Source organism: Bradyrhizobium sp. USDA 4449 (assembly GCF_054056275.1).
On record NZ_JBSRYD010000001.1, the window covers coordinates 3298423 to 3413765 of the forward strand.

General features: G+C 58.1%; 78 protein-coding genes, 21 pseudogenes and 1 riboswitch (1 of these 100 running past the window's edge). Of the genes and pseudogenes, 56 read left to right on the plus strand and 43 right to left on the minus strand.

All coding sequences use genetic code 11. The annotated features are described in order from the left end of the window. On the plus strand, positions 1–1258 hold the 3' portion of the coding sequence (locus ACVIIW_RS15575; RefSeq protein ID WP_456701554.1) for a S8 family serine peptidase. Its footprint begins 551 nt before the window's first position; the window shows 1258 of its 1809 coding nt (coding positions 552–1809); the start codon falls outside the window, past its left edge; the stop codon is at positions 1256–1258. Positions 1259–1594: 336 nt separating this feature from the next. Here ACVIIW_RS15575 and ACVIIW_RS15580 read toward each other — a convergent pair whose 3' ends face one another. From ACVIIW_RS15580 to ACVIIW_RS15590, 3 genes are all read right to left on the minus strand, one after another. Continuing rightward, positions 1595–2674: a hypothetical protein gene (locus ACVIIW_RS15580; protein WP_456701555.1), complete on the minus strand. Its 1080-nt coding sequence runs from the start codon at positions 2672–2674 to the stop codon at positions 1595–1597. 433 nt (positions 2675–3107) lie between these two features. Further along, entirely contained in the window at positions 3108–5669 is a 2562-nt protein-coding gene (locus tag ACVIIW_RS15585) for an NACHT domain-containing protein (protein ID WP_456701556.1), read from the minus strand. Positions 5670–5673: 4 nt separating this feature from the next. After that, on the minus strand, positions 5674–6222 hold the full coding sequence (locus tag ACVIIW_RS15590) for a hypothetical protein (protein ID WP_456701557.1): 549 nt from the start codon (positions 6220–6222) through the stop codon (positions 5674–5676). A gap of 300 nt (positions 6223–6522) precedes the next feature. Here ACVIIW_RS15590 and ACVIIW_RS15595 point away from each other — a divergent pair. Continuing rightward, positions 6523–7717, plus strand: a pseudogene (locus ACVIIW_RS15595) (IS256 family transposase). 315 nt (positions 7718–8032) lie between these two features. On the opposite strand, the gene ACVIIW_RS15600 reads toward ACVIIW_RS15595, so the two are convergent. From ACVIIW_RS15600 to ACVIIW_RS15620, 5 genes are all read right to left on the minus strand, one after another. Beyond that, on the minus strand, positions 8033–8533 hold the full coding sequence (locus ACVIIW_RS15600; protein WP_456701558.1) for a hypothetical protein: 501 nt from the start codon (positions 8531–8533) through the stop codon (positions 8033–8035). Positions 8534–8685: 152 nt separating this feature from the next. Then, complete coding sequence (locus ACVIIW_RS15605) at positions 8686–9279, minus strand: hypothetical protein (RefSeq protein ID WP_456701559.1); 594 nt, start codon at positions 9277–9279, stop codon at positions 8686–8688. Beyond that, a complete protein-coding gene (locus ACVIIW_RS15610; RefSeq protein WP_456701560.1) occupies positions 9276–10154 on the minus strand; it encodes a hypothetical protein in 879 nt (292 codons plus the stop codon). The genes ACVIIW_RS15605 and ACVIIW_RS15610 overlap by 4 nt, the downstream gene beginning before the upstream one ends. Positions 10155–10756: 602 nt before the next feature. Next, entirely contained in the window at positions 10757–12214 is a 1458-nt protein-coding gene (locus ACVIIW_RS15615) for a radical SAM family RiPP maturation amino acid epimerase (RefSeq protein ID WP_456701561.1), read from the minus strand. A 126-nt stretch (positions 12215–12340) separates the two neighbouring features. Next, positions 12341–12715 (minus strand): Nif11-like leader peptide family natural product precursor, encoded by a 375-nt coding sequence (locus ACVIIW_RS15620; RefSeq protein ID WP_456701562.1) that lies wholly within the window; start codon positions 12713–12715, stop codon positions 12341–12343. A gap of 661 nt (positions 12716–13376) precedes the next feature. On the opposite strand from ACVIIW_RS15620, the gene ACVIIW_RS15625 reads away from it, so the two are divergent. Both ACVIIW_RS15625 and ACVIIW_RS15630 read left to right on the plus strand, forming a co-directional pair. Continuing rightward, positions 13377–14591, plus strand: a complete 1215-nt coding sequence (locus tag ACVIIW_RS15625; protein WP_456705163.1) for an EAL domain-containing protein — start codon at positions 13377–13379, stop codon at positions 14589–14591. A gap of 1674 nt (positions 14592–16265) precedes the next feature. Next, entirely contained in the window at positions 16266–17141 is an 876-nt protein-coding gene (locus ACVIIW_RS15630; RefSeq protein WP_456701563.1) for a TauD/TfdA dioxygenase family protein, read from the plus strand. A gap of 882 nt (positions 17142–18023) precedes the next feature. Here ACVIIW_RS15630 and ACVIIW_RS15635 read toward each other — a convergent pair. Then, positions 18024–18305 (minus strand): helix-turn-helix domain-containing protein, encoded by a 282-nt coding sequence (locus ACVIIW_RS15635; RefSeq protein WP_456701564.1) that lies wholly within the window; start codon positions 18303–18305, stop codon positions 18024–18026. A 645-nt stretch (positions 18306–18950) separates the two neighbouring features. Here ACVIIW_RS15635 and ACVIIW_RS15640 point away from each other — a divergent pair. The 3 genes from ACVIIW_RS15640 (at position 18951) to ACVIIW_RS15650 (ending at position 20126) form a co-directional block, all read left to right on the plus strand. Beyond that, positions 18951–19184 carry a DNA -binding domain-containing protein gene (locus ACVIIW_RS15640; RefSeq protein WP_456701565.1) on the plus strand — a complete coding sequence of 78 codons (234 nt, stop codon included), beginning with the start codon at positions 18951–18953 and terminating at the stop codon, positions 19182–19184. A 164-nt stretch (positions 19185–19348) separates the two neighbouring features. Then, complete coding sequence (locus tag ACVIIW_RS15645; protein ID WP_456701566.1) at positions 19349–19543, plus strand: transcriptional regulator domain-containing protein; 195 nt, start codon at positions 19349–19351, stop codon at positions 19541–19543. Positions 19544–19712: 169 nt separating this feature from the next. Then, entirely contained in the window at positions 19713–20126 is a 414-nt protein-coding gene (locus ACVIIW_RS15650; protein WP_456705164.1) for a DUF2285 domain-containing protein, read from the plus strand. Positions 20127–20391: 265 nt separating this feature from the next. Here the strand turns inward: ACVIIW_RS15650 and ACVIIW_RS15655 are convergent, their stop codons facing one another. Both ACVIIW_RS15655 and ACVIIW_RS15660 read right to left on the minus strand, forming a co-directional pair. Beyond that, the gene (locus ACVIIW_RS15655; RefSeq protein WP_456701567.1) at positions 20392–21300 is read right to left on the minus strand and encodes a LysR family transcriptional regulator; all 909 of its coding nucleotides are present in this window, start codon (positions 21298–21300) and stop codon (positions 20392–20394) included. 161 nt (positions 21301–21461) lie between these two features. Continuing rightward, positions 21462–21743 (minus strand): helix-turn-helix domain-containing protein, encoded by a 282-nt coding sequence (locus ACVIIW_RS15660; RefSeq protein ID WP_456701568.1) that lies wholly within the window; start codon positions 21741–21743, stop codon positions 21462–21464. Here ACVIIW_RS15660 and ACVIIW_RS15665 point away from each other — a divergent pair. Both ACVIIW_RS15665 and ACVIIW_RS15670 read left to right on the plus strand, forming a co-directional pair. Then, positions 21742–22008: a hypothetical protein gene (locus ACVIIW_RS15665; RefSeq protein WP_456701569.1), complete on the plus strand. Its 267-nt coding sequence runs from the start codon at positions 21742–21744 to the stop codon at positions 22006–22008. The two genes, ACVIIW_RS15660 and ACVIIW_RS15665, sit on opposite strands and share 2 nt — an antisense overlap. 2537 nt (positions 22009–24545) lie before the next feature. Beyond that, a complete protein-coding gene (locus tag ACVIIW_RS15670; RefSeq protein ID WP_456701570.1) occupies positions 24546–24830 on the plus strand; it encodes a hypothetical protein in 285 nt (94 codons plus the stop codon). Positions 24831–26303: 1473 nt separating this feature from the next. Here the strand turns inward: ACVIIW_RS15670 and ACVIIW_RS15675 are convergent. Continuing rightward, a complete protein-coding gene (locus tag ACVIIW_RS15675) occupies positions 26304–27173 on the minus strand; it encodes an outer membrane protein (RefSeq protein ID WP_456701571.1) in 870 nt (289 codons plus the stop codon). A 236-nt stretch (positions 27174–27409) separates the two neighbouring features. Here ACVIIW_RS15675 and ACVIIW_RS15680 point away from each other — a divergent pair. From ACVIIW_RS15680 to ACVIIW_RS15695, 4 pseudogenes are all read left to right on the plus strand, one after another. Then, a pseudogene (locus ACVIIW_RS15680) lies at positions 27410–27708 on the plus strand (transposase); the annotation flags it as partial. Positions 27709–27932: 224 nt separating this feature from the next. After that, positions 27933–28237 (plus strand): annotated as a pseudogene (locus ACVIIW_RS15685) (transposase); the annotation flags it as partial. A gap of 94 nt (positions 28238–28331) precedes the next feature. Then, a pseudogene (locus ACVIIW_RS15690) lies at positions 28332–29423 on the plus strand (IS3 family transposase); the annotation flags it as partial. Positions 29424–29661: 238 nt separating this feature from the next. After that, positions 29662–30067, plus strand: a pseudogene (locus ACVIIW_RS15695) (transposase); the annotation flags it as partial. A 654-nt stretch (positions 30068–30721) separates the two neighbouring features. Here ACVIIW_RS15695 and ACVIIW_RS15700 read toward each other — a convergent pair. Beyond that, positions 30722–30892 (minus strand): annotated as a pseudogene (locus tag ACVIIW_RS15700) (IS630 family transposase); the annotation flags it as partial. Here ACVIIW_RS15700 and ACVIIW_RS15705 point away from each other — a divergent pair. Further along, the gene (locus ACVIIW_RS15705; RefSeq protein WP_456705165.1) at positions 30827–31489 is read left to right on the plus strand and encodes a transposase; all 663 of its coding nucleotides are present in this window, start codon (positions 30827–30829) and stop codon (positions 31487–31489) included. The pseudogene ACVIIW_RS15700 and the gene ACVIIW_RS15705 sit on opposite strands and share 66 nt — an antisense overlap. Before the next feature lie 100 nt (positions 31490–31589). Here the strand turns inward: ACVIIW_RS15705 and ACVIIW_RS15710 are convergent, their stop codons facing one another. From ACVIIW_RS15710 to ACVIIW_RS15720, 3 genes and pseudogenes are all read right to left on the minus strand, one after another. Beyond that, the gene (locus tag ACVIIW_RS15710; RefSeq protein ID WP_456701572.1) at positions 31590–31958 is read right to left on the minus strand and encodes a tetratricopeptide repeat protein; all 369 of its coding nucleotides are present in this window, start codon (positions 31956–31958) and stop codon (positions 31590–31592) included. 488 nt (positions 31959–32446) lie between these two features. Further along, positions 32447–33228: pseudogene (locus ACVIIW_RS15715) on the minus strand (type II and III secretion system protein family protein); the annotation flags it as partial. A gap of 501 nt (positions 33229–33729) precedes the next feature. Beyond that, the gene (locus tag ACVIIW_RS15720; protein ID WP_456701573.1) at positions 33730–33918 is read right to left on the minus strand and encodes a hypothetical protein; all 189 of its coding nucleotides are present in this window, start codon (positions 33916–33918) and stop codon (positions 33730–33732) included. Between the two features lie 617 nt (positions 33919–34535). Then, positions 34536–34731, plus strand: a riboswitch (cobalamin riboswitch). Between ACVIIW_RS15720 and ACVIIW_RS15725 the strand changes: the two genes are divergently transcribed. Then, on the plus strand, positions 34710–35042 hold the full coding sequence (locus ACVIIW_RS15725) for a hypothetical protein (RefSeq protein WP_456701574.1): 333 nt from the start codon (positions 34710–34712) through the stop codon (positions 35040–35042). Its footprint overlaps the riboswitch before it by 22 nt. Before the next feature lie 838 nt (positions 35043–35880). Here the strand turns inward: ACVIIW_RS15725 and ACVIIW_RS15730 are convergent. Together ACVIIW_RS15730 and ACVIIW_RS15735 are read right to left on the minus strand one after the other, a co-directional pair. After that, on the minus strand, positions 35881–36165 hold the full coding sequence (locus ACVIIW_RS15730; protein ID WP_456701575.1) for a DUF3892 domain-containing protein: 285 nt from the start codon (positions 36163–36165) through the stop codon (positions 35881–35883). Between the two features lie 1129 nt (positions 36166–37294). Continuing rightward, positions 37295–37726, minus strand: a complete 432-nt coding sequence (locus ACVIIW_RS15735; RefSeq protein WP_456701576.1) for a hypothetical protein — start codon at positions 37724–37726, stop codon at positions 37295–37297. A gap of 742 nt (positions 37727–38468) precedes the next feature. Between ACVIIW_RS15735 and ACVIIW_RS15740 the strand changes: the two genes are divergently transcribed. Beyond that, positions 38469–38942, plus strand: coding sequence for a hypothetical protein (locus ACVIIW_RS15740; protein WP_456701577.1), 474 nt, complete (start codon positions 38469–38471; stop codon positions 38940–38942). 230 nt (positions 38943–39172) lie between these two features. Further along, positions 39173–40129: pseudogene (locus tag ACVIIW_RS15745) on the plus strand (IS481 family transposase). 180 nt (positions 40130–40309) lie between these two features. Here the strand turns inward: ACVIIW_RS15745 and ACVIIW_RS15750 are convergent. The 3 genes and pseudogenes from ACVIIW_RS15750 to ACVIIW_RS15760 form a co-directional block, all read right to left on the minus strand. Further along, positions 40310–40897: a GNAT family N-acetyltransferase gene (locus ACVIIW_RS15750; protein WP_456701578.1), complete on the minus strand. Its 588-nt coding sequence runs from the start codon at positions 40895–40897 to the stop codon at positions 40310–40312. Positions 40898–41510: 613 nt separating this feature from the next. Next, positions 41511–41960, minus strand: a complete 450-nt coding sequence (locus tag ACVIIW_RS15755) for a hypothetical protein (protein WP_456701579.1) — start codon at positions 41958–41960, stop codon at positions 41511–41513. 1303 nt (positions 41961–43263) lie between these two features. Further along, positions 43264–44355, minus strand: a pseudogene (locus ACVIIW_RS15760) (IS3 family transposase); the annotation flags it as partial. A gap of 830 nt (positions 44356–45185) precedes the next feature. Between ACVIIW_RS15760 and ACVIIW_RS15765 the strand changes: the two are divergent. Both ACVIIW_RS15765 and ACVIIW_RS15770 read left to right on the plus strand, forming a co-directional pair. Further along, positions 45186–47717, plus strand: a complete 2532-nt coding sequence (locus tag ACVIIW_RS15765) for a Ulp1 family isopeptidase (protein WP_456701580.1) — start codon at positions 45186–45188, stop codon at positions 47715–47717. Positions 47718–48190: 473 nt separating this feature from the next. Further along, positions 48191–49210, plus strand: a complete 1020-nt coding sequence (locus ACVIIW_RS15770) for a DDE-type integrase/transposase/recombinase (protein ID WP_456701581.1) — start codon at positions 48191–48193, stop codon at positions 49208–49210. On the opposite strand, the pseudogene ACVIIW_RS15775 reads toward ACVIIW_RS15770, so the two are convergent. The 3 genes and pseudogenes from ACVIIW_RS15775 to ACVIIW_RS15785 form a co-directional block, all read right to left on the minus strand. After that, a pseudogene (locus tag ACVIIW_RS15775) lies at positions 49208–49765 on the minus strand (Mom family adenine methylcarbamoylation protein); the annotation flags it as partial. The gene ACVIIW_RS15770 and the pseudogene ACVIIW_RS15775 sit on opposite strands and share 3 nt — an antisense overlap. Beyond that, positions 49710–50216, minus strand: coding sequence for a hypothetical protein (locus ACVIIW_RS15780; protein WP_456701582.1), 507 nt, complete (start codon positions 50214–50216; stop codon positions 49710–49712). The gene ACVIIW_RS15780 and the pseudogene ACVIIW_RS15775, both read right to left, overlap by 56 nt. Before the next feature lie 453 nt (positions 50217–50669). After that, complete coding sequence (locus ACVIIW_RS15785) at positions 50670–53396, minus strand: Ulp1 family isopeptidase (RefSeq protein WP_456701583.1); 2727 nt, start codon at positions 53394–53396, stop codon at positions 50670–50672. 322 nt (positions 53397–53718) lie between these two features. On the opposite strand from ACVIIW_RS15785, the gene ACVIIW_RS15790 reads away from it, so the two are divergent. The 3 genes from ACVIIW_RS15790 (at position 53719) to ACVIIW_RS15800 (ending at position 56483) form a co-directional block, all read left to right on the plus strand. Then, positions 53719–53859 carry a hypothetical protein gene (locus ACVIIW_RS15790; RefSeq protein WP_456701584.1) on the plus strand — a complete coding sequence of 47 codons (141 nt, stop codon included), beginning with the start codon at positions 53719–53721 and terminating at the stop codon, positions 53857–53859. A 53-nt stretch (positions 53860–53912) separates the two neighbouring features. After that, the gene (locus tag ACVIIW_RS15795; RefSeq protein ID WP_456701585.1) at positions 53913–55427 is read left to right on the plus strand and encodes an ISNCY family transposase; all 1515 of its coding nucleotides are present in this window, start codon (positions 53913–53915) and stop codon (positions 55425–55427) included. A 129-nt stretch (positions 55428–55556) separates the two neighbouring features. Then, positions 55557–56483: a hypothetical protein gene (locus ACVIIW_RS15800; protein WP_456701586.1), complete on the plus strand. Its 927-nt coding sequence runs from the start codon at positions 55557–55559 to the stop codon at positions 56481–56483. 163 nt (positions 56484–56646) lie between these two features. Here ACVIIW_RS15800 and ACVIIW_RS15805 read toward each other — a convergent pair whose 3' ends face one another. The 4 genes from ACVIIW_RS15805 to ACVIIW_RS15820 all read right to left on the minus strand — a co-directional run bounded on the left by ACVIIW_RS15805 (position 56647) and on the right by ACVIIW_RS15820 (position 58318). Beyond that, positions 56647–56868: a hypothetical protein gene (locus tag ACVIIW_RS15805; protein ID WP_456701587.1), complete on the minus strand. Its 222-nt coding sequence runs from the start codon at positions 56866–56868 to the stop codon at positions 56647–56649. Between the two features lie 3 nt (positions 56869–56871). Further along, positions 56872–57021, minus strand: a complete 150-nt coding sequence (locus ACVIIW_RS15810) for a hypothetical protein (RefSeq protein ID WP_456701588.1) — start codon at positions 57019–57021, stop codon at positions 56872–56874. A gap of 281 nt (positions 57022–57302) precedes the next feature. Further along, positions 57303–57602, minus strand: a complete 300-nt coding sequence (locus tag ACVIIW_RS15815; RefSeq protein ID WP_456701589.1) for a hypothetical protein — start codon at positions 57600–57602, stop codon at positions 57303–57305. Continuing rightward, positions 57599–58318, minus strand: a complete 720-nt coding sequence (locus ACVIIW_RS15820) for a hypothetical protein (RefSeq protein WP_456701590.1) — start codon at positions 58316–58318, stop codon at positions 57599–57601. Before ACVIIW_RS15820 ends, ACVIIW_RS15815 begins: the two co-directional genes overlap by 4 nt. A 155-nt stretch (positions 58319–58473) precedes the next feature. Here ACVIIW_RS15820 and ACVIIW_RS15825 point away from each other — a divergent pair. Then, positions 58474–59191, plus strand: a pseudogene (locus ACVIIW_RS15825) (IS3 family transposase); the annotation flags it as partial. Positions 59192–59487: 296 nt separating this feature from the next. After that, a complete protein-coding gene (locus ACVIIW_RS15830) occupies positions 59488–59874 on the plus strand; it encodes a hypothetical protein (protein ID WP_456701591.1) in 387 nt (128 codons plus the stop codon). A gap of 488 nt (positions 59875–60362) precedes the next feature. Here ACVIIW_RS15830 and ACVIIW_RS15835 read toward each other — a convergent pair whose 3' ends face one another. From ACVIIW_RS15835 to ACVIIW_RS15855, 5 genes are all read right to left on the minus strand, one after another. Continuing rightward, on the minus strand, positions 60363–60602 hold the full coding sequence (locus ACVIIW_RS15835) for a hypothetical protein (RefSeq protein ID WP_456701592.1): 240 nt from the start codon (positions 60600–60602) through the stop codon (positions 60363–60365). 11 nt (positions 60603–60613) lie between these two features. After that, positions 60614–60958, minus strand: coding sequence for a restriction endonuclease (locus ACVIIW_RS15840; RefSeq protein WP_456701593.1), 345 nt, complete (start codon positions 60956–60958; stop codon positions 60614–60616). 189 nt (positions 60959–61147) lie between these two features. Continuing rightward, on the minus strand, positions 61148–61747 hold the full coding sequence (locus tag ACVIIW_RS15845; protein WP_456701594.1) for a hypothetical protein: 600 nt from the start codon (positions 61745–61747) through the stop codon (positions 61148–61150). After that, positions 61722–62432 (minus strand): hypothetical protein, encoded by a 711-nt coding sequence (locus ACVIIW_RS15850; RefSeq protein WP_456701595.1) that lies wholly within the window; start codon positions 62430–62432, stop codon positions 61722–61724. The genes ACVIIW_RS15845 and ACVIIW_RS15850 overlap by 26 nt, the downstream gene beginning before the upstream one ends. Then, positions 62392–63438, minus strand: coding sequence for a nucleoid-associated protein (locus ACVIIW_RS15855; protein WP_456701596.1), 1047 nt, complete (start codon positions 63436–63438; stop codon positions 62392–62394). Before ACVIIW_RS15855 ends, ACVIIW_RS15850 begins: the two co-directional genes overlap by 41 nt. 334 nt (positions 63439–63772) lie before the next feature. Between ACVIIW_RS15855 and ACVIIW_RS15860 the strand changes: the two genes are divergently transcribed. The 5 genes and pseudogenes from ACVIIW_RS15860 to tnpC (ACVIIW_RS15880) form a co-directional block, all read left to right on the plus strand. Then, positions 63773–65320: a Fic family protein gene (locus tag ACVIIW_RS15860; protein ID WP_456705166.1), complete on the plus strand. Its 1548-nt coding sequence runs from the start codon at positions 63773–63775 to the stop codon at positions 65318–65320. A gap of 154 nt (positions 65321–65474) precedes the next feature. Further along, positions 65475–66674 carry a metallo-hydrolase/oxidoreductase gene (locus ACVIIW_RS15865; protein WP_456701597.1) on the plus strand — a complete coding sequence of 400 codons (1200 nt, stop codon included), beginning with the start codon at positions 65475–65477 and terminating at the stop codon, positions 66672–66674. 31 nt (positions 66675–66705) lie between these two features. After that, on the plus strand, positions 66706–67836 hold the full coding sequence (locus tag ACVIIW_RS15870) for a PLP-dependent transferase (protein WP_456701598.1): 1131 nt from the start codon (positions 66706–66708) through the stop codon (positions 67834–67836). Positions 67837–68325: 489 nt separating this feature from the next. After that, entirely contained in the window at positions 68326–69204 is an 879-nt protein-coding gene (locus ACVIIW_RS15875) for a S1/P1 nuclease (RefSeq protein ID WP_456701599.1), read from the plus strand. A gap of 95 nt (positions 69205–69299) precedes the next feature. Beyond that, positions 69300–69926: pseudogene (gene tnpC, locus ACVIIW_RS15880) on the plus strand (IS66 family transposase); the annotation flags it as partial. Here the strand turns inward: tnpC (ACVIIW_RS15880) and ACVIIW_RS15885 are convergent. Further along, complete coding sequence (locus ACVIIW_RS15885) at positions 69923–70123, minus strand: pyocin activator PrtN family protein (protein ID WP_456701600.1); 201 nt, start codon at positions 70121–70123, stop codon at positions 69923–69925. The pseudogene tnpC (ACVIIW_RS15880) and the gene ACVIIW_RS15885 sit on opposite strands and share 4 nt — an antisense overlap. Before the next feature lie 910 nt (positions 70124–71033). On the opposite strand from ACVIIW_RS15885, the gene ACVIIW_RS15890 reads away from it, so the two are divergent. From ACVIIW_RS15890 to ACVIIW_RS15900, 3 genes are read left to right on the plus strand one after another with little or no spacing between them, the layout of a single operon-like run. Next, positions 71034–71690, plus strand: coding sequence for an AMP-binding protein (locus tag ACVIIW_RS15890; RefSeq protein WP_456701601.1), 657 nt, complete (start codon positions 71034–71036; stop codon positions 71688–71690). Next, complete coding sequence (locus ACVIIW_RS15895; protein ID WP_456701602.1) at positions 71578–77493, plus strand: amino acid adenylation domain-containing protein; 5916 nt, start codon at positions 71578–71580, stop codon at positions 77491–77493. Before ACVIIW_RS15890 ends, ACVIIW_RS15895 begins: the two co-directional genes overlap by 113 nt. 3 nt (positions 77494–77496) lie before the next feature. Continuing rightward, the gene (locus ACVIIW_RS15900) at positions 77497–78921 is read left to right on the plus strand and encodes an MATE family efflux transporter (protein WP_456701603.1); all 1425 of its coding nucleotides are present in this window, start codon (positions 77497–77499) and stop codon (positions 78919–78921) included. Between the two features lie 479 nt (positions 78922–79400). On the opposite strand, the gene ACVIIW_RS15905 is transcribed toward ACVIIW_RS15900, so the two are convergent. Both ACVIIW_RS15905 and ACVIIW_RS15910 read right to left on the minus strand, forming a co-directional pair. Beyond that, the gene (locus ACVIIW_RS15905; protein WP_456701604.1) at positions 79401–80630 is read right to left on the minus strand and encodes a diaminopropionate ammonia-lyase; all 1230 of its coding nucleotides are present in this window, start codon (positions 80628–80630) and stop codon (positions 79401–79403) included. A gap of 173 nt (positions 80631–80803) precedes the next feature. Continuing rightward, entirely contained in the window at positions 80804–82483 is a 1680-nt protein-coding gene (locus ACVIIW_RS15910) for an MFS transporter (protein ID WP_456701605.1), read from the minus strand. A 712-nt stretch (positions 82484–83195) separates the two neighbouring features. On the opposite strand from ACVIIW_RS15910, the gene ACVIIW_RS15915 reads away from it, so the two are divergent. The 5 genes and pseudogenes from ACVIIW_RS15915 to ACVIIW_RS15935 form a co-directional block, all read left to right on the plus strand. Then, entirely contained in the window at positions 83196–83483 is a 288-nt protein-coding gene (locus tag ACVIIW_RS15915; protein ID WP_456705167.1) for a transposase, read from the plus strand. Beyond that, complete coding sequence (gene tnpB / locus ACVIIW_RS15920) at positions 83429–83644, plus strand: IS66 family insertion sequence element accessory protein TnpB (protein ID WP_456705168.1); 216 nt, start codon at positions 83429–83431, stop codon at positions 83642–83644. Before ACVIIW_RS15915 ends, tnpB begins: the two co-directional genes overlap by 55 nt. Before the next feature lie 67 nt (positions 83645–83711). Further along, a pseudogene (gene tnpC, locus ACVIIW_RS15925) lies at positions 83712–85016 on the plus strand (IS66 family transposase); the annotation flags it as partial. 65 nt (positions 85017–85081) lie between these two features. Then, positions 85082–85231, plus strand: a complete 150-nt coding sequence (locus ACVIIW_RS15930; protein ID WP_456701606.1) for a hypothetical protein — start codon at positions 85082–85084, stop codon at positions 85229–85231. A 92-nt stretch (positions 85232–85323) separates the two neighbouring features. After that, positions 85324–85584: pseudogene (locus tag ACVIIW_RS15935) on the plus strand (IS110 family transposase); the annotation flags it as partial. Here ACVIIW_RS15935 and ACVIIW_RS15940 read toward each other — a convergent pair. Further along, positions 85573–85850, minus strand: a pseudogene (locus ACVIIW_RS15940) (ISNCY family transposase); the annotation flags it as partial. The pseudogenes ACVIIW_RS15935 and ACVIIW_RS15940 overlap by 12 nt on opposite strands. A gap of 274 nt (positions 85851–86124) precedes the next feature. On the opposite strand from ACVIIW_RS15940, the gene ACVIIW_RS15945 reads away from it, so the two are divergent. From ACVIIW_RS15945 to ACVIIW_RS15970, 6 genes and pseudogenes are all read left to right on the plus strand, one after another. Then, positions 86125–86586, plus strand: coding sequence for a Mu transposase domain-containing protein (locus ACVIIW_RS15945; protein WP_456701607.1), 462 nt, complete (start codon positions 86125–86127; stop codon positions 86584–86586). 173 nt (positions 86587–86759) lie between these two features. Next, positions 86760–87946, plus strand: a pseudogene (locus ACVIIW_RS15950) (IS110 family RNA-guided transposase). Between the two features lie 222 nt (positions 87947–88168). After that, a complete protein-coding gene (gene istB, locus ACVIIW_RS15955) occupies positions 88169–88912 on the plus strand; it encodes an IS21-like element helper ATPase IstB (protein WP_456705169.1) in 744 nt (247 codons plus the stop codon). Positions 88913–89025: 113 nt separating this feature from the next. Then, positions 89026–89982, plus strand: coding sequence for an IS481 family transposase (locus tag ACVIIW_RS15960; RefSeq protein ID WP_456701608.1), 957 nt, complete (start codon positions 89026–89028; stop codon positions 89980–89982). A 541-nt stretch (positions 89983–90523) separates the two neighbouring features. Then, a complete protein-coding gene (locus tag ACVIIW_RS15965) occupies positions 90524–91063 on the plus strand; it encodes a GNAT family N-acetyltransferase (protein WP_456701609.1) in 540 nt (179 codons plus the stop codon). A 232-nt stretch (positions 91064–91295) separates the two neighbouring features. Further along, complete coding sequence (locus ACVIIW_RS15970; RefSeq protein WP_456701610.1) at positions 91296–92681, plus strand: MATE family efflux transporter; 1386 nt, start codon at positions 91296–91298, stop codon at positions 92679–92681. 91 nt (positions 92682–92772) lie between these two features. On the opposite strand, the gene ACVIIW_RS15975 is transcribed toward ACVIIW_RS15970, so the two are convergent. The 3 genes and pseudogenes from ACVIIW_RS15975 to ACVIIW_RS15985 all read right to left on the minus strand — a co-directional run. Beyond that, entirely contained in the window at positions 92773–93063 is a 291-nt protein-coding gene (locus ACVIIW_RS15975) for a hypothetical protein (RefSeq protein WP_456701611.1), read from the minus strand. Continuing rightward, positions 93063–93266 (minus strand): annotated as a pseudogene (locus ACVIIW_RS15980) (transposase domain-containing protein); the annotation flags it as partial. The pseudogene ACVIIW_RS15980 and the gene ACVIIW_RS15975, both read right to left, overlap by 1 nt. An 86-nt stretch (positions 93267–93352) precedes the next feature. Further along, positions 93353–93535, minus strand: a pseudogene (locus tag ACVIIW_RS15985) (IS66 family transposase); the annotation flags it as partial. Between the two features lie 772 nt (positions 93536–94307). On the opposite strand from ACVIIW_RS15985, the gene ACVIIW_RS15990 reads away from it, so the two are divergent. The 8 genes from ACVIIW_RS15990 to ACVIIW_RS16025 all read left to right on the plus strand — a co-directional run bounded on the left by ACVIIW_RS15990 (position 94308) and on the right by ACVIIW_RS16025 (position 104489). Continuing rightward, positions 94308–95909: an ABC transporter substrate-binding protein gene (locus tag ACVIIW_RS15990; RefSeq protein ID WP_456701612.1), complete on the plus strand. Its 1602-nt coding sequence runs from the start codon at positions 94308–94310 to the stop codon at positions 95907–95909. 7 nt (positions 95910–95916) lie between these two features. Next, positions 95917–96858, plus strand: coding sequence for an ABC transporter permease (locus tag ACVIIW_RS15995; RefSeq protein WP_456701613.1), 942 nt, complete (start codon positions 95917–95919; stop codon positions 96856–96858). Position 96859: 1 nt separating this feature from the next. Further along, a complete protein-coding gene (locus ACVIIW_RS16000) occupies positions 96860–97741 on the plus strand; it encodes an ABC transporter permease (RefSeq protein WP_456701614.1) in 882 nt (293 codons plus the stop codon). 1 nt (position 97742) lies between these two features. Continuing rightward, positions 97743–98750 (plus strand): ABC transporter ATP-binding protein, encoded by a 1008-nt coding sequence (locus ACVIIW_RS16005; protein WP_456701615.1) that lies wholly within the window; start codon positions 97743–97745, stop codon positions 98748–98750. Further along, positions 98747–99790, plus strand: a complete 1044-nt coding sequence (locus ACVIIW_RS16010; protein WP_456701616.1) for an ABC transporter ATP-binding protein — start codon at positions 98747–98749, stop codon at positions 99788–99790. The genes ACVIIW_RS16005 and ACVIIW_RS16010 overlap by 4 nt, the downstream gene beginning before the upstream one ends. A gap of 350 nt (positions 99791–100140) precedes the next feature. Then, positions 100141–101388: a serine hydrolase domain-containing protein gene (locus ACVIIW_RS16015; RefSeq protein ID WP_456701617.1), complete on the plus strand. Its 1248-nt coding sequence runs from the start codon at positions 100141–100143 to the stop codon at positions 101386–101388. 245 nt (positions 101389–101633) lie between these two features. Continuing rightward, a complete protein-coding gene (locus tag ACVIIW_RS16020) occupies positions 101634–103004 on the plus strand; it encodes a CapA family protein (RefSeq protein ID WP_456701618.1) in 1371 nt (456 codons plus the stop codon). Between the two features lie 303 nt (positions 103005–103307). Then, on the plus strand, positions 103308–104489 hold the full coding sequence (locus tag ACVIIW_RS16025; RefSeq protein ID WP_456701619.1) for a M20 metallopeptidase family protein: 1182 nt from the start codon (positions 103308–103310) through the stop codon (positions 104487–104489). A gap of 10 nt (positions 104490–104499) precedes the next feature. Here ACVIIW_RS16025 and ACVIIW_RS16030 read toward each other — a convergent pair. Together ACVIIW_RS16030 and ectB are read right to left on the minus strand one after the other, a co-directional pair. Further along, positions 104500–105576: pseudogene (locus ACVIIW_RS16030) on the minus strand (IS630 family transposase). A gap of 917 nt (positions 105577–106493) precedes the next feature. After that, on the minus strand, positions 106494–107783 hold the full coding sequence (ectB, locus tag ACVIIW_RS16035; RefSeq protein WP_456701620.1) for a diaminobutyrate--2-oxoglutarate transaminase: 1290 nt from the start codon (positions 107781–107783) through the stop codon (positions 106494–106496). 798 nt (positions 107784–108581) lie between these two features. Between ectB and ACVIIW_RS16040 the strand changes: the two genes are divergently transcribed. Both ACVIIW_RS16040 and ACVIIW_RS16045 read left to right on the plus strand, forming a co-directional pair. Next, a complete protein-coding gene (locus ACVIIW_RS16040) occupies positions 108582–108710 on the plus strand; it encodes a hypothetical protein (protein ID WP_456701621.1) in 129 nt (42 codons plus the stop codon). A 390-nt stretch (positions 108711–109100) separates the two neighbouring features. After that, the gene (locus ACVIIW_RS16045; RefSeq protein ID WP_456701622.1) at positions 109101–110135 is read left to right on the plus strand and encodes an ATP-grasp domain-containing protein; all 1035 of its coding nucleotides are present in this window, start codon (positions 109101–109103) and stop codon (positions 110133–110135) included. A gap of 307 nt (positions 110136–110442) precedes the next feature. On the opposite strand, the pseudogene ACVIIW_RS16050 reads toward ACVIIW_RS16045, so the two are convergent. Beyond that, positions 110443–110630, minus strand: a pseudogene (locus ACVIIW_RS16050) (helix-turn-helix domain-containing protein); the annotation flags it as partial. Positions 110631–110637: 7 nt separating this feature from the next. On the opposite strand from ACVIIW_RS16050, the pseudogene ACVIIW_RS16055 reads away from it, so the two are divergent. From ACVIIW_RS16055 to ACVIIW_RS16065, 3 genes and pseudogenes are all read left to right on the plus strand, one after another. Then, a pseudogene (locus tag ACVIIW_RS16055) lies at positions 110638–110744 on the plus strand (IS30 family transposase); the annotation flags it as partial. Between the two features lie 1439 nt (positions 110745–112183). Beyond that, positions 112184–113698, plus strand: a complete 1515-nt coding sequence (locus ACVIIW_RS16060; protein ID WP_456701623.1) for an NAD-dependent succinate-semialdehyde dehydrogenase — start codon at positions 112184–112186, stop codon at positions 113696–113698. A gap of 9 nt (positions 113699–113707) precedes the next feature. Next, positions 113708–115096 (plus strand): aminotransferase, encoded by a 1389-nt coding sequence (locus ACVIIW_RS16065; RefSeq protein ID WP_456701624.1) that lies wholly within the window; start codon positions 113708–113710, stop codon positions 115094–115096. The last annotated feature ends 247 nt before the right edge of the window (positions 115097–115343 follow it).

Here is a 115343-nt window from a genome sequence, read left to right on the forward strand (position 1 = left end):
GATATCCAATCGCGGGGTTGCCGCGCTTGGACGAATGCCGGGCTATGTTCGCGGCGGGGGCATTACCGTGATGTCGGGGACGAGCGTCGCTACCGCGGTTGCAACAGGCATTCTGGCGCAAGTGTGGTCGGCGCGACCGCATATTGATAGCGCCACGCTACGATCCGTCCTGGCAGGCCTTAGTCCGCGCAACGGATCGAAGCCGCCCATGTTGACCCGCGAAATCGTGTCGGCGACGCTCGATCGGATAGTTCCGACTGCACTTGCCGCCACCGGAGCTGTCGAGGTGAGAAATTATGCGAGCCTGCAGGGAGCGACGACAATGGCCTATGGAAGTGAACAACCGGCTCTATCTCAGGTGGCTGGCTTGATCGTAAAACCGCAGACGGTGACACCAGCGGGATGCGGCTGCGGGGCTCCAGGCGGAGCTTGTACCTGTCATGGAGGCCAGCCTGGACGCAGCGGCTTTGTCTACGCGATTGGCACGATCGAGGCAGACTATCCAAACGCGGCCATCGAGCGGGAGATGCAAGCGCTGGCTCTCCATCTGGGCGTGGTGTTCTCGCCCGATCGAGACCTCACCAAAAGACCGACCGAGGATCGACAATGGCAGCATGCGGTTTTGTCGAAGGACCCAAAGCTAACCAGGTATATCGCGCGGCAATTGCGTTGGCGCCTGACGATCGAGGATTTTCCTGTCTTCGTGCTCAATCCGAGCGACCCGAGCTACTTCGACGACCTGATCGACGCCTTAGAGCGGCCTAAATACACCAAACCCGAACGCCGCGGAGGCAAGAAAGCCGCGAAGGAAGCGCCGCCGGTTGAGGCCCCCTCGATCAACGCCGAGGACCTGGACGTTGTAATCGGTGTCGCGGGGGCGCAGACGCCGGACGGAATCGCGGTTCAGGTGGACCAGATTTTTCAAGTGAAGCGTAATCAGCTTAGCGTAGACGGATTGCCCTCTTTCTCGCAAGTGGCCGACAATCATGGTCTATCAGACCAAGATCGCGCCTATAACTTCCTGGCGGCGCGCTACACGCCACCGGCGAGCCAAATTGATGGATACGAGCTATCGGGCATGCGCGTGATACCGTCGCGGCTCGGCGCCGATATTGGCCGCATTATGAGAGCTATTTATACGTTCAGGAACGCTACTGCGTCCGAAAAGGAGTACTTCGTACGCGTCGATGTGACCCACGAATTCCCGATGATTGTCAGCCCGATGCAGCTGTATCTGGAAAGAGGAGAGAGATTATGAGATTGATGCCTACGATCGATGACAACATGGTTGTTCAATTTCGGCGCACAGGAAAGCAGCGCGGTTCATATCGACCGGTACGAGGCGGCCACGTGGCTGCCGCCCAACGCGTTGTGATGCAACGAAGCCCCGGATGCTCGTTTGCCGGTCAGGGATGCATCACACGCAGGGGAGAGGCAGGTATTTGTGACGGGCACCTCAATTGCATTGCTGATCCATTTCCTGGCGGGTTTCAACTCTAGCAAGATCGCCGCGTTCCCGCCGGCCTCAAGGCAGGCTTTCCTCTCGCCGGAAGATTCAAACCACCTCCTTGCCTGTCCTTGGAGGCGGTCTTGCTTATGGAGAGACGCGTGTTATCAGTTGCAATTCACGGCTCTTCAGTTGGTCGATCGCCAAGACGGCTAGCTGCTCGGCATAGCTCGTGGTCGTGGCGGTGACGCGATTTAACACGAGAAGATCGCCTCTAGCCTTTGAGCCGATCGCGACGCGCGTTCCCCCAAGCGCCGCGCCGGAAAAGACAAAACCCTTGAGCGCCGAAAGAGCCGCCAACCCCTTGCCTTTGGGAGCAAGGGCAAGGCCTACGGTGACTTGGTGAGCGTCCGTACGCCTCAAGGTCCCTGTTGCCGAAGCATCCGCGACCTGGAACGCGTTCCCGACCGGAGCAAATACCACTTTCGGCATCGCGATGAGGTCGATCATAGTCGTGAAAGTAAGCTTGTCAGCCATGACCGGAGCGCCACTACCGCCTGGATCGGCTTTGTTTGCTGCCAGACCATCAAAGAAACTCAGTTCAAAGAAGGTGTATACGGTGTTATAGATTCCTACGCGGCCGGCGATCGGATAGATATAATTCGGGCTGAAGGCAACGTGTCCGTCGCAATACTGATCTCCGTTGGGTTTTGGCGTGTTCAATTCCCGGAGCAGAAAACCGACCGTGTCGGTTATCGTAAATGTTCGCTCGTTTTGCCGCGTCCGGTTACCGTCCCCAGTGAGGCCGAGCGTAAATTTATTTAGCCATGGCCCGACGAAGTTGGCGGTTGCGCCGAGATTGTTATCTTCGGTCATCGTAAGATCGAAAGTGTACCCGACGCCGGCGGAGTAGATGACCTCGAAAACATTGCGAATCTGAGCATGGGCGGCGTCAGGAAATGAACGACGCGCGTCGAAGCTAGCCATCGAGTCGCGGTTCTCATTAAATTGCGCGACAAGATCGGCGGCGATCGCACTATTGCCATGGACAGCCAGATCCGTGAGATATTTGATTATAACATCCCTTGCAGCATCGCGTGTTTCGCATCGGATTTGCTTTACGATGTCGGCTGTACTGAGCCCGGTTACGTCCTCGGGCACGGGGTGAATGGCGCAGCCAATCAGCAGCGCCGCCGCGACAATAGCCGCAATCAGCCGGATCCACATTTGCTGGACGCTCCTAATAATAAGACAAACTAACTTTAAAATACATTCCCAACCTTGCCGGTTGCGATGAGATACTATTCTCCCTCTGCGAGCAACACGCGCGGATGGAACGAACTTTGAAAAGTGCGAAATGTTGCCGTGAAGCAACATTAAGCGAGACCTATGACCTTCGTCTCACGGCGCCGAATGAGGGGGCTTATCTCAACGACACCGGTTTGTGTCTTATGTGGAGCGCTTGCAGTCGAGAGACGTTGAATTGCTCGCAACCTGGCTCCGCCAATTCCTTCGACTTCATTGACTCAACAAAGAAGTTTGCCAGCTCTTTAAACTGGACATCGTCAAGGAGTATTTTCCGGAACGCTGTGAGCGCAGGGTCGCTAAATGTCGGGCTCATCGCGTTTTCGTTGCCTCTTCGGTTGCACCCTCTGGCCAACTAGGGCTCGCGAAGGGCTTCGACCAGGAGCGCCCAATCGGCCGCCGTGACATCGAACGTGTTAGCTGCAATTTCGAGCGTGAATCGTCCTTCAATGGGGAAGGTACGATTGGCCACCATTATCTTCGGTCGATGAGTCTCGTAAATTTCGTTCAGCATACGCCCAAAATCAACGAAGAGTTGGGGCAATCCATCAGGTCCATTTTCGGCTGTTGCCCGACAACAATTTACGATTAGAAACTCAAAGAAATTTGCTCTTGTAACAGCGATTCTCAGCCGGCCCGCGCCCTTTTTGACGCTTCGCAAGTGTGGAAAGCTGACTCTCGACATCAGGTGCTGAACAGTTGCTAGCGTGGCGTCGCGAAACTGCGGAGCGTTAAGGTTGAACATAATGGTGTCGATTATAAAATAGAGCGCATTGATCCCCCGCTCATGCATTCCTCCTTCAGAGGCGCGCATCGGCAAATCGGTCGTGATCAGCGAATCTAGCGTTGCGAGAGCACCGCGTTGGTTCTCAGCATCGTACAACGGCAGTGATTTGAAGAGGAGATCAATGTGCTGCTGATTCATCAATTGCCGTTTGTCATATCCCGTCGAAATCATGAAATCGTGCGCCACATTCAACAGCATCAACTTCAACTCGCCGGCGTACCGACGCATCTGATCGAGAGCAAATTCAACGAACCTCGCGAAATGCTTTCCCGACTTGAGGAAATCAACAATTTCGTTGTTAATCGTTGCGTCTATCGTGCCCAGTGTAAGGCCAGCTTGTGCGGCGTTTTCAAATCTCTTCGCCACGAAGAACTCTAAGAATGACCGATGAGCAAAGTAAAAATTGTCTCCAAATTTTCGTTCGATGAATGCGCCTGAAAAGAGCTCTCTTAAGACGCCCTCATCAGAAGTTTCATATTCCACAGGGACGACACGCCTGATTATCGTGGTTGGCACCTCGCGTGGGTTGAAATTGAGGGCTCGGCCACCTTCCTTTTCCCATAGCCACCACGCTACATCTTGAAGGAATTTTGACCGCTTGCCGCCGTCTATGGGGAGCCTTTCTTGCTTCTCCATTTCGCGATCTAGGGTGAGTTGAGTCGCGATTTCATAAAGCTCGTAGACGCTGAAGTCCTTTAGAACCACGCTTCGATTGGTGGCGATATCTGCGAAGATGCGTAGGTGCACCGGTCGCTTGAAGTCGTCTCGGTGAGTTAGGGCTTCAAATTCGCGAACGCGAGATTCGACCCATTCGGCATTCGCGCCCTCGACGCTTTCGCCGGATCGCTTCAAGTGCTTGGTGAGATATCGTCGCAGGAACAATTGAGCTTCAGACTTCGAAAATGGCTGGATAGCTAGCTCGATATATTCTGGGCTCCCAGGGATACGAATCGTTTGCTCGCCAGATATCCGAGTGCCGCGCAGTGCCCAACTGTGCTCTTGGTCGGAAAGAAACGCGTTGGGCCGACCAGCAACGATGACGCGGGAATTCTCTACTACGGTGCGGTTAATCTGACCGAAGTTGAATTTAAACAAATCCCAGGAGAGCGCATGCTTCATTTCGTCAAAGCCGTCGAAGATGAAAACGAACTTGCCACGACGATTGAGGTTCATGATGTCTTCGAAGAAGTAGTTCGATAGACGGTAGCGTGCGGCCAGCATCTTTCCAAGCAGGCCCTCTAACTCCTGCTCTTTAGCAATCTCGGAGAGCCGCACATAGATCGGCACACGCTTCGAGACGTCGTTGAGATACTCCGTCCCGAGTTGGTGAATGAGATACTTGCAGAATGAGGTTTTTCCCATTCCGTATCCACCAAGTATCGCGAGCGGCCTACCGTCGTCACTGTCGATCCATGAGCGGACCTTCTCGATAAGAGGTTGATCGCCTGCCACGCGTTGTTCTACGTAATAGGCTTCAAGGTCTTGTTCTCGAAATATTTCGATCAGTTGTCTGACGTAACGGCTGAAGCCGAATTGGCGCTCTTCAAATTCATCGATCGTAAAAAGACGGAAGCCAATCTTCGCCTTTGCAAGATTCTTTGCGTCCGGGGTGAAATCTTTTCGTGCAATCAGCCATACGGCGTCAACGTCCTTGGGAAGGAGAGTTTCATACTCGGTGTAGACGAGGGCAACGTCCTGTTGGCCTAGGTTACGATCGATGTTTTTACATTCGATCGCAATACGCCTTCGTTCAAGTTCGTCCTCGAAAACCGCTAGGACATCGACGCGCTTTACGCCGATCCGGATTTCTCGTTCGACCTTAACTCCTCGCGCCTCAAGCAGGGCGATGACGTGGTCACGCAGATCGTCTCCGACCGCAACAGGGCTGCTGCGTTCAGCGTTTGAATCCTCTTTACTGCCTGCATCCATCTCCACGGTCTCCCCCGCTGCCAAGTCTGGTTTGGGCAATCTATCATAGTTCACAGGCCCGCCCCCAGACCGCCGTTGTGCGGGCTTGAAGAATCGTGCAGAAGTTGTTTGGCTAGGGCGAGCGGTTGACGGATCATCGCGGCATGGAGGAATGGCAAGAACGAAACTCGTCGAAATCGTTTCCGCATTGATGAAGGCCATGAAGTCACCAATTGCAGTGCTGCATTCTCTGGTCGCGGGTGCATTTGGAGGTTACCCAGAGACGGCCGAGTAGCGGGCCGAAGCGTGGTCCGGCCGAGCCACTCCTGCGATCTCTGCCGGAACTGTCCTTGAAATTTTTGTTAAGCAGGAATTGGCCTCGATCGAACGAGCTTAGGAAGCTGTATGCCATAACTGCGGAATAATCGGGATTGGTTTGGTCATTGAGTGCATCTGCATACGCGCGACTCGCATCGGCAGAGATAAAGGCGGAATCGAACAGAAAGCTCGCAGAGGCGTTGGATCGCGCGGCATCCGCTGAAACGGAGCTCGTGAAGTTCAGGATGTCTCGACGGTCTCTGTTCGCTGTCGAAGCAAAGAAGCTCATCGCTAATGCTCTCAAGTCGTTTGAACGCCGTTCGATGTGGGGTTTGGTGAAGGGGGTGGGGAGCAAGCCGATTGTGCGTGGAACATCGAGGAAGTCCTGAGTGCGGCCGGGTGGGATCAAATACCTTGGGGGCATGCGGTGGGAATTGCCGTAATTCAACGCAATCAAGCACCCCTCGCCAGCTCTGTGAGCGCGCAGAACGTTTAAAAATCCAGATCGACCAAAGCTGGCGCCAAGCGCGTCTGCCCGCCATTGAAGCGCTGATGGACGCGTTGAAGACAATCTGGATTGTCAACACCGCGGCTTCGAGGATGGTTCGAAGCCAAACCTTTCGCAAAGGCTTCTGTGCCCGAGCGCTACTGCTTGTGGTAGTGTGTGGAAGGTTCTGCAAAAGCTGAGAGGCTGAAGCGCCCATGGTAAGTCCGGTGATTGAGAAGATCAGCGCTCGTAGAGGAGCTTGGACCCGCCATGACCGTGACGAAGATTAGGACGGATGTCTCCGCAGTCAAAGAGTTGTTGAGGTCGGACAAGGAGTTCTTGAAGCCGCTGATCCAAAGTGCGGTGCAGGACATTCTCGAAGCCGAAATGAGGGAGACGCTGGGTGCGGAGAAAGGCGAGCGCAGCGAGGGACGGCTTGGCTATCGCTCCGGCTATTGTCCGCGCTCGCTGATCACCCGGGTTGGCATGATCGAGCTGAAGGTGCCGCAGGACCGGCAGGGGCGGTTCTCGACCGAGCTGTTCGAGCGCTATCAGCGTTGGGAAAAGGCGCTGGTTGCGGCCCTGGCCGAGATGTACGTGCAAGTCGTCTCGACACGGAAGGTCAAGCAGGTCACGGAGGAACTAGTGGGCCATGCCTTCTCGGCCTCGGCGATCAGCGCGATCAACAAGCGGCTGGATGGGCGCTGAAAGCGTTCTGCGAGCGCAAGCTCAAGGAACCGTTTCCCTATCTGATCCTGGATGCCCGCTATGAGCGGGTGCGCGAGGACGGCGTCATCGCCAGCCAGGCGGTGCTGATCGCGATCGGGGTCGACTGGGACGGCCGGCGCCAGGTGCTCGCGGTCGAGCTCGCCAACCGGGAGAGCCGGTCGAGCTGGAGCGAGTTTTTGCAAGGCCTGAAGGCCGCGGCCTGCATGGCGTCGATTTCGTCGCCTCCGACGATCATCCCGCCTTGAAGAAGGCGATCGCCGAAGTGCTGGCCGGCGTGTTCTGGCAGCGCTGTTATGTGCACTTCCTGCGCAACGCGCTCGACTATGTGCACGCAAGGTCGACGACGATTGCCTGCTCGAGCTGCGCTGGATGTACGACCGACACGATCTTGGCGAGGTACGGCGCGATCTGGCCGCCTGGCCTGCCAAATGGGGCCGCAAATACCTCAAGCTCACCGGCTGGGTCGAGGACAACATCGAGGAGACCTTGACCTACTTCCGTCTGCCGCTGGGGCACCGCAAGCACATGAAGTCGACCAAAATGCTGGAGCGCCTCAACGAGGAGATCCGGCGGCGCACCTATGTGGTGCGAATCTTCCCCAACGCCGAGAGCTGCCTAAGGCTGGTGCGGGCGCTGACGGTCGAGTGCCACGAGGGCTGGCTCGAGGACCAATCGGTATCTGAACATGGACCTGTTGAAGGAGCACAAGAAGGAGACGCTGCGTCAGGCGGCCTGACGATGCTCAGGCCCACCAAAGGGATGGACGCCACCCCTCTCCGCCGCCGCCGCTTGCCAGCGCTGCGCTTGGGCGAGCGAGCGACGGCGGCTCCGAGGGGATGGCTTGGCCGGACCCCATGATCAATTTTGCTGAACTTGACGCACAGAACTCTGCTTGTGCGGGCATAGTCTTACGGCAAATGAACACTGTGATCAGGTTTATGAGAGAGTGCTAGCGGGTGCGGGAGGCTGTTTTGAGGGGGGTTCGTCAGGTTGCGGCGGTCCTGCGAAGTCTCTGGATGGAACTTTCGGCTTTGTTTTGAGAGGGGACAGATCAAGCCGCTCTGACGAATTCGCCGGCTGCGGATCGTTCATTGAGTCGGTGAATCAGACCGTCTCGGAAGTCCACGACCTCGATCCTTTCGGCCGCAATGAGCCGATGAAGGGTCACGTTGCAGTCGTGCTCGAATTGGCGAGCCGTGACGGGTGGCACGTACATTCGTCGCGCCAAAACGATGCCGTGGGTCGGAACAGGCGCGAGACCCTGCTCAAAAATGCGGGGTACTGTCTGATCGTAAACGCAGAACGCGCGAACACGCGCGTTGTTGTAAACAATCATCTCCTGCCGCACCGACACGCACACAAATCTGAAAATCGCTAGGACTTTTTTGGTCGGCTTTCCTGGCTTTGTTGAGAGAATATCAATCGCCAAAGCTTCGACCTCCGCATCATTCGCGCGTTCACGTACAATGCTGAGCCCATCTTCATAAGCCTTGGAAAAGGCCGCCCGCGCGAGCCTTCCATCTGAATCGACGTCCACAGGATCGACGAACATTCGATAGAGCGTCTCGCCATTCTGGACGATGCCCGGCGAACCATCGCCTACACTATGCTGTTCGCATTCGCAGGCCGGACAGTGCTCTTCCAAATCCCTGGCGAGCCTACGCCCTGTGCCGCCCAGCCATTTTCGACACTCCGCGCAACGCATCAGACGATGGTGGGCAGATTCATCACGGTGGTCAGAAACGCGTTTACGTCAGCCGAATTGGGCGGCCCACTGACGAACTGCGATGGCTCGCCATCTGCCTTCGAGTAGAGTTCGACATTATCATCGGGAAGGAATGTGATCGAGTTGAACATGCCATCTTCTTCGAATTCGAGAATAGCACTGCCGTCTCGCCCTAGGGTCGTCAGGGGAGCGGGATGCCAAGGTTCCAGCTCGGCCACATAGGAAATCGCGCGATCAATAGCAGTCTGGCTGGGCGCCGCTGCGCCGTTGCCGTCCCAATCCTCATTATAGCCACGGAAGTCACGAAGCCGCGCGATACCACGATCGAACCCTGTCGGCGTCTGATACCTTAGCCGCTCATCGAGCACTTCCGAATTCCGCGTCGCAATCGGGCCGCGAACAGCCGAAGGGGCTTGCGATGCCTCGCTCACCACCGGCGCCGTCCCGAGCAAGAAAATCATCGAGCCCGCGACAGCGTAGGGAGCAAGACGTTTGCGCCTCGCAAAAGCAGGCGAGCTGCTGGGGGAGTCAATATCGATTGAAAATGGGGCCGCCGTCGAAATGCCGGTCATGAATCAAGTCCTACGCGCATGGCTATATCGGCGCTTACGATTTCCCTAAAAATCTCAATACAACGATCGTGCATAGATCTGAACGTCGACAACTGAGATATAGCTGTTTCGCCTTCATTTTCAAGCGCTTCAGAAGAACCTTCGAGCAGGTTGCTCTGTACAGCCGTGCCGATCGAGATTACTCGAACGGAAGTGTCGGGTGTAACCTGATGTGCTAGATGCATCATGCTCGCGTCAATATTGACCTGCACCAGACGCTCCCTGCATCCTTGCGCGGCCTCGAAAAAGCCGGTATGAGAATGCCACAACCTCTCATTGTCAAAAGCATGCGGCACAATAAGCTTGGAATCCGCATTGAGCATCTTGCGAGCTGTTGGTTTCCCCGTCCCCGCGAAGCGAAAGTTATCCTTGTATTCAAGCCGCAGATTATCGACGCTGATCGAATACAGAGCGCTCCGCAGCGGCGGCTTGATCAACTGCTCGAGCCGCTCGGCAAACGCGGCCCAGCTCGTATACTGCATCGCCTGATAGACCAGGCCGGTCCGCCCCACCTGCAAGCTTTCGAGAGGGCGCTTCTGCATCCCTGCTCCCGGCATCGAAACGGCAGCTGTGCGTAGGAAGATCATCGCCTCGACGGCTGGGGCGCCCGGAGGCGCCTGGGGAGCCTGATTAGGACCCACCATAAATTGGACCGAGTTAAGGACTTGCTTTTCGGTCAGGCCGGCGGCCCTGCAAACGGCATCAGCCTCTCTGACGGCTCTCTTCCAAGCGACTTCGGTCAGCGGCTCGCGGAAATTCACCGACGCTGCCACGGTCTCGATCGAATTCGCTTCGTTGAAGGGCGTCCAGTCCAAATCTGGGGCAATATCGTTCATGGGGCTTCCAGGCAGGATCGGTGTCGAGCGTGTCAGCTTCGGACGCTCGTGTAAACTTACTGTTAGATCTGGGTGCAGGTTATCGGCGCAGTGCTTGCTTGGAGAGGCTCCTGTGTACGGCCGGGGCCCGCCATCCGTTCACAGCCGAAAACCTCTCAAACGACGGATTTCATTAGAGTACTTGTAGCAGAAGGTGCGCGCAAGTAGGGCCAAAAGCCCGCTGGGCTGCGGGCTCAACCGTATTTTCGGGTACGCGACCCCGCCAATTGGGCCCGCAAACAGCTTGGGATCAGGCAAGATACGCCAACAGCCAGAGAAAGCCGGCGAAGGCGATCCAGCCGAGTTTCACGCAATATGCCGGCGATATTAATTTTACATCATATTTTGAAGGCATGAGTTGAAACTAGTGCGAGTGAATCAGCGCTCGTCTAGCTGCGCCGCGACGGCCGGAGCGCAGTGATCTGAATGACTTCGACGCGCGGTTGCGGGTCGTGTCGGCAGAGACGAGCGATTTGGTCAGACACAACTTACCTGCGCGTCAGTCGCGGGGCTGGCAAAAAAATCCGAGACTCTAAGCGCTCGGATGCAAGCCGGGTGACAGGTCAGCTGGTCTGCCAAGCGAAGCTGTCGTCTAAGTCCTCCTCAATCACCCCGGCCGCGTATAACTGATCGAGCAGGTCAGCTACTGCGAACACGCTTGTTCCGTCGGTCGTGACCTGCCTTACCAGCTCCGAGGCTGTGCAGTTGCCGTACGCGATTAGATGTCCAACGGAAGCCCCAGCGGCGTCGTCGAGTATCCGGTGTTCCATATGAGGTGAGCGGAGACAAAAGGATCGGTTGCTGGCCTTGAATTGCAGGTCCCTCCGGAAGCGGATTGGCAGTTCGGGAGCCGGACTCTCGAGCATATGCTGGTCAATCATGCTCTGCAGCCCCTCCCGGAACTCGTCAGGCGTCCTGAAAAAGCGTTCACTCAAAATGCGGTAGCCGAGGGGCCAGCGTTTGCTACCCGGCACAGGCGTCACCAATTGTATACGTCCCTGCAGCATATTTACGAGAAAGCCGGAAACACAGGCGATCGTCGTGTGATCTTTCTCCAGCAAGGCGATTGCATCATCTTTTTTGGCCCTCCTAAATTTCTCGCCGCGATCACGCGCGCGCCCGGCAAAAGCCTTTGCCGTCATCGCCTCCTTACCCTGCAGGACAAGTTCGACACCGATCAGCTCCTCAGGCGAAAACGCCATGTGAATCTGGTCTAGATGTCTTGTGCTTAGCACGGAGAAACGATTAGTCACGGTGCGATGGCGCTTGAACACTTCGAGCACGCGCGTGGTGAGTGCGCGATCCTTGAGCGGTGCCGCCGTCGTTGTTTGCGGCATCGCGCCTGTGATCTGATAGTAGTCGAATAGAAAGCGGTCGTAGTGTGGGTTGTCCATAGGCTCTGTGGCCCAGTAGCAGAAACCAGTACAGGCCGCCGAACCAAACATCTCGCTCGTGATACCGACCACGCCGCGCCAAAGCGCTGCATGCTCTTCGCTATATTCGTAGTAGCCCTTGAAGCGATCGGCCGAGAGGCCGCAGAACCAGCAACCGACGGTGCAGCCATAGCTCAGCTCGAAAGCGATGATGGGGTACGTGATCGACCCTGCCGTTCCGCCCAATTCATCGCTGCAGCGCCGGATTTGGCGCTCGCGCCATGCATGAAAGCGAGGGTTAATCGTCGACATTCCGCCCTGTTCGCGCAGGAGATCGCGGTGCCGCAACATCTCGCAGAGAAACTCGTCCCACATCATCGCGAGGGGCCACGGCTTGGACTCCGGGTTGAAGCGGTGTTTCAGGTAGCCGCGGTGCCAGAGCGGCAGCATCTTCATTGGGTCAACTTCGATGCCGTAGCGATCAGTTACCACTCGAGGAAAATCAACGTTCTCCGAAAGCGCCTTGCGGAAATCCAAGTCACCGGCCAGCCTCTCCATGAAGCGCTTGACATGTGACAGCGTGCGCAGTTGCTCGGGGGTGCGGCGGTCAAAGATCTGTCGGAAGTGTTCGGTGGCTGCGTTCGTCATGCCGTTACGGGTGAGCCTGAAGTGGGGCCCGAAAACAATGATTTCACTCCTGTCGGGGCGTGCTTTCAGTTCTCTTCGGACCTGATTGCTTCCTTGAGGAAGCCTATTCGACCAGAGTTGAAATTGTCAGACCGTGACCGCGACAACAACTACAATAAGAAGAACCATAGCGACTAAGTTTCGGCCCCCGTCCGCGGTTTGAATGGTGGCTGTGCGTACCTGCGAGTTGGAACGGGTCAACGCAGTGGTATGCACAATCTCACTCAAGCCAGCACCGCTCGAATCTTGCTTGCTGCCGACTAGCGCGCCGCGGTGCATCGATTCGAGTCGGCGTGGCGATCGGATGCAGCTTCTAACCTCGTCAAGCGTGAAATCGTAGCCGCGGCTCCTTCCGGCCGCTACAATCGGTGCAAGACCTGTAGCACTCTGTTTAAGGCTTTCAAGCAGACTACCTTCCTTGGCGAGATTGTTGACAAACCGTTCTACCTCAACCTGCGACATCGTCGAGCCTCCGCCAAATGTTGTCACTATGTGTCACCTGCAAGTAATCGGTGACGATGCTGCAACAGAGCAATCGGCGTGCCAAACTGAAATTGCTTCTTTTGGCCTTTTCTGACCGTGCGTATCGTCAACAAGCCGACATTCGTCTTGAACCTAACGAAGGCTCAGCAGAGCGGAATGATATGTCGTTGTCGGTGGTTAGCCCGGACCAGCACAGAGCGACAGACCAGCGCGGCATTCAGCGGAAACCACAGCGCGTCGGGGATGACCCTCGCACACCATTGAGCAATCTGGCCTCTGGTATGCTCGCTAGCTGGTGCACTTGGCTCTGGAGCGAGTGAATAAGCCGGGTATTTGCGTCGGGCTGATCGCCAATCTAGTTCGGTTCTCAAGCAACGATGGATTACGCAGCAAACCTCACTATCGCCAGTCGAATTCCGACTTGCGATGCTTGGCAATGAGTTCCCACATTTGTGGTTGCTATTCCGAATTTTCTAGCGGAAGGCGGCAAGGGTAAAAGTTACCGAACGCATTCCAGACAATTTTACGAATAATGGGCGCTTTAAGCTTACCTGAACTATTCAACCATTGTGCTGAAGCTCTCCATATTTTAGCCAGCCGTACCGCTGACACACCGCGGTCAAACGGGGAGTGGTTTGCGATGGACAATGTGAGCGGTGAGATTGCCGGACCGGGGATGAAGACTTTCGGACGGCGCAAAATGACGCCGCGCGTATGCGTGGTGGATAGCAAGCCCCATCTGCGCGCTTTCATGAGCGAGGTGCTCGAGGATCTCGGCTTCATCACCAGCGAATGCAGCAGTGCGGGCGAGTTGCAATCTATACTCGCTATCGATCTGCCCGACCTGGTCCTGCTTGGCATTGCCGCCGATCGCGTCGAGCCAGGCCAATTTCTGGAGGTCCTCGTACGCGAGGCCTTCGAGGGCAAGGTTCTCGCTGTCGGCGTGCGAGAGTCGATTATCTTGAAGGCGGTGCAGCAGGTCGGCGATGAATATGGGCTTGGGATGCTGCCGCCGCTTACGACGCCCTTTGCGGCCGACACACTCCGCGAGCGCGTGGCAATGCTGCTGCCCGAGGAGCCGGCCCCGAGCCCGGCGGTGCATGTCGGCGAGGCGCTGCATGGGGGCTGGCTCGAGCTCTGGTACCAGTCGAAAATTGACGCGCGCTCGCTGGTTCGCCGCGGTGCCGAGGCGAAGGTGCGCATGCGACACCCAACCTGGGGCGTGGTCCGGCCAGCCTTTTTCATTCCGGAGAGTCACGATCCATATTTCAGCGGCTTGTCCGAGTTCGTGATCGAGCGCGCCCTGCAGGACTGGCATTACCTTTTGGAACGGCAGAGCGCGGTCGATCTATCGATCAACCTGCCGGCGCCGTATCTGAAAAAGCCCCATGCCGTCAGCGATCTCTGCCGCCGCATGCCGATGCATCCGGCCTTTGCTGGGCTTACGATTGAGATCGCCAGCGATGAGGCGATCCACAACCTCGATTTTTTGGCCGAGATCGCTCGCGAAATGAGCTTCCACAATATCGGCCTGTCGATCGACAATCTCGGCGCCAATTGGCCGGAGCTGATGGGGCTGGACAGAATTCCCTTCATCAAGCTGAAAGCCGACCGGCAATTCGTCGCCGGCTGCGGCAATGACCGGCTAAAACGCACGGTGTGCCGTCACATCGTTGAGCTCGCACAGGACTACGGCGCGCGCGCCGTAGCTGAAGGAATCGAGAGCGGGGCTGACCTGGCGGCCGTGAGCGAGCTCGGGTTCGACCTCGTCCAGGGCTATCTGTTCGGCAAACCGATGCCACTGAAGAAGTTTGCTAGAAGCGCTTTGAGACCGACCGCGATGAAGCAGGAGTGAGGCGCGAAAGCTTACACATAGCGCCGCGCGAAGAACACGCAAACGATCAACAGCGCCGCCGCGGCGACTATGCTCCAGGCAACTGGCCCGTGCTGTCCGCCGACTGCATAACACACGCAGGTTGCCTGATGCTCGCACGCATTTGCGACAAAGGCATGTAAGCATCAGATCTAGTCTATCGCCCGCAATTGAGGAGGTTCCACGTATTTTCATACGAGTATTGAGGATACGTCACGTCGTGTAGCTCTCGCGTACTGAGATCATGCGTCCATACGAAACTGGGCGGTCCGCCGATGAAAAACCTCTGTTGGCGCAACGGCCTTGAATCTGGGCCGGTGATGACCTACGGCGGTATCGAGCTAGTCTGAATCGGTTTTGGGAATTCAACCAGCGCGTTTCTGATTCAGCATGCCGGCTGGATAGGAGGCCGGCATTGATGGGCAAGGCATGTTATTTGGATATTCGGAAGCGTGTTGTAGCGGCAGTTGAGGACTGGATGCCCCGAAGTTGGGCTGCCGCAGCGCTTTGAACTGGCCATCAGCACGCGATGAGCTGGATGAACCGGGTCGACGAGACCGGCAACGTTGAGTCAATCGGGATCGTGGCCACAAGCCAAAGGCGATCTCGGGCAAGTATACGGAAATTGGCGGTAGGCAGTCGATTAAAGGAAAAGCCTTTTCCCCATCGTACGCCTCGCGCCGGCTTTCCCTTTAATCCGCTGCGGCAGTTAGACCCACAGGGAAAGAAAGCTTCGTTTAGGATCTGAACTCCGAAGTGTCGTCGGTGTCGTGCACTCATGGCAGGGCAAAATAACCATCCGGAATTTGCGGCTTGCAGTCTGAAAGCGCAGAGACGCATGGTTGTCTGGCCGGCGCTCTGTGCCACGAAGCCAAACAGCATGCAGTCCGTAAGGAGCATTACGTCTCCTGGCAGACCAAACGCAGGCCATCGCCGCAAGAGCCTGAATTGGTGCCGAGTGCAAGCTTTCGAAAATTGGGGGATTAAGTCCGTTGTTTAAGCCGCCTCACAAGTTGCAGTCTTCTTGCTTTACGCTTGTGCCGCTAGTGGGCGCGGAAGCGAGTGATCAGCTGATGAAACAGCTCGCGCATTGAACAACTCCAAGTCGCAAAAAAAATGATTGGCATTCATTTAAGTAGTTGAGTATCTATCATACATCTTCAGGTAGACATGGATAGGCGGTGGTTTGGTCCGCTTCGCGAGTGCATGCCGCGAACCAGTTCCCATCTTCGTCTGCACATGTGCGGTGTGGTTGAATGAGGACGGCGCGGTCGTTGTTCGAGGATTTTCCAAGCATCAGTTCTGAGGCGAGGCGAACGTTGCGCGAGCTCAAAAAGAAAGCTGGTTTCGTTTCATGGACTGGACATGGATTGCGTCTATGATCTCCACTGTTCGATCAGGCTGCAAATCGATGTGGTGGCCTCATGTGGAGCGATCTTTGAGAGAGGCACTCGCCTTGTCGACACGCAGAGGGAGTTGGATTCTAAAAAACTGGTGGTGTGTATCAGAATGCGGCCGCTTGATTGAGCAGTAGTGAGCGCGCTGAGACAAATCGGAGATGCGTGTCATGAAGACTGTCTTGCCGGTTTGTCGCCTGGCACGACCACCACGGAGCGTGTTTAGACATCCAGAGAGAGGCACGTCATGAGTGGAACTATGGCTGTTGATAACATCATTCTGCAAGCAAACATCGTCAAACACTCGGACCGGCTTGGTGCCGAAATCAAGAACGTCAAGCTGTCAGACGATTTGCCTGACGATGTCATCGTAGCGTTCCGCCAGCTGCTATTAGAGCATAAAGTCATTTTCTTCCGTGATCAGGGACATCTCGACGATGCCCAACAACAGCGTTTCGTGCTGCGGCTCGGCTCGCTGACACCGGATTTGACAATGGAAGACACAATGGGCGGTTTAGCGATTCGGCAGGAGCTGCCTGATCGGGCCTGGAATCATCTCAATCAGATGAACGATGAGCGCACCCGCACAGCCATCTCGGTGCTGCGGCTCGCAGCAGGTTCGCCTTTTGGCGGCGACATTGCTTGGTCGAACAGGGCGGCCGCTTATCTTGATCTTCCCGATTCCCTGCGGATGCTTGCAGATAATCTCTGGGCTGTGAGCTTCGGCGTATCTGATCTCTCTGCGCCAGAGAAGAACACCGAACCCAATAAGCGGCCTTGGTGCGGCGTATCGACCGGAACGATATACGAAACTACACATCCAATTGTTCGTGTTCATCCCGAGACCAGCGATCGCATGCTCTCGCTCGGTCGTTCCGTAAAGAACTTCGTCGGCCTGCAGCGCTATCCCAGCCAAAGACTGTTTGAACGGCTGCAATCCTATCTCATCGCGCCCCGGAATACCCTGTGCTGGAACTGGAAATCAGGCGACGTCGTAATCTGGGACAATCGGGCGACTGAGCCGTATCCCGTGAGCAAATCAAGTCCCCCTCACTGGATGATGGACCAGTTTGCGATCGACGCCCGCGTACCGCACGTGAAGAGGCCGAAATCAAGGGCGGCAAAGGCAGCCTGACACTGTCCACATCTTCCGGATCACGTCAGACGGCTGGAAACCCAGGTACAGTTGCGGCCCTGCACTGTCGCGGAGCCGCCCGTCCTATGCGAGCAACGGCTAACCGGCGCAGCTGCCACCTGGTAGGCTTCTTCCAGGCGCAACAGCATCCACCTTCAGGCATGCTCTCTGCTCCCCGGTCAAACCGATGACGCTGCATTTTTTGATGATCCGCATCCGTTGGCTCTCGCTACGCGGGTCACTCGGTTTCATCGTCTCGGGATAGTAAGGACCGACGTCGCTCACACCCAATTCACGTCTCAAACTGGCGAGGCGTCAGATCGCCGTGATTCACATCGCGCCCGCGCCCCCGACAGAAACTATCCCGCTGGCGATCGTGCCGGCCGTGTCCATGGACAGGCCGCAATCGAGCCTTCCAGGAGCCCTAAATTGCGCCCCCGCAAGAGCATCGCTACTCCCCGATCTTCGGCCGGCCGAGAGCTCCCATCCTCTAGCCGTCGACAGCTCTGGAGGACCGATCTGCTCCCATGCTCTTGCGCACTACGTTAGGAGGTCCCTCGATGCCGTTGCGGAAGTCTTTCGGTTGGGCCATTGGGATCCCCGACCTTATAGACGACAAACCGACCAAAGCTCTAAACGGACTCCCCGAGAACTTCGGTTTCTACCGACGGCGGCGGTAGGATACGCGAGCGGCGCAAACCCTTCTTTCGAAGATGCTCCGCCTTATAACAGGCCGCTCCGACGGAGCACTAAGCGAAACCTTGTTGGGAGTACATCGGCTGGAGCAGGAGATTGGAAGGGTCGGCCGCAGATCGATGAAGCACGTGGGGGGCACCGGCTCGATTCCGCACAAGCGTTAGCAGAAAACTGGCTCGCTCAATATTACATCTTGTTTCGGCCAAGCCGTCCTGGCTTGCGCCCTCTCGACATTGGCTTGGGGGGCGTTGCACCTTTAGCCGGCTGCGTGAATAATTCGGACAAGTGAATACCCAAAGTCGAGGCGATGCGTTCCAAGAGATCAATAGTCGGGTTCTCTTTCTTCTGCTCAATGCGCCCCATGTATGAGCGGTCGATTCCGGCATCATAGGCCAATTGGTCTTGCGGAATGCCGCGTTCTACGCGGATCCGGCGCACATTCCAGGCCACAAGCGCACGAGCGTTCATGCGCAGAGGCAGCCATTCCGACGATTATGAAACCACTGGTTATAGCCCGACTATTACGATAAGCTCGTAGCCAGCTGTGGTTGTCCTCTCTAATTGCTTCGAGAAATCAGGCAATGGTGAGGTGCTGACCCAGTGCCGTCTTCTCGTTGACCACGGCAAGCGATTCTGGCGAGGGCAATAACTTGCGACCAACAACAGATAACGGACCGCGGTCAGCGTTGTTTTCGGCGCACCGCAACTAGATAGGACGAATATTCAAGCCAGAGCTCAAATGGAAACGAATATTCTCCAGTTGGCTGGTTCTGGTGGTTGCCTTTCACGAGTGCCGTCGGCCTGGTCCCCACGAACCATCATGCTCTTCCGCCAGGAACAGCAAGGACACCTCGTTGCGGCGCGCATGTGCGATCGCTTCCGGTCTGACCTGCGATGAAAAAGAGAAGGCGCAGCACGGAGCGGACGGGCCAATGTGAGCCGATATGCGATTGCCGCCTTTGGCGCGAAAAGGAGATTAGCGTGCGACCATTGGGTAGGTATCAAAGCGACCAAGAATTCGTTATCGTTGCTCTGATTTCGGCCGATTTTTCAGCTGGGTAGGAGTTTTAAGCAGTGCCAGCAGGGCCGAAGATCGCAGAATTGGCGCCCAGCGTGGACGAGCTCACGCCCTATGACAGGGAGCACGCTGTTGCCTACATGCGACTTCTTGATGCCGACGCTGCGAAGGCAGATTGGCGTGAAATTGCGCGCATCGTGCTTGGGCTTGACCCGACCGTTGAACCGGATCGAGCCCGACGCACATTCGAAAGTCATCTGACGCGGGCCAAGTGGCTAGCGGGCAAGGGCTATCGTGATCTGTTACATCGGGGTTGGCCAAAACAATGATCGGCGCGAATGCCGAAGGTCATCGCAATCATCGCAATCGCAAAAGTTGATTGTTCCATCGATTAGTTGCATCGAAGACGCGCACACGGCAAGCAAGCAGCCGGAAACCGCCACAATCATCGGGTGCATTTCCCCGCATCTGAAGATTGTGCGGGAAAGGTGTGATGGCGAATACTGATTGGAAATCTGAGGAAGCGTACAGCGGCTTGAAGACGGCAGATGCTGCCGACCTGGCTTGGGAGTGGCTACGCCGGGATCAAGACTACCAAGAGGATTATAAGCGGTTATCTCGCCGCGAACATTCAAGCGCGGCGGCGGGCGAGTTCCGACGCAAGTGGGGGCTCTCGTTTTCCGGCTGATCCGCAAAAGACTTTCGACAAGCAAGCAATCTTTTGGGCACCTGAGGTGCTGCCGACCGTACTGGCTGTGCGGGCGGCCAACCGCATTGCGCCCGAAAGTTATCCGCTCGATTTCGACAATCTGCCGGGCGGCGCGCTTCGCCGTGCGCCGGATGGATGGCATGCGATCGTGCCGCTCGGAGGCACGCAGCATCGCCTTTGGCTCGGGAAGCTTCCGGCGAGCGGAAATGCTCTGCTCGTTGATCTGCCGCTCGATGCCGGTTTCGAGCTTCGCCTAGGGGCTGCCCGTCAATTTTGGCTTGCCCTTGAGCGTCGAGCGCTCGGAGATTCGCCACTTGCCTTACCTGCTTTGAAGCGGCGTCGGGTGATCCTGGCGTTGCGCGCAGTGGATGGATGGCAGGAAGGAAATAGCTATCGCCAAATCGCGCAAGGGCTGTTTGGAAGTCATCGTATTGCCGAGCGCGCCTGGAAAACAGACGATTTGCGCAGCCGAACCATTCGACTTGTTAAGCTGGGGCAGCGCCTCATGCGCCTGCGCTGGCGAGCATTGCTCGACAAGCGCAGGGGCAGTGATGACAAGTAGTGGGTTGCGGCACGATCAATGGCTAACTTCCGTGCTGCCAGCCAACTCTTCTGCTGCCGGGTCCGATGGTGGATAGGATAAAGTCTTTGCGCTCCGATACCTCGCTATGCCGTCTTGATTGCTGCAACAGAGGGGGCGCTATCTCCGTAGGCTTTAGCTACTGGCGGCCGCGAATTCGGCAAATCCTTCAACAGTCGCGCAACTCGATTATGCCGCGCTCGACATGAACATGGGTCTCCTCCTGCCGCGGAGGGACCGCTAGACCTCAGGCAGCCTGCGCAGGTGCTACCTTCTTGCAAAGACGAGCCAGCCATCGGCAAAAAGAACGTGCGATCTCGGGGTGCGCGCTGCGATCTACGGCATAGGCGCGATATCGCATGCCGCTTGGAGTGCGGGTGCCAGGGATGATTTGCAAAGCGCCCCCTTTGACCAGATCTCCGACGATGATTTCCGGCGCGACAAGAAGGCATTTTCCCGTCATGACAGCAGCCAGAGCAAGATAGTTGTGATCATACCGGGCGCCTACTCGTATATCGCTCGAAGACAGATTCATGGCTCTCAGCCATGTCGGCAGGATGTCGGGGCGGGATGTGATGTTCAGTATCGGGGTCGTGCGAACAACCGAGAGCTCTCTGCCTCCGACCAGATTTGGTGGGCCGACGCACACGAGCTCCTCTTTGTAAATCTCCCAACTGTCGGCGGGTTCGATGAGCGAAAGATCCCGTGTAATCAAAATATCGAAATCATCCGAAGATGTCGGGTGCGCCAGCGAGCTGATGATGTCCACGATAACGCCACCCGCTTCAGAAGAGAAAGCCTGCAGATTTGGAATAAGGAGAGAGAAAGCAAAGGTCGATAATGACGTGCGGACCACGATCCGATTCGTTCCTGCGCCTGCACGGCGTCGCATTCTCTTCGCCGTGAAACTGACGGTTTCGAGCGGTTCAGACACTGCGTTCGCGAATAGCCTTCCGAACTCGGTCAGATCGCTGCGCCGTCCACGCCGCTCGATGAGGTCAGCCCCCAGATAATCCCGCAGTACAGCCAAATAACGGCTGACCGAACTTTGCGTTGTTCCCAAAGTGGTGGCCGCGCGCGTGACGCTGCCTTCGCGGGCAACGGTCACAAACGCGCGGATGGCATTTAAAGGAACTTCATCGTCTTGAGCCGCCATTGTCTGCTCCGGCGCCAGAATCAAAGTCCATCACAATATTCGATGCCCATAGCCGGATCGCTGCATATCAGTGTCCGCCACGCATAAAATCCTCGTGTGAGCGCAACACCTGCGCCGGGAGCGCACGACATCAGTGTCGCAGATCGTGTTTGTCGGGGGACTTAAATCTTTTTGCCGCGTTTGGGCTTCGGCTTGCGGCCTTTAGGTAAGGTTGCAGGTGGCGGGGCGCCCTTGGATGGCCGAAGAAACAGTTCGGAGACAGGTACGCCGAGCGTCTCGGCAAGGCGATCAAGAAGATCGACTGTCGGGTTCGCTTCTTGGCGTTCAAGTCCGCTCATGTAGGAGCGATCAACTCCTGCATCGTAAGCCAGTTGCTCCTGCGGAATACCGCGCTGGACGCGGATCCGGCGCAGATTGTAAGCCACAAGCGCACGAGCTCTCATGCGCGAAGGCAGCCATTTCGACGGTCATCAAACCACTGGCTATAACCTACATAAAAAGATCAGCGGACTGGAAGGCCTGGGTGCCACCCGTATCGTTTTCCCGAACGCTACTGGCGCGGCCTGCAAAAAGGGTATGTCGATTCAATTCACGGCGGCACAGGCCTTTTGGGCGCCGACCGAATCTCACTCGAGCTGGCGGCTCGGCAACGGTTCGATTCCGCTGCCCAACTCGCACGAACGGCCTCGAGGCAAACAAAGAAGCTGACTGAGCGAGGCGATGCTCCTCCATTCATCGAAATGGAGCTGCAGCTCCGATGAAATGAGCTGGCGCAGACGATCGCGAACGCAGCGATAGCCGTCCAGCCGTCTTTGTAGTGGTCTTAATCCCTGGATCAGCGCAGACTGCGTGTGCAGGGACCCTAATCGCGTTCACTCTCTGGACTCCGCGAATTTCGTCTAGCGGTACAACATCTTTGTGGACGTTCCGCACTCTACGTTCAGCCTGATACGGAATTTTAGGCTCTCCCGATCGCTGAAGAGGCACGACGGCGAACTCTCTTGGCTGAGGCTCAAGTCGCGCCGGTCAGGTTATCAAGTACAAGGACCAGTTCAAATCAAACGCGGTACGGCAAATCGTAACCTATTTTGGCAGCAGCCATTGGCTGCAGAAGAGTGGAGTCCAGAGAGCAAAGTCTCGCAGCGTCGACTTGGAACGCGCACGCGATTCTGCGAGGGCAAGCGGCAAGCGCCGCGAATTGGATCCGCCAATGTTTAGTCAAACAGATGGCCACGCGTATCGCTACCCACCCATGAGCCCGAGCGAATTGGGATTCAGCGCGCGCGCGAGACTTGCTGAGAGGCTTCGGCTTGGGCGTTGTCTTGACCATTCGAGCACCGGGGGCCGGCTTACCTTTAGGTCACTCAGCTGGGAGACTTCGATGTTGCCGAGCGGTGCCAACAGCGACGAGGGTGTCAGGAAAGAGTTGTTGCAGAACACGGAGAGCAGCGCAGGCGAGACTGGCGCCATGGAAAGAATCCGATGCTGCTCCTGGTATCCGGTATGATACGAAACTAGCGGGTGGTTCGGCGATTGGGCAGTGAAACCCTGAAAGCGCTATTCCTGGCCGATGTCGCAAGCCTGTTTGTCGCCGGGCACGTTTGCTCCCGTGAGGGGCAAGCCCTTGCGGTGCTACCAAGTGGTATTGCCGAGCGGTGCCGCCGGGCACCTACCTGTCCTCGTGGGCAAACCTTCAAAGACGCTGTCCCAACCTGCGCCAGCGACGTCAATAGTTAACGGCGACGTGACTCGGCGCTCAATCCCTGGAAAAGCGCTGTCCCTGCCACGCCGCCGCTAACCCTGGCGCCAGCCTTGCCCCATTCGGCATCAACGCTGGCACTTAGCCACCTAGGGTGCCGCCAGGTTGTAGGCTTAGTACGACTGCCAATCACCTACCTCAATGGGTTGGTTGGTCTGCTACTTTCTACGCTGGTCCGCTACCTCCGCGGAGAAATTGCAGATGCCCAGATACCAAACCGCCCCGCTGCATGAAAAAAGGCTTACACGCTGCCATTCATGAGAGCCCAAGAATGTTGGCGGAGTAAGACGGGAGGCATGGAAGCGATCGCTTGAAAGACCACACGCGCCGCAAAATCTAACGTCGCCAATCTCCCTTGGCACAAGCAGGCCGGGTGTCCGTGCTGAAAAAGCATGACAGTACGGCTACCAGGGTCGTTTCTCCGACACCGGAAAGCAGCGCGGGCGCGACTCGGCGCCGGTCGGTTTGGGACTAGATCGGCGCTGTCCCTGCCGCGCCTGCGCTGCAGATTGAGGTTAGCAGGAGCGTGACTCGGCGCTGTCCCCTTCTGGTTATGGCGCTGTCTCTACCACGCCTCGCGAACCCCAACGGCTCTGTATCCACCCTAGCTTTCCAAAAGCTGACAGAACCTGTGCGGCAATTCACAAACAAACAGCAACTGTTGTGACGCACGCGGACCATGCTCACTGCCGGCCGCTGACCGCCCCATCAGCCCGTGCAGCCAAAAATGAAACCGATCGCTCCCGAGCCTCGCGCAAAGTATTTCTCTACGGTATAGGCTCGGGCCGAGCACAGACTTCAACGAACCCAGTCATCGCGACCAGAAAATTGGTCTTTGAGCATGCGTGTGCGCACAGCATGATATGCTTTGGTAGTCTGTTCAGTTGAAGGACTGTCCTCAGAGAGGGGGTGGTGCGCGCCAATTCGTATTCGCTTGGCCTCAATACTCGCGAAGGCCGCATCGGGCTGCGCAACGTAGTGCCGACCGTTACCGACCAGTGTTGTGGGCCGGCAGCTTTGCCGTATAGCCCGGCTATATCGCGTGTCTAATCGGTTAAGTGGTTGGCCGGCAAGTTTTTCAAATGACGAAACACATTCGTTAGCCGCATCACCACAGCGGCAGGAAGTCGCAGTCGATCACCGTCTCCGAATAACCAGTCGCCAGGGGCGGGTTCATCAGCCGCGAATAGAGCTCAGGATCAATGGCCATCGATGAGTTGAGGCGATATCACATGGCGCTTAGCCCGCGCCGCCTGAGCTTAGGCCGTTTTCCGAGGTGCAGCCAACGCCATCGGCTCCGATCGGTTCGATGCGCCAGCATCGGGTCTGCCAACTAATGCGTGCCGCCGCGGTTACTATCGCATAGAGCGCTGTCAATTGTCACTACCAGATCTGAGTGTTTGGGGAAGCAACACTTGTATCGTAAGGTTACGGAAAGGTCGGATGCACATATGCGTCTTTCCATCAAGCTTCGAGACGCAATGCCATGGCAAACCTGAACCTCAGCTCCCAATCTTTCGCCGATGCATGCGCGCGACAGCGGACCGCCACCGACCAAAAACTCACTAAATTTGAAGCACTGATCCCGAGACGTTCAGGTTTCCAGACGAGACGTGTCATGAAGCCAATAGCGCGGGTCGCAGCAGCAACAAGGCGGGCTCGGGCACTCTCCGATTTCGACCGGTGCTGCGCAATCTGGTGGCTCTATCGCCTCCATTTCGGCATCAACCGCAACGTGATTTTGGGACTTGCCGCCGTCACGGTCGCCTAGGAGAGATCCCGCTGCGGCATAAGCGACTCGTTCACATCGTTCAACATTGCCGTTTGCATCAATCACGCGAGAATGATGATTGTCAAAGGATGATGTTGTGGCACTGTTGGTTGTCTAAACGCGGTTCTTTTTGATAGTGCGAGCAGGATAAGGCATACTACAGGAAAACACGAGAGTGTGCTTTGCCGGGGCTGGATACGCGACGGAAGACGCGGACGACTTCTACAGAACTGTATGCAAGAATGAGTCCGATAAATTTTATGGTGGCAAAGCCAGATACGCTGAGGGGGCCGCCTCGTAGGCGACTGTCGAAGAATCGAAGCATTCGGCGACGCACGTCTTGGTGAAATAGACTCCAAAAAGCGGATCGGTTGGCTAGCTCGGCTTGAGCGTTCCATCGCAAGGGACGCGGAAGATCAAGGTGGCGCACAAGGCGAAGATAGCGCTGGAGGCTCTGCGGGAGCATGCGACGGTGGGGCCGATCCTGGGGTGCTGTCCAGAAATTCGCACTTTGATCAGACGACGGCTCCGGTTTCAGAGAGTTGTGGGTTATAGAGCGGTCGCATGTTCATGTAGCATTTGGTCGGCCACGCCGTTCCGGCAATGTGCCGCAGCCGGGCCGCCGCCAAGTTGGGGCAGGATTGACTGTCGGAGAAGATGCCGACAATACGGGTTCGACGCCGAATCGATGCGCTTGAGCGGATTTTTCGTTTGAGTCTTCCACCTATGGATGTCCGGCAACGTAAAGTAGGCGAGCGTCTCGTAGGTGCCGGCGGCCTGCTGCTCGCGCCGCTGATGTTCGATTCAGCTCTTGCATCAACGGCGGCGACAAAACTGTCTTGAGCTTCGGCAGATCCGCCAACCATCACGGGTGCCTTGGCCGGCGTTTTCCGTGGCCGTTGCCGGCGGCATGCTGATCTTCGGTGGCGAGCTCAACGATTTCGCTAGGTGCCTCATGTATGTTGTGCTCGTCGCCGGCATTCTCGCGCCACATCTATTCCGATACCGAGAGCCGCTCAGCTTCCAACGCTGATACGGCGAGCGAGAGCTTGCGCACCCCGGTCCGCGAAGTCGAGCAGTACCTCGCGAGCGTCCTGTCAACCCGGCCCATGGAGACGCGCGATGTATTTCGACCGTGGCGACGGCCGAGCTCAATCAGGTCGACCAAGCTCACCGATGATGCGCAGGTTGTTGCTAATGGAGGGGCGCTGTCCTCTTGAGGCTCAGCGCGCGTCTGCTCCACGAAAAATATGATGATTGGCCGGGTCCGTCCGCGCCACCAGCTTCGTGGGTGTGAATCCCCGAGAAGGCGGTCCTGCCCGGCCCATCAATGCCTCTCATCATCCATCTCCTGCAGATATCCAAGCGGTTTCGGCCGCATTGGACGGGGAGCGCATGGAGACGAGCTCGCTGCATCGAGCGTGAGTTGCCGTAGGAGAGGCAGAGCGTCGCCAGATCAAAGCTCCTGCCGAGTCAGAAGTGGTAGTTCACGCCAACCCGGATCGTATGAATCTGCTGCTTGAAGGAGATAGGCGTCCTGACCCCAACAGCGATGGCACCAGGCGCACCATCTCCCGTCTGCACACGGCCTGCTGCCGAGACCGGAAGCGCCACGTCTTGCCTGCCGAAATCGAAGTAGTCATACTCAACTTTCGCTGACCAGCCGGGCAGGAAGGCATACTCGATGCCCGCACCCAATGTGCCGCCAAAGATGTTCTTGCTCGCTCGTCCATCGACGGCACCGTTAGCAGCAAAGCCCGTCCCCAAATTCGACGTAACGGCGAAGGACTGGTTGATGCCAATGCTGGAATCGGCCCAAGCCGCCCCGCCCTTGATGTAGACCAAGCCGCGGTCGCCCACCGTGACGCCAATCCGTCCGGTGATATCCGCAATCCATTTGGCCTCGTGCGTGCAGTTCAAGAGGACAAAGCAGCCAGTGCGCCCCTTGATACCACTCCATAAAAAATCGCCTTCCAGGCCGTACACGATCACGCCAGACTGCAAGTTGTAACCGGCTTGTACACCGCCGAGGAAGCCGTTCATCTGTACCTGCGGCATTGGCACATTCAAATCGACAGTGCCTCCGATGAGCTGGTTTACAGACTGGTTGACGGGAGCGCCAATGAATGTATTGCCCACACCGAGGTCGGTCTGGCTGTTCCCCCAACCCGAGCCTAGACTGCCTCCGATGTAACCTCCAGTCCAGCTGAAGAGAGGAGCAACGGGAGTTGGCGCTTTGATAACAGCTGCCGCAGGCAAGTCAGCAGCCAAGCTTCCGCTCCCAAAAGCAATCGCCCCGAATGCAATGATGCCCGCGAGCGACAATTGCTTGTTGCACTTCATCCTAGAGTCCTCCTGCTGGACACAGAAAAATATTGCGTAGTTTGGTCCCAAGTTGTGGTTATCTCGATATTTCGAGCTGGCAGGCAGATCACCTCTCAAATCCGGTAGGGGGCGCCAAAGCTTCGGTCGTGTCTCTGATGGTGGTGTAGCTCGGTAGAGCAAAGCTTTGCCGAAGTTACCGGCACTTCTCCGGTAGGATCAGGGCGCGACACGCCCACGCAACCGAGGAACCACCGATGACCGATGCCATGACGAACCTGCGCACGCTCGTGGAGAAAACCCCTGATGCCGATCTGTTGCGCGAGACGATCGGCTTTGCGGCCAAGCGCCTGATGGGGCTTGAAAGCCAAAACTAGTCTCGGCTATGGCGAGAAGACCCTCGAGCGACTGGCCCAGCGCAATGGCTACCGCGACGGGATCTGGGGGGCCGCGCTGGCGCAGTCGAACTACGCATCTCAAGCTGCGAAAGGGCTCCTACTTCCCTGGCTTCTCGGAGCCGTGCCCGATGCAAGTTAAGAGCTGCCGGCGCGTGGTCTCCGCCTTCGTCGCCTCCGCGTTCGCCCAGGACGATTGAGGCCGCTCTCGACTGTTGAACCTCACGGGGCCGTAGCAGCATTTACGAGTCGTCCAGAAACGATGGTCCCGGTCAACAACTGGCCCAAACTTCGGCGTCGTCGCATGATCTGAGGCCGGCAAACTGGACCATTTCTGGCTAGAGTTGGCGCTGCATAAATCCCTCGACTGGCAGGAGCGACGACGATGAAGGCCTCGAAGTTTTCGGACGCCCAGAAGGCGTTCATTCTCAAGCAGGGCAGCGACGGGGGCGCGGTGGCGGAGATTTGCCGCAAGGCCGGGATCAGCCAGGCAACCTACTTCAATTGGAAGAAGAAGTATGACGGGCTGCTGCCGACCGAGATGCGCCGGCTGAAGCAGCTCGAGGACGAGAACGCCAAGCTGAAGAAGCTGGTCGTCGATCCGTCGCTCGACAAGGAGATGCTGCAGGACGTGATCCGCCGAAAGCCATGAAGCCTGGTCGGAAGCGCAAGCTGGTCGATGAGGTTTGTGGTGAAGTGGACCCCCGGATTGTGGACCCCCGGATTGTGGACCGGCGGCTTAGGTGGTGCGGATGCCGTTCCGCTTTGATAAACGGAGCGGACCATGAAGAAGATGAGACGGAAAATCGATGCGGCGCTGAAGGCAAAGATCGCCTTGGAGGCGCTACGAGAACAATCAACGGTGACGGATCTGGCGGCGCTACCAGGTGCATGTGAACCAGATTTATGCGTGGAAGAAGCAGCTTCAGGATCAAGCGGTTCGGGCGTTCGACGCGGGCGCCGGTCGGGATGGCGAGGCGACCCACGAACTGGAGGTCGAGAAGCTCCACGCCAAGATCGGACAATTGATGGTCGAGCGAGATTTCTTAGCCAGGAGGTCCGGAAGATGAGCGCGCCGGATCGCCGAGGATTGCTTCAGCGCGATCATGAGAGTCTATCGATCCGCCGGCAATGCCAACTGCTGAGCGTTGCGCGATCGAGCGTATATCGGCCGCCGCGGCCGGCCAATGACAACGACCTTGAGCTGATGCGACGGATCGACCAGCTGTTCATGGCCTGGCCGTTCCTGGGCTCGCGGCGGATGACGGCGATGCTCAATGGCGAAGGCTGTCGCATCAATCGCAAGCACGTGCAGCGGTTGATGCGCAAGATGGGCATCGCGGCGCTGGGACCAAAGCCCAGAACCACAAAGCCGGTGCCGGGACACAAAATCTTCCCGTATCTCTTGCGCCTTATGGTGATCGACCGGCCAAATCAAGTGTGGGCGGCCGATATCACCTATGTGCCGATCGGCCAGGGCTTTCTATATCTGGTGGCGATCATCGATTGGGCGAGCCATGCGGTGCTGGCTTGGCGCCTGTCGAACACGATGGACACATCGTTCTGTGTGTCTGCGCTCGAAGAGGCCTTGGCGCGCTTCGGCCGGCCTGAGATATTCAATACCGACCAGGGCAGCCAGTTCACCAGCGCCCCCTTCATCGGCACGCTGGCCGCAACCGGCGTCAGGATCTCGATGGACGGTCGCGGCCGCTGGATGGACAACGTGTTCATCGAGCGGCTGTGGCGCTCGCTCAAATAGGAGGACATCTATCTCAAGGGTTATTCGGATGGCCACGAGGCCAAAGCCGGAATCGCCCGATGGATCGAGTTTTACAATTTCCAGCGCCCCCATCAGGCGCTGGAAAACCGCGCGCCGATGGCGGGCAGGTGTCACCGGCGCATTCGGCGAAGAGGCTGTGGATATGACCTTCTCGCAAGCGAGAAGCTTGGACAACGCTGCGCGTTGCCCACATCCCCACAGCCACGACAGCAGCAAGCAACAGTGGCGTAAAGTATCGGGAAGAACGAACGGTAGCAAGCTGCACTTAAGAAACCAGACCCGGTGGTCCTCAACATAGGGTCCACTTCAGTATCCCGCCTCCGAGAAGGCCGAGATCATCCATTTGGTCGAGCAATCGCACCTTCCGGCCAAGCGCACACTGCACAAGCTCGGGATCCCGCGCGCCACATTCTATCGCTGGTATGATCGCTACGGGGTGGGAGGCGTTGAAGCGCTGGCGGCATCAGTCTCGACCAGACCGTGTCTGGAACCGCATCCCGGACGATGTGCAGGAGCTGCTCAACCAGGCGGACCGACTTGTCGGCGGCAGGGATGCTATGGTGGTTATCGATGACACCTCACTGCCGAAGAAGGGTGAGCGATCGGTTGGTGTTGCGGCTCAATCCGCGTCGGCTCTCGATAAAACCGCAAATTGCCAAACGCTGGTGTCTTTACGTTTGCGCGCGGCGAAGTGCCAGTGATGGTCGCGTCTTTTTCTGCCTGACAGCTGGACAAGCGACACGTATCAAGAGCGCGCGTGGATCTCACAACCAAATCAAGCGTAGACGCCAGAGTTCAGGCCGAGTGAGCGTCGTTGCGCAGGATCCCCATCATTACTGGTAGGTGCCCGACCGTTGGGATGTCGCATACTGGGCTACAGTGTTTACGCAGACGAGCCGACGGTCAGAGCTGCGCTAGGCGACACGAAGCTGCTACATTGAGATAGCATACTCATTGACCGGAACAGGAGCACCGTCCTTCAACGGAGGCGGCTCATGACCTACACAATCACATGTCATCGAACGGAGTACGGCCGAAAGTATTTCTCCGTTCAAAGGCCGAGCGCGAGAGAAGCTCTGTCCAAGGCAGAGTTTCTTGAGATGTCCGACATCCAAATTGATTACATTGATACGCCTACGGACGGACGGGTTGACATGCGAACGCTTCGGACGTTGGCCGAAAAAGAGCGCGCCTAAAGCTCATCTCGATGGCTGAGGCGTCCAAGGATATCGTCACACAAGGATATCGTCACATCGGGCAGACGAACCTAGCGCGGTCGGGACCTGCAGCGACGTACGTAAGATCCAGCTCGGCCTCCAACGCCAGTTGCTCTTGAGTAACGTGCTTTTACGCACGAGCCGGCCGTCGTTTCTGCCGTTCGCCCGATCGCCTCAGGGCGCGATGATACCGCGCGTGGTTAGAGCAGCCACGTAGGTTGTTGTTTTCCAATGGCCGCGCGGAACGGCGGCTTGCAGACGTTCGCCGCGTTGGCAGCGGCCATGTGTTCGCGCCATGTTGGTCGATGCCCAGGTCTCATCGATGAAGACGAGGCGGTCACGATCGAGCTTGCGCGCCTGGTGGGCATCGATCCGGTGGGACTTGCGATCTCCGCCCTTCTTGCGCAGGCTGTCGAGATGGAAGCCGAGGCGTTTAGCGCCGGGATGAAGCACTTGAAGCTTCCCGACGGCCGCGACCGCCTCGTGCGGGACGGCCATGGTCCCGTGCGGACGATCCAGACGGGGATCGGCGCCGTCGAAGTCGCCCGGGTAAACATTCGGGATCGCGCGGTGGCCCGCGATGGCGAGCGGATTCGCTTCACCTCGGCGATCTTGCCGTTGTGGGCACGGCGCACGAAGAGCTTGGATGCACTTTTGCCGGTGCTGTACCTGCGAGGCATCTCGACGGGCGACTTCCAGGAGGCGCTGGCGACGCTCTTGGGCAAGGATGCGCCGAATTATTTCTCCGGCGGTCGTTTCCAGACTGACGACGGGGTGGCAGAACGACTACAGCATTGGCAGAAGCGCGATTTGTCGGCGCGCCGGTACGTATACGTGTGGGCGGACGGCGTCTTCCTGCAGGCTCGCATGGAAGACCACAGCACATGCATGCTGGTGCTGATCGGCGAGACGGCGGAAGGCAAGAAGGAACTCATCGGCTTCTAGGTCGGCGTGCACGAGAGCGCGCAGAGCGGGCACGAACTGCTCGTCGAGGCGAGAAGCTGATGGAAAGTAGATTGCGCTGAATCGCTCGTTAAGGCGCGCGTCAGGATTGGTTGTTCGGCGGCCGTTCGATGAACCTGCGGCTGCCGTCGAGCAGTTCGAGGTTATTGGCGATGACCGGGTTGCCGGGGTCGAGCGAATAGGCCTTTTCGAACTTTCGTCGTGCGCCGGCGAGATTGCCGCGCAGCATGTATGAATAGCCCCGATTGTTCAGGATCCGAACGGTCTCGCCGCCAAGCCGGATCGCCTGCGCATAAGCCTGATCGGCCAGATCGGCGGTCGGTTCCTGCACAGGGTCCCCGCCCGGCGGCTCTATGAGAACCACGACTGCGGCGTCCCTCAGTGTCTGTTTACACCCGCCAAGGACTATTCCCAACCAGCAACAAGTTAGAACTAAGATGATGCGCCGCATAAGCGTTGTCCCCCGGCTCAGCGGCCTTATGGAAATATCGTCGCTAAATTACTCAACCCAACGCCCCATCGTCCTTTACCTGCCAGCTGGTGTTCCGCCGACCGGCATCGACACGCCGGTTGACGAACCTGCCCCCAATCCCTCGATGTTAAGGTTCTGCGTCGGCGTTGTCCGCACACCCATTTGCCTGGTCGCATCGCTAATGTCGGGAAGCTGATCCACCGGCTGTTGCGTTTTGCCATAGCGTGTGACCGCGGCACCAACGCACGAGCGTCGTAAGCGATCCTGCGGTCGCCGACGTATCGCGGCCAGGGATGGATCGTGTGCATGACGGCATTGACCTGCTTGGCATCGCCCGCGGTCATCGTGATGGTGTTCGAACGCTGGAAGTAGCGATCCACCTCGTCATGACCGGCGAGGCCATAACATCCGCCGAGCAGGAGCGGCGCGAGCAGAGCCAGATACCTGATGGTCATCTCTCGCTTGCTTTAGTTGAGGGTTTTCACGACCGGCTGGTCGGCAACAGTAGCGGCCGGCGCCGGAAGGGGCGCCCTGACCTCGGGAGCGATGATGTGCCCGTACGGACCCTTCACTTCACCACCGGAATTGACGTAATCGTTTGTAGCGCTTGCGGACTTCCATCTGACCAATTGAGGAAGAAATCGACGTCGTTTGCCGGAAGTCGGGAGTCGAGCGGCGATGCCTATTGCTGGCCGGGTGCCGCCGGCGCAACCAGGCGCGGCGTGACGATGATGACCAGATCGGTTTCCTCCTGCTGGTACGATTTGCTGCTGAACAAGGTCCCGATCACGGGCACCGAGCCGATCCAGGGAAGTTGCGAAACGTCCTGGCGATTGCGAGTCTGCAGCAGGCCGGCGATGGCGAAACTCTGGCCGTCGCGCCGTTCGACCGTCGTGCGTGCATCGCGGCGGGTAGGGGTGGAACGGTCGTCCCCTGGATCGTCACTGCATTGGCGAAATCAAGTTCACTGACCGACGGCTCGATCCGAAGGTTGATCACGCTGCGCGAGAGCACGGTGGCGACGAAGCACAACTCGACACCGAACTTCTTGAAGTCGATTGTGAGGGCTGGAAAGCCGTTCGTCGTTTGGGTCGGGATCGGGACGGGAAACTCGCCGCCGGCAAGGAAGCGGGCGGCATCGCCGGAAAGCGTGGTCAAGTTCGGTTTCGCCAAGCTGCGAGCCAATCTTTTGGTTCCCAAATGCAGAGATCAGCACGTCCACCGAGCCGCCGCCGGCGGTCCTAATAAGGCGACCTCACGTTGCGCAACATCGCTGGCGCGCTGGGGGTCGAGTGTTTCCACGCGCGAGGTTTTCTGCGACAAGGGCGAATGCCTGACGCGCGTCGGCAAATCCCTTGTTGCGAGCGACATGCTGCATCTAACGAGATCGGGTTCGGAATTCCCGGTTTCGTCGATCGTCTCAAAGCTGGGTGTCGAATAGGATGACGCTGCGGTCCAATTGACGGGGTCGGCGCAAATCAGCTGTCAATCGGGCTATGCCGACCGCGTCGAGCTTCTCGCGGATCATTTGATTAGATGCGCCGGCATTGCGGCAGTCTGCCCTGACAGGGCGGGCACATTGCCGCGGACGACCGCTTCGGGCTGTTCCCGAATTGCCGTTTGCTGGCCCGCCCGGCAACCGGGCGAAGGTCGCGGCGCTGCGGGTGTGCTCGGTCGTCCCTCGGACTGCCGCCATACTGAGAGCCGGGTTCAGGAAGAACTGCCTATTGCTGAGCGCCGCCTCACAGCGTCAGATGTTGGCTGTTCGCTTGAACCACTTCCTTGGTAGGCCAATGTAGTAGCCGCGCCTGCGAAGCTCTAGCCCGGATCTATTGAGCGTATCGCAAATGGATTTCACAGGCGTGCCGGCATCAACAAGCTTGCGCAGCAGTTCGTCTTCTCGTTTGGTCCAGCGAGGAGAGCCGAGAGTCAATTTCAATCCAACCTCTTAGCCCACACTTCGTCACACTCTAATCTGTTCACATGAATTTCGCCATCCTAAAATTTCGCATTCCAGAACACGACCTAAAATCGTAGAAAAAGCTTGGGCCTCCGGCGCCTTGTCTGTCCCAGTTATCGCGTCGGCCTCAAGAAAGGAATGGCAGGCGAGGCGCTCCTTCGAAAGCTATACGTTGGCATAGACGAAGCTCCCGGATCCTCTGCCAACGAGATTTCGGAGCCACTAGGATTCAGCCAGACTTGTAGGACAACCTGTGAGATGGCCGTGCGGCCGAGGAGTTAACCCCGCTAGACCGGATACTTGACCCGCGATGAGCGGCCCCAGCCGCAACTATGTCGGCAGCTACATCAGGACGTCGAAGTGGGGAGCTATCGGCTATCGCCGCGATGGGCTAACGCTAGAATTAGTCCGCCGCGCGGCCACCACGCGCCCAGCCGAGAAGAACTCCGCCATTCTCAAGGGGGGACAAATTCGCAAGCAAGTTTGCACATTGCCCGCATCACGTGCGAAGAAAGCAAGACGTCCGTTCCCCGGCCCAACAGCGTTGGATGTGGGGAGCAATCAAACGCTCCCAGCATAGCAGCACACGTGCTCTGTTTTGGCCTTGCAGTTCCATTCCCGCATCTCGTAGGATGGAAGCTAAGAGGGAACCCGGTGCGCCGGCGACGGCTATTCCGAGGCTGCCCCCGCAACTGTAAGCGGCGAGCGGTTGTCATCGTGGCGCGGTGACGCGCACTGTCCGTGACGACATCGTCGACGTCGCCAAGACCATGGTGAAGCTGGAGGAGAACTTCGTCGACCTCGCCTTCGGCCTCGGCAAGATCGAGGGCATGCGAGCTGAGCAGATCCACGCCTACGTCCGCTATGTCGCCGACTGGCGACTGACCCAGCTGCGGATTGCCCCGGTCTTCGGCTTCTTCGAGGCCAAGGAGGGCGGATTCACCCAGCTCAAGGCGCATCCATTGCCGTGGCTTGTCGAGATTCTCAATGGTGTCGAGCACGCCTATTTCTTCGAGCAGCGCGCCACGGAGTACTCCAAGGCGGCAAGCCGCGGCAGCTGGGACGGCGAAAACGGGGTGTGGGCGGCTTTCGGCCGTATCTAGCCCATCTTTATTGATGAAGGGCCTGTGGGTGGCTGGCGAGGCGAGTGTGGTTTGACCCGCTGATGGGACGTGAGATTCGGTTGCTGAGACCAATTCTGCGCTGACATCATCGAGGCAACCACACCGGCCATGGGCGACGATACGATTCTGCCCTTCCTGTTTCCAGCGGTCGGGCGCAAGACGATCACAGCCGCCTTTGATGGTGGGCGGCTGTTTTCAGCGGCTATGATGTGGAGGGCTCCACGACCCGAACCCGCTCGAATGCGACAGGCGACTAAAGGACTCCTCGTTCTGTGGATTCATAGCACCCGAAGGATCATTGAAATCCCTTGGCTGCCTTCAAAAGCGCCCCGAGCTTATCCGGCGGCGTCCCGACCATCGACCGCGCCTCCGGCCGGTCGAACATAAGGCGATCAGGCCAGCCTAGCTGTCCTCTCACCGATGACTTTTCTAGTGAGCGCCTCGTGGCCAACCGAATAACCCTTGAGATAGATGTCCTCAGTAATTGTCAACACGAAGCTATTGCCCGAGCAGTCGTGTGCTTGACGCTCGCAGCCATCATAGGCTCGTCTGTATTGTTCTCGACGGCAAGCGGCTCACACGGGCCGCTTTTCGTTTTATGGATGGCCGCGCAGTCTCGTCAGCTTTTGGTCAGCCAGCGCGGATACGGAGCCCCGGAGTTAGCGGGACGTGGCAGGGACAGCGCGATGGCACCAGAACGGTCAGCGCCGAGTCACGTGCCGCTAGCTTCTATGGTAGTGCGGGCGGGGCAGGGACAGCGTCCTGTCATGCCCCAAGCCAACAGGCGCCGAGTCTCGCCCGCACTGCCTGCGATCCCTCACGGACACTCAGGGAGCGAGAGGAGATTGTCCGGTTGAATTCCATCCACTGTTGTCTTGATGTACTTGTGTCGGCCGTCGGTCGCGACGATGACCTCGACAGTGATGCCTGATTCTTCGACGTAGAACTCCCACTCGCGGCTTTCGATATCTCCAATAGTCTTCGCGACGGATAGCCTCCATCGCGTTCCGTCTGAATTCAGCCCGCCGACAAATTTGATTCTCTCATGTGCGTTTCGCCTGTCAGACGTGTTTATGCAACGAATGCGCACGCGTTTTGCCATGCGGGGTCTCCCGTCTCTGCAGGCTGTCGGACCAGCTTAGAGATTGCCTGACGACGTGGGGCCGACCGGTTCTGGTAGTTGTGCCAGGGCTTTTCCTGATGAATGTATCGTACCGTCGGCTTCTTCCGCTGCTGTGAGGCTGGCTGTGTCGAAGTTGGCGGTGCGTTGCAGGGACAGCGCTCTGCCTCCAACGGCTCGGGCGCCGAGTCACGTTGCCGCTAACTTCGACTGCGGATGATCCAAGCAGGCGGTGATCACCAGGGGCGAGGACCCTCGGGAGCGTAAGTCAACGCACCCGCTGCCACTGGCTGATTTTGTCCGGTATGCCCAGGTTTGATGGGTCTCCGGCCGAAGGCCAAGAGCATGTCTCGTTCGCCAAGTCTTCGGCCGCGGAGGCTGGCGAAGCATACCGCCCCAATGTCTCATCACCGAGCGTGACCGTAAAATCCTCCCCAGTGGGAACGATCTGAGCCACCCCAGCGTGAGTTTTGTAGAACCATTTCACCATCTGCGACCCTTCCATGAACGTGCTGTGGTTTCACGTCCGAATGTACCTCGACGGCGCTGAGCATGCTCGCACCACCTTACATTCTCGTCCCCACCAATTCTGATAGGCGCCCCGGTTACTTGTCCGCGCTATTATCTGGTGGCGCCAGGGAGAACGTGACCCTCTCAGGAGCAAGGTGGCCGGCCTTGCCGTTCCAAGGGGGAGGGCTGGCCACCGATGTTAGGGGTGCGTGGCAGGGACACCACGGGGCCAACGGATGCACTCATTCGAGCAGCACATCACCCCACTGCGGTCGCAAGCGCTTGCGGTGCTTGCAGCCAGTCAGGCCCGTGCGGCCGATCAGTCTCTGAGCCAAGCAGATCGCCAAGTCGCGACGTTTAATGCCAGGGAGGCTGAGGCAATGGTTAGACATACTCGATTGCGTGAAGCCCAATCTCGGGCCGAAGGAGGCACGGAAGATCGCTGCACGCATACGCGATCTTCTAGGGGGCGCGCGTGAGCACCAACCGGTTCGGGTGGGACCCCTGTGAGACTTTCGCCAGCGTCGCGCCCGCGCTGCTTGCCGGTGCTGGCGCAACATGCGGGCGTCCGAGCCGCCGGCGCGAGTAGGAAAGTGACCAGCTATCCTCTGTAGCCAATTAGATGAGCGACCTCCACTAAAAGGTGGCCGACCATCATGCAGGCGCTTTCGGCCTTATAGACGTCGGCAGTTGTGGCGCGCTCAGGGTATCGAAACCAATACTCTTTGTGATAGCGGCTGAGGTGTTCCGCGTCCTTTGCAGCGCCGGGGCAAAGGCGCTCACGAAGTCCATCGGCTTTTGCTAACAAATCCGCTAGGTCGTGGGACCGCTGCAGCGCAGGTTGATGCTGCCCCTGAAATTGCAGCAATGCTTTTAAGCCATTCTCGATGCTGAAGCCGATGAGAAGGTAGAAGGGAATTCCTATTCGGGAAATATCTTCGCCGGGTGCAGAGGAATGAATGCGTTTGGCACCATCTAGCAATGCAACCGCATATGCCAGCTTGTCGATATGAAACTCCGCGTCTTCTGTCATGAGCGCCCCTGCAGCAAAGTTCCAAGCATGATCAGGCAGTGCTCGCTGAACCTTTTCGCCGCACGAGGCGATTATGATCCCCGTCTCAGCCCAATCGTTCTATTGCTCGTCCCGTCGCCTTTCGTCGTCAGATAGTTTGAGACTGGTCAGGCTTTTTTGTGAAGGGAAGCTCTGGCTCATCAGGGAATGGGTCTTCCTCCAATCTTGCGCAGTGTAGTCGATCAGCTCCGCGGCCCCTTTGGCGCGGGCGAATGCTCGTGGATGGCTGCGGCTATGATGTGGGCTCCGAGCATCCTACCGATCTTGATGGCCGGAGTGCCTGTATGAGCAGATTCTGTCCAGAGCGTAGTGCCGCTAGTTCCATGAGGCCGTAAGCCGCGGTAGTGGAGGCGCCTTGCTCATATTGGTGCCGGCGGTGGTGACCGCCACGATCTACACGGCCTTGCTACAGCAAGGGGTAGAAAAGCTGCAGTGCGACGCGTTAAGAATTCGCGGCGAAATGAGTTCCGCGCTGTTGGCCCGCCGGCTCTAATGGATGTAGCGCGGTCCGCTTAGGTCATTGACCTAACAGATCTTAAGAATGCGCGAGTACACATCGACTTCTTGAGCCGCCTTGATCGACGCTACACTTGGCTCGGCGTCGCGGGCCTCGAACTCGCGGCGAAAGACGGCATGCTCGAAGGAGTAAGTGTCGCACAGCGACCTTGGTTCAGACGGGGCCTTGTCTCGCCGGCGGCTATCGATGTGCATGCCGCTCAACTACTGGCCACCCAGTTGCCTGCATCTCGTGAGCCCTATCGGTATCGACCTGGCAGCGCCGTTGCGCCACGCCGGCTCCGTTGCCGGGGTCATCGGTGCCCACCTTGACTGGAAATGGGTCGCAGAAGGCATGGACTCGTTACAAGTAACCGGCATTGACGTGCTGCTGCTTTCGGGGGATCGAACCGTCATGTTTGGTCCGCCCGATCTTATCAACAAGCCGCTCAACATCGGCTCCGCGCTTGCGGCTAGTCGCGTCACGACTGCGTCTCTGCGCGAACGTTGGCCTGACGGCAGGGACTACTTCACCGTGATCGTTCCGACGGTCGGCTTCGCGAACCTTCCAAGCTTCGGTTGGTCTCTTCTGGTTCGGCAGAGTGCCGACGAGTCGCTTGCGTCCACCCGTAATCTAATCCATTCTGGAGCAGTTTCGGTGCTTGTGCCATTGCCACACTAGCACTGCTCTTTTGTGCGGCGCAGTGGCTGAGGACGCCCCTTCGCCGGCTCTCGAATACAGCGGAGGCCCTCTTGCACGATCCATCCGCGCACCCGCCATATTCGGAGACACGCTTCATTGAAGCGGCGAGGCTCAGTGACGCGCTAGCTCGCATCCAGTCGAAGCTGATGGGCATGTTTAGTCCCACACTTTGATGGTGCATCCTTGTCGCACGATTCGAAGGAAGCGCTATGGGACATATTTTACACGGCTGCGCCACCACGACGGAGGCAGTCCGTCGAGCCATACAAAATAGTCAAGAGAGCCTGAGAGGTCTCCCCAAGCGCTACGGGATCAACCAGAAGACTGTCGTGAATGGAAGCAGCGCGAGACTGTCACCAATCGTTCGACTAGGCCCAAGGAAGCCAAGTCGACTGTCCTTTCCATCGAGGAGGAGGCGATCATCGTTGCTTTCCGGCAGCATACGCTGTTGCCACTCGACGATTGCCTTTATGCGCTGCAGCCGACCATCCCGCATCTGACGCGGTCTTCCCTGCATCGCTGGCTCCAGCGTCACGGCATCAGCCGATTGCCGGAAGTCGGCGGTAGCAAGCCCTCGAAGAAGAAGTTCAAGGCTTATCCGATCGGCTACTTCCACATCGACATCGCCGAGCTTCAGACCGCCGAAGAGCAAGCTCTACCTCAACGTCGCAATCGATCGCACCAGTAAGTTCGCGTTCGTGCAACTGGCTAGGAACACGGGAAGGACTTCGGCCGCGGCCTTCTTCGAAGCTCTTATTGCGGCCGTCCCCTACAAGATCCACACGGTTCTCACCGACAATGGGATCCAGTTCACCTTCCCACCGCGGGATGCGGACGGCCCGACAGCAAGATACGCGACGCATATGTTCGACATGCGCTGCCGGGAGAGCGGGATCGAACATCGGCTGACTAAGATCAAGTATCCCTGGACCAATGGTCAGGTCGAACGCATGAACCGCATGATCAAGGGCGCGACCGTCCAACGCTATTACTACGGTCGACACGATCAGCTCGAAGCTCACCTTGCCAACTTCATCAACGCCTACAACTATGCTCGGCGGCTGAAGACCCTGAAGGGCCTCACACCCGACGAATACATTTGCAAATGCTGGACTTCCCAGCCCGAACGATTCAAACTCAACCGCTCCAGCAAATGCCGTGACTAAACACCTAGTGCAGCTCACTGGGCTGTGCGCCTTAGAGGCAGCAGCCGCACGCGCCACGTTGTTGGGAAGTACTCAAAGCGGACATCGGCCTTTATTGGTGGCGCACTCTGGCCAGACCAGTTCGCCATCTCCGCAGCGAAGCCCCGGCATCTGGAGCATGCGAAGCGTCTCCGATCTTGGTCAATAAGCCGTTCGCAACATTGGCGTGAGTGGGGGCGAAGAACCGTGCTGTATCTCTCCAATAACCTTGAAGCCGTGACGTTGGTAAAAGGGAATGTTTTCCGGGTTCGAACTTTCGAGGTAGGCAGCGATGCCCTGCTCATCACATCGTTGAAGAGCGTATTTCATCAGCAATGTGCCAAGCCCTTGTCCGGCCCAGTTCGGATCGACGGCAATGAGAGGCAGATACCAATGTGGCTCCGGCGGATGATGTTCGGCCATTCCCTGCCGGAGGTGTGCCATATCTTCGGTGACCTCCGGGCGCAGGGACAGCGCCATGATTGCGTCCAGCGCATCTTCATCTTGCTGCACGTCGGAAGGCAGCCACAGGGCCGCGGCGCAACTCTCTCCGATGACGTATGCTGTGCCATGCTCGAATGCTCGTCCGCCACAGGCGTTAACGAATTGAGGCATTCTCCTAAGATATTGCCCTGGGTCAGGCCAACTCCAACGCATCAACGGATCGGCGGCAAAGCCGAGCACAATTGTCCAGACGGTGCTTGCCCGAATGCTTGCGTTCGCAGAGGTGACTTCCATCTCCGTTGTCATGATGTCGTTCTTGGGGGGCAGAGTTGTAAGGGGGACACGGGGCCGATACCTCGGAACGGGAGCGGAATGAAATGCAGCATGGAGGTTTCGTCGGGCGCATTTGGTTTCTGTTCGGGCTCTCCTCCTGCCTCAGAAGGCCGCCTTCGACGGTCGCTTCGGACGAACGCGCCTCGGTGGCTGACCCTTGGATCTGGATCTTCGTGGCGAGCACCAGTGCTTCCGGGCCTGGGAGCGTCATCTGGATCCTGCCCTTCCTAAAGGGAGCGTCAACTTTCTTGGCCTCGACAACGTTCGGCAGGCCGCTCGAAAGAAACCAGGACGCTTTGAGATTGCAAGTACGAAGAAGTCACGGCACGCAACCGATACGAACATCGTGCGATGGCTGCGATTGAACCGGGCTCCCGGCACGGCCAAGCAGGTTAGCAAACGTCGCGCGTCGACGTCGAGATTGGCAACGATTTTTATGAGGCATCACCTTGTCTCCCATTGAGCTGTTCTGCGTAAGGTCTCCTGTTCAAAACACGTGCCAACTGCCAACTGGTGGCAGGCAAATCTCCAGTTGTGGAGAGTGAAGAGCGGCAGGCGGCATTGTTGACCCTTCCTTTTCGCACGGTCACGAGGAGGTCGATTTGGCGAGAGCCGTGTTGCTGACGTTGTCGGGTTGACCAGCCAACGCATTGCGCAAATTGCTTCGGTGTCTGCGCGCGAACGTCGACTCATCACCAGGTTCCGTCATAGCTCTCCACTCTGGCGGCTGCGGATTGTTGGCGGGATTGGTATTGTGCTTGATCATCCGCGCAATCAGTCCGCAGCCGACCAGTGACTGCAGGGCTGTCTCCAATGCATCGGCAGTTGCCTCGGCAAAAACCTCGCAATCGTCAACGTAGGCTGCGAAGTTCTTCAAATACTCCTCTTGCTTCGTCGGAATCTCGATCATCGCCTTTGTCCATTCGTAGAGCGGATACCGCTCGATGCCGTATCTTTCGGCGGTGGCCAAGTATGCGGTAAAGGTATCGAACAGACATTTTGGGGCGGCGCGATGGGATATGAGAGTATCGAACAATGGCCCCAACTTCGGCTCTTGGAGTCTTAGTCGTATCGCCTCCGCCACAGCCGAATCGCTCATACCAAATCTAAGCTGGTATTCCCACTGAGACGTCACGGTTTTCCTCCAGTCGCACCCGACGTGTCTTCACCAGCTACTCCAGGCAGTCCTTCCGGGGCGGTCGTTCGGCGAGTTTTGGGGCGTCAACAAGCATTCACCGCTGGGCAGACCGGGATCTTGCAAGAACGAACAAATTCTGCGCTGCAAGTATTCGGCTGTAGACCAGTTCCGCCTCCAGTTGGGTTATGCATCGGCGAAGACGACGGCAACCTCTGCGACGTTTCCAGTCCCGACACCGTCAGGTTGAGCTTGCCGCGCGCACATGAGGGAACTGCAATCGAACAAGGCGTCTCGAAAGCAAGCTGCGGCATCAATTCGGTGATAGAATTCCAAAAGCGGATTGTTACGTCAACGTTTGAACCTCCTGCCAGAGCGGACCTCGAAAGGCCTGCTTGTGGGGCCATTCGGCAACTCCACAAAACTTCCGCATTTCTGGTCCGCGAAAGGTTCTTCCTTCCAGACCATTTAACATCCTCCGTACAGTTCGGCCTGCCGCTGCATAGTCAGTGAGAACTCATCTCCCTTGGCGATCACAATCAACTCTTCCAAATTTCACTCCCGAAGGTCGTGCTGCCGACCAACAAAACGCAAGCCTGATGTGCCCAAGGCATCGCATTCAGCGATCTTATTGCCGTGGCCACTTATGGCCAGGCACGTCCTCTTTGCGGCCAGTTAGTCAGCGATGCAGCTGCGATTAGGCGAGGCCGTGTCACTAAATTACAATTGAAAGCAACCTTGCGCTCCTCCAAGAAATGGTAGGGAGTGTGCGCTCCACTTTCGGATATCGTCCGCTGCCTACGCTCAGAGCAAGAGCGGGCGCGAGCCAGAGTGAAGGGCTTTGACCTTGACGGGGTTGCAGCCAAGCTTGACCCGGGGCTGAAGTTGCTCCTGAGCAGCGCCCCGGGGATGGATGTTGTGCTCTATGGAGCTGCAGTACGCGCCTGGGATACTGAGCGACTCAGGATCAAGGCAGCCAAAAAGATGGTAGTGGAAGTGGACCTATGCTGAGGACCACCGGGTCTGGTTTCTTAAGTGCAGCTTGCTACCGTTCGTTCTTCCCGATACTTTACGCCACTGTTGCTTGCTGCTGTCGTGGCTGTGGGGATGTGGGCAACGCGCAGCGTTGTCCAAGCTTCTCGCTTGCGAGAAGGTCATATCCACAGCCTCTTCGCCGAATGCGCCGGTGACACCTGCCCGCCATCGGCGCGCGGTTTTCCAGCGCCTGATGGGGGCGCTGGAAATTGTAAAACTCGATCCATCGGGCGATTCCGGCTTTGGCCTCGTGGCCATCCGAATAACCCTTGAGATAGATGTCCTCCTATTTGAGCGAGCGCCACAGCCGCTCGATGAACACGTTGTCCATCCAGCGGCCGCGACCGTCCATCGAGATCCTGACGCCGGTTGCGGCCAGCGTGCCGATGAAGGGGGCGCTGGTGAACTGGCTGCCCTGGTCGGTATTGAATATCTCAGGCCGGCCGAAGCGCGCCAAGGCCTCTTCGAGCGCAGACACACAGAACGATGTGTCCATCGTGTTCGACAGGCGCCAAGCCAGCACCGCATGGCTCGCCCAATCGATGATCGCCACCAGATATAGAAAGCCCTGGCCGATCGGCACATAGGTGATATCGGCCGCCCACACTTGATTTGGCCGGTCGATCACCATAAGGCGCAAGAGATACGGGAAGATTTTGTGTCCCGGCACCGGCTTTGTGGTTCTGGGCTTTGGTCCCAGCGCCGCGATGCCCATCTTGCGCATCAACCGCTGCACGTGCTTGCGATTGATGCGACAGCCTTCGCCATTGAGCATCGCCGTCATCCGCCGCGAGCCCAGGAACGGCCAGGCCATGAACAGCTGGTCGATCCGTCGCATCAGCTCAAGGTCGTTGTCATTGGCCGGCCGCGGCGGCCGATATACGCTCGATCGCGCAACGCTCAGCAGTTGGCATTGCCGGCGGATCGATAGACTCTCATGATCGCGCTGAAGCAATCCTCGGCGATCCGGCGCGCTCATCTTCCGGACCTCCTGGCTAAGAAATCTCGCTCGACCATCAATTGTCCGATCTTGGCGTGGAGCTTCTCGACCTCCAGTTCGTGGGTCGCCTCGCCATCCCGACCGGCGCCCGCGTCGAACGTCCGAACCGCTTGATCCTGAAGCTGCTTCTTCCACGCATAAATCTGGTTCACATGCACCTGGTAGCGCCGCCAGATCCGTCACCGTTGATTGTTCTCGTAGCGCCTCCAAGGCGATCTTTGCCTTCAGCGCCGCATCGATTTTCCGTCTCATCTTCTTCATGGTCCGCTCCGTTTATCAAAGCGGAACGGCATCCGCACCACCTAAGCCGCCGGTCCACAATCCGGGGGTCCACTTCAAGCCGAGGCGGCGCGGGATCGCGGGACCGCGCACCTTGCGCATATCTCGCGCTTTCCCTTTCGGCCTTTGATTGCGCTGCGAACCAGCTAGAGATCGGCCAAAAAAGGCGAGGAAAATTGGCGCGGAAATGGACGCACAAAGCCGCCGTCGAGCTGTGGCTCATCGGGCGAATGCTGCCTTAATGAGCGCAATTTGCGCCAGCAGTCGCCAAGGCTTGTTTCCAAACCCCATAAGAATACTGAGTGTCTTTTGTCCGTGTTGTGTAGCACCAGTGTTCGTTCCTCCAGCGGAAGACGCGCGTACGATATAAACATGGCGTAGCATTGCTGCGATGGCGGATTCTGCCGGGCGCATCGAACAAGATGGAGCAACGGACCGTTACGAACTCTGCCTCGTCAGCTTCTCGAAAGGCTGCCCGCGTACTGGTCTGTTGAAGTGATCTCGGACGTGAGGTTAGCTCGGCCCCGCACAATTTTGACCCATCCAATGTAACAGCTTGGTCGCAGGTGCAGCACGCCGTCTCGGGTGAGCCGCAGGCGGGGGAGGGCCTGCAAGAGGTCTTTGAGCAGCATTTGCGTGGGGCGGGCGAGGCCAACGTGGGAATTCGCGCCCGCGGGAGCCTATCGCCTTTCGATTATCCCTTTCTGTCTGACGTAGAGCGCAACCTCATCCACGCGGTGTTCCAGGATCCCGTTGCGAGCGGGAGGTTGGGACCGATCACCGCTGCATGTTACACCCAGGCTCTTGGTAGATTGGGGAATGATCTGGGGCAGCAGGGCAAGACGATTAACGAGCTCAATCACTCGTCGTTGGCCGCTCACGCTGAACAGTCATTCCCGAGTGACGCGAAAATGCGTCAGGCGTTGAAGGATCTTCATGAGCATCGCAGCGGCACGAATCATCTGGTCAAGGCGGCGATGCAGGAGGCCATCAGGAACCGGGGAGTGAAACCGGGCACCGCGAAAAATCACGCTACGGCTCTTCGCCAATTGGCAATAAGTCTTGCGTCTAGGGGTGAAACGCTTGCTGGACTCGATCACGAGACCTTGCTTGATCGAGCTAAAGCGGCATTCCCGGGTGACATGAGATTCCATCCCGCGTTGGTTTCGCTTTCTAAGTATTTTGCTGCCGGCGATTCAGCTGGCCGAAGCGGCGCCGGAGAGGACGCTTCCGGGACGGACGGCTCTCGGCAGGCCGCCTCCTCACCAATGCTGGCTCTCGTTCCAGAGGAGCTCCGGCGGCTGTTGGATGATCGACCCGACGAGTCGTCGATCATGGCTCCCCCGTCGCCCAGGTCAGGTGGGGTTCCGGCCGAAGTCTGGGACCTGTTCGATGATGCGGTCGAGGAGCCGCCGACGAATCCAGTGGAGCTTCAGCGGCTGGAACAGGGCTTCCGCGAAGAGCTTCACGGACGGCGAGACGATCAAGGCGTCCGCTCAGGTCTGGCTTTCGATGCAGAGCAGTTTCCTCCGGCGAAACTTCGGCGAGTGCTCAATCACCTGGATGATCAATCCATGCCTTCGCAAGCCTCGGTAGATCCAACGGAGCTTCTGCGACTGCAAGAGCAGCTTCACAACGAAATTCAGCGGCAGCCGGATGAACAACCCAGCCGGTCATTCTCCGTCGATCAAGAGTTCAATCTAGAGCAGTTCTCTCCAGGGGCGCTTCGGCGACTGCTGGACGCTGAGCTCGAGCAGCCGCAAGTCCCCGTCAATCCAACGCACCTCAATGCAGGCGCTGGCGTGCTGATGCAGGTTCCCCTCCACGAATTGGAGAGGCTGCCTACAATGCAGCACAGCGGGCACGAACAACCTGCTGCACTGAGCAGGAGCAGCGTCCTGTCGAGCGACGACAACCGACCGACCAACTTCGTGATCAACACTGACCGTTACACGGTGCTGTTCGTACCCCCCGGCATGACGAGGCAGAGCACCCCACTCCATCCGCCTAGCGCCGCCATTGGTTTCGGATCTCGATCGGAAAGCGCTCCGCAGCCCAACGCTCCGTCGGGCAATCAAGCCTCGCCAGCACTGCCTTCCCGCAGGATGGAGCAAGCCGCGCCGGCGTCCGATAGGGCTGAGGCGGTATCCAGAGCGCTCGGCGAGACTTTTGATGTGTCTTTGTCTGTCCCCGAGGATTTCTCCCACGGCACCCAGCCCGCGCCGGGTATGATGCGCTTCAGGCTGGGCCACTGGGGTCTGTTGCCGGATGTAGCACAGCGGGTAAAGACCTACGACATTCGCGGTGAACGCTACACGGCTGTATTGGGACCGGGAGGGCCCAATGATGTTCAGCTCATTCACCTGCGTTCTCCCGCTATCGGCGATACATTTGATGTTTCGTTCGCGGTCCCCAAGGATTTTTCTCATCGCACCCAGCCGGCCCCCGACATGATGCTGTCGACGCTGGGCAAGTGGGACTTCTTACCTGTCGCGGAACATCCAATGATGAACTACGAGATTGGCGGCGAACGCTACACGGCCGTTTTGGGACCGAAAGGACCCGACGACGTTCAACTCATCCATCATTCTCGAATTGCTGATAAGTCTGCGCCAGCGGCTCCGTCCGACGTCTACGACGTCCTTGATTTGCCGACCACACCGGAGGAGCTGACTGATTACGCGAACTATCTGTCGGCGTTCCCGCGCATACTCTCCGGTCCCGAGCTCGGGGCATCGGGTCCGGCGGCCTCATCCCACGACCGTAGCGGGCGGGCTCTCGGCGCCACGGAATGGCTGGGCGACGAGCATATCCAGAGGGACTACGAGCTCCTGACGCAGGAGTTGCAAATGAATTATCCAAATCTTGCAGCCCGAACGCGGTTCGTCGATCCTCTCATAGCCTTTCAGTTGAGTTGGGGCGCCGAGAGCGACGCGCTCAGCGCATTGCAGCGCATCGTCGATGATCCGAATGGCAATGATGGAGCCGACTTCCTATTCCTGCCAGTGAACGATGGCAGTGTGACCGATCCTAACGGCACCCATTGGTCGCTGCTACTCGTAGATCGCCGCACGCGAGGAGAGCCGGTCGCCTATCATTACGATTCCGTTCAGGGACACAATGACGAGCCTGCAGAGCGGCTCGCAGAACGGCTGGGCCTGACTCTGCAGCGAGCCGGCATGGCCCCGCAGCAGAACAGCTATGATTGCGGTGTGTTCGTGGTGGACGGCACACGGGAGCTGGTTCGACGATTGGCGCAAGGAGAGCGGCCACAAGGCGAGCCGCTGCACCTCAACAACCTCGTCGCCAATCGGCAGGCACTCCGGGACCGGCTTAGGGGTTGATCGCGAGTGCGCGTGTCGATTGTTCGCCGTCAGGGCTTGTGAGACAAGCATTGGGATTTTGCGGAGGGAGGATTTCTGGTTCATCGTAGCCACCAGGAGCGAAGATGAGACAGAAAGCCGGACCGGGCAAAGCGTCGGCAGACCAAGTGCTAAAGGACATTCGGCGCCAGACCCGCCGGCAGTATTCGGCGGAAGAGAAGATCCGCCTCGTGCTGGGAGGATTGCGCGGCGAGGAGAACATCTCCGAGTTTGTCGCCGAGAAGGCATTGCCGCCTCGATGTATTACGGCTGGTCGAAGGAGTTTCTCGAGGCCGGCAAGCGCCGCCTGGCCGGCGACACGGCACGAGCTGCGACCTCCGGCGAGGTGAAAGACCTCCGCCGGGACGCCGCCGCCTTGAAGGAGGCCGTCGCCGATCTGACCCTGCAGAACCGTCTGCTCAAAAAAAGTATAAACGGAGATGGGAGGACGAGGCATGAGGTATCCCGCCTCAGAGAAGGCCGAGATCATCCATTTGGTCGAGCAATGGCACCTTCCGGCCAAGCGCACACTGGACAAGCTCGGGATCCCGCGCGCCACATTCTATCGCTGGTATGATCGCTACCGCGAGGGAGGCGTTGAGGCGCTGGCCGATCATCGGTCTCGACCAGACCGGGTCTGGAACCGCATCCCGGACGATGTGCGGGGCCAGATCATCGACCTGGCGCTGGAGTTACCTGAGCTGTCGCCACGCGAGCTGGCCGTGCGGTTCACCGACGAACGAAAGTACTTTGTCTCCGAGGCGTCGGTCTATCGGCTGCTGAAGGCGCATGACCTCATCACCAGCCCGGCCTATGGTGATCAAGGCCGCGAACGAGTTCAAGGACAAGACGACGGCCGTCAACCAGCTCTGGCAGACCGACTTCACCTAGCTCAAGATCACCGGACGGGGTGGTACTATCTCTCGACCGTGCTTGACGACTTCTCGCGCTACATCGTCGCCTGGCGACTTGGTCCCACCATGTGCGCCTCCAATGTCACAGCCACCCTCGACCGGGCACTCGCCGCATCTGGCCTTGACCACATCGCCGTCGCGCACCGGCCAAGGCTTCTCAGCGACAATGGTTCGAGTTACGTGGCGGATGATCTGGCCGAGTGGCTCGACCAGAAGGGCATGCAGCACGTGCGCGGCGCGCCGTACCATCCTCAGACCAAGGGAAAGATCGAGCGCTGGCATCAGACGCTGAAGAACCGCATCCTGCTCGACAATTATTACCTACCCGGTGATCTCGAGCGTCAAGTGGGAGCCTTCGTCGAACACTATAATCACGTCCGCTATCATGAGAGTATCGACAACCTCACGCCAGCCGATGTCTACTTCGGCAGGGCTGAGGCGATGCTCGCAGAACGAAACCGCATCAAGCGCGACACCATCGCAAACCGCCGCTTGCAGCATCAATTGATAGATGTACCGCATCTGGTAGCCGTCGAGCGGCGTGCCCTGACCGGACCATGATCCGCCAGTCCTGGCGAAGTGGGCCGCGCGGTTCTTGCCGGTCACTTGCGTCATCTTGTGCGTGACCGGACCGTCGGGCAGTCGCAGAAGGCTCTTGTTCACCTTGATCCCGGTCAGGACGAAGCCCGACGCGCGATAGATCGTGCCGTCGCCGCACTGGCACCCATCGGCGAACGAGATCACCCAGCCGATGTGCGGATAGTTCTTCCTGATCATCCGCATCGCGATTGCCAGCGCTCGGCTTTCGCTATTGCGCGGCAGCGCCTCCGAGAAGGCGAGCCGGTTTAACTCGAGAAAACCGTTCCACGGCGTCTCGCGGACCAGCCCTTGAATGTTGCTCTTGTCCGTCGACGGGCCGAATGTCATCGCGCCTTCAAGGCGCCCGTTGAGGAAGACGCCGAGCGCGAGGGACGCGTTGTTGACCGTCTTGTGGCTGTAGTGGAGCCGGATGATCAGCGCGTCGGCGTCGCGCTTGGCGATCGGCGCGACGCGGATGTCCTTAGCCGTCGGTGACATGGCGCGCCAGGTATTCCTCGCAGATGCGCGCGAGCGCATTGCCCTGCGGCGACCGGTTCGGGTTCGCGTCGCCCGGCTTGCGCGGCAGGATCGCGAGCTTGATTGCGCGATCGACCGTCTCCCACTGATCGCCGTACAGAATGAACGTCATGTCGCGATATGGGGAGCGGTCGCCATCGGGCAATTCCGGCATCGCTTCCAGCTCGCCGACGCCGACCGAGAGCCGGGACAACTCGCTTTCGGTGATGCCGGTCAGCGATAGCTCAAAGCCGCCTTCGAGAAGGTCGTTCAATTCGAGTCGCAGCATCTCATCATCCCAATCGGACGCATCGGTCAGCCGATTGTCCGCGATGACATAGGCGCGCTTCTGCTGATCGCTCCACCCGCGCGCCACGATGACTGGCACCTCGGCGATGGCGAGCAGTGTGCCCGCCGCCAGTCGGCCGTGACCGGCCAGAACCATGCCGTCATCCGCCGCGAGGATCGGCATCGTCCAGCCCCACTGGCGGATCGATGCCGCGATCTGCTCGATTTGCTCGGCCGAGTGGCGCCGCGAATTCCGCTCATAGGGCCGCAAACGATCGATGGGCCATATTTCCATGGCCCGCCTGCCGACTAAGATATCCATGATTTGCCGTCTTCTGTAGCAGGCAGCACCTGCTGGTGATCGCAATAATTCGTCACGATTCGCGCCGAATCAATTCTGGCAGAATGGTCTCTTCAGGAAGCCACCCGCCTGGTCTTGATGCACAGCACGATTCGCTTTTCTAACCGCTTAGCGGCAGTTGTGACCTTCTCACTGCGTTCTTAACGGCGTCGCCCCCTACTGGTCCTCCTGCATTCAGCTGATTTCGTGCGCTTGCTCGCGGCGACAGGGGCCGATCCTGAAACGCCGCCGAAAACCCTAGAGGTCGACACGACTACCGGACGGGCGCACTCGCGATCAACCCCTAAGCCGGTCCCGGAGTGCCTGCCGATTGGCGACGAGGTTGTTGAGGTGCAGCGGCTCGCCTTGTGGCCGCTCTCCTTGCGCCAATCGTCGAACCAGCTCCCGTGTGCCGTCCACCACGAACACACCGCAATCATAGCTGTTCTGCTGCGGGGCCATGCCGGCTCGCTGCAGAGTCAGGCCCAGCCGTTCTGCGAGCCGCTCTGCAGGCTCGTCATTGTGTCCCTGAACGGAATCGTAATGATAGGCGACCGGCTCTCCTCGCGTGCGGCGATCTACGAGTAGCAGCGACCAATGGGTGCCGTTAGGATCGGTCACACTGCCATCGTTCACTGGCAGGAATAGGAAGTCGGCTCCATCATTGCCATTCGGATCATCGACGATGCGCTGCAATGCGCTGAGCGCGTCGCTCTCGGCGCCCCAACTCAACTGAAAGGCTATGAGAGGATCGACGAACCGCGTTCGGGCTGCAAGATTTGGATAATTCATTTGCAACTCCTGCGTCAGGAGCTCGTAGTCCCTCTGGATATGCTCGTCGCCCAGCCATTCCGTGGCGCCGAGAGCCCGCCCGCTACGGTCGTGGGATGAGGCCGCCGGACCCGATGCCCCGAGCTCGGGACCGGAGAGTATGCGCGGGAACGCCGACAGATAGTTCGCGTAATCAGTCAGCTCCTCCGGTGTGGTCGGCAAATCAAGGACGTCGTAGACGTCGGACGGAGCCGCTGGCGCAGACTTATCAGCAATTCGAGAATGATGGATGAGTTGAACGTCGTCGGGTCCTTTCGGTCCCAAAACGGCCGTGTAGCGTTCGCCGCCAATCTCGTAGTTCATCATTGGATGTTCCGCGACAGGTAAGAAGTCCCACTTGCCCAGCGTCGACAGCATCATGTCGGGGGCCGGCTGGGTGCGATGAGAAAAATCCTTGGGGACCGCGAACGAAACATCAAATGTATCGCCGATAGCGGGAGAACGCAGGTGAATGAGCTGAACATCATTGGGCCCTCCCGGTCCCAATACAGCCGTGTAGCGTTCACCGCGAATGTCGTAGGTCTTTACCCGCTGTGCTACATCCGGCAACAGACCCCAGTGGCCCAGCCTGAAGCGCATCATACCCGGCGCGGGCTGGGTGCCGTGGGAGAAATCCTCGGGGACAGACAAAGACACATCAAAAGTCTCGCCGAGCGCTCTGGATACCGCCTCAGCCCTATCGGACGCCGGCGCGGCTTGCTCCATCCTGCGGGAAGGCAGTGCTGGCGAGGCTTGATTGCCCGACGGAGCGTTGGGCTGCGGAGCGCTTTCCGATCGAGATCCGAAACCAATGGCGGCGCTAGGCGGATGGAGTGGGGTGCTCTGCCTCGTCATGCCGGGGGGTACGAACAGCACCGTGTAACGGTCAGTGTTGATCACGAAGTTGGTCGGTCGGTTGTCGTCGCTCGACAGGACGCTGCTCCTGCTCAGTGCAGCAGGTTGTTCGTGCCCGCTGTGCTGCATTGTAGGCAGCCTCTCCAATTCGTGGAGGGGAACCTGCATCAGCACGCCAGCGCCTGCATTGAGGTGCGTTGGATTGACGGGGACTTGCGGCTGCTCGAGCTCAGCGTCCAGCAGTCGCCGAAGCGCCCCTGGAGAGAACTGCTCTAGATTGAACTCTTGATCGACGGAGAATGACCGGCTGGGTTGTTCATCCGGCTGCCGCTGAATTTCGTTGTGAAGCTGCTCTTGCAGTCGCAGAAGCTCCGTTGGATCTACCGAGGCTTGCGAAGGCATGGATTGATCATCCAGGTGATTGAGCACTCGCCGAAGTTTCGCCGGAGGAAACTGCTCTGCATCGAAAGCCAGACCTGAGCGGACGCCTTGATCGTCTCGCCGTCCGTGAAGCTCTTCGCGGAAGCCCTGTTCCAGCCGCTGAAGCTCCACTGGATTCGTCGGCGGCTCCTCGACCGCATCATCGAACAGGTCCCAGACTTCGGCCGGAACCCCACCTGACCTGGGCGACGGAACACCATCCCCCCCGGTTCCCCGAGAACCGCTCGGACCTGATACTTGTTTCGCATCAAGCTGGTCACGAAACTTCCGCAACGCGGAGATGAGATTTTTGTTCTTCGGAAGCAACTCATGAGCGAATTTGACTCGCGAGTCGTGATCCAACTTAGATATGCTCTGGCCCACGCCCTTAAGCGCCTTAGAAAATCGGCGAAGAGCATCCCGATAAGAAGAAAAGGAGTCGTCTTTGAGTTTGCCGGGATTGGTCAGCTGCTCTATGAAAGGGGCGTCTTCCGCTGAGGGGGCCGCGCGTCGCGCACCACCAGCAACATAGCGGATGTTCAACCCCGTTATAATAAAATTGTCTGGAATGTGAGCTTTGGCGTGCTTGGCCAGCGACTGGTGATCCGTTAGATCGGTCGATAGGCCACGAGCGCGGATATCATTTATCAATCGGCGGAGTCTTGCAGCATATTGATAGACCGGTGCCTCTTTCCGCGAACTTGCATATTGGGCAATCGCCTTGTCGATAATGTCCCGATCTTCCGTAGAGAGATGGGGAAGTTGGTTCCGGCGACGGCCACGGCTGGAGACAGGAGCCGGATCGGGTGGCCGCGCCTCGGGCAAGTGCTGCTCAAAGCCCTCTTGCCTAGCCTGGCCCACCTGCGTCTCTTCCGAGACGTCGTGCTGCACCTGCGACCAAGCTGTTGCGTTGGATGGGTCAAAGTTCTGCCGGTCCACGCTAGCCTCACGTCCAAGATCCCCTGAGCAAACCCTAGTCGCGCGAGCTTTCGAGAAGCTGACTAGGCCGTAGAGCCGCGGCAGGATATTGCTCGGCTTGCCCGAGGTGCGTCTGAGAGCCGATTCCCGGTTTATTGGCCGCTTCCCGCCCGTCCGGGGCTCAATCAAAGCCCAAAACGGAAAGCCCCTGATATGCGCAAGGTGCGCGGTCCCGCGATCCCGCGCCGCTCCGGGCGAACGGTAGGACCCGGTGCAAAACGGATAGGCGCGCCCCGACTCGTGTTAAAGCAAGGGCCGGTCAACCCCGGATTGTTGGTCCACCATGTTGCAGTCTACGCCTGACGAGAAACAGGCCATCATCGACTATATGAACTGGCAGGCGCCCGACCTGATCGTCGAGTTGCGGCGCGGCAATCAGGATGGAAGAGCGCATTGCCTCGCCCTAATTGTTACCGGATGCTGAGCCGTTGCCTCACGTAAATTGCTCCCTTGGATCGGGAGCGAGCGGGGGCGAAGATGGGGTGGCTAAGCATGGCAACGCGGAAGGAACTGACGGCGGCAGCAGGCGCGCGCTATCGGCGTTCGGATCGCGCGAAGAAGACGCGGATATTGGACGAGTTCGTCGACATCACCGGATTCCATCGCAAGCATGCGATGCGACTACTTCGAGGTCAGGAAGACGCGCGCCCAAGCCGAAGGGCGCGACGTCGAATGTATAATGAGGTAGAACACAACGCGCTCGTGCTCCTTTGGGAGGCGTCAGACCGGATCTGCGGGAAGCGGCTGAAGGCGTTAATGCCTGCGTTGATTGAGGCGATGGAACGGCATGGCCACCTCGACCTTGCCCCCGAGATCCGCGACAAACTTTTGGCAATGAGCGCTGCGACGATCGACCGCGCATTGGTGCGGGTCCGAGAAGGATTAGGTCGCAAGCGTCGGCGGCACGCGACGCACTCGTTGCGTCGCAGTGTTCCAATAAGGACGTCGGCAGATTGGAATGATCCGGCGCCTGGATTCGTCGAGGCCGACCTTGTCGCGCATAGCGGTCCATCTGCGCGCGGCAGCTTCATCCAGACCCTCGTGCTCACCGACATTGCTACCGGCTGGACGGAGTGCGCTCCTCTGATCGTGCGCGAACAGACGCTGTTGAGCACGGTCCTGACGGAATTGCGCAAACAATTGCCTTTTGCGCTGCTCGGCTTCGATACTGACAATGATACGGTGTTCATAAACGAGACGCTGAAAGCCTACTGCGAGGCGGCCAACATCGTCTTCACGCGCTGCCGGCCCTACCGAAAAAATGACCAGGCGTTCGTCGAGCAGAAGAACGGCGCCGTCGTGCGCAGGATAGTCGGCTATCGTCGGTTCGAGGGCCTGGAAGCGGCCAAGCTGCTGGCTGAACTCTATCGATCGGCGCGGCTGTTCGTGAACTTCTTCCAACCCTCGTTCAAATTGATAGCCAAGCAGCGCGAAGGTGCCCGTGTACGCAAGACATACAGCGCGCCGGCTACACCACACCAGCGCCTGGCAGCGGACGCCCGCACGCCTGACGCTGTCCGCCATCATCTCCAAGAAATCTATGCCGCTCTCGATCCAGTCGCGTTGTTGCGCGACATCCGCGACGTGCAGGAGCGCCTCGCGGCCCTCGCTGATACCCAACCAATCGGCCATCCTGCTGTGGCATCGCAACCGATCGATCGCTTCCTGGCAAGCTTGCGCACGGCCTGGAAGGACGGAGCCATGCGACCGACGGATCGGCCACTCGTGAAGACGAAAAGAGGCCGACGTCGTCCCGACCCGCTGATCCGGGCAACGCCAGATTTGCGAAAATGGTTTGACGCTGAGCCTTGGCGGACTGGCAGCGAACTGCTCTCGCGCTTGCAGATGGAATATCCTGGAGCCTATCCGAAGAAGCTTCTTCGAACCCTTCAACGTCGGCTGAAATCCTGGCGCAGCGAGCAAGCGAATGCGCTGCTGTTCGCTCCTAGCGAGAAAACGCCGCCAGGGTACGAGGTCACAACACCCCAATGACGTGCGAGGTACCAGCGGAGGAGGCCGGGCGCTCCGAAACCCCGGCCATCTCCGCACCCGGCCTCCTCCTCAACTCAGGCCAGGAGCAAAATAAATGAGGCAACCGATCGCACCCGGGAGCATCAGTACATGAGGCAATACGGCTTCCCATCCAGATTGTCGCGCTATATCGAGTTCTTGCAAAAGGTCTATGCCGAGAACGTGCTGAGCCATCAGCATGTGGCTTGGGATGTTCACACCAACGTCGATCGGTGGTGGGTCATCACCAATCCGACCAACCTGTACTCCCAAGAGCAGTTCCCGAACATGGACTTGGCCGTGACGTTTCATGTCCGGCTCTGCTTGCGCATGCCCCGCAGCCAACAGCCAAAGCTGTCAGAACTCCCGGTCGAGCCGCTTGCGGCTTGCTTTCGCCACTTGACCGAGGCGTCCGACGCCCTCGCGAACGCACAAGAGGTCAGCGACTTCCAAGCCGTCGGCGTACGCTGCCGCGAGGCATTGCTTGCGTTCACGAGCGCTGCGCAAGTGATCGTGCCTTGGGAGGGCGATGAAGGCAGCAAACCTAAGCAGGCGGACTTCAAGGCGTGGGCGGACCACATCTGTTCGACTTGCCTCGGTGGTCAGAAGCACGAGCACCGGCGCCACCTTTTCAAGACGCTGCTGGACGAGTCGTGGCGCTTTTCCAACTGGCTCACCCACGCCAAGGCTTCCACTTGGCACGACGAAGAGGCCGCGACGACCACGGTGGAACATGCTCTTGGCCTGGCGGCGTCTCTCGTGATCCGCCATCTCCGTGGCGTGCCCGACGCATGTCCCGCGTGCGGCTCGAACCGGCTATCTCCTCAACGCGGGTTTCACTCAAGCGTGCCCGATGTCGAGTGGGAACGGCCGACATGCGAGAAGTGCGGGTGGACTGGCGAGCCGGTGCCGATCCTTGGCGATCCCGATGCCTACGTTGCGGAGGACGAAGATCGTCCGCCGCCCGAGGGCGAGTGCGTTACACCCACCGTGCCGCTCCGGGAACTTCGGAAGCCGTCCGGAAGGCGTAGCGAGTAGTTTTAGTCGTGCCATGTCGCCCGCCAACCCTTGCGGTCGACACAGGCAAGCACGCGCTGTCGATCCCAGCCGATCATGTAGCGGAGGATGGGCGCCGTCCGTACCACTAGCCGGGTCCGATCGAAGACCACGGCTGCAAAGAAGTGGGGTGCGTCGATCACGATCAAGGGCGCCGGGCGCGAGCCTTGTCGAGTTCGAGCAGTTCGACCTTGAGGGCATGGTCGCGGAAGCCGAGGGACATCAGCGCATTGTGGGCATCCGTCCACGACAGCGTGCCCGCGACATAACGCTCGACGATGTTCCGATAGTAGGCGCGCCATTGCGCGAGGTATGCGGGATCGAGCCGGTTGATCGACCTGTCTCGCGCCACGCGCTGGATCAGCATGGGTCAGTCCTTATAGGGCGGCACGCCCTGCGGGGGATCTTCCGGCTGGGGCTGCTGCTGTTCGGATTGATCCGCCGGCGACTGCTCGCGTGCGGCATGGTCCGCCTGCGTCTTGTCCTTGTGCTTGTCGTCGTCGCTCGGTTTGGTCGCCATGGCTCTCTCCCTGTTAGCGGCGCCGCGTGGACATGGCGCGGATGACCGCAAGCGCGAGGTTGAGCGACATCTCCTGCCGCATCACCTCGGCAAAGTCCTTGTAGAACGGCACGTCTTACCGGATCGGCACCGAGGGCCGCAGCGAATACATCAGCTTGATGCGCCCCTTCGCCGCGCGGGATCGTGGCGATATAGATCGCCGCCACGCCGAAAGCGATCAGATACTCGCGCTCCGCACCACGCGGGATTTCAAAGTCCATTACGCGACCTTCTCGTGCATCCTAAAAAACCTTGACAAGCTCGGCGCGGAGACCTTCCGCGATGACATCGCAGCCGCGATCATGGTTCGCCCGCCATGTGTCGGCATACCGATAGCTCCCATGGAATTCGTCGCAGTGGAAACAGCGGAAGAAAAAGCCGTCCGCATCGCAGCGGATGGACAGGCACTTGTGGGTCTTCTTGCGCCGCAGATGTGAGCAAGCCGGGCACCGGATTTCGTGCGTCCCGCTGTGCGAGCGCGGATTGAATCCGATCCGGGCGAACATCCGCAGCACTTCGTCGAGGGGCAGATGCCGGGTCATGGCTGCACCACCCTCGGCGGCTCATGCTCGGGTGGGGCCCGGATGATCGCTCCGATGTACTCGCGCGGATCATGCTTGGTGGACGCCTGCTCGATCGCAGCACGCGCCAATGGGACTTTGCCGCCCTTGGCATTGAGCAATCGCGAGACGAGACCTCCGGCAGCACTGCCGAGGACTTCCTTGCCGCGTCGGAACAGTTCCGTTTCCGCGTCAGACGGCGGTGGCCGAGGCGGGCCGAGCTCACCGCCCAAATCCAGTTCGCTCGAACCCGAGCGCGCGCCGACAGGCGCGGCATGGTCCACGGTCCTAGGTCCATGGTCCACGGTCCTAGGTCCAAGGTCCGTCGATGAAGCCTCGCGAGGGCTCGGGAGTAATCGCGTGCCTTCGCTGACAACCGGCAAACGCGACGGCGTCGGGCGATCAGTTTTCTGATGTTTCAGCCAGTTATCGACCTGCAGATAGGTCGAGCCCTCAACCTCATAACGGGTGATGCAACCATGACGCTCAAGCTCGGCGAGCCAGCCATCGATCGGGCTCGGCGCATCGTCGTCGTATGGGTAGAGAAGGCTCGCGAGCATTCGCGAGGCCGCGCGAGCCCTCCCTTCGTCGTCGGCGAGGGTCCATAGCTGGATGAAAAGCAGGCGCGCGTCCCGGGACAGTTTGCCGATGGTCTCTGATTGCGGAAACTCGGGCTTGATCGTCCTGATGCGCGCCATCAGACCTCCCGGCGTTGGCACGAAAGATGGCGGTCGCGAAACCTGGCGGCGTTATGCTGCGGGTGAAGGAGGCGTCCGCGTTCATGCAATCCTCCGCTGGAACAGGGGTGAGGTTTGCAGCGCGAGCTTCGGGTCGAACACCGAGGCTTGATAGTGCCAGAGCGCAAACGCAGGCTGCCCTCGAACAGAAGATCAGGGAGATCTGCCATGTTCGTATCCGCTACGGCTATCGCCGTGTTCACGTCTTGCTCCGCCGCGAAGGCTGGCGTCACGGCCAGAACAAGACCCGACGCATCTATCGTGAATTGGGCCCGCAATTGCGCAACAAAACGCCCAAGCGCCAGGTCAAGGCCAAGCTGCGCGACGACAGCCGGCCAGCGACGCGGGTCAACGAGACCTGGGCGATGGATTTTGTCCACGATCAGCTGGCGACGGGGCATAAGCTGCGCGTGCTCACGATCGTCGATATCTTCTCCCGCTTCTCACCGGTGCTGCAGCCACAGTTCAGCTTCCGCGGCAGCCACGTCGTGGCGATCCTGGAAAGGGCCTGCAAGGAAGTGGGATTCCCGGCGACGATCCGAGTCGATCAAGGCAGCGAGTTCGTGAACTTGACCTATGGGCCTACCAACGCGGTGTCACGCTGGACTTCTCCAGGCCCGGCAAGCCAACCGACAACGCGTTCATCGAGGCCTTCAACGGCCGCTTCCGGGTCGAATGTCTCAACGCCCACTGGTTCCTGTCCCTTGCGGACGCCCAGGAAAAGTGGAGACTTGGCCAGATACTATAACGAAGAACGGCGCCTACGGCGCGATCGGCAATCGACCGCCGATTTTGCTGCACAACCACGTCGGCGCAACCAGCCCGCCAATGTGACAGAGGCGCAAAACTCTAGTTCTGGGTTGTCCAAAGTTCGGTCTCGCTACAGCAAAAAAGAGGCTCTAGCCGCTGCTGGATGAAAACTCAGTGGCAGGCAGGTACCTAACGGAGCCTGCCGGGCTAAAACTCCGCCGCTAGCATGCTCACATTGTGTGTCGTCTGAAGTCAGTCCGTGGACCTAACCTACCAAGAGAGGTAACTATCCCATATTGGAGATCGTGTTACCCTCTGAGGATCGGAGGGAATTGAGCCGCCGAACCAATTACAACCTATGGTCAGAAATGAGAGATCCAATGGCAGCGAGCATAGCCGAAGACGAGAAACGCCGTACACAACAAGTGCCGCAAGCGGCCCAAGCATCGGCCGCTGGGCCAGGTGGCGCGACCGAGCACACTAGAGAGTCGACGGCCGCCACGCGCGCTTCATTCGTCTTTCCAGAATGGCAGAAGTCGATCGAAGCAACGACAAGTTTCTTCACGGCGATTTTGCAGGACGGATTGAGATTGACTGCTTCCTCTTTGCACGATCACGCCAATTTTCTAAAAGGCGTTGCCGAGGTCAAAAGTGCCTCCGATTTGCTGAAAAGCTATCTAGACTTGGCGGAGCGATCCTGGTCGAGGTCCTTTAGTGAAGGATCGAAGCTGTTGGATAATCTCAAGATACAACAAAATCAGCGGTGAGCAGTCGAATCGATCTATAAATGACATAAGTGACGAGCTTGGGCGGTTGCCTAATACTTGCCCAAGATCGACTGATCGGCCGGTCTGATTGCGATGCGAGCAGCAAGCCCGGCCAAGTATTATGTCCACACTTTGCATTAGCCGCGATCGCAGCAGCGAACCGCATCGCTGAGTGCCGGCGTGCCGCAGTCCAGGCGCACCTTGAAGCCGCGAGCTAAAGCCCACTGGCAGCAGGATTCTATGCCAGGAGCGCGTCGGTTTCTGTCTTGGACAAGCCGTGAGTACACGGAGCGTCGTGGTGATCATGCGAATGATCGACGTTGTGCTGGGCGACGATCGCATCGCGGAAATAGTAGGCGATCCAGACGGCTGAGATTGGCCAGGCCGCGGCTTTCACGACCTCAACTAACAGCTTTAGGTATTCCACAATCTTATCTCTCTACGGCAGCGGCGTTGGACCGCCGAAGTTGAAGTGAGTTTCGACTGCGTCAGATCTTCTGGCCGACTTTATCGACCAGCGCGGAATCTCTACTCCGCCTGGACTTGTCGGCAGGACTTCGCCAGAGGCGACGTTCACGCCAAAACGCTTCTTTACGACGAACAACGTGCAGAAATATGCCGCAGGTTGAGATAGTCAGAGAGCCGCGACCGTCCTCATGCTCCGATGCAAAATGTAGCCCGGCCAGCGATACCTCGGGTGCGAGAAAGGCATCGGGCAGCTCCACCAAGCTCGCACCTCTTAGACCGTGGATGGATTCGCGACCTTTTGCTCGCTTCCATCACGCGAACGCGACCCTCGATCGCGGTGAAGTTGTGGAACAAGCCAACGATTGTGACAAGTGCGAATCCAATCAAAGGATTCCGCCTCAGCCAACTCCATGCACGTCAGGTTCAGTGCCTTGGCCTTGGTGCGGGCCGTGCTCGTAAAACCGTTGGCGGCAACTACGATTCCGTGGTGAATTCCAGTCTTTTCGCACTTTTTGGCGAAGGCCTCGCTCTGAGGAACTCCTACCTTTCGCCCTTGCTCCCTGCTCTCAATGGTGGTCAGATTCGGCCCGTGATGGGCACGACGGATAATCACCACGTCATGTCACGAAGCCGACCGGTGTCCTTGTCAACCTTAAAGAGGAAGCGACGGTAACTCCGTCCTGGTGCGCGAACATGCGCTCCAAGATGGCGACGAGATTATGGAATCGCTGACCAGGTCGTTCAAGAGAGACGATTTCTTTCGCGGCGTAGATCGTACCCCTCAAATTACAGAAGTTTCTCGAAATTACGGCCGCTTTGCCGGAAGTGGCGCAACTGGTACTGGGCTTGGCGCGACGCCTGCGGCGGGGCTCGAAGGTGGGGGCGTTGCATCGTATAAGGTGTGCACGCCGGCGACAACGAGAGCGATGACCAACACCGCATACACAACAAGCAGGACGCCGCGGGTCTCACGATAGTTTTTCATCGCTTGTTCGATCGGCGTTTCCGCGATTTCTTCCCGCTCGCGAACCGAGATGTAGCTATAAAGGCTCTGCATCCAGCTCCGCCGGGAAGAAGCCTGGCATTCGAAAAACGCCCCATTGATCCGCCACTGTAACGCGAATGACAAACCGACGAATATTGCGGCAGCAAAATAGAACAGGGAAGAGATGAGAGGACCAGGCGTCTTGGCCGCGTCACCCACGATCTTCAATATGAAAGGCGCCGCCGAGACGGCCAAGTCGCGCCAGAGTGTCGCCGCAAGATCCTGCGCTCGTTGTGCGACCTTTTGTGTTTCATCAACAACCGTTTTGCGGAGATCGGCCAGCGCCTTCAGAGTCTCGCGGCTCGACGATTGGACGTGAGCTTCATAGGCTGCCTTAGCCGCCTCGAGCGCTTGGTCCAATGTCGTGACAAGATCCTGCTGAGGACGGCTCGCCCGAGCCAACTCGCCGGAAAAGAGCAGGTGGCGTGCCTCGACATCCGTCCCCGCCTAACAATCTGCGCGCAGCCACCGTTTCCCATGATTGATACCCTGGCGATGAAGCTGCCGGTGCGGCCACCAGCATCCAGGGATTGAGATCGGTGACGACCTCACGATCCGGAACAAAGTCGCGTACATAGCGAGTGGGGTCGATGCGACCAAGCAGGGATTCCGGAGGCGGAACCGGCTGCGCCAAATCCCATGAAGCGACTTCCAGTCCTCGCGCGCGAAATGCCTGTGTGGAATTGAAATCGACGATCGCGAGACGGGGCAGGACAGACCGTTGCGTCAAATAATGTGGAATACTCGATTGGAAAATAAAGAAGGCGCAAGCTGGGGCGGCTGGCTTTCCAAGCGTGATCACGACCTCGCGTGTCGCATCGAAGACATCCGCCGTGACGAGATCGCCACCCAAGGCCGGATTATAAACTTGCAATGATGAGAACGGCGATGGGACTTCGTCGGCGAAGGCGAGCCAGGCCACCTGCGCACCGGCGGACGGCAGCCGCCCTCGCAACACAAGGGCGTCAACACGTTCGTCCGCCGAGGTGCCGTTCGCGACTAGCTCACGAACGCGTTCGAGCAGATGTGTTGAGCTCGAAGTCATCGAGTGTGATCTTGTCCTTGATGATGATCTCGCCCCTGTCGGGATTCACCGAAATTACGGACGGCGTCAAACCGACGGGGAAGGTAAGTTTGACCCCGCTTGCCGTCTCGACGCGGCGGTTTCTGGGCGCCTGAATCGCGTTCTTTTGGAGGACGAACGATTCTCCTGCCATTCCTTCACGTTTCAGCCTTGCCTTGAAGTCGGTCACGACCGGGCTGTCGTCGGGCAGCGGTCCGAAAATGCTTTTCAGCCAATTTTGAGCGCTTTCGCCGTCGACTGAACCACCTGACTGGCTGGCATCGAATAGGCGTTGCGCCAGATTTTTCATGGTGCCCTGCGGAAGGATGTCTTTGTGCTTGTAGGCAATGTTGCGCGTGACATCGACGATTGCCTTGGTCAGTTCCTCCTCCGTTCGCTGGCGCCGCACCAGCAAGAATCGCTCAAAATAAGCCGCAGGCCGCTGCGGATTCTGACGATCGACAACGCAGATTTCGTCGCCGTCTTTGCGCAGCTTGATGAGCGCGGCTTTCTGCAAAGCGTTGCGATTTTGAACAAAGGTCCGCTCGATTTCGCCGAAGGTCGGCCGGGGCTTTCCCGAACGTCCGCGGCTGATATCGTAGTCGTAGGTAAGAACCTTCTCGTCCTCGAATTTCAAAAGGGCAAACAGCCGGCCGCTCGAGCAGGATAGCGAGAAGATCAGGAAGGCGCCGACAGCCGTGCTGTCGTGAGCTTCATTGAACGCCGTTGCGAGCTTCTCGCTTTCCTCCTGGAAAGTTGCTTTATCCCGGCCGATCCGTGCGAGTTGCGCCCGCACCGGTGAGTCCGCCATGAATTCGTATCGATTTCCACTGTTGACCGATCCGGCACGGCCCAGGAAAAAGGGCGCGTGTTGGCCGGCATCGAAAGCCGTGAGCAGCTGCAAGTGTTCCTCTCCGGGGCCGACGATATGAAATACGCTCTGGTCAATGCGCAGGCTTTCGAACTCCTGCTCAGTAAGGGAGGCCATAAATCACCCTAGAACAAATGGAGAACGTTGGCAATCTGCGATTCTCTTCCAATTATGTCGCATCCCGTTAAGAATCCTGCACTTTTGTCAGAAATTCTACTTTTAATTGTGACAACGATGCAATTAGCGTATTGCGCGGTCGAACGCGGCGGCTCTTCGATTTGTTGAGGGTCTTCACTCGCCCAAGTCCGATGCCGCAATTCGGGTGACGTGAATATTTTTCGTAAAATTTAGCTTGCGGGAAGCTTTTTCATGGTGTGAGATCTAATTTCGGCCGGAAGGCGAGATGGCAAACGAAATTCACGGCCGAGAACGTTTTTCATGGATTGAGCCAATGCCGCTACAATTTTCAGGCCCTGTGAGCGTTTTTCATGATCGAAGGCTGCCAGAGTCCGCGACCCCCGCCGGCTACGCAGCACTAATTGACGCCTACCGGCTGTCCGTCCCGATACCACGCTTGCTTTCCGCCACCGGCACAAAGCACCGCATCCTCGAGCAAAGTGGATGGCGCATCTACACGCCACGTCATGCGCCGGACGTCAGCCTCGAGGGACATCTCACCTTCGCACTCAAGAACGAAGGACTAGACCTTGCCATCCTGAAGCGACTCTTCCTCACCGTGAAGGAGGACGAGATTGCAGACCTTGTGAAGCAGAAGCCGACCGGACTCTACACGCGCCGCATCTGGTTTCTCTATGAATGGTTGTTGGGGCGTGAGCTTAATCTGCCCACAGCAGACAAGGTCTCCTATGTCGACGCCGTCGATACCGAACTCCAGTATGCGAGTTCTGGGCAGAATTCGGTACGGCATCGCGTCCGTAATAATCTGCCAGGCACATCGGACTTCTGCCCGCTCGTTTTCAAGACCCAAGTGCTGACGGAATTTGTTGCACAGGACCTCAAGGAGCGCGCCCGCGTCGTGGTGAGCCAGGTCCCGAAGGATCTGCTCGCGCGAACCGCCGCCTTCCTTCTCCTCAAGGACTCGAAGTCGAGTTACGTCATCGAAGGAGAAAGACCGCCACAGGATCGCATCCAGCGGTGGGGCAAGGTCATCGGCGAAGCAGGACGGGCGCCGCTCGACGAGGCGGAGTTTCTGCGCCTGCAGCGGATCGTCATCGGTGATGAGCGCTTCGTAAAGCTCGGCTTCCGCAACGAAGGTGGCTTTGTCGGCGAGCATGACCGCGAGACGCAAAGACCCATTCCGGATCATATCAGCGCACGCCACGAAGATATTGCCCCCCTCGTGCGCGGATTGATCGCCTTCGATCAGGCGGCGGAAAATGAGCTTGATCCTGTCATCGCCGCCGCCGTGCTGGCTTTCGGATTTGTCTACGTTCACCCATTCGAGGATGGCAATGGCCGCATTCACCGATACCTGATGCACCATGTTCTGGGACGGCGCGGCTTCAATCCTGCCGGCATCCATTTTCCGGTTTCGGCAGCCATTCTCGACAAGATCGGCGAATACAAGGACGTGTTGGAAAGCTATTCGAGTAGATTGCTTACGTGCATAGAATGGGAGCCGACTCCGCAAGGCAACGTCAAGGTCCTGAACGATACCGCTGACTTTTACCGCTTCTTCGATGCAACGCCGCATGCGGAGTTCCTGTACGAATGCGTGCAGAGGACCATCGAACAGGATCTTCCGAGGGAAACCCGGTTCTTACGGAGTTTCGATACGTTCCGGGCGGGCGTCGAAAACATGGTCGATATGCCGGAGCGGACCCTCAACAACCTCCTTGGATTCTTGCAGCAGAATGAAGGGCGGCTTTCAAAGCGCGCTCGTGAAAATGAATTCTCCCAGCTGATGCCAGACGAAGTCACGAAGATCGAGGGCCTCTATCTCGAGGCCTTCTCGGACGAGCCTGGAACGGAGAGCTGACCGTCTGCCCGCTATGAAAATATGACCAGGGTCGTCTGGGGCGTGCGCTTGATATTAGGAGGCCATCTTCGATTTCTTCTTTTTCGATATCCCGCCAGATCCTCCGGAGTTTCCCAATAGGAGACTATACGCCCGCGTGTCGCGGGTGGATTCATTGAGCACGCGCCCGCATCGCCGCGTATCCTTCGAATTTGATTGCATCGATGCCGATTATGTCGACGCGAGCGGACCAGAGCTCCTGAACGGCTTTCGTGCTGGACAGACCAAGCCGTTTGCACTCCTGCGTGTGGTGACGACGCCGGCTCGGTTTGATCGCTTTGCGGGCGCAACGCCAGAGCCAGGCGATTGGTTTCATCTCGAGCTCAGGCCCAAGGGCCATGGTCTGCCGGCATGGCATGCTCAACTCGAGGGTAATGGTTATTCGATGCATGCCCGGGGAGTTCTGATGTTCGCGCGGCTGCTCAACACTCCCGGCGAGGCGCCACCGCACCCCTTAAGGCCCCAACCCCTAGGTGCCGCAGCGGCCCCGCGGCTGGTATTGCCGGAGCCGCTCGCTACGGCCTGTGCGGCACTTCCGCCCCCGGCGACGCCCGCCGAAGTCTCAGCCATCCTCAAAGACCTGCCACAAGCGACATCCATCCGGGTCAGGGATGTTGGCCAGGCAAATTTCATTTCTCTGTGCGACGATGGCGGTAATGCAATTCTGCACTTCGATGTCGGATTTCCGATCTCTTTCAATCGCCACACTTTTCCATCCAGATTCGTTGTCGATCGAGCCGAGAAGCTTCCGATCGTGCTCTCGCATTGGGATTGGGATCATCTCCATGGCGCGCTCCTTCTCCCGCATCTGCTCGGCTGCCGCTGGATTGTCCCGGACCAGCGGCTGGGACCTGGTGCCGCGCGCCTGGCACATATACTGGACCAGAGGGGTAATCTGGTCGTACGCCCTGCCAACGCAAGGATCCGTTTTCCTTTTGGCGAATTGGTAAGAAGCGGCGGCCGCCCCTCCGATCTCAACGACAGCGGATTGACCATCCTTGCGACCCTCACGAGCGGACGATCAGCTTTGCTGACCGGCGACGCAGACTATTCGCACCTCAAGCATGCCAATGCCAAGCAGGTAGATCACTTAGTCGCAACTCATCATGGCGCGCGCTTTAATGCAGGCGCGCCGTTGGTGCCAAAGCCAAATAGCGGGCAGGGCCAACTGGTGATTTCGTGTGGATATCGCAACGTCTATGGGCATCCGCACCCGGATGGGCTATCCAAGCATGCAAGGTCAGGTTGGACGACCTATGTCACCACCGCCGGGCGAAGAGGTGTCGCCAGTCGAGGCGACCGCATCGTGAATTGACGGTAAAGCGCCGAGGTCTTCTGGCTTCCTTGTGCTCGAACTCGGCGCGCGGATTGCGGATCTCGAAGGAGCGCGACACAGTTTTGTCGTTCCGGGCGGACAGGCAGCCATCGTCCTCGCCTATCTCGGGTTCTGCACCGCTGGATCGCATGTCCTCATGCCCGATAGCGCCTATGGGCCGAACAAGGAATTGGGAGCCTGGCTTCTAAAGGGCTTAGGCATCTCCGTCGAGGCCTACCCGCCAATGATCGGCGCCGGTTTGGCTCGTCTGATCCGCGCGGAGACTCGTCTTATCTGGTGCGAGAGCCCAGGCTGCATCGCAATGGAAGTCCAAGACGTGCCGGCCATCGTTGCAGCGGCTCATGCTCGCGGCGTACCGGTAGCGCTCGACAACACTTACGCAGCGGGAGTTCTATTCGACGCATTTGCGGCCGGCGTCGATGTGTCAATCCAAGCGCTGACCAAGTATGTCGGCGGCCATAGCGACCTGCTGCTAGGCACGGTCTCGGTTCGAGACGATGCTGCCTACGAACGAAGAGGTCCAGTGCACCGATTGCTCGGGCTTGCAGTTTCCCTCGACCATTGTGCTCTGGCGTTGCGCGGCCTGGAAACGCTGGCCGTGCGGCTCGACGCCCTCCAGCGCTCTACCCTCGCGGTCGCCACCTGGCTGAAGGAACAGTCCGAGGTCGCGCGCGTTCTGCATCCGTCACTTCCGGACTGCCCCGGACACGAGATCTGGATGCGTCAATTTACCGGCTCGGCGAGCGTCTTCTCGATTGTGCTCGCAGAAACGTGGGATGCCGCACGTGTCGCGCGGTTCGTCGACGCACTCCGACTCTTTCGTATCGGCCACAGTTGGGGCGGGACGACCAGTTTGGTCATGACCTATCCCGCAGCCGGGTCGAATGCGCGGTCCTATGGAGCCCGATTGGTGCGGCTGAATATCGGGTTTGGAGGCGACGGCCGATTTGATCGGCGATCTCAAGCAGGTACTCGCGGCAGGCTAAGATATCGGCAAAGTCGCCCCGCAGCAGTCCTCAATGGGCGTAATATTCAGCACGACCGCGCCGACAGTGCCCGAACCAGTGAACGATGTCTGGTTCATCGCGTGCTAACGGGCGCTGCCCTCTCAGCAATGTCGCAACGACGTTTACTTCGCTGATCTGCTTTCCGATTCATCTCGTTGTTCGCATACAGGAGGCTGTCTTGTACGCTGCAATGCTCCGCCTCGAGGTGCCTATCCCTTCCGAATCTAAATTGGTCGCCGCCGCAATCGCACAAGACCGTTCTACCGCAGACAGCCGACACCGCTGCCCCAATTTGCGTTTGCTTCAGGGGACAGCAGACCTCTAGACGACAGTCGTTTGATCAGAAGTGCCGCATTGCATCCCGCGGACCTGCTGGAGCAATCTGCTGAATTGCAGCTCACTATTTTCTTAACTTTAGATTGCGCTTACCAAAGAAGTGCCTTAGGAAATCAATTTGCGACCGTCAAAGCAGCTTTCCTTTGGCGACATATCACAGATTGATTTTTGAGATAGTTCATTGCCAGCCGTTGCTGTGCGGAAGAGGAGCCGAGCCATGCGCGTTCTCGCCGTCTTATCCTTCGTCCTCATGGGGGTTAGTCAGTCCCGCCCACGCGTGGTGGGATATGGGTCACATGGAAGTTGCCGCAATCGCTTACGGACGGCTCGATGACACGTTGCGGCCAAAGGTCGATACCCTCGTCAAGCAGCATCCGGCCTATCCGCTGTGGATCAAGGGCCTTGAGGGCCTGCCGGACAGCGACAAAGCTCAGGCGGCTTTCGTGCATGCCGCCACTTGGGCCGACGACATAAAGGGAATCCTGTCCTGCAAAGTGTCGCACGCACCAGGCTGCTATGACTACGACAAGGTCACGGACGGCACCGCCGCACAGAACGTTGGTACATCCGATCACATCGTTCATGACTACTGGCATTACTACGATATCCCGTTCTCGCCTGACGGCGAACAGACCGATCCTGCACCGGCGGTTAATGCGCTCACCCAGATCCACCTGCTCAAAGCGGCCCTTTCGGACCACAACAGCACGGACGATCTGAAGCGCTACGATCTCGTGTGGTTGCTGCACCTTGTTGGGGATGCCCACCAGCCGCTGCATGCCGTCTCGCGGTTCACACATCAGCTCAAGGGGGATCAAGGCGGCAATCTCGAGCTGGTCAACGTCGGAGGCGTGCAAGCTTCGAAGCTTCATTTCGTCTGGGACGGTATCCTAGGTGATCGCGGCACCGCCGCCGCAGCTATCGGCGCGGCTTCTCTTCTCCCTGCCGCAGACCCGACCCTGGCAAAGATTGACGACCCGGAAATTTGGTTCAAGGAATCGGCCGCGCTGGCGCAGCAATACGCCTACGGGACGGCGGTTGGTCCGGACAAGGGGCCTTATGATCTTGACGCGGCATACCTCTCGAAAGCGAAGTCCGTCGCGGAAGCCCAAGTCGCACTAGCTGGGCAGAGGCTCGCCAATCTGATCAACGCGGCGCTAAAGTAGTGGCTGGGAGGCAGGGATGACACCGACCTTCCAGTTCGAGCCGTTCCCGAAGTCCCTCCGCATCCATCTGCCAAGTGAACCCATAGACCCTCGATGGGTATAACCAGCTCTACAAGGCACAAAGGAAGCCGGCTCCGCTCCTTGAAGCTGCCTGTTGGAGCCACGGCCGCAGAAAGTTCTTCGACCTGGAGAAATCTGGAGAGGCGCCGATTGCCAGCGAAGCCGTGCGACGCATCGATATCTTGTTTGAGATCGACCGCACTATCAACGGCAAAACGCCGGAATAACGGCTTGCGGTACGTCGTGATAAGTCGAGGCCGATCGTCGCCGATCTCGAAATCTGGATGCGCCAGCAGAGAACGCTGCTCTCCTCGGCAACGATACTGCAAAGGCTATTAACTACCTGCTCAACCGCTGGGCTTCGTTTATTCGCTTCCTGGACGACGGCCGCATCTGCCTCTTGAACAGCGCTGCCGAACGGGCGTTACGCGGTGTGGCTGTCGGAAGATGAAATTGGACCTTCGCCGGTTCAGATGCAGGCGGCAATCGTGCCGCCGCCGTCTATACCCTGATCGAGACCTGCAAGATGAAGGACGTTGATCCGCAAAGCCTGGCTCACTGACGTGCTGGCCAGGCTTCCCGATCATCCCGCTAACAGAGTCGCCGACCTGCTCCCGTGGAATTGGAAGGCGACCCGACAGTCCAAAGCGGCTGCCGCCTAAGCCTCACTGCGCCTGTCCTCGGTGCTGGCCGAATGCGTGCTCTCCAGGCGCACCAGTGGCAGACGGATCTCTCCGGCGCGAACCTTCTCGATGAATTTCGTCGGAGCTAGGTGCGTGAAGAAATCCGAGCAAACGGATTCGACCGGTATGACGGCGCGACCGTTGCATTGGGCCATCAGGAGAAAGGTCGCCTGCATCGGGTGTTCCATCTTTGACAGGGGCGTGCCGATCAGAACGGTATGTCATGATCCATCTCGTTCGATGCATGGCGGTGAGCTGTGGGCCTTTTCTCCGGCACTCATGGTCGAGGCGGAGCGATTGACTTAAGCTGTTCCGCGGGAATAAGCCTTTTGCGGGCCCTTTCATCGGCGTTCTTTGCCTCGCCAACGATCTTAAAGATGCTCACAACCAGCCTTTGAGCGGCTTCCCCGGTGGTCCAGAGTCGCCCAGGTGCGCTAACCAAAGCGATGGCAACGATTTGTTACGGTCATCAAACTGAGCCGTCTCTTTTCTAATTCGGCTTCGAATGCAGCTAACGGCCAAATAAGCTGAGCGATTCGCATGAAGGTGACGAGGCGATCGGGCGCATTGCTGCCGGTGCCAGCACTTGGATGACCTCAAGGCTGTCTTTGGGACTGCTGCTGCGAGCTTCGATGACTCGTTGTAATGTTGAGGCGCCGACAGGGCCCTGTTGCGGCGACCACCGGCTTGAACACTATCGGTCTGGCGGTGGTTACGGAAAAAAGTCTTTCGTTCGTACAAGCTGTGTCGCCGGGTGGCCAGCCCGCCCTCGATCGGTTGGTGGTGCCGGCTCAGGGGCTGAGAAATCGGACAATTACGCTAATCACAAGCCATAACGAGCCTGTGGGCGCGTTGATTGCGGGTGCCATGCAGACGATGGCAGGTCTAGTCCAAGATCAGGTAGGTGCCAAAGTGCACGCGCCGTCCTAGCGTCCTGCCGTTCCTCTGCCGATCACCGAGCCAGAAGCGAACACCGAGAAGCTCATACGGACAAAACCTTGTGACGTGCGGAATCAGGGTGGCTGCGCATGCACACCTTGATGACGAGCTCCGGCGCTCGAATTTGAGCACCGAAGAAGGCGACGAATGGCGGGGCGCGTGCCTACAGAAAATCAATCAGCCAAGAAGCAGTCCATCGAATGTCAACCGGTTGACGCGATCACGGCGATCAATCGGTTTGCCGGTTCGGATCCGGAGAGAGTTGCGCTGAGGTACGGCGCAGACGAACTCACATATGAGGCGCTACGATCAAGATCAGATGCTCTTGCAATGGCCTTGGGAGAGCAGGGTGCTCGCGGCGCGGTTGTCGGCTATTGGGGGGAGCGAGACCTCGACTGGGCGACGGCGGTCATCGCAATTTTGAAGGCTGGTTCAACGTACCTACCGCTTGATCCATCGCAGCCGGCGTCCCGTACATCATTCATGATCGAGCAGAGCCGCTGCGCTTGGTTGATGGGCCGAGACCGTCCGGACTCGCTCAGCCTATTCCAGGGGAGCAGCAAGACAGCTCCGCAATTCGTAGCTATAGAGGCGGCACTGGGCCGGTTGCAGACCCCGTCCGTTATGCCATCGCCGAACGTGGATGGGCTTGCCTATATTCTGTTTACGTCTGGTTCGACCGGACAGCCTAATGGGCGCAATGATCGAACGCGCCGGACTAAACAATCATTTGGCGGCAAAGATCGATGCTCTAAATCTCACTCGGTCGGATTGCGTCGCGCAAACGGCATCGCACTGCTTTGACATCTCGCTTTGGCAGCTCCTTTCTGGGCTTTGCGTCGGAGCCTCTACATCAATCATCGATGATGCGACACTGAGATCGCCGCCATCGCTCCTCCGAGCAATTCAACGATGCGCCGCTACGGTCGTCCAATTCGTGCCGTCGATGCTGGCAGTGTATGTTGAATATCTGCAATCGCTTACCGAGGCAGAGCGAGGCATGGACGGCTTGCGGATTATTTCTACGGTCGGAGAACCTCTAACGCCCGGATTGGCGCGTGCGTGGCTTGCCTTGTATCCCCACGTTCCCATTCTCAATCATTACGGGCCGACCGAGTGCGCCGACGGCGTGACCCATCATCTGGTTTCCGTGCCGCCTGCGCTGGCTGATACTTATGTGCCGATCGGCAGGCCAATTCAAAACTGTGAGGTTTATGTCGCGGACGGACCGCGGCTCTGCAATGTAGGAGAAGTGGGCGAAATCTGTGTCAGCGGCGTCGGTGTTGCTGCCGGCTACGTCAATGACCAGGTCCGCACCAAGGATGCGTTTGAGCCAAATCCATTCTCAAACCACCTGTCCTTCCGGCGTCTATATCGGACAGGTGATCTTGGGCGCCTCCGTTCCGACGGCCTTTTGCAATGTCTCGGTCGACGGGATCGTCAGGTCAAAATTCGCGGGCACAGAATCGAGCTGGGAGAAATCGAAGCTCGTTTGTCCGCTCATCCCTTGGTGCATGGCGCGGTCGCAGTCGCCTCTTCTTGCGCAGGTGTAAAGCTTACGGCGCGAGATATAGCTGGGGCGGAGGCGCAAGCCGACTCGCGGCGGCTGGTTGCGTATGTGACGGCTCCAGCTGAGCTGGAGGAAAGCGACCTTCGGAAGTTTCTTGCCGAGGCACTCCCCGGTTACATGCTTCCGGAAAGAATCATCCACGCCAGTGGTATTCCACTGACCAGGAACGGAAAGGTCGACTTTTCAGCATTGCCTGACCCGGGGAGTGTTCGGCCGGTATTGTCAACGCCCTTTGAGGAGCCGCAATCAGATCTGGAAGTCCGGCTACGTCAAATCTGGTCCGGCATTTTGCGTATCGAGAACATAGGTGTGAATGACCAATTCATGAGCCTCGGCGGAGACTCGCTCCGGGCAATGCTCATCTTGGGACAGTTGCAGACCTTGCTCGGGGTGAGAGTGGATTTCAGGCTGGTCCTGAATGGGACGATTCGATCTCTTGCCGCTTCGATCGAGGCTCGCGTCGAGCCCCACCCATGCACAGCCTTGACATACCGAAAGCTTGACCGATCACCTCTGACGCGACTCCAGGAGCATCTTTGGTTTCTGGCGCAGCTCGATCCATCTGCCCGGAACTACATCATTCAAGGCGGGCTGCGGATTAAGGGCAATATCGATTTAGCTCGGTTCAATCGCGCCTGGACCGAGGTCATTCATTCCCACCAGGCACTTTCGGCGCGCTTTATCGACGAAGACGGTCCGGTTCAATGCTTTGATGGTCCGCCATGCACCAATCTTGAATTGATCGATGCATCTCATCTCACCTCCTCCGAAGCTGAGGAGCTCGTCGCGCAGCTTCGGCGAACGGAGCTGAAAGACAATTTCGATCTCGCACAAGGCCGCTTGTTTCGTGCGCGCATGGTCCGGTTTGGTGCTGGCAATCATCTCATATTGATCACCGCTCACGAAATCATCCTCGATGCCTGGTCGATTTCTGTTCTGCTCAGAGATCTTCAGCAGAGATATTTAGATGCCGCGGCGCCTTGGCCAGGGAACCGTGCGTCACTCTCGGGCTACGCCGCGTGGGAAAAACAGCACATTTCTCCAGGGGCCCTGGAGAACCAACGTCACTATTGGCGTCGTCAGATTGGTGATGATCCGCCGGTGCTTTCGCTTGGAAGGGCGCACCCCCAAACAGTTTCATTCCGCGGCGCCTCGCATCCAGTGCTGCTTGGCAGCGATCTTTCCAGTCGGGTAAGAGAATTCGCGTGCCAAAATAGCTGCACCACCTCGACAACACTACTGGCGTGCTTCCAGCTGCTGCTACGAATGTATAGCGGTCAGGACGATATTGTCGTCGGCATGCCACACGCTGCACGAGATCAACCAGGCAGCGCCGACATCATCGGCTTTTTCCTGAATATGCTGCCGATCCGTGCGGCGATCGATGCCAGTCAATCCTTTGCTGCTCATGCCAGGCGCATCCAGGGTCTGGTCAGCGATGCCATCGCAAATGCGGCCTATCCATTCGGATGGATGGTCAGGGATACAAGGTTATGTCGCGAACCGGGTCGATCACCGATCTTCCAGGTCATGTTCAACATGTATTCCGAAGCCGCTGAACCGGTTGGTCGGGATGAGATGGCTCTGACATTCCGCGAATATGACACCGGCTATGTCAAATTCGATTTAACGCTGTACGCGCAAGATCACGGCGATGAAATTGCGCTCCAGTTGGCGTATGCGGAAGACATCATCTCGAGTGATCTCGCTGCCCGCATGGCCAACAATCTGCGGTGTCTGATTGCCGCCTGCGTTGATGAAGCGCTTGCGCCCATTGAGGAACTGAGCTGCCTTAGCGCCTCAGACCTCTCTATACTGGGTTCGCTGGATGGGTCGATCCAGCGATATGAATCCGAATGTCCGCTTGCCGAAGCCTTCGAGCAGATCAGCGTCTCTAACCACGGCAAAGTAGCATATTTTGGCGAGTTCGGGGAGGTCACGTTTGACCAGCTGCGCGCGCGCGTAGCGGCAATCCGCTCGCTCCTGCAGGAGATGAAAGTGGGGGCCGGCGATCTGGTTGCCGTGCTTGTTGACCGGTCGTCGGACGTTGCCGCTGTCATGCTTGCGGCGCGAGGCTTGGATGCTGTTGTAGTGCCGATTGCGCCGGATTATCCGCGTGACCGGATCCAACATATGCTGCGAGATAGTCAGGCAAAGCTCTTGATTCACGCGAATATCACGGAGCCTGGCTTTGAGATACCTTCGATTTCTCTGTTGGCCTTAGAAACGTGCAAATTGCGGAGGGATGATTCCGTCCCCCGCGACAAACCGACAGATCACCAAATTGCGAGCCTCATATACACGTCCTCCTCCACAGGTCGGGCGAAGGGGGTTCTTATACCGGAAGCGGCCATTCTCAACCGGCTGAACTGGATGTGGCGGTGCTTTCCGTTCGATGACACTGACGTCATGGTTGTCCAGAAGTCCGCCTGCCTTGTTGCCTCCGCTTGGGAGTATTTTGGTGGGCTTCTGAGAGGAGTGCCTACGCTGATCCTCACCCAAGGGCAGGTGCTAGATCCGGATCTGTTGTTGTGCAGTTTGGCAAAACATCGCGTGACACGCTTTTTTGCCTCTCCGCCACTTCTGTCCGGTCTCATCAGGTCCCAGGAGCGGCAACCGCAAAGGACCGCCTTGCGACTGGTCACAAGCAGTGCCGAACCAATGCCTTCCTCGCTGCCCGCTCGCTGGCGTGAGGCTTTTCCGGGCGTGCCGTTGTGGAACTTCTATGGTGCGACGGAATGTGCGTCCAATGCAGCCGTGCACGAAACATCGGATGCGGATGACAGCTCGGCGCTTGTCCCAGTGGGGCGGCCAATCGACAACGTCAAACTCTACGTGCTCGATTCACGATTGAAGAGAGTGCCTGTCGGAGCTCCCGGCGAACTGTGCATCGCAGGCCGCTGTCTGAGCGCTGGGTATTGGCGGGATCAAGATCGGACTGGCCGCTGTTTCGTGCCGAATCCGTATGATGGCGAACAATACAACGTGCTTTATCGAAGTGGGGACATCGCACGCATCTCAACCAGCGGCCTTCTTGAGATATGTGGCCGATCGGACAACCAGATCAAGGTGAGGGGCTTCCGCATCGAGCCGGAGGAGGTCGAAGTTGCCCTTGAGTCTCATCCCGCAATCGCAAAGGCCGCGGTCTTCGCAGAAGGCACCGATGACGATCGCCGCTTGACGGCGAGCGTGGTGCCCGCTCGCAAGAATCTCAGCTCTGGAGAGATTCTCGCCCATCTGCGCAACAAGCTGCCATCTGCGATGGTTCCCGCGGCCTTCAGGTTGGTTGACAGTGTTCCCATGACGACGAGCGGAAAGATAGACCGTACTCGCCTATCCTCCGTTCCGTACCGCGAGATCGAAACCCGTCCATCTGCTGAGCCCCGCACCAGGAACGAGCGAGTTCTTGCTCGGATCTGGGAGGATCTACTAGGGGTCAGGGGGGTGGGAATCGACAGCAGTTTCTTTGATCTCGGCGGCGATTCTCTTCTGAGCGTGCGTTGCGTCACGCTGGCGTGCAAAGCCGGGCTGAATCTCACCGTCAACCAACTCTATCGAACGCCGACCATCAGGGAGTTGGCGGCCGGGGAAGCGGGGGCAGCCCCCCACAACATAGCTTCCGCGGACAGTTTGCTGCCTGTGCCCCCCATCATATCGTTTTGGAATTCTCTTCTCGGTTTTGACGAGCATTTTAACATCGGCGATCTGTTCTTTTTGCGGGGCGGCATCCTGAACGTCAAGATCCTGGACCGCGCTCTCGCCCATGTCATCGAGAAGCACGAAAGCCTCAGGCTGCGCGTTGCTCGAACCCAAGATGGACTACGGCTGGGGATTGGGACTTGTCCGACTGAGCGCATCGTGGAGGAGATCAATCTGGTCCAAATGACCGGCCCAGACCAGCGCAGGACGATCGAGATCGTCTCGGCAAAACGTCAACACATGTTCAGGTTTGACGGTCACACGCCTCTTGTTCACGTCGCGGCGTTCCGTACTTCGGAAAGCGGCGATTACTATCTGCTGGTGCTGATGCATCATTTCGTAGCGGATGGGATGGGCTATCGGCTATTCCTGGAAGCGTTGGAGGGCGCATACAACACTCTTGCTGCAGGCCATGATATGAATGGCCCTGAGACCGTACAAAGGCTCTCTTCCTGGTTGAAGCGCCTCGAGAATTACGCGGACAGCGAAGCACCAAACGAGCTCAAGTACTGGGAGGGTATTGACTACGATCAATTCAATCTGCGTGTCAGCGATGCGTCATCGCGCGGCACGAGTATTGACGAAGCAAGGTCGAGAGAGCTTCACGATGCGAATCTCGCAGGTCGTCGGGAGGATGTGAACGGCCGTTCGCGGGTAGATCGAGCCAAGTACCATCTTGAGATCGACGCGGAAGCGACAGCGGGTCTCCTTAGTATTGGAGCAAGATCAGCGCATTGTCAGGACTTTGATGTGTTTCTTGCTGCCCTGTCCGGTGCGTGTGGAGCCCTGTTCGGCAACTATTCGCTCTGGATTGATAGCCTGAGCTCGACACGAGGTCGGCTGTTTGACGATTTTGATCCATCTCAGGTCATTGGCCTTATCAGCGAGCTCGTTCCGCTTCCATTGAAGGTCACCGGAAGAGAGACGCGTTCCGACCGCGCTCGTCTCATATACCGGCAGCGCAATGCGCTGCCGCGTGGAGGAATAGGCTTTCGGGCCCTGAAATTCCTAAACCGAGATCCAGCCTTGCGGTGTCGGCTCGATCGCCTGCCACTTCCCAGAATTGGGGTGAATTATCGCGCCGGTCTGCAGCGTCATTTCGCGCGCCGCTTTCTGGACACAGACCCTTCTCCACTCTGCATCGGCGAACACATGCATCAAGCAGCGGCGATCCACCTCTTCTGGTTCGAGGTCGGATTTCAATCGGGCCGTCTACAGATCGACACCACGTATGATCCGAGCATGGTCGATTATGATGCGACCCGGCGTCTTTGCACGGTCTTGCAACAGGAGTTGATGCAGACGATCGATGAATTCGTAGAGCTGAAGACGGCGTGAATCATGGATAAGCGTAGTCCGGAGCTCGTCGTCAAAAGCAATCGCGATGCGATGCGGAAGAAAAGCCGGCACATCGATCTATCGGATCATAATCTCACGAGCCTTCTCCTGCGGCTCGCTATTCCATCTGTTATCGGCTTGTCGATCAACGCATTGCAGCAGCTCCTTAACGCGATCTTTGTTGGCTCACTCGGCGCGCAGGCGATTGCAGCTGTCAGCATGACGATGCCGCTCATTGTCGTGCTCGCGGCCGTGGGAGAGGGGATCGGTGTGGGTACCGCCTCCTTCATATCTCGTCATCTTGGTGCTGGTAATGCGTTGGAGGCTGGCCGAGGTGCGAGTACGGCGCTCGCCCTCGCCGCTCCCATCGGTGTGATCATGACCATCGTCCTGCTTGTAACCCTACGAGGCATCTTCGTCGCGCTTGGGGCAAGTCCAACCATCCTGCCCATCGCGCTCGACTACGCCGCGATCCTCTTGCCGGGCTCTACTTTGATGCTCCTAAACATCGTCAGCGGCTTCATCGCAAGAGCTGAAGGCAACACGCGATTCAGTATGTGGACGATGCTGACGGCTTTCATATTGAACGCCTTGCTTGATCCTATTTTCATTTTCTTGCTAGGCTTGGGTGTGCGAGGCGCAGCGTTAGCGACGCTGATATCACAGATCGCCGCTATAAGCTTCTACATCGTGTATTTTACCAAGAGGCTCGGCACGGTGCTCGTCAGGATATCTCAGGTCTCGTTACGAGTAGATCGCATCAGGCAGCTCGCGCTCATTGGGGCGCCGGCGACGACGACAAGTATCTTAGCCGCTCTTGCTGGTATGTTCTTGTACGGAGCTGCTGCGCGGTTCGGTGACGATTTCGTCGCGGCGGTGGGAATAGCTGTAAGAATCTTGACAATCGGCGCGCTGCCTATCACCGGATTCTGTATCGGCTCTCAAGCTGTCCTGGGGTTCGGTTGGGGCGCGCGCGACTTTGCTCGTGTAATGAAGGTTGCGAAGTTTATGCTGTCTATCACCGTTGCGCTTTCCTTTGCGTATTCCGCAGCCGTTATCGTTTTCGCCCGGCCGTTGGTCAGGTTGTTCAGCAATAGCGATGATGTCACAGAAATTGCCGTCTTGAGCTGCATCGTCTTTCACCTGTTTTTTGGATTTTACGGTATTGAGAGTTTCGTGATGACGATGCTTCAGTCGCTGGGGAGAGCACGCCTTAGCGCGGTGGTCTCTTTCGCCAGGCAGGGGTATCTCTTCATACCAGCGGTACTTCTATTTCCTGTCATATCAGGCTTCAGTGGGGTTTTGGCCAGCCAAGCCATCGCTGAGCTGGGCGCCGGAATGATCGCTCTGTTCGTCATCTTGCGCCAGTTCGCCGAGCTCAGGCGAGGTGGACCGGCCATTCAGCCAGGAATCGAGAGGGCTCCTTGACTTGATTGGGCATCTCCGGGCAATTGATGCATTCCTCGCGGGCAGCCAGCCGTCATCCGTTCCGAGCTGGTTGCCGAAGTTGTCGCCCTCGTAGGCGGGACCGAGGGTGGCTAATTCCGCGGGACGATTGAGCATAGAGTTCACGTCGAGTGAGCCGGATCGTCGAAACATTGCTCGGTATAGGGGTTCGACTTGGGCACTGCGCCTATCACTGTCCAGGTACGGCGTCGCCTACCTGCACAATCAGAGCGCCGAGCGCCCGTTCCCAAAAGGCCGGGCTTGGTGGCCCGAAAACACGCCCCTCTTGCGGGAATGAATGCGCTGCATCGTGGACGGGTAGGATAGTCTTCTCCCGGCCGACATCTTCGGAAGACCTTGAACAGGTCAAAAGGAGCAGGCTGCGGGCTGCAATTCGAGACGTAAGAGCAGGCCGCCTTTATCGCGAGAAACCGGTCCGGGCCTGAAAGCGCCCCGGAGGCTCACGACACCGACGTTTTCTCGTCCCAAGTTGGTACAATATTTTTCCCAGTCACTTGCGCCGGCGTTACACCAACAAGTTCTTCATACAGACGAGGATCAGTCGCGCCCTCGGTGTTGATCAGGAAGACCCGAGCATTCTGTCCAAGTCCGGTCATGGACCGCGATGTCTGGTTGGAGGCAACTTTCAGCAGTCCTGCCAGACCTGCGCCGCCGCTTTCCCCAGCAACGACAGCGGGATCGCCATCCACAGGGTTTGCCAAGAGCTTCATGACGCTGATGGCGTCCTCGTCGTCGACCGTCATAAAGGCATCGGCTGCGCGCGAAAGGATGCGCCATGCGACGAGGGACGGATCGTAGCATTCAAGCATCGCCATCACTGTTGGCGCCCCATGCTCCACCTTGACGGGATGGCCAGCTCGAGCGCTTTCAAACAGGCACGCCGCTCGCGAAGGTTCGACAACGGTAAAGAATGGCCTGTTGTCAGCAGCCAGAACCCGGAAATGTCCTGCAATTGCAGCAGCGACCCCACCCACGCCGGCTTGAACGAACACGTGGGTCGGAGGCTCGGATAACTGACGCAGCGCTTCGCTCACGAGAGCGGTGTATCCCTGCATCACTATGCCGGGGATCCGCTCGTAACCCGGCCAGGACGTGTCAGATACTGTGATCCACCCCTTATCTGCGGCAACTCGGGAGGCTTCGGCGACGGAGTCATCATAGTTGCCGCTGACGCCGATCGTTCGCGCGCCAAAGCGAGCGATAGCCGCGATCCGCTCGTCGCTGACGCCCGAGTGAACGAATATGACGCACTTCGCACCAACCAGCTGGGCACCATGCGCGACTGATCTGCCGTGATTGCCATCGGTGGCGCACGATACCGTCATCCCCCGCGCTACTGCAATTACTTCGGGCAATCGGAGCTCGGACGCGTCAAGGACTCGGCCGAGCCTCCGACCTGCTTCCTCCAGCACAAGGCGGATCACGGCATAGGAACCCCCCAAACCTTTGAAGCTACCAAGCCCGAGCCGATGGCCTTCGTCCTTCAGGTGGATCGAGGCAACCCCGATCTCACGAGCAAGGCCCGGCAGCGAGACGAGCGGCGTTGCCTTGTAATCGTCTCGATGCGCAAGGAAGCGCTCTACTCCGCGCGCTCCTTCGACACTGAGCATCTCGGCATCGGAAGCTTCCAGTGGCGCGCGGTAATCGGTGTGCCGGTTGAGAAGCAACATGGTTCGACTCTCTTGCGTCTCTGCTGACGCTTTATCACAAACCTCATTTGCGAGAATAACATCCATGCATTCTGCGGCCACTTATGCAAGAGTGGATCGCTCCGGCTTCCGCTGTCGGAGAGCCTGCGCGACGCTCTATCCGCGACATCAAGCTGGGCTATTCCTGACAGTTACTACGTTCGATTCCGGTTATAGTCACCGAGCAAGGCCTCGTTGGCGGTATGATCGGGTACATCGTCCTTCCACCGGACGGAGCCAAACGGACGCTCTAGCATGCGCCGGATACGCACGGGCTCCGGTCCCACGTGAAAGGACGCAGCTTGTCGATCTAGCGCGCGTTCTGAATGCGTCGAGCGATTGCGTTGACGCAGATAATCAAGCCACGTGGGGCAATGGTAGCGTTCTGTCCACAGTTCAGGATCAGCGATATCGCGAGCGATCGACCAGCCATACGCGCCATTCCGCTTTCGGAACAGCTGCACATCTTGCATGACGTTATGAAAGGCCCGCGCATTCTCTTGTGCCACGCGGTATTCGATTTCAATCACAACCGGTCCGCTGCGATGGGTGAGCGTTAGCCGAACCTCAGGATGCGCAAGCGCTTCAGCATCCTCGCTTCGCGGGTTTATGCGAGGCATACGGAGCCAAAGCCCCAATAGTGGAGAAATTAACATCAGCACTGCTGATATCAAAAGCGCTGTGTCGACACCTGCGGCATCGGTCAAATGACCCCAGCCCCAGCTACCGACAGCAATGCCTCCTGAGCTTGCTGCTTGGTAGGCTGCAAGCGAGCGTCCTGCGACCCAGCGCGGGGCCGACAGCTGCACGCCAATGTTGAAGAGGGCCCAGGAGATCATCCACACGGCACCGGCAAGGACAAGAGCGGCCGATGTGAGAACCAGCTCGTGGCTCAACGCCACGGCGAGAAGCGCCCCACTCATGGACAGTGCGCAGGCGCGAATTGCGGCTTCACCGCTCAAGCGCTTTCGTACTTCAGGTACATATAGCGCTCCAATTACCGCGCCAAGTCCGAACGCGCTGAGAGCTATCCCATAGATCCGTGCACCACCTCCAAGGAGATCACGGGCGACCAGCGGCATTAGCGCGATGATGGCGCCTCCGATCACGCCGGTGATCATGGAACGAATCAGCACGATTTTGATCGGGGGCGAGTTAGCGATGTAGCGGAGCCCCGAAACGATGGCGCGGTTTAGTTTTTCTGGCGGAAGATATGACGGTTCGGAAATTCGCTTCCACAAGAACAGCGCAAGAAGTAAGGGTAGATATAGCAATGCATTTAGGGCAAACGAAGCGACTGCGCCGGCTGCCGCTACCACTATCCCGCCGATCGCCGGTCCCACGCTGCGCGCGATGTTATAGCTAATGCTGTTCAGCGCGACCGCAGCTGGGAGTGCTTCCGCCGGCACTTGCTCGCTAACTGAGGATTGCCAGGCAGGATCCATCAGAGCCACGCCGCTGCCGATTACAAAACACAGGATTAGCAACGAGTCTGGCGTGACCATCCCTAGCCAGGTAAGTGCCGTCAGCGCGGTCGCACCAGCTAGCGACATGCTGAGCGCGAAAAGCATCACGATCCGCCGGTCATACATATCCGCAATTGCGCCTGCGGGCATCGAAATCAGCATGACCGGTAGCAAAAATGCTGTCTGCACAAGCGCAACTTTGTCCGCCGACGTTGTCATCTGCGTCATCGCCCACGCTGCGCCGACGCTCCGGATCAGCGCGCCCAGGTTCGTAAGGAGGCTCGCAAGCCAGATACGCCGAAAGGTGAGGTGGCGGAAGGGCGCTGTGATACCTTCAGTGCTAATTGGTCGAGGCTTGAGAGGAGTCATCTAGCTTGCTGCCCTACCCCGGATGGTGCGACGAATGAGGACAAAGAGGGGCTGATGGCAAACGGGAAGTCCGCCGTCATTCGACTTGCGCTGCTTAGATGCAAGAGAGACCTCAAAATAGTCAGGTTCGCGCCAAGGGTTCCGCCTCGCACGATCCCGACCTGACGAGTAAACTTTGCTCTTGCCCTGCAAGTGCGCGCTTTCTCGACACGGCTCATTCCGTAGTCACTCCCTGCAAGATGCCACCAGCAAAGGCCAGATGCCACTCAACTGACCCAGAGGCCTTATCCTTTCGCCGCTTGTATTGATTCAAAAAGTTGATTTCCTCGTGACAGGTGCCGCCGAGCGAGCCGCGGCGGCCTTGCCCAACTGAAAGCCGATCTTCTCAGATCTGTCCAATGGCCAGCAGCGACGTGAACGCATATAGGTGAGGCCATACTCTGAAGCGCTCTGAATATTTAAATCGCGCGTAGCCGCTTAGAGCACAAAATCGAAGGAAACTTGCAGCGTTTTACTCGCACTGCGCGACGAAAAAGGGCGCTAGCGATGCGTACTGGCCAAGCCGACATCTCTCGTTGGTGAGCGTTTGCAAGACCATACGCCTATTTCGAAGGTCTCCCGATTGGAAGTAGTTTCGACTGGCGCCCGCCGTCGTTGAACAGTGGACGAGAAGCATCGGATCGTTGCTGAGAGTTATGATGGTTCCCGGTTGGTGTCGGCGACGGCGCGGCGCAACGGGTTGTCCACGAGCCAGTTGTTCACGTGGCGACGGTTGGCGCGGGAGGGTCGGCTGGGCGGGGATGCAGCGCCATTGCTTGTTCCTGTGGAGATCACTTCGACACCAACTCCGGCATCGGCCGTGGTCGCGCAGACAAGGCCATTGCGCGCGAAGGTAGGCATAATCGAGATCGAGCTTAGCGGCTGTCGGGTCCGGGGGGTCTCTACATCTTCCGCGGTCGCCGCGGTGATCTGCTCAAGATTCTTTGGCATGACGGGTTAGGCATGTCGCTGTATGCCAAACGCTTGGACCGCGGCAAGTTTATCTGGCCTGCGACGTCGGGAGATGCGGTATCGATCTCAGCGGCTCAGATGGCTTATATGCTGGAAGGGATCGACTGGAGGAATCCGCAACTAACATGGCGACCGCAGAGCGCCGGCTGAGCGAAATAAAATATGAGATCATGCGCATTTTGGGGGACCACAAAGCACTGAATTTGTGATTCTCTGGTTGCATGAACACGCCTCGCGAGCTCTTCCCGAAGACATAGCCGCTCTGAAAGAGGCGTTGGCGAGCGAACGCGCGAAGGCTCTGGATATTGCAGCGGAGCTTGCGGTCGCCCGTGCCAAGGCGTCGGAAGACAGTGCGCTGATTGCCCGCCAGAAGCTGCGGATCGCTAAGCTTGAGCGCCAGGTCCACGGGCAAAGATCAGAACGCTCGTCTCGTCTGATCGACCAGTTAGCGCTTACGTTTGAAGAGCTGGAATCCAGCGCCACCGAAGACGAGCTTGCGGCCGAGAGAGCTGTCGCCAGGACAACGACTGTGCGCGGATTTACGCGCACGCGTCCCGAACGCAATACCTTCCCTGATCATCTTCCCCGCGAGCGTGTGGTGATCGATTCGCCAACGACGTGTGAATGCTGCGGCGGCAATCGCCTGCGCCATGCTCCTCTATGAGAAGTTCGGCCAGCATCAGCCTCTGAACCGGCAGACTGAGCGTTACGCGCTGGAGGCGTGCCCGTCAGTCTGTCGACCGCAGCCGACGCTGTTGGGGCTTGCTGCACGGTATTGGAGCCGCTATCGCGCCTGTTGGAAGCCCACGTCATGGCAGCTGAACGCCTCCACGGCGACGACACCACCGTGCCCGTGTTGGCCTTGGGCAAGTGCGATGTCGCTCGATGCTGGGTCTATGTGAAGGACGACCGCCCCTTCGGCGGCTCAGATCCGCCGGCAGCAATGTTTTATTACTCGCGCGATCGAAGGGGCGAGCATCCGCAGGCGCATCTGACCAACTATAGCGGCATCCTGCAGGCCGACGCCTTCGGTGGATACACCAAACTCTACGAGCCCCAGCGAAGTCCTGGGCCTATCAGGGAAGCGGCCTGTTGGGTCCATGCCCGGCGGCCGTTCTTCGCCATGGCGGATCTTGAGGAGAACGCGCGGCGCAAAGCGGCCGGAAAGCAGGAGATCGTCATCTCGCCCGTCGCCATGGAGATCGTGCGCCGCATCGACGCTCTGTTCGAGATAGAGCGCTCCATCAACGGCCAAAGCGCCGATCACCGAAGAGCTGTTCGCCAGGCGCAGAGCGCGCCGCTGGTCGCCGATCTGGAAGCCTATATGCGCGAGCAATGCGCCAAGCTCGCCCGCGGTCACGATCTGGCCAAGGCCATGAACTACATGTTCAAGCGCTGGACCTCCTTCACCCGCTTCCTCGACGATGGCCGCGTCTGCCTCTCGAACAATGCAGCCGAAAGAGCGCTGCGCGGCATCGCATTGGGCAGACAGTCGTGGTTATTCATACCGCCCTACAAGGGCCATCTCTTCGGCAAGTCGGGGCAGCGTTGGCTCACAGTCTGCCTCTTCCTCCTGAGGAATGTGAGATGCTCCAGCGTCTGATCACGGAACTCGAACGCGTGACCAAGCAACTATCGAAGATCGACAAAGCCGTGGCGCGACAGGTTCTGGACGATCCGCGGGCTCTCAAGCTGATGACAATACCTGGCGTGAGTTCGGTCGTCGATCGGGCTTGATATCTCGAAGAGCTGGTTCAAATCCACTAGACTACAGCGGATGGAGAGATTATCCGTAACAAGCTCGCTCAGGGAAGGGTTCTCGATTCCTTCTCGTTGGTCTTGAGGCTTGCGGCGGCGCCCATCATTGGTCTCGTGAACTAATAAGGCTGGGACACAAAGCACGTCTCATGCCAGCCCGCTACGTACGAGCTTACGTGAAGACAAATAAGCACGATGCTGCTGATGCAGAGGCTTGCTGGGAAGCCGTCCAACGGCTAGGCATGCGGTTTGTCCCTGTAAAGACCGTCGAACAGCAGGGAATCTTAATGCTACATCGCACGCGAGATTTGCTTATTCGACAACGCCTTCAGCCGCTTCCCGCAGATCCGGTCTGAAGCTTCCCAAAAGAGCACGAGCGCGTTGTGTTCGACCTCATTATACATTCGACGTCGCGCCCTTCGGCTTGGGCGCGCGTCTTCCTGACATCGAAGTAGTCGCATCGCATGTTTGCGATGGAACCCGGTGATGTCGACGAACTCGTCCAATATCCGCGTCTTCTTCGCGTGATCCGAACGCCGATAGCGCGTCCTGCTGCCGCCGTCAGTTCCTTCCGCGTTGCCATGCTTAGCCACCCCATCTTCGCCCCCGCTCGCTCCCGATCCAAATGAGCAATTTACGTGAGGCAACGGCTCAGCATCCGGTAACAATTAGGGCGAGGCAATGCGGTCGGGGTCCAAATCGTCGGGCGATGGATTCTGGCGCGCCTGCGCAACCGCCGTTTCTTCTCGCTCGCCGCCCTCAACGAGGCGATCCACGCGCTGCTCGTCGATCTCAACAATCGACCGTTGCGGAGCTGGGGGCGAAGTCGGCGCGAACTGTTCGAGGAGCTCGATCGTCCGGCGCTCACGCCCTTGCCAGATGAACCGTACGAGTATGCCGAGTGGAAGCGCTGCCGGGTCAAGCTCGATTATCACGTCGAGATCGCCAAGCATTACTACAGCGTCCCTCACAACCTCGTGCATCAGGAGGTTGAGGCTCGCGTCACCCAAAAGACCGTCGAGATCTTCCTCCGCGGCAAGCGGGTGGCCTCGCATCTGCGCAGCACCTTGCCGCATCGCCCGACCACGGTTCCCGAGCATATGCCGAGCTCGCATCGCCGCTATCGCGACTGGACCCATGAGCGCATTCGTTCCGAAGCCGCCAAGGTCGGCCCCGACGCCGACACGCTGATCGACGTCATCCTGCGGTCGCGGCCGCATCCGGAACAGGGCTTCCGTTCGGCCATCGGCATTCTTAAAGGGCATGATGTTTTCAGCGCTCAAACCCGGTGGAGAGGACCGGTCGTCCGGATTAGTCTGTCCAAGCCGGGATAGGGGCGCTGGAGCACGAAACGGTGGCAGGCCGCCATGACCATGAGCTGTGAGCTCGCTTTGTTACTTGGCCGCCCCTACGACTTGCCCGGCTGCGCTGCGAGCGCGGATCCGTAGATGTCGTGCAAGCCACTGGCTCCTGAGACAAAGGAGAAGCAAGCATGCAAATCGTCGGCATGGACATCCACCGATCCTTCGCCGAAGTGGCGATCCTGGAGGACGGAACAATAATCCGACAGCTCCGCGTTGATCTCGTCCACGATCGGCTTGTCGCCTTTGCCAAGACACTCAGCCTCGAGGATGAGGTGGTCATCGAGGTAACGGGCAACAGCGCGGCGGTCGAACGTATTCTGCGCCCGCACGTTAAGCGCGTCGCGGTCGCCAATCCGAGGCTCGTTCGGGCGATCGCCTATGCGCGAGTCAAAACGGACAAGGTCGATGCTGGGACCCTGGCAAAGTTGCATGCTGCTGGCTTCTTGCCGGAGGTCTGGGTGGCTGACGAGGACACCTACAGCCGCCGGCGCAGATGGCCGAGCGCGCTGGCGTCTTGGCGCAGATCATCCGGATTAAAGGACGAATGAAGGCTATCCTGCATGCCAACCTCATCCCGCCCTACAAAGGCTATCTCTTCGGCAAGCACGGACAGCATTGGCTGGACAGTCTGCCTCTTCCATCGGAGAAGCGTGCGATGCTCCAGCGTCTTATCACGGAACTCGAACGCGTGACGAAGCAACTATCGGAAATCGACAAAGTCGTGGCCCAACAGGCTTTGGACGATCCACGGGCTCTCAAGCTGATGACGATCCCCGGCGTGAGTTCGGTCGCCGCATCGAGTGTACTGGCCTCCATCGGCGACATCGCACGCTTCCAATCACCGGATAAGCTCAGCAGCTACTTCGGTTTGACCCCTCGAGTTCGGCAATCGGGAGAGCATCCGCCAAGGCATGGTCGTATCTCGAAACAGGGCAATCGTGACGCCCGCAAGATGCTGGTTGAAGCGGCCTGGTCGGCCAAGACGGCGCCCGGGCCGCTGCGGGCCTTCTTCAATCGCATGCAAAAGAAGCATGGGGCTGGAGTCGCGGCCGTCGCCACGGCACGTAAGCTCGCAGTGATGATCTGGCACGTCCTGAGGACCGGGAAAGATTATGCTTACGCACGACCGGCGTTCACAGCGATGAAACTCCGGAAGGTGGCACTCAAGGCTGGAGCGCCTCGTGCCTATGGCAAGGCTGGCCCGGGTCGGGACTACTGGATCAAGGAACTGCGTGAGCGGGAAGCTGGCTATGTCGCACGCGTCGAGCAGGCGTACGAGCGGATGGTGGCGGCCTGGAAGGAGAAGCCAAAAAAAGTGGCCTTGAACTGACGATAGGGCTTCTCAACACCATCGGTGGTCAAGCGCTACGGCCAGGAACGCGTCGACGCCGCCTGCGCCCGTGCCCTTCTGCTCAACGCCCGTTCCTACAAATCGGTCGCCGCCATCCTCAAGAACGGCACCGACAGAACCGCTCCTCCCACCGAGGGGCGCCCATCCTCTTCCACGCCAACATCCGTGGCCGCAGCTACTACAACTGATCAGGAGATCATCGTGCTCATTCACCCCACTGTCGATCGCTTGCGCGCCCTCGGTCTCGCCGCCATGGCCGATACCCTCGTCGAACTGCAGAACAATCCCGAGGCGGCCGAGATGCCGCACGCCGAGTGGCTCGGCCTCCTCGTGGATCGCGAGGTCACCGCCCGCGACAACCGCCGCCTCACGCGCCGCTTGAGCAGTGCCAAACTCCGTCAAGCTGCCGCCATCGAGAACGTCGACTATCGCACCGCTCGCGGCCTCGACCGTTCGCTCTTCCAGAACCTCGCCACCAGCCAATGGATCCGTGAGGCCAACCACCTGGTCATTGTCGGCCCAACCGGCACCGGCAAGTCCTGGCTTGCCTGTGCGCTCGGCAACAAAGCCTGCCGCGACGGCTTCTCCGTCCTCTACAAGCGGGCATCCCGCCTGTTCGCCGATCTCGCTCAGGCGCGCGGCGAAGGCCGTCTGGCGCGCCTGATCGCCGCGCTTGAGCGTGTCAATCTCCTCATCCTCGACGACTGGGGACCTGAACCGCTCACCGCCGACCAGCGTCGTGATCTGCTTGAGATCGTCGACGATCGCTACGACAAGGGATCCTTATTGATCACAAGTCAGGTCCCCGTGTCGCAATGGCATGACGTCATTGCCGATCCCACTCTCGGTGACGCGATATTGGATCGCATCATTCACAATGCGCACCGCCTCGAGCGCAAAGGCGACAGCCTGCGCCGGCAGGCCAGCGAAAGGAAAAAGACGTGACTACCTCACGCGCGATCGTCCCGCCGGCCCACAGGCCCCTCCCGCGCGCGTCGCTCCGTCGCTCGTGGGGGCACTCCGGGTTGCGAAGCTTCAGTGTTCCAAGGAGAGACCAGATGAACGTCCACAAGAATGCGCCTTTGACGCCCAAAGGTCGAGAGGCGATGGTGCGAAGCGTGGTCGAGGGTGGGTTGAGCCAGGCCGGCGCGGCTGACCTTTTCAACACGACGCCGAAGACGGTCGCCAAATGGGTCAAGCGCTTCCGCGAGAACGGTGTGGCTGGCTTGCTCGACCGCTCGTCTCGACCTCATTCATCGCCGAGCCAAACCCTGCCGGCCACGTGCACCGCCATCGAGGCCTTGCGCCGGCAGCGCCACACCGGCCAGCAAATCGCAATCGAGGTCAAGGTGTCGCCAGCCACGGTCAGCCGAGTGCTTCGTCGTTTGGGCTTGAACCGGATCCGCGATCTTGAACCGGCCGAGCCGGAGCGCCGTTATGAGCGTGAGTCTCCAGGCGAGATCATTCACATCGACATCAAAAAGCTCGGGCGTTTCGAGCGGGTTGGTCATCGCATCACCGGCGATTCAAGTGGTCCAAACAGGAGCCGAGGCGTCGGCTGGGAGTTCGTCCACGTCTGCATTGACGACCATTCTCGCGTCGCTTTCTCGGAGATCAAACCGGACGAGACGGTGGACAGCGCGGTGTCTTTTCTCAAGGCGGCTGTGGCTTATTATGGAGGCCTTGGGGTCACCGTCACGCGCGTCATGACCGACAATGGCGGTTGCTACCGATCTCACGCCTTCGGCGAGGCGTGCCGCGACCTGGGCATCAAGCACATCCGCACCAAACCCTACACGCCGAGAACGAATGGCAAGGCAGAGCGCTTCATCCAAACCGCACTACGGGAATGGGCTTATGCCAAAGCCTATCCAACCTCCAATCGCCGCGCCCAAGAGCTGCCGATCTGGCTGCATCGATACAACTGGCACCGGCCTCATGGTGGTATAAAGTCACAAACCCCGATCAGCCGCCTCGGTCTGACTGAGGACAACCTCTTGAGGCTCCACAGTTAGGGGCACTCCCAACCTTGGTAGGTCCACGCCACTGGATGAGTGCTAGTATGTGGCCGATATCGGACCAATTGCAATCCGCGTCTACCGGAATGATACCTAACTCGTGGTCATTCACTCCAATTCGCCAATAGCAACGCCATGTACTCACGAAGAAAGCGACACTGGAGGGCTCCTAAATTGGTCAGGTCGCCCCCTATTCTGTTGTTGCCGGGACAGAGCGCGACGTTAGCTCGCGTCATGCTTTGACAGCATCCCGCAATCGGCCAAAATACGACAACAGCGTGCTCGTATCGTGCCCGAGAGCAACGCGGGTTGGATCACCGGAACTACTTTCTCCCCATTTGGAGCTGAGCCAAGGCCGATGAAGTGCTCTCGGCACGTACTCGAAACGGAGACATTCTAGCAGTCATGTACGACTCGTGCCTCTGCGGAGCCGAATACGACTCAGGGGGCCAAAGAGATGACAAGCGTCTACTTGATGAGGATTGCATCAGCTTTACGTCCGACTCACACAGCCGCCGCTAACGGGAGAATAGAAACTATGGTCAGACGCGAGACCGAACGTTTGATTCTTACTTCACCCGGCCCCGAACACGAGGCTGAGCTGTTTCAGCTGCACAACGACCGACTGGTCCAGGAGTTTGTTTTCGACAACGTTCCGCAAACCACTCAAGATGTGCGCCAGTGGCTCGACTGGTTTTTAGTCCAATGGCGGAAGAACGGTTTCGGCGACTGGATGGTCTATGAAAAGACCATCGCTAACCCCATTTTTATTGGCCGCTGTGGTCTGCGCGATTATCAGGGGACCAATGATCTAGAAATCGCGACTTCGTTTTCCGAACGCGGGAGAGGACGAGGCTTGGCTCTTGAGGCAATGCGTTTTACGGTCACACATGCCTTGAGAAACTCGATCGCGGACAATGTCGTTGGCCTCGTTAAGCACGGGAATACGCGGTCAGAACGTGCGGCCAAGAAGCTAGGGCTATGCTATGTCCACGACTGTTGGCGATATGGCAAGTTCTGGCAGTACTACAAAATGACTCGCGAGGCATACTGCTCAGCTGCAGAACAGATCGCCTAATCAGCACAGATGGCGTCAGTTTGAAAATAATATTCGATGCGAGGGTGATAAGATCCGATTGGTGTTATTGCTCGCCAATCGGGGACTCCACAGGACTGAGATCTGGAAGGTGCACGCAAAAAGGACGATGGCTCGATCAAAGCGGGTGCGATGCGGGTGTGGCGGGAGCTGTACGATATCATCTCCGCCGACAGAGTCTCTACACCCAAGCCATCTTGAGGGGTCTTCGAAGATGGGCAAACCGTTAGCTCGTAATCACCGGGTGTCAGAATTCGGGGAAACTGCCAAGCTCGCCTTTCCGGTAGTGCTAACGCAAGTCGCGCAACTGACGATGATGACGACCGATCTGCTTTTCATTTCTCGAATAGGGGAGAATTCGTTGGCGGCCGCAGGGCTGGCCAGCAGACTCTATCTAGTTTTTTTCACGTTCGGCCTCGGCCTGCTCGGGGCCATTGCGCCGATCGCGGGGCAGGCATTCGGATCACGCAACATAGTTGAACTTCGGCTCTTACTGCGCATCGGGCTTTGGGAGGCAGTGCTGCTATCACTTCCGATTATGGCGCTTGTCCTACATGGAGGACAAATACTGTCCGCTCTTGGGCAAGGGCCGGATGTGACGCGGCTTGCTCAGGAATATCTGACCGGATTGGCCTGGGGGGTGGCGCCGGCGCTGGGCTTTCAGGTCATTCGTAGTGTCATGGTCGCGATCAACTGCCCGGGTGCGGTCTTGTGGATCATGGTTGGAGCAACGCCAATCAATGCCTTGCTGGTATATCTACTCATCTATGGGAAGTTCGGACTACCGCGGCTAGAGCTGTTCGGGGCAGGTGTTGCAACTAGTATAGTGAACTGCGGGACGTTCTTGGCTGCCGCGTGCTTCGCTAAATCGCATGTTCCTTTCCGCGGCAGTCCCATGGTAACATGTATTTGGCGCGTCGATTGGCGCTTTTTGCGCCAACTAATCGTGATCGGGACACCGATCTCGATTGCCACATTGGTCGGATACGGCTTCTCGTTGATTGCCGCGTTTCTAGTGGGCCGGATCAGTACGAGCGCACTCGCCGCTCATCAGATTGCGGGTCAGGTCGGCGCGGTTCTCTTCATGATCTCTTACGGCATCAGCACGGCGGCGGCTGTGCGGGTTAGCAATGCAGTCGGGCGCAACGACAGTTCGGCTGTCAAAAGGGCGGGTCTGATCGCGATCCAGCTCGGTGTCGTGATCGCCGCGATAGTAACCAGCGTGGTCATCGCGGCACGCTTTGACATTGCCGGGCTCTTTCTGGGCGCGGTGATCGGCGATGCCGAAGCGACGGCGTGGCTAGCTGCGGATCTCCTCTTCATCGCTTCGACCTTTTACATAACTGATGCAGTTGCTACTGTTGCTACCGGCGCCCTTCGAGGACTGAAGGACGTGAAAGTACCCCTTCTCTTCGCGTGCATAGCTTATTGGCTGGTCGGCATCTCCCTCAGCTACGCTCTAAGTTTGAACATATACCCTGGCGTTGTTGGTGTCTGGCTCGGCATGTCATTCGCATCCACTATTTACGCCGGACTCCTCACGTTGCGCTTCTGCTTGCTGGCCAACAGATTTGGGGGGTCGTCATCCTGCGTTCCCTGACCGCACTCCACCCCTGGAGCTACAGACGATTTGGGCCGCAGGCGCGGTCGTCGGCGTAGGCCGCGGGCGGGCTGGTTTGTCCGGTTAGCGGCTAAACCTCGGGCTTTTCGGCCTTCGGCTTAACGATCGCCGCGAGTACCTGGCGGCGTTCTTCAATAATCCAAGGAGCGTCCTTGTGGATTGCGATCAGCTCTTTGAGGTTCTCGATCCGGTCATCGGTGAACGCCATCACCCCGTCTTCACCGACGCTGACGACCCATAGCTGGTCATCCTCGGTGTCCATTTCTTCGGCGGCCTCGAACAGCCATTCCGCGTCTTCGCCGAGCATCTCAGCGACATGGCTGAGAGTGAACACGTGGCTGCCCTTGTTGACGTGTCCCATCAAGCCGCCTGTGCCGCAAGGCCTTGCTGTTGCGCTGTCTTCCAGTTCCAGGGCAGCAGCTCATCGAGCCTGTGAGCGGAGTGGGTGGCGATGCGAGCTAGTACATCGGCCAGCCAGGCCTGAGGATCGACGTCGTTCATCTTGGCAGAGACGATGAGGCTATACATGGCGGCGGCTCGGCGCCCTCCGCGGTCGGACCCACAGAGATTGGCATGTAGGAGGCCTTCATGCGTCTTCGGACGATCGGCGCCAAAACGCCAGCACGCTCCGCCATCTGGCGCCGGCGGTGGATCGACTCGCCTTCCTTGCCATAGCGTTCGGCCTGCCGGTTCAGCGGCTGGTGCTGGCCGAACTTCTCGAACAGCACCATCGCCAGTAAGCTGGGCCCGGCCCAACCTCGGGCGATGACGCGCAACGGCGCCGTGGCCTGGCTGATCTTTTCGCAATCACGGCAGCTGAACTTCTCCCGGACGTGCCTTTTTGCAATCTCACGGGACTATTGTGAAGGCGTGTCTAGACCAAAAGCACGCGCGACTAGCCGAATGCGACTTCGCTTTCGTAGATCCCGATCAGCCTTGCTCCCCAGGGGATCAGCGACCCTCAAAGATGGGGCTGGGTCACGCCGCGGCTCGATGGAAGCCGCCAACCAACTAGACTAAGAAAAAAGTGTCAGAGATTCCCGGCGTCTACGCGAGGGCTCGAGTGTAGCAGAGGGCGTCGCTTGACGAGCACGGCTACGTAATCCTGGATTCAGCCGCGATGCTCAAGCCGATTGTCGGCAACCCGCAGAGCTGGCTCGCTTCGGCGAACCAGCTCGGCGCGACAAGAGTAAGGCGGCACAAGCCTCCCATGATTGCGACGACTGCCAAACAGGGGTAGGGGCCGTAGCGCTCCCAAGGCAATCGACAGCGGCGACGGACGACATCGCGGCGCGATTGAGTGCAGGGTAATAACGCATGAAACGCAGGCTGAGGAGATGGTCGCGCTCGCGTGTGCAATAATAAGCCCCTGCCTGACGCCGGTTGCCCCCCACACGCCTACGACAAGCGATGACACCAATCCCGCAAGCTGCGAACGCAGAAATTCAGCTAAATTGACATCAACAAGACGACGATCCTCAGACTCGCCCTAGAAATTGACGATAAGCTGCAATGGACCTCTGTATCGTTCGCCTTGAAACTAGGCGCTCGGCTGACCGGAGTTTTCTCCGGCAAGAACGTGCTGCAACTTCAAAGGGGTGGAACATGACATTTTCACGGCGCGACATTATGAAGACGGGCTTGGCCGCCGGAGCAGCCATGTCGATGCCATCGGTTATGCGAGCACAAACGGCGCCTAGCGTTGCGCGGACGGTCCGCATGGTGAAGTCCGGCGACCTCCGCATCTTCGATCCGATTTCCTCAACGGCCACCATCACCGGCGATCATGGGCTTGCGATCTACGATACACTATTCGCGCCCGACTCCAAGCTTATGCCGCAGCCGCAGATGGTGGGGAAATGGACCGTTTCTGACGACCAGAAGACGTACACGTTCCAGCTCCGGGATGGCCTTGGGTGGCACGACGGTACTCCAGTCAGTGCGGCGGACTGTGTAGCTTCCATTCGTCGTTGGGCGCAAATCGCCCCTGGTGGAAAACTCATAATGGCTCGCGCCAAGGATATCTCAAAGAGGGACGACAAGACCTTCGTGCTTGAGATGAAGGAGCCGCTGGGGCCTCTTATTGACATCCTGGCGAGTTTGGGGGCACCTCTGTACATTATGCGGGAGAAGGACGCGAGTCGCGCCGCAACAGAGCAGGTAACTGCGAACGTCGGATCGGGGCCATTTAGATTCAACGAAGCTCTTGCCAAACCGGGCGCAAGCTTCACCTATGATCGCAACGAAAAATACGTACCGCGCAGCGAACCGCCAGACGGGTTCGCTGGCGGGAAAGTCGCTAATGTTGATAGATTGATTTGGCAAATTATCTCCAATCCTCAGACTGCTCTGGCGGCATTACAGGCAGATGAGGTCGATTTCCTCGAAGGTCCCCCCGCGGACCTATACCCGCTGATCGAAGGTGATCCTAACCTTGCGCTCCAAGTCTTAGACAAATTGGGTTGGGTCAATCTTCTCCGCCTGAACTGTCTTCAGAAGCCGTTCGATAACGTGAAAGCGCGCCAGGCGATGCTTCACCTGGTCGATCAAGAGGCGTTCTTGCGCATTCTTTCACCAAGCCCAAAATACTGCCGATCGGTTACTTCGATCTTTGGAAATGACACACTTTATTCCACTGATGAAAATACGGGATGGTACAAGAAGGGCGGAGATCCCGAAAAAGCTAAGCAACTGTTCGCAGAGGCCAATTACGCCGGCGAGAAGGTCGTCATTCTTCAACCAACGAACATGATGGGATACAGCAATGCGTCGCAGCTTCTGGCAGCCTCGCTGCGGAAGATAGGGATCAATGCCGAACTTGCGGCGAGTGATTGGGGCGGACTTGTTACGCGCAGAGCGAACAAGGGCCCCGTCGAAGATGGAGGTTGGAGCGTCTTTATCTCGGCTTGGCCCGATATTAGTCTTAGCGATCCGATCGGCACGCCCTTGCTAGTCGCGGATGGCGAGAAGGGGTGGTTTGGCTGGCCGAAGAATAACGACTACGAGGCGCTCAGGGCAAAATGGGCTGATACGCCAACAGTTGGCGAGCGCCAAGCGCTGGCGCGCAAGATGCAGGGACTTTGGTGGGAGTTCGGCGGCACGGTTCTGCTAGGTCAAACATTTACGCCAATTGCGCGCCGCAAGACGCTGACTGGACTTATCCAAATGCCAGCGCAAGTCGCAATGTGGAACATGCGGACGGCATGAGAGCGCAATGGCAGCTTACATAATTGGCAGAATACTGTCGACTATTGCCGTCATGACAATGGTCGGGATTTTCATCTTTTTGCTTCTCCGGCTGTCGTCCGGCGACCCGGCGGCAATCATTGCCGGTGACGCGGCGACGCCACAGATCATCGCGGGCATTCGTGAACAGCTGGGACTTAGTGACCCCCTCCCAGTCCAGTTCCAGCGTTGGGCGCTAGGGATTCTCGGTGGTGACTTCGGGAGCTCAATTTTCACCGGGCGACCGGTTCTTCTACTCATCTCGCAGCGCCTGGAGCCGACCATTTCTCTGTCTATCTTGACGATGATCCTTTCGGTCCTGACTGGAGTCACTTTCGGCATGCTTGCCGCATGGCGCGTCGGTGGCTTTATCGACCGTATCCTCGCGGGCTTTGCGGCGCTTGGGTTTTCGGTCCCGGTCTTTGTCGTTGGCTATTTTCTCGTTTATTGGTTCGCCATCAGGGAGCGCTTGCTGCCAGTCCAAGGATACCAGCCTATCAACCAGGGCCTTCGGCCGTGGTTTGTGCACCTGATCCTCCCCACGGTGACGTTGAGTTTTCCCTATATTGCCTATATCGCAAGGATCACGCGCGCGAGCATGCTCGAAGTGTTGTCTGAAGATTATATGCGGACGGCAGCTGCGAAAGGTGCGTCTTCATATTCCATGCTTTTCCGTCATGCGCTTAAGAATGCGGGTGTCCCGATCATCACAGTGATTGGCATTAGTTTCGCATACTTGATTGCTGGCGTCGTCATCACGGAAACGGTGTTCAGTATCCCTGGTGTTGGTCGTTTGACAGTCGATGCGATCAGCAATCGTGACTATCCGATCATACAGGCCGTTCTGATTCTCGCTTCGGGCCTGTACGTCCTAATTAACCTAGTGGTCGATCTAGCCTATACCCTGATCGATCCGCGCATCCGGTACTGATATGGCACTTCTCGCCGCATCAGATGAATCGCTGTCATTGGGCCGGCCACGGCTATCCGGCATTTCGTTGGTGGCAGGGCGGCATCCCCTGGTGTTTGTTGGTGGAGGCTTGTTGGCGCTGCTGATTATCCTGGCGCTAGCCGCGCCACTTTACGCCGGCGATCCCCTGAACATGGATCCGTTCCATCGGCTGCAACCGCCTTCGGCTCAGATGTGGATGGGGAGTGACAATCTCGGCCGTGATGTGTTCGCGCGAACGATCTTCGGAGCTCGCATCTCGCTCCTAGTCGGGTTGACGTCGGCCGCAAGCGCTGCTCTGGGAGGGCTTTTGATCGGTGTCATCGCGGGCTACAATCGCACCTTCGACAATATCGTCATGCGGGTTATGGACGGCCTAATGGCGATCCCGACGATCCTGCTGGCCATCGCTCTCATTTCGCTGACCGGCGCCGGGATCGGTATCCTCATCTTCGCCATTGCAGTCCCCGCGATTCCAAGTGTTACCCGGTTGGTTCGTTCCGTGGTTCTGAGCGTTCGCACTCGTCCCTATGTGGAGGCCGCCCTCTGCGGTGGCGCGCGCCTGCCGAAGGTGCTGTGGCGGCATATCCTTCCTAGCACTGTCCCGCCGCTCATGGTGCAGAGCGCCAATGTCTGCGCGGCTGCGATAATGACCGAAGCCGGGCTGAGCTTTCTCGGCGCAGGTGTGCCGACCGAGATCCCCACTTGGGGCAACATGATCTCAAGTTCTAGCCTGTATCTCGCCGTAGCCCCATTGACGATTTTCGCACCTGGCATCTGCCTTGTCATCACGGTCCTTGCCGTCAACTTGCTCGGAGACGGCTTGCGTGACTTGTTCGACCCGCGCTCAAAAGGCAGACCCTGACATGCAAACTCAGAAAGCTACCGGGGATAAGTTGCTTCTCGATGTTCAAGGGCTGAAGACACATTTCTTTGGCGAGCAAAGCGTCACCCGTGCGTTGGACGGCATCAGCTTCCACGTCGAGCGAGGCGAAACGCTCGGCATTGTCGGCGAGTCCGGATGCGGTAAGAGCGTTACGGCCCTTTCAATTCTTCGCCTACTTCCCAAGCGAGGCACCAAAATCGTAAGTGGTGAGATCCGCTTTAGCGGACGTGATTTGCTGACACTTTCAGAACGAGAGATGCGACAGATCCGCGGTGACCGGATCGCCATGATCTTCCAGGATCCAATGACGAGCCTGAATCCGGTTTACACTGTGGGTCGCCAAATCGCCGAGGCGGTGCAGATCCACACGGGGGCGTCCCGGGCAGATGCCATGGCAAAGGCACAAGAGATGCTCCGTCTCGTCCGCATCGCGGATCCAGAGCGTCGCATCAACAACTACCCCCACGAGATGTCCGGCGGCATGCGCCAGCGCGCCATGATTGCCATGGCCCTCGCATGCTCACCGGAATTATTGATCGCGGATGAGCCAACGACCGCACTTGACGTCACGATACAGGCGCAAATCCTGCGGCTGATCGTTGACCTCAAAGAGCGGATCGGAACTGCCGTGGTGTTCATCACGCACGATTTGGGCGTTGTCGCCGAGACGTGCCAACGGGTGATTGTTATGTATGCTGGCTGTATCGTCGAGCAAGCGTCCGTCACGGATCTGTTCGCGCGCCCCGCGCACCCCTACACTCAGGCACTCATGCGCTCGGTGCCTGATGCGCGGCACGGACGGCGGCAGCGCCTTCCTGAAATACCTGGAATTGTTCCAAGCCTGCGCGAGCCTATCGTCGGGTGCAGCTTCGCTCCGCGGTGCCCGTTCGCGATAGGTATTTGCCGCGAGAAAGTGCCAGGTATGCGTGATGTCGCGCCGGGGCACACGGCGGCTTGCTGGCGCGCCGAAGAGGTGGTGGTCGCATGAGCGGTCCTCTGCTGAAAGTCGAGAACCTGACCAAGCATTATCCGCTGGGCATGGGATTCTTGAAGAGGGCCGTTCCGATGATCCGGGCGGTCGAGGATGTATCCTTCTCGGTCGAGGCCGGCGAGACGCTCTGCATTGTCGGCGAATCCGGCTGCGGCAAGTCTACTGTCGCGCGTCTCTTGATGCGGCTCGTGGAGCCGACCGCCGGACGTGTGCTGATCGAAGGAACTGATATTGCCGATCTTAACAGGCATGAGCTTCGACATTGGCGCCGTCGGATGCAAATGATCTTTCAGGATCCTTACTCTTCGTTGAACCCCCGCCTTACGGCTGGACAGATTATTACCGAACCTGCAGAGAATTTCGAGCGCCTTAACCGGCAGCAGCGCGAAGCGCTTGCGGCGGATCTTCTCCAAAAGGTTGGGATGTCGTCCGAGATGATGCACAGGCTTCCGTCCGAATTGTCGGGCGGTCAGCGGCAGCGTCTCGGAATCGCGCGGGCGCTGGCGCTCAAGCCATCGCTCATCGTAGCCGACGAGGCGGTCTCGGCCCTTGACGTCTCCGTAAAGGCACAGATCCTGAACGTGCTTCTTGATCTCCAGCAACAGTTGGGTATTGCCTTCCTCTTCATCTCACATGACCTGAGTGTCGTCGAGCATATCGCTCATCACGTCGCCGTCATGTATTTAGGGCGGATCGTGGAGCGCGCCCCCTGCGATGTTCTCTTTGCAAAGCCCGTTCACCCGTACACGGAGATCTTGATCGCGGCTGCCCCGGTGCCGGACCCCGCCAGAGCCCGCCGGGACGTCACTGTGCATGGCGAGGTGCCAAGTCCCATTAGTCCGCCGAGCGGGTGCGCATTTCACCCGCGCTGCCCGCTCGCGGTCGAGCGTTGCCGTATCGAAGTGCCGGCTCCGGTGCCTATGGCGGACGGACGCATCGTAGCCTGCCATGTGCGCGCCCCAACCAGCCCTGCCCAGTCCTTGGGGGCAGCCGAGTGTTCGCTGAGCCCTGTGGAACGGCCTTTGAGGTGTCCGTGATATTGTCCGCTGCGCTCGCATCTCTATCCTGCTTCCGCAACATTAGCTCGGGATTGGCTCGCAGGCGACGGACTGCTGTGGCCGTTGGGCCCGATCTTTCGCTGCCAAGTGCCGTGCTACGTTGCTGGTGCAATCTGGAGAGGACTATGGCCGAGAGAACGGGGCGGGTCCTCCTCAGAAGGCGCACTGCCGTGACGTTGACCAACTCCACATGTGCGAGGGCTTGACCTCGCGAACTAGTTAAACTTCCAAACAGAAATGCATGAACCGGCCAGGACGACGTAAAAAGGAAGATCATGACAGAGCCAGACTTGCGTGCACGCATTGAAAAAGAGACGGAGACGTCTACGATGAGCATGCTCGAATTCGACGGTCAGCATTACCTCGATGGTCGCGCATCTGATCCGCGCGAGCTCTGTTGGATGCGCGGTTTTCCACCACCTGCTGACAAGCGTATCTCGTTCGAGAGCGACACCTTTTTTGAATTTCCGAAGATACGTTGGTCGCTGTCACACATGCGCGAATTGACTCCTTCCGTCAATATTTGGCGGGGACCTGGCGCTCCGTCGCATCTGGATGTGCGTGACCAAACAGTGGAAATCGATTCTCTGATGTTCACTGATGCGGCCGGATGCACTCGCCGGTTCGATCAGGCTCTGTTCGATACCTACACTGACGGAATCGTAGTGCTGCATCGCGGACGCGTTGTATACGAGCGGTACTTCGGCGCGCTTACGCGCTACCTGCCTCATGCGTGCAATTCGATAACGAAGTCATACGCAGGCACGCTTGCTGCCGCTCTCGTGCATGAAGGCGTGCTCGACGACTCGAAGACGATCCCGCACTACGTCCCCGAGCTGCGGGGCACCGCTTGGCAGGACGCCACGCTGCGCCAGGTAATGGACATGCAGACGGCCTTAGACTACACCGAAGTATATGCCGATCAAAATTCGAGCATATGGGATTATGCTCGCGCGGTCGGTTGGCGCCCACAAACTGTCGGCTACCGCGGGGAGAAGACCTGCAGCGATTACCTACGCTCGGTCGAGAAGGACGGCTTTCATGGCAAGGAGTTTGCATACAAAACCGTAAATACCGAAGTTATGGCTTGGGCCGCGGCGCGAGCCACAGGGCTCTCTTTCGCGCAGCTGCTCAGCGAACGCCTTTGGGCGCCCCTGGGCTGCGAACAGGACGGATACGTCGTGGTAGACTCCGTCGGCATGCCTATGGCGGGTGGAGGATTATCGGCAACGCTTCGCGATCTGGCTCGTTTTGGAGAGTTGATGCGGCGTGAAGGTGCGTGGAAAGGAAAGCAGCTTATCCCCTCTTCAGTTGTGGGCGATTTGCAACAGGGTGAGCACCGCCTGAAGTTTCCTATGATGGGATCAAACTACTCTTATAGAAGTCAATGGTGGGTGACACACAACGAGCTGGAAGCCATTGAGGCTCGGGGGATACACGGACAGCGCCTGTATATCGCGCCGAAGGCAGAGATGGTGATCGCTCGGTTCGCGTCGCATCCGATAGCGTCCGCCGCGCTAAGCGATCCAATCACGATGCCGCAGATGTTAGCATTGGGGCAGATGCTGCGTGCATAGCCTGATCGGTGAGCGGTGTGTCTCTGCTCGCGGTACCTGGACCGGATCGTGCGCATGAACTAAATACGCTTCGTCGCGATTCAAGATGACTGGACAGCTCGCGCGACTCGACTCCACCTTGACGATCGCGGCTCACTACAGTGGTCGCAGGAGAGCGCCACTGCATAGCAGTGCATGTGGTGTCGACTTGTAGGGAAGACGTTCTGATCAGATATGATTTTAAACGATGGAGCTTAGAGGAGACTATGGAGAGACAGTCAGGTGACAACTCGCAGCAGCAAGCTGACCGGTATGATCAGGTAGCGTCGATAGCAACGAACGTGGAAGATGGGTTCACGATGGTAGCCGTCGGTGACCTTATTGTCACGAGGCCTCTCACCAAAGGTCAAGGCCTCGGCGCGATTGTCGAGATACTGCGCGATGCCGATGTCACGTTTGGCAACATGGAAACCAACATCTTCGATGCGCGCACGTTCAAGGGTAGTCCGCAGGCTGAATACGGTGGTGCTTATCACGTTAGCCTGCCGGAACTCGGACCTGACTTGAAGGCTATGGGTTTCAACCTGGTCAGCTATGCGAACAACCACACGTTTGACTGGGGTATCGAAGGTATGCGGGAGACCAGCCGTGTGCTGGATCAAAACGGGATCGTCCATGCGGGTGTTGGCGAAAACCTGGCTCAAGCCGGAGCCCCTCGCTTTCTCGAGACATCGCGCGGTCGCGTGGCATTAGTTTCCTTGGCTGCAACGTTCACGCCGATGTCACGAGCATGCGACGCGGCTGCCGGGGCGCCTGGCAGACCCGGAGTGAATGGCTTGCGTTTGTCGAGAACCGTCGTCATTCCAGCGGAGATGCTGGAGGATGTGAGGCGGGTGCGCGGTGCATTGCCCGACTACAACCCTGAAAGCGACGATCTAGGCGCCGTGTTGCTGGCTGGCGCGACGTACAGAGCGGGCGTCAAAGCCGGCTACAGTTACGAGCCTGATCCTCGAGATGTCGGGGCCATTCTCCGAAACGTTCGGCAAGGCAAGCAATTCGCCGATTTCTGCATCGTCAGCAACCATGGTCACGAACCCGGCAATTGGAGCCAGGAGCCTGCCGACTACGAAAGATCGTTTGCTCATCGTTTGATAGACGCTGGAGCAGATGCATATGTTGGCCACGGACCGCACCGGTTGCGAGGAATCGAAATCTACAAGGGGCGCCCTATACTTTACAGTCTAGGAAACTTCATCATGGACGATCTGCGAACACCCATTGGTGCTGATATGTTTGACGCTTACGGCAAAGATCCCCGCTCCCATACCGATGCCGAGGTAACAGTTAGCGAAATGTCAAATGGATACCGGACTGATCCTGGTTTTTCAGACCCGGTCTTTTACGATAGCATCATCACGATCTGCCGATTCCAGAAGAACCAGCTTGCAGAACTACGGCTTTACCCGATTGAACTCGGTCACTCGAAGAGATTCGCCAACCGCGGCATTCCTTGCTTGGCTTCTCCGCCTCAAGCAAGAGTCATCTTGGAGCGCCTAAGGACACTGTCCAGGCCATTCGGGACTCATATCGACATCAAGAATAATACTGGGATCATCAATTTGCAGCCTGAGTTATGATGAAGCGGCCCGACATTTACAAGATCTGGCGCTGACCAGAAAGAAGAGTGTGAAAGGCGAAGAGTGTGCTCGGGCGCTACCGCCTGATTGCATGTTCGTCGGGCTCTCGCGGCGGCGTGGGTAAGGATTGAGTGGATCAGCAATGCCGCCGCTGGAACATGCCTGTGGTTTATTCGCAGGAAGAACTTAGGCGCGAACCGACTAAAGTTGCCCGAATAATGCGTGGCACACCGAATATGATCGCAGCTCCATCTTGCTATTGCGCTCAAAGTATAGATCAGAATATTGAAGGGGTAAGAAAATATGAGCGAGCGCAGCAATAGCTTTTTGTCAGAGGCCGAATGCGAGGCCATCATGGAACTGCGCCACGCTATGCAGCGAGAGCCTGAGCTTTCGAACGCCGAATGGAAGACGCAGCAGCGGATTCGGGATCTGTTGCAGCGCTTTGGGCTCAACGATGTTAAAGCTTTCCACAAAACCGGCCTGTATGTCGACATCGAAGGTAGCTCTTCTGGTCCGAAACGATCAATTGCGGTGCGAGGCGATATCGACGCTCTGCCAATCCAAGAGGCGCGCCGAGATCTGCCCTATTGCTCGCAGATCGACGGTGTCATGCATGCTTGTGGCCATGACATCCATGGCTCGATTGCGCTGGGCACAGCACTGGCCTTTCACCGCATGCGCAGCAGTTTCGCCGGCAAGGTGCGCGTATTTTTCCAACCAGCGGAGGAGGCCGAGCCGCTCGGCGGGCGTACAGTGATGGAGCAAAAATTGCTGGACGGATTCGACAGAGCTGTCGGCTTCCACGTGAGCCCGAGCATTCCCGCGGGCAAGTTTAGCGCCCGGGAGGGCGCGGTGAGCCAATCCGCCGACCAGTTCAAGCTGACGATCAACGGCAAGATGGCGCATGGCGCGTCGCCGCAAGAAGGAGTCGATGCGATTGCTATTGCCGGCGCCTTTATCAATGAGACGCAAAAGCTGATTTCGCGGGAAATGCCGGCCGATGACGCCGCCATTATCACGATCGGCACTATACGGGGGGGGACAGCAACCAACATCATATGCCCGTCGGTGGTGATGGAAGGGACGATCAGGACACGTAGTTCGGAACGTCGAGAGCTCCTTTCCCGACGCGTGTGTGAAGTGGCGGAGGGCGTTGCTGCGATGCACCGCGGCCGTGCCGAGTGCATCATCCGCAGAGGGGAACCTCCTGTAATCAACGATGCTGAACTGGTAAGGCGCTTCCGGCACATCGTACAGGATCTTGCAGGAGACGACGCTTTCCTTGAAATGAGGCTGGGAACGGGCAGTGATGATTTTGGCTTCTACTCGGCATGTGTGCCGTCAATCTATTTCTTGTTTGGTAGTTGCGCACCGGGCAGTGAATCGCCACTGCACACGCCGACATTCAGAGCATCGGATAGCGTTGTCATGCCTACGACGGAGCTCGCCGTCAAATACGTTTTCGATCTGCTCAGTTCCTAGTCACGTGATTCTAAAGTTCGCCACATAAAGTCTGCTGGGCCTTGTGGCAGAAGCGTTTGAGAGAAGCCAAGATCTGGTCTGCGGACTTGGTTCATTTGAAGGGCTTCAGGTTATCATTGTGCCTTTCGATGAAGGTACGGATATCGGCCTCGAGTTGCCTGACGGAGGTGTGAACACCTCGCTGGATCTGCTTTCTGGTGAGTTCAGCGAACCAGCGCTCGATCTGATTGATCCATGACGCGGAAGTCGGCGTGAGGTGGACATGATAGTGCGGCCGGCGAGCGAGCCACGCTTTGTCTTGGGTGTCTTGTGGGTGGCGTAGTTGTCGATGACGATATGGACAGCGAGCCCCTCAGGGATTTGAGCGTCGATCTCTTTGAGGAACTTCGAGAACTCGACCGCCCGATGGCGCTTGTAGCATTTGCCAATGACGAAGCCGGAAGCGACATCGAGCGCGGCAAACAGCGTGGTCGTACCATGCCTCACATAGCTGTGCATACGCCGTTCCGGCACCCCAGGCATCATCGGCAAGACCCGCTGCTCGCGATCGAGCGCCTGAATCTGGCTTTTCTCATCGATGCTGAGGACGAGCGCACGGTTCGGTGGGGATAGATAAAGGCCGACGATATCGCGCACCTTGTCGACGAACAGCGGATCGCTCGACAACTTGAATGTCTGGCTACGGTGCGGCTGCAAGCCGAACGCCGACCACATTCGGCCCGCCATCGACCGGATCGACCAGTGCGTCGCGTCGACCGGCGTCGTCCGCAGCGTCCGCTCGATCACTGCGGCAACCTGATCGTCGTTGATGGTGCGAGGGCGGCCAGGTCGCGCTTCGTCAAGCAGGCCATCACAGCGATCCTTCAAAAACCGGCGACGCCACTTACCAATGGTATGTTCGTGAAGGCCGAGTTCGGCAGCTACGGACTTGCTTGCCAAGCCATCCGCAAACCGCAGGATCGCACGGCATCGATCAGATAGCGAGCGGGCTACCCGATCACGACGAACTTGCCTTTCCAAGTACGACCGCTCCTGCGGACTCAGCAGCAACGGCGCGATCGGCCGGCCTCACACCTGCATTCACCACCAGCGCTCTCCTCTCTAGAGATTCGAGCGATCAACTAAGGTCACGAACTTGCGTTCCAGATGACTACAATCACCAGGCATTTGGGTCCTGCTTGGCTGTTGAGCACCTCCTCCAGAATTGGTCGAGCCCGCCCCAAACAGAGCTGTCGGAATTGCCATCGGTTTGTGTGCTGCATAGTCCGAGTCAAAATGACGGGCTGTGGGTTCCAGATGGCTTTTGAAAGAAGTTGGGGATGGAGCATTGCAAGACACGTACTGCCATTGTGAATTGTTTCGATGAAAATAACGCTTTGCCGAACAAGACCACGTCAGAAGTTATCTTTCCAGCATCACCATATGGTCTCGGCGAACATCGAGTTGTTTCTTCCCAGAGCGATGCCGCGCGACGCTCTCCAGCGGGTGTTGTTGCTGACTCTCTGCCATCCTCGACAAGCGGACAAAGTCAGGCCGGTGCCAGAGCATATAGTTCATTGCCTCAGGAGCTCGGAGAAGCGCGAAAGGGATTCTAGCTCGGGGTGCAGCAATCGGGAATGTCGTCGGGGCAGCGGTCTGCTTTAAGGTGGTTACATCGACATCGCGCTTTATTTCACACGATCGTCGTTGAATATCTGCAAGCGCTTGCCGCCGCAGAGCGAGCCATGGGCGGCTTGCGGATAATTTCCCACAGTCGGAGAACCTCTAACGCCGGGATTGGCGCGTGCCTGGCTTGCATGTATCTCCGCGCTTCCATTCTCAACCCATTACGGCCGGCCGGGTGCGCCGACGACGAGACGCGTCATTAGGTTTCCGCGCCGCCTGCGCTGACTGAGGCCTATGTGCCGATCGGTGATTGTCACCCTTCAATTCAGGTTCTTGTGATGATCACTTCCGCTTGTCCGGCAGATACCTGGGCCACATCTGAACAAACGCAGCTGGAACTCAAGACTGCCTGAGACGCATGGTTTCGGCCACAGCGTCTTCGAAGATTTCGAGACCTTCATTCAAAGTTGCGCGGTCAATCGTGAGTGCCGGCAAAAACTTTATAACCTGATCATTCGGCCCGCAGCGTTCGATCATTAATCCTTTTTCGAACGCAATGCGCGCGATCGTCTCCGCTGTTTGCGCCACAAGGCAATCAAAACCAAAGACCATGCCACGCCCTCGAACCGCAAAAGCATTTCCATATTTAGTAGCAATAGCCGAAAGTTGGCGATGTAGAAAAGTTCCAGTGCACTTGACCTGTTGTGCGAAGAGTGGTTCGCGCCAGTACACGTTGATTGCGGCGGTTCCAGCGACAAGCGCGAGATTATTGCCTCGGAACGTCCCGTTGTGCTCTCCCGGTGCCCATCCATCGAGTTCGTCCTTGATCAACAGCATTGACAAGGGAAGACCGTATCCACTTAATGATTTCGATAGCACGACTACATCGGGCGATAAGGCTGCAATCTCGAAACTAAAAAAGTCACCCGTGCGACCACAACCCATCTGAATGTCATCTACTATCAAGAAAGCGCCAACTTCTTTCGCAATCGTCTGCACGGATCTTAGCCATTGCTCGGACGCGACATTAATTCCACCTTCTCCCTGCACCGTTTCTAGTAGAATTGCAGCTGGGAGATCTACCCCACTGCTCTCGTCCATCAATGCAGTTCTGAGGTGCTGTGCGGTATTCACCGTTGGCCCTAAATAGCCTTCATATGGCATGAAAGTCACGCCGGAGAGAGCGACGCCACTCGGTTTGCGATAGAAGCGGTTGGCGGTTGCTGCAGCGGCCCCTAAACTCACTCCATGATATCCGCGAGTAAAAGAGATAACGTTGTGACGTCCGGTAACTTTGCGCGAGAGCTTTAGCGACGCTTCTACAGCATTCGCTCCCGTCGGACCGGTGAACTGAAGCCGGTATCTCAAGCCGCGTCTTTGCAGGATCGTTGAGTCGAAGGTCTCCATAAAGTCAATCTTCGCGGGGGTGGCCATATCGAGTGCATGGACGAGCGCATCTGATCCGAGATAGTCAGTAATAATGGCTCGTATAGCAGGATTGTTGTGTCCGTAATTCAGCGCCCCCGCGCCAGAGAAGAAGTCAATGATTTTTCGCCCGTCGTTCGTTAAGATAATCGATCCTCGGGCGTTGCTGAAGATCGCGGGAAACGCGCGAGAATATGATCGAACGTTAGATTCTAGAGCTTCGATTGTCTTAAGGTGTTGCTGCATTCTGTCGGCGGTATTCATGATGGCTTTCCTGGGGCGAGTGAGTGCATCAACGATTAGGCACGACGGCTCGAAAAGACGCGGCGTTTCCATCTAAGAGTAACGGGCCTCATTTACTCCGAGAGACTGCATTCACGCACCTACCAATGCTGGCGGCCTCGGCCTGGGTTCGCGGTGGACTGCTTTTGGAGCACTACCTCATGGACTGTCGGCGGCATTGCACTTCGTTGGGTGCGCCATAGTACAGGTACCTGCACAGTAATCTTTGCGTCCAGCCTGAGGCGAGGTGAGGAGCCGGCGAAAGCCGCCGGCACAATCGAATTACGGCTCTCTTCAGTATTCGGACGGCGGAAACAAAGTTGCGAGATGCTATTGCGGGCTCATGGGAGCAATTGGAAGAGCAGTTCGCATTTTCGACTGCTGCATTTTGATCCCGTACCGGCCTTGGCGGACCCTAGACGCGCCCCTACGCCGCTGATGAAGAAGTGCGATTTGTTTCTCGCTCCTCGTACGGCCGCATCCTACCGATTCCCGACAGAACGAAAATGCCAGACTGGGGAGAGTTCGAGAGTTCGTGGTTTGAACGCGCTAGAGTTAACCAACTGGAATGGCGACATCCTGCCGAGTTCGTGAGCGGCGGCCGCAAGAGCCCGCATCCTCAGCGAGATGATCAATCAGGTGGTACATTGTCTCCCAGCGGTTCGCCGCGTGCGGGCTCAACGGAAAAGTTGGAATGGCCGACGACTAATAGATCGATTTTGCGGCCTGCCCCACTCTTGAGATTGCCGCCGCCCAGAATCGCGACCCCAGAGCAAGCCCATGGCAGAGGCACTCAAAGCCCGATTGTGGTCGGGTGAACAGATGCATGATGCGATCGCCGCGCTGTGGCGGGTTGACCACACCACCGCACTGCTGCTCAACCCGGGAGTCATTGCGTCACCAAACTAAGCCGAGTGTCAGAGACGCAAACTGCCGTTTCCGACTCACTCGGAGTCGCCAAGGCGACATTCTCAGCGCGTCCCTTAGCACAAGGTGCGGCTCCGTCTGGTTTATGACACTGGCACGCGAGTCGTCAGCTTCCGATCAGCGTGTCCTACGGGATGCCTCTTCAGGCAAGCAATGGCGAGCTCAGATAGAGAAAATTAACGCTGGCACGAGGATTGCTGTTTAGAGGAGCAATCGCAAAGGGGCGGCGGCAAGATCATCGCCTTAGCATTGATTGGTATCTGCGGGATGTTTGCCTGCTCTCAGGCGACAGGCGAACGGTCACCTCAAGCACCTTCAATGTTCCGATTGTGCCGTGATGTCATTTCTTTGGAGCCGAGTAGGAGAAACCCGATGAGACTTCTCATACTTACAGGTAGTCCAGATTGCTTAGGTGAAAATGATGTACCGATCGGAAACGCGTTCCGTCGGTTCGGCTGGGAGGTGATTTTCGGCGAGATCACTGGGGTCGGGTCAGAAGATTATCGTTATTTTACACGGGGAGTATTGGTGCCACCAAGCGGAGAGGCGTACCAGCTTGGCTCCGCAGCGCAGGGGGCGAGGGGTGTATATTTCATCGACGAATGCCAGCTCGTCCTGCTCAACCACGCGGGGCCGTCTAGCATCTCGGGTGATATTTGGCAAATGCTGTGGCTGGCCTCTCAACATACCCCCTTCGTTAATAGCATTGAGGGTACGTTCTTTCTGGAAACAAAGCATGCATTGGGTCTCGTCGTGCCGAAAGAGCATCGAGCAATTGCATATACATCGAATGAGTTCTCTCTACTTTGGGAGAGATATCGGCAGAACCCCGATCTCTGTTGGGTCGTGAAACCGGCAAACGCGTATGGCGGACAAAACGTATTCTTGCTTCCTCCCAATGGGCCAAATGCTCGCGCGATCCTACAATGCCTGACAGGAAATGCAGACGCGCAGAGCCGATTCGGTGGTCTTACCGAACGCGAATCTCTTGTGAAGCGGCACCAATACGAATACGGACTGGATGGCTTTAAGGCTCAGTACGCTCTTCTTGAGCATTTCATCTCCGAAGTGCAGCGAGGCGAAAAGCGGATCATCGTTGCCTGCGGGCAGGCAGTTGCCTGGCACGGGCGGAAAGCGTCGCTAGATGATCATAGATCTAATATCACGCAAGGAGGAACGCCAATTCCGGTCGACTTGCATTGCAACGAGATTGAACTCGCCGAGTTGATCGGTCGGAAGCTGATGGATTATGGCGTCAATTTCGTTGGGCTTGATATGGCTTACCCTTACATAATAGACCTTAATCTGACGAATCCGGGAGGGCTATACGATGCGAAACTGGCCTCGGGCGTAGATCAATCGGATCAGGTAGCAAAACTCATGGTGTCGCACTTCCGGAAGCCATAGAAGCCTATAACTGAGGGCGCTGCATCGAATCCGCCGTTTACAGATAGCTGTAGAAGCATATCTTCAGGTGCGACCAACGGTGGTGCAGCTGCGTCGACTGAGTGACGATTGAGCAATTCGAGTCCGATTCGAGGAGAAAGCTCTACAGCATTTGGAATCGAATGAGCTCTGGCGCTTACCTCCCTGTAGCCAAAGGAATCTCCTAGAAAGAAGTAAATCCTTTGGACATGAACAGCAGGACCAGCAACGGGAGTGCCGCTCGGAGCCACGGTGACATTCGGCAAGTCGCTCTTTCACCATCAGTGCACAAGGTGGTGTTGAGCGCAAGCTTAGTCAGCTTCGGACGACGGGCGATGGATCTGCACGCCACTGGGCAGTCGTCGCCCGGTACTCCAACCAGCCGCTGCGGGTGGCCGCATTGCGCCGCAGTTCGCGGGAGATTGTCGAGGCAGACCGCCCGAGGCGGCCTCCAATCTCCTGTATGGAATGGCCCTGCACCTAGCCTGAGCAGATTGGCCGACACTTGCCGATCGACTTCCGGACGACAAGACGATGCGCGTCAGCCACGAAGCTATCTATCAAGCCCTCTTCGTTCACGGTCGGGGCGCGACACTCGCAATAACTCGATCTCCTGTTTGGGCTGTAGTGTTTTTGAAGCTATAAGTCTCAGATAGGCGAGCGCGTTACGTATCGCATTGTACGCGAGTTCTGGAGCAAGATGATCTGCGTGTTGACCTCATTCTATTGTCAAAGCATAGCGGCCAACGGACCGCATATAATCGGTGGTTCCCTTGCAGTATTGAATTGAGCCCCCGCGCCTGTGAGCCGGCGCATGTTGGTGGCTAGCCATTCATATAGTGCTCGGTTGATTCCCAGATGTGCAGCCAACACGTCCTCATGGCATGCGAATGCGAAGGGCTCTGAATCGCGTGTGCTGCTATCCGGACCGAGAAGCACCATTGAACTAGATTGCCAATCGAACGAGTGTATTCGATCAAGACAGCGTGTTCGCGAGCAGCACACACAACTCACTTGCTATGAAGTCTTCATTATCTCCTGGACTCGATGTCGATCCGAGGTTGCGATTCAGATCGCCGCGGCCGTTGCGAGTGCCGCGTTCACATGCGAGTCGATTGGCGACTGGTACGAGCGTGAGCTGGCCGGCAATGATTTCCAGCTCTCCGCATGCGAGTTCTTGGAAGATCCGCTCTATGGCAATTGAACCTTAGGGTTCGTTTCCATGCACCGCGCCGAGAACAAGTAGTCGGGCGCCCGGGAGCGGAGCTTTGAACTTGCGCGGCAACGAACGTAGAAGTGCATCCGGTTGATCAGCCATCATAGATTGCTCCCGACAAAGCTGACAGGGCCAGGTTCGTCGCCGGCCAGTTTGGCTAACTGAGCGGCTATCGAGCATCCTGTTGGTCTTGCTGCCGCACAGGACAGTCTACCTATCGCAACTAGCGGAAGATTGGTTATACTCGAGACAACAGCCACTAGTGGTTGAGCGCGGAGCCATGCATGAGGGGCGGGCGGATTAACGCGTACCCGCTCGCGCGGTCGCTCGGACATAGTCCGCGCGCTAGGCTTAATGGAGCACGATCGGCTGCTCCCCAAGACCTTAGAAAACTTGCGGCGAGATCTCGGGAGGTTGAGGTTGTTAGCTACAGCGCGATGTTTGACCAGGGCGTAGTCATCCGTGTTGCCTTTTTAAGTCTTCCCACCGCTCTAGCAGAAAAGATCGGAACATCGGCTTCAAGTATTCCGCCCGACCGCAGGCGCTTCACCGGCGCTGACATGCCGTACCAAAAGCCCAGTCATTTCACCGACGACCTCGGAGCCAGCTGGTTGTTCTGGACGATCTCCAGGACGCGGGCGTCATCCGGTCTGATTCATGATTGAGCTCCAGACTCAGGTGCATTCCATCGCGAAGTGCGTAGGGTTTGCAGGAAATCGTCCCAGCCGCGGGGAAATGCGACGCAAATTTCTATACACCATCAGTATTCTGATCGCATGGGCAATTTCAACAAAATGACCGTGTGGGGCCCCAAATGACGTTTCAAAAAATTCTCCACAAACGTCCGCAGTGGGTCGCTTTGACGAGCAGGCATCTGCAAAATCTGACCCGTCGTGATTTTCTGTCGGGGGCGGCGCTCGTCGACGGGCAGTGGTTACGCGGTGGCGAGCGGGACCATGTGATTGATCCCGCGACGGGCGATGAGATAGCGGATATTGCTCGTTGCGGGGCCGTAGAGATGGAGGTGGCAATAGCTGCGGCCGAGCGATCTTTTCCTATGTGGCGAGAATTGCTGCCGGTAAGGAGAGGTGCGCTTCTGCGAAGCTGGGCCTCGTTGATGATCGAGCACGAGGAGGAACTCGCGATCCTAGTGACCTGCGAGCAAGGTAAGCCGCTTGCTGAGGCGCGTCAGGAAATAGCGTACGGTGCTGGCTTTCTTGAGTGGTTCGCCGCGGAGGGGGAGCGGGCATACGGTGAGACGATCCCAAGCCATAAGCCTGGAAGCCTGCTCCACGTGCGAATGCAGCCAGCAGGTGTCGCGGCGGCGATAACCCCATGGAATTTTCCCATAGCGATGATTACACGGAAGGCGGGGGCCGCCCTAGCCGCCGGATGTCCGATCATTGTGAAGCCTGCCCCCGAGACCCCGTTATCCGCGCTGGCGCTGGCCAGGCTAGGCGAGCAAGCTGGGCTCCCGCGGGGTGTGTTTCAGGTGCTCGTCGGCAATCCGATCGAACTTTCGAAACCACTGTTGAGCGACACCAGAATACGCGCTCTTTCGTTTACGGGTTCTACGGAAGTGGGCCGTTTGCTTCTTGAGGGAGCAGCCGAGAGCGTCAAGAAAGTATCGCTAGAGCTGGGCGGCCATGCTCCTTTTCTGGTGTTCGACGATGTCGATCTTAAGAAGGCCGTCAAGGGTGCGATGGCGGCAAAATTTGCTACGTCTGGCCAGGACTGTTTGGCTGCTAACCGCATTTACGTGCAAAGAAACATTTACGGCGCCTTCGTTGAACAATTTGCCGCCGGGATAGCTCAGCTCAGAATGGGCCATGGTCTGGAGCCTACAACAGCTATCGGGCCAATGACTAAGTTATCAGTCGCCGAGAAGTGCAGGTCTCATGTTGACGATGCGCTGAAGAACGGTGCGCGTGTTGTCTCGCCACAGCAGGACGCGAGCTTAGGCCCCCATTTCGTTCCTCCGACCTTACTTGGCGAGGTCACTGAAAACATGCTCATCGCTCGCGAGGAAACATTCGGGCCGGTGGCTGCAGTGCTCCCTTTCGATTCGGAAGAAGAGGTTATCGCCCGAGCAAACGCTACCGAAATGGGGCTCGCTGGCTATGTCTACACAGACAATCTACGTCGAGCGATGCGACTGTCAGAGCGGATCGAGTGCGGCATGTTCGGTATCAATACAGCTTCATTTACTGGGTCACCCATTCCTTTCGGGGGATGGAAACAGTCCGGGCTCGGCCGCGAAGGATCGCGACACGGGTTGGCGGAATTTATGGAACTGAAATACGTCTGCTTCGGCGACCTGGCGGCATAGGAGAGTGACATGATTGACATCAAGACCATTGCTGAAAGGGATCGCTCAAATGTTTTGCATCCTTTCACCCAGCTCAAGGACTTCGCCACCGGTAAAATTGGTGACCCGACAATCGTCACTGGCGGAAAGGGGATTCATATCAAAGACGCAAAGGGGCGCAGTTATATCGACGGCTTTGCTGGCCTCTACTGTGTAAACATTGGCTACGGTCGCACCGAAGTGGCCGAAGCCATTGCACGTCAAGCCTACAGCTTAGCATACTACCACACTTATGCAGCGCACACGACCGAAGAGCTGGCCACGCTGTCGGACCGACTCGTGCGCACGGCTCCAGGCAAGGCAAGCAAAGTGTTCTACGGGCTCTCTGGATCGGATGCCAACGAGACACAAGCAAAGCTCGTCTGGTACTACAACAATCTGCGCGGCCAGCCAAAGAAGAAGAAGATCATTTCGCGCGAGCGCGGGTATCATGGTTGCTCGGTATTCTCCGGTTCAATGACCGGCATGTCATTCTATCACGATTACATGGACCTGCCTTTCGCAGGCGTTCTCCATACAGGCACGCCACATCACTATTGGGGCGCCGAACCGGGTGAGACGGAAGAAGACTTTTCTCGCCGGCGAGCGGCCGAGCTCGAGCAGTTAATCGTGCGCGAAGGGCCAGAAACGGTTGGTGCTTTCATTGCCGAGCCGGTGCTCGGGACCGGTGGCATCACGCCGCCGCCCGCGGGTTACTGGCGTGAAATCCAGGCGGTGCTGAGGCGGTACGAGGTCCTTTTGATTGCCGATGAGGTCATCTGTGGATTTGGTCGAACTGGCGCGGACTTCGGGAGCACCCTGTACGGGATCGAACCAGATCTTGTCACAGTCGCAAAAGGGCTGACATCCGGGTACATGCCACTCTCGGGAGCTATCGTCGGCGAGAGAGTTTACAACGTTATGGAGGAAGCCGCCGATCGCGTCGGAGCGTTCTCCCATGGCTATACTTACTCCGGACACCCCATCGCAGCAGCGGCCGCCAATGCCGTGCTCGACATCGTCGAGAAGGAGCGACTAAGCGATCGCGCCCGAACTGTCGGCGCTCACTTTCAAAAGCGGCTCAAGGAGCGGTTTGCGCAGCTGGAAATCGTCGGGGAGGTTCGAGGCGTTGGCCTTCTAGGCGCAATCGAGTATGTCGCGGATCGGCAGACAAAACAGAGGTTTGATCCGGCGCTGAAAGTTGGTGCCCGCATCTCAAAGGCGGCTCGCGATCGGGGGCTTATTGCACGAGCGATGCCGCATGGAGACATTCTTGGCTTCGCGCCGCCTCTCGTGGTTTCCGAGGCTGAGATCGACGAAATCGTTGAGCTTGCCTATCAAGCAACCAGACAGGTGATGGACGAGCTGGCAAATAAGTAGACAGTTCGTGAGCGCGGATGGCTTTTATGCTGGGTCAACGATCCGGGATCGACAACGGTCTCCCTCGATGAAGGGAACCCAAGCCTGGGGACTTCAAGGGATGTCTCAGACTCGCTGTGCTGTTCCTTACCGCAAGATCAACAGATCAAGCCCAATCGATCTGCTGAGCCTCTCACTAGGAACGAGCATTCTCGCTTGGAGCAGTGCTGGCACTTCTCATTTGGCTGTTCGAGGAATGATCGCCTCA

What these genes read in the sequence shown, in the direction of transcription:
- ACVIIW_RS15900 (WP_456701603.1), top strand. Translation starts at nt 77,497, where the DNA reads ATGGATAAGCGTAGTCCGGAGCTCGTCGTCAAAAGCAATCGCGATGCG.
- ACVIIW_RS15970 (WP_456701610.1), top strand. Translation starts at nt 91,296, where the DNA reads ATGGGCAAACCGTTAGCTCGTAATCACCGGGTGTCAGAATTCGGGGAA.
- ACVIIW_RS15705 (WP_456705165.1), top strand. Translation starts at nt 30,827, where the DNA reads ATGTGTTCGCGCCATGTTGGTCGATGCCCAGGTCTCATCGATGAAGAC.
- ACVIIW_RS16010 (WP_456701616.1), top strand. Translation starts at nt 98,747, where the DNA reads ATGAGCGGTCCTCTGCTGAAAGTCGAGAACCTGACCAAGCATTATCCG.
- ACVIIW_RS15805 (WP_456701587.1), bottom strand. Translation starts at nt 56,868, where the DNA reads ATGCTGATCCAGCGCGTGGCGCGAGACAGGTCGATCAACCGGCTCGAT.
- ACVIIW_RS15645 (WP_456701566.1), top strand. Translation starts at nt 19,349, where the DNA reads ATGGCGAATACTGATTGGAAATCTGAGGAAGCGTACAGCGGCTTGAAG.
- ACVIIW_RS15615 (WP_456701561.1), bottom strand. Translation starts at nt 12,214, where the DNA reads ATGACGAACGCAGCCACCGAACACTTCCGACAGATCTTTGACCGCCGC.
- ACVIIW_RS15770 (WP_456701581.1), top strand. Translation starts at nt 48,191, where the DNA reads ATGAGGTATCCCGCCTCAGAGAAGGCCGAGATCATCCATTTGGTCGAG.
- ACVIIW_RS15815 (WP_456701589.1), bottom strand. Translation starts at nt 57,602, where the DNA reads ATGACCCGGCATCTGCCCCTCGACGAAGTGCTGCGGATGTTCGCCCGG.
- ACVIIW_RS16005 (WP_456701615.1), top strand. Translation starts at nt 97,743, where the DNA reads ATGCAAACTCAGAAAGCTACCGGGGATAAGTTGCTTCTCGATGTTCAA.
- ACVIIW_RS16015 (WP_456701617.1), top strand. Translation starts at nt 100,141, where the DNA reads ATGAGCATGCTCGAATTCGACGGTCAGCATTACCTCGATGGTCGCGCA.
- ACVIIW_RS15625 (WP_456705163.1), top strand. Translation starts at nt 13,377, where the DNA reads ATGGACAATGTGAGCGGTGAGATTGCCGGACCGGGGATGAAGACTTTC.
- ACVIIW_RS15655 (WP_456701567.1), bottom strand. Translation starts at nt 21,300, where the DNA reads ATGGCGGCTCAAGACGATGAAGTTCCTTTAAATGCCATCCGCGCGTTT.
- ACVIIW_RS15885 (WP_456701600.1), bottom strand. Translation starts at nt 70,123, where the DNA reads ATGCAGGCGACCTTTCTCCTGATGGCCCAATGCAACGGTCGCGCCGTC.
- ACVIIW_RS15730 (WP_456701575.1), bottom strand. Translation starts at nt 36,165, where the DNA reads ATGGCAAAACGCGTGCGCATTCGTTGCATAAACACGTCTGACAGGCGA.
- ACVIIW_RS15610 (WP_456701560.1), bottom strand. Translation starts at nt 10,154, where the DNA reads ATGAACGATATTGCCCCAGATTTGGACTGGACGCCCTTCAACGAAGCG.
- ACVIIW_RS15975 (WP_456701611.1), bottom strand. Translation starts at nt 93,063, where the DNA reads ATGGGACACGTCAACAAGGGCAGCCACGTGTTCACTCTCAGCCATGTC.
- ACVIIW_RS15995 (WP_456701613.1), top strand. Translation starts at nt 95,917, where the DNA reads ATGGCAGCTTACATAATTGGCAGAATACTGTCGACTATTGCCGTCATG.
- ACVIIW_RS15890 (WP_456701601.1), top strand. Translation starts at nt 71,034, where the DNA reads ATGGCGGGGCGCGTGCCTACAGAAAATCAATCAGCCAAGAAGCAGTCC.
- ACVIIW_RS16045 (WP_456701622.1), top strand. Translation starts at nt 109,101, where the DNA reads ATGAGACTTCTCATACTTACAGGTAGTCCAGATTGCTTAGGTGAAAAT.
- ectB (WP_456701620.1), bottom strand. Translation starts at nt 107,783, where the DNA reads ATGAATACCGCCGACAGAATGCAGCAACACCTTAAGACAATCGAAGCT.
- ACVIIW_RS15860 (WP_456705166.1), top strand. Translation starts at nt 63,773, where the DNA reads ATGCCGCTACAATTTTCAGGCCCTGTGAGCGTTTTTCATGATCGAAGG.
- ACVIIW_RS15580 (WP_456701555.1), bottom strand. Translation starts at nt 2,674, where the DNA reads ATGTGGATCCGGCTGATTGCGGCTATTGTCGCGGCGGCGCTGCTGATT.
- ACVIIW_RS15855 (WP_456701596.1), bottom strand. Translation starts at nt 63,438, where the DNA reads ATGGCCTCCCTTACTGAGCAGGAGTTCGAAAGCCTGCGCATTGACCAG.
- ACVIIW_RS15735 (WP_456701576.1), bottom strand. Translation starts at nt 37,726, where the DNA reads ATGACAGAAGACGCGGAGTTTCATATCGACAAGCTGGCATATGCGGTT.
- ACVIIW_RS15635 (WP_456701564.1), bottom strand. Translation starts at nt 18,305, where the DNA reads ATGAACGCTCGTGCGCTTGTGGCCTGGAATGTGCGCCGGATCCGCGTA.
- ACVIIW_RS16020 (WP_456701618.1), top strand. Translation starts at nt 101,634, where the DNA reads ATGGAGAGACAGTCAGGTGACAACTCGCAGCAGCAAGCTGACCGGTAT.
- ACVIIW_RS15810 (WP_456701588.1), bottom strand. Translation starts at nt 57,021, where the DNA reads ATGGCGACCAAACCGAGCGACGACGACAAGCACAAGGACAAGACGCAG.
- ACVIIW_RS15820 (WP_456701590.1), bottom strand. Translation starts at nt 58,318, where the DNA reads ATGGCGCGCATCAGGACGATCAAGCCCGAGTTTCCGCAATCAGAGACC.
- ACVIIW_RS15670 (WP_456701570.1), top strand. Translation starts at nt 24,546, where the DNA reads ATGGCAAACCTGAACCTCAGCTCCCAATCTTTCGCCGATGCATGCGCG.
- ACVIIW_RS16000 (WP_456701614.1), top strand. Translation starts at nt 96,860, where the DNA reads ATGGCACTTCTCGCCGCATCAGATGAATCGCTGTCATTGGGCCGGCCA.
- ACVIIW_RS15630 (WP_456701563.1), top strand. Translation starts at nt 16,266, where the DNA reads ATGGCTGTTGATAACATCATTCTGCAAGCAAACATCGTCAAACACTCG.
- ACVIIW_RS15675 (WP_456701571.1), bottom strand. Translation starts at nt 27,173, where the DNA reads ATGAAGTGCAACAAGCAATTGTCGCTCGCGGGCATCATTGCATTCGGG.
- ACVIIW_RS15905 (WP_456701604.1), bottom strand. Translation starts at nt 80,630, where the DNA reads ATGTTGCTTCTCAACCGGCACACCGATTACCGCGCGCCACTGGAAGCT.
- ACVIIW_RS15800 (WP_456701586.1), top strand. Translation starts at nt 55,557, where the DNA reads ATGAGGCAATACGGCTTCCCATCCAGATTGTCGCGCTATATCGAGTTC.
- ACVIIW_RS16065 (WP_456701624.1), top strand. Translation starts at nt 113,708, where the DNA reads ATGATTGACATCAAGACCATTGCTGAAAGGGATCGCTCAAATGTTTTG.
- ACVIIW_RS15605 (WP_456701559.1), bottom strand. Translation starts at nt 9,279, where the DNA reads ATGACCGGCATTTCGACGGCGGCCCCATTTTCAATCGATATTGACTCC.
- ACVIIW_RS15875 (WP_456701599.1), top strand. Translation starts at nt 68,326, where the DNA reads ATGGGTCACATGGAAGTTGCCGCAATCGCTTACGGACGGCTCGATGAC.
- ACVIIW_RS15750 (WP_456701578.1), bottom strand. Translation starts at nt 40,897, where the DNA reads ATGACAACGGAGATGGAAGTCACCTCTGCGAACGCAAGCATTCGGGCA.
- ACVIIW_RS15930 (WP_456701606.1), top strand. Translation starts at nt 85,082, where the DNA reads ATGCTCCAGCGTCTGATCACGGAACTCGAACGCGTGACCAAGCAACTA.
- ACVIIW_RS15585 (WP_456701556.1), bottom strand. Translation starts at nt 5,669, where the DNA reads ATGGCCTTCATCAATGCGGAAACGATTTCGACGAGTTTCGTTCTTGCC.
- ACVIIW_RS15895 (WP_456701602.1), top strand. Translation starts at nt 71,578, where the DNA reads ATGGGCGCAATGATCGAACGCGCCGGACTAAACAATCATTTGGCGGCA.
- ACVIIW_RS15665 (WP_456701569.1), top strand. Translation starts at nt 21,742, where the DNA reads ATGCGCGAAGGCAGCCATTTCGACGGTCATCAAACCACTGGCTATAAC.
- ACVIIW_RS15910 (WP_456701605.1), bottom strand. Translation starts at nt 82,483, where the DNA reads ATGACTCCTCTCAAGCCTCGACCAATTAGCACTGAAGGTATCACAGCG.
- ACVIIW_RS15725 (WP_456701574.1), top strand. Translation starts at nt 34,710, where the DNA reads ATGGTGAAGCTGGAGGAGAACTTCGTCGACCTCGCCTTCGGCCTCGGC.
- ACVIIW_RS16025 (WP_456701619.1), top strand. Translation starts at nt 103,308, where the DNA reads ATGAGCGAGCGCAGCAATAGCTTTTTGTCAGAGGCCGAATGCGAGGCC.
- ACVIIW_RS16060 (WP_456701623.1), top strand. Translation starts at nt 112,184, where the DNA reads ATGACGTTTCAAAAAATTCTCCACAAACGTCCGCAGTGGGTCGCTTTG.
- ACVIIW_RS15620 (WP_456701562.1), bottom strand. Translation starts at nt 12,715, where the DNA reads ATGTCGCAGGTTGAGGTAGAACGGTTTGTCAACAATCTCGCCAAGGAA.
- ACVIIW_RS15830 (WP_456701591.1), top strand. Translation starts at nt 59,488, where the DNA reads ATGGCAGCGAGCATAGCCGAAGACGAGAAACGCCGTACACAACAAGTG.
- ACVIIW_RS15780 (WP_456701582.1), bottom strand. Translation starts at nt 50,216, where the DNA reads ATGCCGATCCTCGCGGCGGATGACGGCATGGTTCTGGCCGGTCACGGC.
- ACVIIW_RS16040 (WP_456701621.1), top strand. Translation starts at nt 108,582, where the DNA reads ATGGCAGAGGCACTCAAAGCCCGATTGTGGTCGGGTGAACAGATGCAT.
- ACVIIW_RS15795 (WP_456701585.1), top strand. Translation starts at nt 53,913, where the DNA reads ATGGGGTGGCTAAGCATGGCAACGCGGAAGGAACTGACGGCGGCAGCA.
- ACVIIW_RS15600 (WP_456701558.1), bottom strand. Translation starts at nt 8,533, where the DNA reads ATGTTCGTCGATCCTGTGGACGTCGATTCAGATGGAAGGCTCGCGCGG.
- ACVIIW_RS15660 (WP_456701568.1), bottom strand. Translation starts at nt 21,743, where the DNA reads ATGAGAGCTCGTGCGCTTGTGGCTTACAATCTGCGCCGGATCCGCGTC.
- ACVIIW_RS15740 (WP_456701577.1), top strand. Translation starts at nt 38,469, where the DNA reads ATGTGCATGCCGCTCAACTACTGGCCACCCAGTTGCCTGCATCTCGTG.
- ACVIIW_RS15960 (WP_456701608.1), top strand. Translation starts at nt 89,026, where the DNA reads ATGAACGTCCACAAGAATGCGCCTTTGACGCCCAAAGGTCGAGAGGCG.
- ACVIIW_RS15990 (WP_456701612.1), top strand. Translation starts at nt 94,308, where the DNA reads ATGACATTTTCACGGCGCGACATTATGAAGACGGGCTTGGCCGCCGGA.
- ACVIIW_RS15850 (WP_456701595.1), bottom strand. Translation starts at nt 62,432, where the DNA reads ATGACTTCGAGCTCAACACATCTGCTCGAACGCGTTCGTGAGCTAGTC.
- ACVIIW_RS15790 (WP_456701584.1), top strand. Translation starts at nt 53,719, where the DNA reads ATGTTGCAGTCTACGCCTGACGAGAAACAGGCCATCATCGACTATATG.
- ACVIIW_RS15965 (WP_456701609.1), top strand. Translation starts at nt 90,524, where the DNA reads ATGGTCAGACGCGAGACCGAACGTTTGATTCTTACTTCACCCGGCCCC.
- ACVIIW_RS15710 (WP_456701572.1), bottom strand. Translation starts at nt 31,958, where the DNA reads ATGCGGCGCATCATCTTAGTTCTAACTTGTTGCTGGTTGGGAATAGTC.